Annotated in this window: 56 protein-coding genes; 30 read left to right on the forward strand and 26 right to left on the reverse strand. The window is 65.1% G+C overall.

Going from position 1 to position 83,639, the window contains the following annotated elements; genetic code table 11:
- Positions 1–1,590: c-type cytochrome (locus K1X74_16905; GenBank protein MBX7168017.1), on the forward strand; the 1,590-nt coding region annotated here is incomplete at its 5' end.
- Positions 1,591–1,615: 25 nt separating this feature from the next.
- Here the strand turns inward: K1X74_16905 and K1X74_16910 are convergent.
- Together K1X74_16910 and K1X74_16915 are read right to left on the reverse strand one after the other, a co-directional pair.
- Positions 1,616–2,077 (reverse strand): hypothetical protein, encoded by a 462-nt coding sequence (locus K1X74_16910; GenBank protein MBX7168018.1) that lies wholly within the window; start codon positions 2,075–2,077, stop codon positions 1,616–1,618.
- Between the two features lie 29 nt (positions 2,078–2,106).
- Positions 2,107–3,117 carry a TIGR00266 family protein gene (locus tag K1X74_16915; GenBank protein MBX7168019.1) on the reverse strand — a complete coding sequence of 337 codons (1,011 nt, stop codon included), beginning with the start codon at positions 3,115–3,117 and terminating at the stop codon, positions 2,107–2,109.
- Positions 3,118–3,332: 215 nt separating this feature from the next.
- Here K1X74_16915 and K1X74_16920 point away from each other — a divergent pair, with 215 nt between their 5' ends.
- Positions 3,333–3,710, forward strand: a complete 378-nt coding sequence (locus tag K1X74_16920; GenBank protein MBX7168020.1) for a cupin domain-containing protein — start codon at positions 3,333–3,335, stop codon at positions 3,708–3,710.
- On the forward strand, positions 3,707–4,234 hold the full coding sequence (locus K1X74_16925) for a hypothetical protein (protein ID MBX7168021.1): 528 nt from the start codon (positions 3,707–3,709) through the stop codon (positions 4,232–4,234). Before K1X74_16920 ends, K1X74_16925 begins: the two co-directional genes overlap by 4 nt.
- Positions 4,235–4,280: 46 nt before the next feature.
- Here the strand turns inward: K1X74_16925 and K1X74_16930 are convergent, their stop codons facing one another.
- The 4 genes from K1X74_16930 to K1X74_16945 form a co-directional block, all read right to left on the reverse strand.
- Entirely contained in the window at positions 4,281–5,600 is a 1,320-nt protein-coding gene (locus K1X74_16930) for an ATP-dependent 6-phosphofructokinase (GenBank protein MBX7168022.1), read from the reverse strand.
- 39 nt (positions 5,601–5,639) lie between these two features.
- Complete coding sequence (locus K1X74_16935) at positions 5,640–6,908, reverse strand: amidohydrolase family protein (GenBank protein MBX7168023.1); 1,269 nt, start codon at positions 6,906–6,908, stop codon at positions 5,640–5,642.
- Positions 6,909–6,931: 23 nt separating this feature from the next.
- On the reverse strand, positions 6,932–7,789 hold the full coding sequence (locus K1X74_16940) for an alpha/beta hydrolase (protein MBX7168024.1): 858 nt from the start codon (positions 7,787–7,789) through the stop codon (positions 6,932–6,934).
- Between the two features lie 234 nt (positions 7,790–8,023).
- Positions 8,024–9,508: an MmgE/PrpD family protein gene (locus K1X74_16945; protein ID MBX7168025.1), complete on the reverse strand. Its 1,485-nt coding sequence runs from the start codon at positions 9,506–9,508 to the stop codon at positions 8,024–8,026.
- Positions 9,509–9,674: 166 nt separating this feature from the next.
- Here K1X74_16945 and K1X74_16950 point away from each other — a divergent pair, with 166 nt between their 5' ends.
- Entirely contained in the window at positions 9,675–10,466 is a 792-nt protein-coding gene (locus K1X74_16950; protein MBX7168026.1) for a crotonase/enoyl-CoA hydratase family protein, read from the forward strand.
- Positions 10,467–10,509: 43 nt separating this feature from the next.
- Positions 10,510–11,814, forward strand: coding sequence for a hypothetical protein (locus tag K1X74_16955; protein ID MBX7168027.1), 1,305 nt, complete (start codon positions 10,510–10,512; stop codon positions 11,812–11,814).
- A gap of 32 nt (positions 11,815–11,846) precedes the next feature.
- Here the strand turns inward: K1X74_16955 and K1X74_16960 are convergent, their stop codons facing one another.
- The 3 genes from K1X74_16960 to K1X74_16970 form a co-directional block, all read right to left on the reverse strand.
- Positions 11,847–13,625 carry a DUF1446 domain-containing protein gene (locus K1X74_16960; GenBank protein MBX7168028.1) on the reverse strand — a complete coding sequence of 593 codons (1,779 nt, stop codon included), beginning with the start codon at positions 13,623–13,625 and terminating at the stop codon, positions 11,847–11,849.
- A gap of 68 nt (positions 13,626–13,693) precedes the next feature.
- On the reverse strand, positions 13,694–15,688 hold the full coding sequence (locus K1X74_16965; protein ID MBX7168029.1) for an ATP-grasp domain-containing protein: 1,995 nt from the start codon (positions 15,686–15,688) through the stop codon (positions 13,694–13,696).
- Positions 15,689–15,690: 2 nt separating this feature from the next.
- Positions 15,691–17,322 carry an acyl-CoA carboxylase subunit beta gene (locus K1X74_16970; GenBank protein MBX7168030.1) on the reverse strand — a complete coding sequence of 544 codons (1,632 nt, stop codon included), beginning with the start codon at positions 17,320–17,322 and terminating at the stop codon, positions 15,691–15,693.
- A gap of 276 nt (positions 17,323–17,598) precedes the next feature.
- On the opposite strand from K1X74_16970, the gene K1X74_16975 reads away from it, so the two are divergent.
- Complete coding sequence (locus K1X74_16975; protein ID MBX7168031.1) at positions 17,599–18,555, forward strand: DUF1731 domain-containing protein; 957 nt, start codon at positions 17,599–17,601, stop codon at positions 18,553–18,555.
- Positions 18,556–18,583: 28 nt separating this feature from the next.
- On the opposite strand, the gene K1X74_16980 is transcribed toward K1X74_16975, so the two are convergent.
- Entirely contained in the window at positions 18,584–19,519 is a 936-nt protein-coding gene (locus K1X74_16980; protein MBX7168032.1) for an SMP-30/gluconolactonase/LRE family protein, read from the reverse strand.
- A 78-nt stretch (positions 19,520–19,597) separates the two neighbouring features.
- Here K1X74_16980 and K1X74_16985 point away from each other — a divergent pair, with 78 nt between their 5' ends.
- On the forward strand, positions 19,598–20,818 hold the full coding sequence (locus tag K1X74_16985) for a hypothetical protein (protein MBX7168033.1): 1,221 nt from the start codon (positions 19,598–19,600) through the stop codon (positions 20,816–20,818).
- 45 nt (positions 20,819–20,863) lie between these two features.
- Here K1X74_16985 and K1X74_16990 read toward each other — a convergent pair whose 3' ends face one another.
- Complete coding sequence (locus tag K1X74_16990) at positions 20,864–22,039, reverse strand: hypothetical protein (GenBank protein ID MBX7168034.1); 1,176 nt, start codon at positions 22,037–22,039, stop codon at positions 20,864–20,866.
- A gap of 503 nt (positions 22,040–22,542) precedes the next feature.
- On the opposite strand from K1X74_16990, the gene K1X74_16995 reads away from it, so the two are divergent.
- Positions 22,543–23,844 carry an aminotransferase class I/II-fold pyridoxal phosphate-dependent enzyme gene (locus K1X74_16995; GenBank protein MBX7168035.1) on the forward strand — a complete coding sequence of 434 codons (1,302 nt, stop codon included), beginning with the start codon at positions 22,543–22,545 and terminating at the stop codon, positions 23,842–23,844.
- Between the two features lie 179 nt (positions 23,845–24,023).
- Positions 24,024–25,415, forward strand: coding sequence for a hypothetical protein (locus tag K1X74_17000; GenBank protein ID MBX7168036.1), 1,392 nt, complete (start codon positions 24,024–24,026; stop codon positions 25,413–25,415).
- On the opposite strand, the gene K1X74_17005 is transcribed toward K1X74_17000, so the two are convergent.
- From K1X74_17005 to K1X74_17025, 5 genes are all read right to left on the reverse strand, one after another.
- Positions 25,412–27,736 (reverse strand): heparinase II/III-family protein, encoded by a 2,325-nt coding sequence (locus tag K1X74_17005; GenBank protein MBX7168037.1) that lies wholly within the window; start codon positions 27,734–27,736, stop codon positions 25,412–25,414. The genes K1X74_17000 and K1X74_17005 overlap by 4 nt on opposite strands.
- 153 nt (positions 27,737–27,889) lie before the next feature.
- Positions 27,890–29,761: a redoxin family protein gene (locus tag K1X74_17010; protein ID MBX7168038.1), complete on the reverse strand. Its 1,872-nt coding sequence runs from the start codon at positions 29,759–29,761 to the stop codon at positions 27,890–27,892.
- A gap of 277 nt (positions 29,762–30,038) precedes the next feature.
- A complete protein-coding gene (locus K1X74_17015; protein ID MBX7168039.1) occupies positions 30,039–31,655 on the reverse strand; it encodes a hypothetical protein in 1,617 nt (538 codons plus the stop codon).
- Between the two features lie 7 nt (positions 31,656–31,662).
- Positions 31,663–33,111, reverse strand: coding sequence for a carotenoid oxygenase family protein (locus K1X74_17020; protein MBX7168040.1), 1,449 nt, complete (start codon positions 33,109–33,111; stop codon positions 31,663–31,665).
- 245 nt (positions 33,112–33,356) lie between these two features.
- On the reverse strand, positions 33,357–35,228 hold the full coding sequence (locus K1X74_17025) for a LamG domain-containing protein (GenBank protein ID MBX7168041.1): 1,872 nt from the start codon (positions 35,226–35,228) through the stop codon (positions 33,357–33,359).
- Positions 35,229–35,477: 249 nt separating this feature from the next.
- On the opposite strand from K1X74_17025, the gene K1X74_17030 reads away from it, so the two are divergent.
- The 13 genes from K1X74_17030 to K1X74_17090 all read left to right on the forward strand — a co-directional run bounded on the left by K1X74_17030 (position 35,478) and on the right by K1X74_17090 (position 46,206).
- A complete protein-coding gene (locus tag K1X74_17030; protein MBX7168042.1) occupies positions 35,478–35,879 on the forward strand; it encodes a response regulator in 402 nt (133 codons plus the stop codon).
- A gap of 51 nt (positions 35,880–35,930) precedes the next feature.
- Entirely contained in the window at positions 35,931–37,619 is a 1,689-nt protein-coding gene (locus tag K1X74_17035) for a GspE/PulE family protein (GenBank protein ID MBX7168043.1), read from the forward strand.
- A 3-nt stretch (positions 37,620–37,622) separates the two neighbouring features.
- The gene (locus K1X74_17040) at positions 37,623–38,771 is read left to right on the forward strand and encodes a type II secretion system F family protein (GenBank protein ID MBX7168044.1); all 1,149 of its coding nucleotides are present in this window, start codon (positions 37,623–37,625) and stop codon (positions 38,769–38,771) included.
- 18 nt (positions 38,772–38,789) lie between these two features.
- The gene (locus K1X74_17045; GenBank protein ID MBX7168045.1) at positions 38,790–39,140 is read left to right on the forward strand and encodes a type II secretion system GspH family protein; all 351 of its coding nucleotides are present in this window, start codon (positions 38,790–38,792) and stop codon (positions 39,138–39,140) included.
- Between the two features lie 30 nt (positions 39,141–39,170).
- Positions 39,171–39,491, forward strand: coding sequence for a type II secretion system GspH family protein (locus K1X74_17050; GenBank protein MBX7168046.1), 321 nt, complete (start codon positions 39,171–39,173; stop codon positions 39,489–39,491).
- Between the two features lie 60 nt (positions 39,492–39,551).
- Complete coding sequence (locus tag K1X74_17055) at positions 39,552–39,863, forward strand: type II secretion system GspH family protein (GenBank protein MBX7168047.1); 312 nt, start codon at positions 39,552–39,554, stop codon at positions 39,861–39,863.
- A gap of 24 nt (positions 39,864–39,887) precedes the next feature.
- A complete protein-coding gene (locus tag K1X74_17060; protein MBX7168048.1) occupies positions 39,888–40,385 on the forward strand; it encodes a prepilin-type N-terminal cleavage/methylation domain-containing protein in 498 nt (165 codons plus the stop codon).
- Between the two features lie 154 nt (positions 40,386–40,539).
- Positions 40,540–40,989 carry a hypothetical protein gene (locus K1X74_17065; GenBank protein ID MBX7168049.1) on the forward strand — a complete coding sequence of 150 codons (450 nt, stop codon included), beginning with the start codon at positions 40,540–40,542 and terminating at the stop codon, positions 40,987–40,989.
- A complete protein-coding gene (locus tag K1X74_17070) occupies positions 40,970–41,488 on the forward strand; it encodes a prepilin-type N-terminal cleavage/methylation domain-containing protein (protein ID MBX7168050.1) in 519 nt (172 codons plus the stop codon). Before K1X74_17065 ends, K1X74_17070 begins: the two co-directional genes overlap by 20 nt.
- Positions 41,482–41,862 carry a hypothetical protein gene (locus tag K1X74_17075; GenBank protein ID MBX7168051.1) on the forward strand — a complete coding sequence of 127 codons (381 nt, stop codon included), beginning with the start codon at positions 41,482–41,484 and terminating at the stop codon, positions 41,860–41,862. Before K1X74_17070 ends, K1X74_17075 begins: the two co-directional genes overlap by 7 nt.
- Positions 41,863–41,865: 3 nt before the next feature.
- Complete coding sequence (locus K1X74_17080) at positions 41,866–43,377, forward strand: PilN domain-containing protein (protein MBX7168052.1); 1,512 nt, start codon at positions 41,866–41,868, stop codon at positions 43,375–43,377.
- On the forward strand, positions 43,364–44,011 hold the full coding sequence (locus K1X74_17085; GenBank protein ID MBX7168053.1) for a hypothetical protein: 648 nt from the start codon (positions 43,364–43,366) through the stop codon (positions 44,009–44,011). Before K1X74_17080 ends, K1X74_17085 begins: the two co-directional genes overlap by 14 nt.
- 194 nt (positions 44,012–44,205) lie before the next feature.
- Entirely contained in the window at positions 44,206–46,206 is a 2,001-nt protein-coding gene (locus K1X74_17090; GenBank protein MBX7168054.1) for a hypothetical protein, read from the forward strand.
- Positions 46,207–46,248: 42 nt separating this feature from the next.
- Here the strand turns inward: K1X74_17090 and K1X74_17095 are convergent, their stop codons facing one another.
- The 3 genes from K1X74_17095 to K1X74_17105 form a co-directional block, all read right to left on the reverse strand.
- On the reverse strand, positions 46,249–46,782 hold the full coding sequence (locus tag K1X74_17095; GenBank protein MBX7168055.1) for a hypothetical protein: 534 nt from the start codon (positions 46,780–46,782) through the stop codon (positions 46,249–46,251).
- 120 nt (positions 46,783–46,902) lie between these two features.
- Complete coding sequence (locus tag K1X74_17100; protein MBX7168056.1) at positions 46,903–47,832, reverse strand: CBS domain-containing protein; 930 nt, start codon at positions 47,830–47,832, stop codon at positions 46,903–46,905.
- A 168-nt stretch (positions 47,833–48,000) separates the two neighbouring features.
- Positions 48,001–49,551, reverse strand: coding sequence for an isochorismatase family protein (locus K1X74_17105; GenBank protein ID MBX7168057.1), 1,551 nt, complete (start codon positions 49,549–49,551; stop codon positions 48,001–48,003).
- A 94-nt stretch (positions 49,552–49,645) separates the two neighbouring features.
- Here K1X74_17105 and K1X74_17110 point away from each other — a divergent pair, with 94 nt between their 5' ends.
- The 4 genes from K1X74_17110 (at position 49,646) to K1X74_17125 (ending at position 54,816) form a co-directional block, all read left to right on the forward strand.
- Positions 49,646–51,598, forward strand: a complete 1,953-nt coding sequence (locus tag K1X74_17110) for a glycoside hydrolase family 32 protein (protein MBX7168058.1) — start codon at positions 49,646–49,648, stop codon at positions 51,596–51,598.
- Between the two features lie 425 nt (positions 51,599–52,023).
- The gene (locus K1X74_17115) at positions 52,024–52,824 is read left to right on the forward strand and encodes a PEP-CTERM sorting domain-containing protein (GenBank protein MBX7168059.1); all 801 of its coding nucleotides are present in this window, start codon (positions 52,024–52,026) and stop codon (positions 52,822–52,824) included.
- A 145-nt stretch (positions 52,825–52,969) separates the two neighbouring features.
- Positions 52,970–53,356, forward strand: a complete 387-nt coding sequence (locus K1X74_17120; GenBank protein MBX7168060.1) for a TfoX/Sxy family protein — start codon at positions 52,970–52,972, stop codon at positions 53,354–53,356.
- A 62-nt stretch (positions 53,357–53,418) separates the two neighbouring features.
- Positions 53,419–54,816: a WS/DGAT domain-containing protein gene (locus K1X74_17125; GenBank protein ID MBX7168061.1), complete on the forward strand. Its 1,398-nt coding sequence runs from the start codon at positions 53,419–53,421 to the stop codon at positions 54,814–54,816.
- Here the strand turns inward: K1X74_17125 and K1X74_17130 are convergent.
- On the reverse strand, positions 54,782–57,160 hold the full coding sequence (locus K1X74_17130; protein ID MBX7168062.1) for an MMPL family transporter: 2,379 nt from the start codon (positions 57,158–57,160) through the stop codon (positions 54,782–54,784). The two genes, K1X74_17125 and K1X74_17130, sit on opposite strands and share 35 nt — an antisense overlap.
- Before the next feature lie 495 nt (positions 57,161–57,655).
- Between K1X74_17130 and K1X74_17135 the strand changes: the two genes are divergently transcribed.
- The 3 genes from K1X74_17135 to K1X74_17145 all read left to right on the forward strand — a co-directional run bounded on the left by K1X74_17135 (position 57,656) and on the right by K1X74_17145 (position 71,174).
- The gene (locus K1X74_17135; GenBank protein MBX7168063.1) at positions 57,656–59,113 is read left to right on the forward strand and encodes an SDR family oxidoreductase; all 1,458 of its coding nucleotides are present in this window, start codon (positions 57,656–57,658) and stop codon (positions 59,111–59,113) included.
- A gap of 73 nt (positions 59,114–59,186) precedes the next feature.
- On the forward strand, positions 59,187–70,349 hold the full coding sequence (locus tag K1X74_17140) for an SDR family NAD(P)-dependent oxidoreductase (protein MBX7168064.1): 11,163 nt from the start codon (positions 59,187–59,189) through the stop codon (positions 70,347–70,349).
- 60 nt (positions 70,350–70,409) lie between these two features.
- The gene (locus K1X74_17145; protein MBX7168065.1) at positions 70,410–71,174 is read left to right on the forward strand and encodes an SDR family oxidoreductase; all 765 of its coding nucleotides are present in this window, start codon (positions 70,410–70,412) and stop codon (positions 71,172–71,174) included.
- Between the two features lie 61 nt (positions 71,175–71,235).
- Here K1X74_17145 and K1X74_17150 read toward each other — a convergent pair whose 3' ends face one another.
- The 4 genes from K1X74_17150 to K1X74_17165 all read right to left on the reverse strand — a co-directional run bounded on the left by K1X74_17150 (position 71,236) and on the right by K1X74_17165 (position 76,655).
- On the reverse strand, positions 71,236–72,135 hold the full coding sequence (locus tag K1X74_17150; protein ID MBX7168066.1) for an MBL fold metallo-hydrolase: 900 nt from the start codon (positions 72,133–72,135) through the stop codon (positions 71,236–71,238).
- Positions 72,136–72,170: 35 nt separating this feature from the next.
- A complete protein-coding gene (locus K1X74_17155; GenBank protein ID MBX7168067.1) occupies positions 72,171–73,655 on the reverse strand; it encodes an acyl--CoA ligase in 1,485 nt (494 codons plus the stop codon).
- On the reverse strand, positions 73,637–74,986 hold the full coding sequence (locus K1X74_17160; protein ID MBX7168068.1) for an aspartate aminotransferase family protein: 1,350 nt from the start codon (positions 74,984–74,986) through the stop codon (positions 73,637–73,639). The genes K1X74_17155 and K1X74_17160 overlap by 19 nt, the downstream gene beginning before the upstream one ends.
- Before the next feature lie 400 nt (positions 74,987–75,386).
- Positions 75,387–76,655 (reverse strand): NAD(P)/FAD-dependent oxidoreductase, encoded by a 1,269-nt coding sequence (locus tag K1X74_17165; GenBank protein MBX7168069.1) that lies wholly within the window; start codon positions 76,653–76,655, stop codon positions 75,387–75,389.
- Positions 76,656–76,967: 312 nt separating this feature from the next.
- Here K1X74_17165 and K1X74_17170 point away from each other — a divergent pair, with 312 nt between their 5' ends.
- Entirely contained in the window at positions 76,968–77,663 is a 696-nt protein-coding gene (locus K1X74_17170; GenBank protein ID MBX7168070.1) for a PEP-CTERM sorting domain-containing protein, read from the forward strand.
- A 25-nt stretch (positions 77,664–77,688) separates the two neighbouring features.
- Here the strand turns inward: K1X74_17170 and K1X74_17175 are convergent, their stop codons facing one another.
- Both K1X74_17175 and K1X74_17180 read right to left on the reverse strand, forming a co-directional pair.
- Positions 77,689–78,963, reverse strand: coding sequence for an acetylxylan esterase (locus tag K1X74_17175; GenBank protein ID MBX7168071.1), 1,275 nt, complete (start codon positions 78,961–78,963; stop codon positions 77,689–77,691).
- A gap of 31 nt (positions 78,964–78,994) precedes the next feature.
- Positions 78,995–83,639 (reverse strand): c-type cytochrome (locus tag K1X74_17180; GenBank protein ID MBX7168072.1); only part of this gene is annotated, 4,645 nt, incomplete at its 5' end.

The following is an 83,639-nucleotide window of genomic DNA, read 5'->3' on the forward strand; positions in this document are numbered from 1 at the left end:
CCTGCGCGGCGCCTCGATGCGGTGCGCGTGATGCAGCGGGTGCTCGGAGACGTGTTTTTGACGTCGCAGCGCCGCGAGGTACTGCCCGGCTATACGGCGCTTTTTCCTGGGCAAATCGAGTGGCATTTGCGCGAGCCTGTCGCCGACCGAATTGCCGGCGAGCTGGCGACCACCGAGCCCGAGCTACGGCGCGAGCTGGCGCGGTTGCTGGCCATGCTGCCGGCAGCGAGTTCCTTGGCGCGGAAAAACGTGGCCGACCTGCTGACGCCGGACGGCGACCTGGTCGACGACGTCCATTTTCTGACGGTGCTCGCGTGTATCACGGGCGCCGACAACGACACGACACGCTCCCAGATCGCCGCGGCGCTGGTGGGGCTGCACGCGAAGCTGGCCGCGGTGGGCGGCGTGCCCAGTCGCGAATGGCCCGCCTGGGTCGGCGGGGTTTTTGCGCGACTCGTCGAACTCGACCCGGCGCTTGCGCCGACAGTGGTCGATCGCCCGGAGTTTGGCGCCGCGGAGCATGCGCTGTATGCCGAGCCACTCGACGCAAAACTCCGTCGGGTCGCGGCGGATAAGATCGTTGCTCGGCTGATTCGGGACGATGCGGGCGAAACCCGGATTACGCCCGAGATCGTGCAGCTTGCCCGCAGCCTCGACGACGGCGCGGCGCTGCGCGCCTTGCGGATCTTCTGGGACCGCAACTCGGCCCGTGACGCCGTGGCGATCGCCCTGGCGGCGTATGTCCAGGGCGCCGATCGCCCGCGATTGCTCGAAGCGCTGTCGTCGACCGACGCCGGGGTCGTGCGCCGCGTGGCCGAGGCCCTGGCGGCGATGCCGAATCAGCTGGACGACGCGCAGGCTGCGGCCGACGAAGCGACCGCGCTGGTCGGCGCGCTCGACCGTCGCGTGCGATCGTCCGGCGGAGCGGAGCAAGAGCGTGCCAAGGCCAGCGTCGAACGTGAGGCGTGCGCGGCGCTTGTCGTAGCGCTTGAACGGCTGGCTGGGCAGTCGTTCGGCATCGATGCCGCAGACCAGGATTTGCAGCGGGCCTATGCCCCCTGTTTCGCCTGGTACGAACAGGCCTATCCCGAGGATGCCCAGCGGCAGAAGCAACGCGGCGCCGGCGCCGATTGGGCGGTGCGCCTTGCCAGTGCGCCCTGGGAGACGGCAGACGTTGCTCGTGGGCGGGTCGCGTACGAGCGAAAATCGTGCGCCGGTTGTCACGCGGGCGCCGACCGGCTGGGCCCGGACCTGACCGGCGTGACCGCGCGTCTGACGCGCGAGGATCTGTTCCTGGCAATCGTGGCTCCGAACCGCGCGTTTTCGCCGCAGTACGAGGCGACGCTCGCCGTCACGCGCTCCGGCCAGATTCATCAGGGAATGATCGTCTACGAGTCGCCCGAGGGGACGTTGCTGCGAACCGGGGCCGCCACGACCGTGCGCATCGACGGTAGCGATCTCGTACAACTCGAACCGTCGGGCCGGTCGTTCATGCCCGAGGGTCTGCTCGACCAGGCGAGCGACCAGGAGTTGGCTGATCTTTACGCCTACCTGCAAACTCTGCAGCCGCAGGGTGGCGGCAAGCCGTAATGCCCGGCCGCGCGCCGGTAGCGCCTTAGACGGCTGTCGCGGCAAGCCGGCGGGCGAGCCGGCGCCAGCGCCACTGCCGGTAGCGAAAGAAGACCGACGCTATCAGCCAGGCCAAAGGCGTCATCAGGCCCGCGTCGATCTCGACCTCGTCGGTATAGCGACAGCGCTGCTCGTCGATCGGCGCGAGGTGCAGGGTGTGGTTCCACACGCGCAGCGGGCCGCCGCGCTCGCGTGTTCGCATCGTCAGCGTGCCGGGATCGATCGCGATGATCGACAGCTCATGGCGCCACGCTGGTAGCAAGCCAGCGAGATAAATTCGCAATTCCCAGCGTGCGCCGGGTTCCCAGTTTCCGGTGGGTGGCGGTCCCTCGAGCACGCGAAAGCCGAGCAATCCGCGCGTCACTTCGGTAAACGTTTCGATGCAAAGCAGCGCGTCCCATGCGCGCGGGGCCGACGTATCGAGCAGTGTGGTCAGCCGAAGATTCATGCGGGTTCAGGCGAGGCCGTCGTCCGGCGTCATGAATTGTCGCCGTCGAGCAGCCGCCCGAATCCGCCGAGCACCGAGCCCTCTTCGCGTCCGGATCGGCCGGGCGCCGGGGCATTGGCCAGAATGCGGCCAGCCAACCGGGCAAAGGGGAGCGATTGCAGCCAGATTTCGCCGGGACCGGTCAAGGTGGCCAGGAACAGGCCTTCGCCGCCGAACAAGGTGTTGCGCACGCCGCCGGTGAGCTGGATGTCGTAGGTCACGCTGGGTCGCAAGGCGACGATGCAACCGGTGTCGACGCGCATGGTCTCGCCGGGAGCCAGGGTCCGCCGCATCAACGCGCCGCCGGCATGGACCATGACCAGGCCGTCGCCGGTCAGGCGCTGCATGATGAACCCTTCACCGCCGAACAGGCCGGCGAGAATCTTCTTCTGGAAGGCGATGCCGATCTGCACGCCGCGCGCGGCGCACAAGAAAGAGTCTTTCTGGCAAATCAACTCGCCGCCCATCTGGCTCAGGTCGAGCGGTAGGATCGACCCGGGATAGGGCGCGGCGAATGCCACCTGCTCGCGGCGCGAGCCCTCGTTGTAAAACGTGGTCATGAACAGCGATTCGCCGGTCAGGATGCGCTTGCCGGCCGACATCACTTTGCCCAAGAAGCCTGTCGCTTGCGCCGACGGATCGCCGAAGACCGTTTGCATCCTGATCCCCGGCGACATGTACATCATGCCGCCCGACTCGGCCGTGACCATCTCGCCAGGGTCGAGCGTGATCTCGACGTATTGCATCTCCTGGCCGAACAGCTCGTAGTCGATCTCGTCGGCACGGCGCCCCGAGGGAGGAGGCGGTGGCGCCGCGCCACCGCTCATTCGCTCGACGATGGCCTGCACGTGGCGGGCCTCGATCCAACTGTTCACGCCGGGGCCGTAGACCAGCGTTTGCGGCCCTTGCGCTTGGGGCAATCGCGCGACAAGCTCGTCGAGCGACATCGGGCCTACGGAATTGTTTCCCTGAGCGTAGTACCAGGCAGGATCGGCCGGCATGGGGTTCCTCGGGCAGCTTGCGTGGGGCGACGGGCAGACGCCTGGGAATGCATTCGGCGGGCGCCTGCGAATCTTGCTGCCGCTATCTTGCCGGCCGACCAAACAGCGTGGCAAGCGGATCTGGCAACACGGATCGTCGCGGCCTAGGCAGCCGGCACCGCGCCTCTAGAATAGGGCGTTTTCGGCCCCTGTCATCCGGTCTTGCGAAAAACTCCATGCCCGAACCTCTGGTGCATCCCTGTTCGTTCCAGCCCGAAGCGCGGGCCGAATTTCTCCCGGAAAAGATGGGCAAGGCAACGCTGTTCGAGTCGCCCCGGCTCTTGGTCGGGCTGAATTGCTTCGAGCCGGGCCAGGAACATGCCCTGCATGCCCATGCCGGACAGGACAAGGTGTATCACGTCTTGGCAGGCAACGGCCTGTTCCTGCTCGAGGACCGCGAACTGGATTTGCGGCCGGGGCTGATGCTTGTGGCGCCCGAGGGCGTACCGCACGGCATCCGAAACACGGGTCGTGATCGTCTCGTCGTGCTGGCCATCTTGGCGCCGGCGCCGCGGGCGGCCAACCCCGCGACGCGAGGGACTACGCAGCCATGATGCCCGGCGACTTCTTCATTGGTCCGATCGGTCCGATCGAAATCTTGACGATTCTCCTCACGATGATCGTGTGGATCCTTACCGCGCTGGGAATCGCGGTCCGGCGCCAGGTGGGCGACGTGATCGCCGAGACGCCGCAAACGCGGCTCGGCCAGGCGTTGCATTGGGGTCCACTCGTGCTGCTGGCGATCAGCTTTGCGGTGCAGGCAGGCCAGAAGGATTTCGATCTGGTCGCGCTGTCGCGCGGTCCGCTGGCGTTGGTGTTGCTCGTCAGCCTGATCGTGGCCTACCGGCTGGGCGTTCGATGGGGGCGCTGGACCATCGGCACCCAAGGCATCGCCCATCACAGTCTGCAATTCTGGCCCTGGGACGATCTTGCGGGCTACCGGTTCGAGGGTGCCGCCGGCGAAGCCTTGAAGCTGAGCTTTCCGGGCGGCAGCCTGAGCGTGCCCACACCATCGGCGCTCAGGGCCAACGTCGAAGCCGTGCTGCGTCGCCTCCACGCGCCAGCCCAGTCGCCCTGAGCGGCGCCAACCCAGTCGCTCAGAGCGGCGCCGGCCGGGCGACGCTTCATGTCCACGAATGCGGCTGGCCCGTCGATTCGAGCACGCTGAGCCAGAGATCGCCTTCTGGTTCGACGCGCCTGCGTGCGGCAATCACGGCCTGCATGGGCAGGTGTACGTAGCGCTCGTGCCATTGCCCGACGACCATGGCCGTCTTCCCGGCCATCGCCGCATGGACGGCGTTTTGGGCCAGCCGCCAGCAGTAGACGCCGTCGGTGGCGTTGGCCGGCTGGCTACGGATCATGTAGCTCGGGTCGAGATACTTGAGGTTGACCTCCCGGCCGAGTTGCTTGAAGTGATCGCGAATGGCGTCGGCCAGAAAGGGGCCGACGTCGTGCAGCTTGACGTTGCCCGAAGCGTCATGGCGTGCCGGGCTGTCGCTCCAGATGTTTTGTCCTGCGCCTTCGGCCACGACCACCACGGCATGTCCTCGCCGTTCGAGACGCGTTCCGAGAGAGTGCAGGAATCCGCGCGGACCATCGAGCTGTAGCGGTACCTCGGGGATCAGCGTGAAATTCACATGGCTCGTGGCCAGGGTCGCCAGGCAGGCGATGAATCCTGAGTGCCGTCCCATCAACTTGACCAGGCCGACGCCGTTGGGGGCGCCCGTGGCCTCGTTGTGTGCCCCGACGATCACGTCGACGGCCTGTTCATAAGCGGTGCCAAAGCCAAAGCTCTGGTCGAGGTACATGATGTCGTTGTCGATCGTCTTGGGGACGCCGACCACCGCAATCGGCAGCCCGCGCCGGGCGACTTCAGCGGCGATCGCCAGCGCGCCGCGCAGGGTGCCGTCGCCGCCGATGGTGAACAGGACGTTGACCCCCAGGTCGACGAGGCAGTCGACCATCTCGGCAGGCTCCTGGGGCCCGCGCGACGACGACAACAGCGTTCCGCCGCGAAGATGAATCTCGCTGACGTCGTGTACCGTCAGCCGCAGGGCTTCGCCGCGATGGGCGCGCGTCAGCCCCTGGTAGCCGTAACGAAAACCGAGGCACTCGCGGACGCCGTAGCGATAGTGGGCCACCGTCACCAGCCCCCGGACGACGTTATTCAGACCCGGACACAGGCCACCGCAGGTGACGATGCCGATCCGGGTATGCGCTGGATCGAAATAGATCGCTTCGCGTGGGCCCGCTAGTTCGATGGTCGGGCGTTCGGCGATCGCCTCGGGCGTCGTAGCCGCGGTGACATGATCGTCGAACAAGATCCGCTCGTCGTCGCCGACGAAATAGCAGGCGCGCGCCGTGTCGGTGCCGCCGGCCACGATCGGCGATGGATGCTTGCATCGGCCCAGCGAGGCGATTGAAAAATCAGGCACATGGTTCACGTACGGCCCCCTCTCGGTTGCGGACAGTAGGCGCGCACGCTAGCGGTGGGCAAGCTGGCCTGCCTTGACGATGCCGCCCTGGAGCACGGCCACGAATCGCGTGCGATCTTCGAGCAAGCGGATATCGGCCAGGACGTCGCCATCGACGACGAGGCAGTCACCCAGCTTACCCGATTCGAGCGTACCGAATTCGTCCAGCCGGCCCATGATCGCGGCGCCATTACGCGTCGCGCAGGTAATCACTTCGAGCGGTGAAAAGCCGACCCGCTCGACGAAGAAGGTCAGCTCCTTGGCATACGTCCCGTGCGGGTTCCAGGCAAAGCCATAATCGCCGCCCATGCCCAGGCAGCCGCCGGCACGCAGGATGAGCTGTGCGCTGGCGATGCCTCCTTCAAGTGTTTCCCGGTGGCCGTCGACAACGCGCTGCGACATGCCGAAGTCGGGACCTCGGTCGATGCTGGCCTGTTCGAATTGCAATGCAGGCACGACAGGCGTCTGCCGCGCGAGCAGCATGTCGAGTGCTTCTTGGTCCATGAACGTGCCGTGTTCGAGCGTGTCGAAGCCGGCACGCAGGGCGTTCTTGATGCCCTCCGTGGCACGGCAATGTCCGGTGACCTTGCGGTGGTAATTGTGCGCCTCGCTGACCACGGCAGTCATCTCTTCGAGCGTCATGCACAGCGTATGGTGATCGGCCGAATCGGGCGCCGCCGCGTCGCCAGTCGGATAGGTCTTGATCCATTCGACACCATCCTTGACCAGCTTACGCACGGCCTTGCGGCCCTCGTTCGGACCATTGATCAGGATCACCAGCCCTTCCATGCCCAGCTGCAGATGGTCCGGGTTCCAATCCATCAACCCGCCGGCGCCGCAAATCTCTCGACCGCTGGCGGCCAAACGGGGCCCCGGGCAAAGGTCCTCCTCGATCGCCCTCTTCAACCAGACGTCGATATTGTGCAGGCTGCCGCCGCTGCGCGCGGCCGTGTATCCGCATTCCAGCACCAGGCGTGCGTTGGCCGCGGCCAACAAGGTGACGTATTCGACGGGGTACTTGATATCCAAGTCGGCCAGCTCGGCCACGTTGAAATATGTCGGATGAAAGTGTGCCTCGACCAGCCCGGGGAGCACGGTCCCCTCGGGGGCTTCGATCGTCGCGGCCTCAGGCGGCGTGGGCGGGGCCGCCGCGCGCGGACCGGCATAGACGATTCGCCCGTCGCGAATCACCAGTGCCGCATCGCGAACGGGAGCATTGCCCGTTCCGTCGACCAACTGGAGGGCTCGAACGACGGTTGTTCCCTTGGCGGTTCGCATGGCGTGGCCCGTTGCTCCAGAACCTAGGCTCGGACGGCTTCGATCAAGGCGTGCACGGTGCGCTGGACCGACTCGGTCTCGGTCCAGTGAATCAAATGCCCCGAGCCGGGAAAATCGACGACCGTGCAATCGTGCAAGGAGGTTGCCAATTCGTCCGCCTCGGCGTGCGACAGCATGCCGCCTAGCTCGGGTTTGCCGCGCAAGAGCAGCACGGGGCATTTGACCGCCGCGATGACGGCCGAGCGATCGTAGCCGCGCTGCCAGGTCGCTTCGACGAGCGGCGTGTAAACGGCCGGATCGACCTGGGCCAGGCACCGCGCCATGAAGCGCAACGTCAGCGCGTCGCGCACATCGCCGAGCCGGATCTCGCCTTGTCCATTGGGCGCGGCAAAGCGCAAATCCGCCAGCCGCTGAGCGAGCTGCTGCGCCGGTGGCCGCTTGAGTAGCAGCCGCTGGATCGCGGCGAATTGGGGCACGAAAGGCCAGTTCGCCAGATCGTCTCCCAGGGCCGCCAGTGGTGGGTCTTCGAGCACGAGGGCCGCGACCTGCTCGGGGCGCCTTGCCGCGACCGCCATGGCGACCAGCGCGCCGAGCGAATGACCGTAGACGACCGCCGGGTAGCCGCCCTGGCGGAGCGCGGCCAGCGCATCGTCGACGTAATCGACGACCAGGTACGAAGTGGCCCGCGTCGAATGGCCGTGGCCGCGAAAATCGAGAGCGTGGATCTGCCAACGCGGCAACAGGCCGGCCAGCAGCGGCACAAAGTCCTGCCAACGCCGGCCGATTCCGTGCAATAAGAGCAGCGGCGGTCCGTGCTTCGGTCCGCTGGCCAGATTCAACCGGTCGTGGTGGCCGTCGAAGGCCTGTTCTTGAATGAGCATGGGGTAGCGTGGAGCGTAAAGCAGCGTCGGTTGAGGAGGCCATCGACCGCACGCACCGTATGCAGCGAGCGTGTCAAGGGTAACCCGCGCGGCAGCCTAAGAGCAGCGGCCCGCGCGTGTCAAGCAGCGGCGCGATGATGTTGCGTGTTTTCCTGCCGGCCGCGGGGCAAGGCATCGCGAAGATGACCTGCCGCTGCACGCCGAATTGCATGTACCGGCGGCTTGCCGGGCGCATTACTGGCGGACGTCCAGCAGTTCGATAAGTCGGGCGACCCAAGGCTCGACGCGCGGTGCATCGACCAACGCCAAGGCGTGTTGCCACAGCGCCTCGCGCGCCGCGGCCGAGTAACCGGACGTCAGTCGATCGAACTTCCGGCGATACGCGCCCGCATCGGGTGCATAGGGGGCCAGTAGGATCGCCGGGTCGTAGCGGCCGGCGAGCGTTCGCCCGTCCCTTAGTTCGACCTCGAGCAATCCGTTGTGTTGGGGATCGGTCGTTGCGCGCACGAGTCGGGCCAATTGCTGCACGGCATCGGCGTTCCAATGCTCCGGATGGTAATCGTCGAGATAGGCATCGCCGCGCACCAGGAACAAGGCGACGCCGAGATTCACATTGAGCTGCGCCTCGACGGTGCTGGCCGGCGCGCGGTATGCGTTGATCTTCTTGATGTACAGGCTACTGGCCGGCTGGGTCGTGTGAATCGTGATGGTGCGCACCTGTTCGGCCCCGAACGGCGTGGCGCGTTGGAGCGTTTGCAAGATCTCCAGCCAGGGGATCACGCCCTGTGAGCAGGCGAAGAACTTTGGCTTGACGTGCAGCACGCCTTCCCAGGCCATCAGCGGCGCTCGCAGCTCGTCCGCTCGATCGGTAAAGCCCAGCACCGCCAACAGGCCCGCTTCGCCCTCGAGGGCGTGGTGCGCCCCTTGAAAACCGGCCCGCGCCAACGCGGCGCTTTCGACGGCCAGCCACTGCGACCGGGCAACGTGAATCCGCTTTTCGTCGCTACCATCGCGGTAGTATTGAAACGTGCCGTTGGCACCGCTGGCGGCCAGACCCAGGGCCGAGGCGATTTGTGCGGTCGATTGTCCTTCGAGTCGAGCCACGGCCGCCGCCGCGCCGACGCCGCCGCAGACGCTCGAAGGCATCCACCCCTTGGCATGCAACTCGCCCTCGGGTTGATGATTCAACACAAAGCCCAAGCGATCGCTCACGCCAAACGAGATGGCCAGCGCGGTGAACAACTCGCGCCCGGTCGTCTGAGCCCGTTCGGCCGCGGCCAAGGCGCCAGGCACGGCGATGCAAGAGGCCCGTAGCGAGCTGCGCAGGTTGCTGTCGTCGATCTCGTGGCCGTGGATTGCAAACGCATTGATGGCGGCGGCCTGCCCCGTGGGCACCCGGGTGCCGCCGACGAGCTCTGTGGCTTCAGCCCGGCCCCCGGCAAGAATTGCCCCGGCGTAGCGCTGCACTTCGTCTAATTGTCTGGTGTGCGCCAGCACGCCGACACAATCGGCCACGGTCAGCTTGAGCTTTTCAACCACCGCCGGCGAAAGCTGTTCGAAGCTGGCGCCGTGAATCTCCGCGGCCCAGGCCTCGCAGACGCTGGGTTCGCTGGTGGCGGGATCGGCGGCGCGCAGCGCGGCGCACCAGCACCCGGCGAGGACCAGCCAGGCGAGGAAACCACGGACCGTTCGGCGCGGAAACTCGGTACGGTAAGGCATAACGTGCTCCTCCAGGAGACTCCCGGTCGGTGCTTCGCTCGAACTTGTCGGGCAGCACCGCGAGAGACATTATCCTAACCTCGGCGCGGCCTCGCGCAGCGCGGCGGCCGACGGTATGATGGGTGCCGGAGTTGCCGGGAAATCATTTGTTGGGAGGGTTGCCGTCGTGAGTCGCTTTGAAACGATTGCCGTAGACATCGATCCCCGGGGCGTGGCCCGATTGGCCCTCAACCGGCCCGACGCCCGCAACGCCATGTCGCAGGCGATGATCGGCGAGCTGCGCACGGCGGCGCGCGAGCTGGCGGCCGATTCCCAGGTGCGAGCCATCGTGCTGACGGCCACGGGCGAGGTGTTCTGCGCGGGCGGCGATCTGAAGGGCATGGCCACGCAGGTGCAGCGGACGCGCGACGAGCGGATGGCTGACGCCACCGAGTTGGCCGAGATGCTGGCCGAGATCAACAGCCTGCCGAAGCCGATCATCGGGCGGATCAATGGCTCGGCATTTGGCGGCGGCGTCGGGCTGATTTCGGTGTGCGACCTGGCGATCGGCGTCACGACCGCCAAATTCTGCCTGACCGAAGTCCGGCTCGGACTCATCCCGGCGACGATCTCGCCCTATGTCGTTGCGCGGCTGGGCGTGCCCAATGCTCGGCGCGTGATGCTCAATGCCACGGAGATGGACGGGGCGATGGCCGCGCGGCTGGGCCTGCTGGCCGCGGCGGTCGAGCCGGAGCAGCTCGACGCGGCGGTCGAAGCCGAACTGGCGGCACTGCTGCGTTGCGCGCCCGGCGCCGTGGCCGCTGCCAAGCGGCTGATCGAATTCGTCAGCACGCACGGCACGTCCGAGAACATTCCCTACACGGCCGCGCGCCTGGCCGACTGCTGGGAAAGCGAAGAGCTGGCCGAAGGCATCATGGCCTTCATGGAGAAACGCAAGCCGAAGTGGATCGTGAGTTAGATTATTCACGCAGCAGTTGCGGCCGTGTTCGAGGGCAACGGTCATGGGGCGAATCTGGCAGAGCTGGCGCGCGTGGCTGCGCTTCAGCTTGCGCTCGGTGCTCATTCTGACGACGGTCGTGGCGTTGTCGCTGGCGCATGAACTCAGGGGGCTGCGCAGGCGGCAGGCCGCATACGAAACGCTCTCAGGCTGGGCCAGCGTTTCGAGGACTCCACCGCCGGGCCTTGCGGCGAAGCATGGTGGCCCGCTAGGGACGCGCTCTACCTGGGCAGTACAGCAGGGCGGCACTGTGGGCAAGGTGGGCGGCGCGAACATCGCCGTCCAAACGGAGCGACCGCTCGACTTTTTGCGTTTGCTCCCGCTACGCTTGCGAGTCCGGTTCGCCGCTGCTGCCGCCCCGGGGGCCTTGGATTCTTGCGGCAGGGTGATCTTTCACGTCGGCGCGCCGCAGGATGTGTTGGTGGCCGTTGGCGCCCTGCCCGAGACGCAGTCGATCGAAGCCACGGGCAAAATGGTCGACGACGCGGTCGTTAAACGCTGGTCGCGCTGCCGGATGCTCAAGGTATTGCGCCTGCACGATGTCGGCGTCAGCGATCAAGGGTTACAGGCGGTGGCGAAACTTCCGGAATTGCAGGAATTGTTCATCGAGTCTGCGGCGATCAAGGGCCCCGGTTTGGAGTTCTTGCGCGACCTATCCCGGCTGCGCAAGCTGACCTTGGCAGACGCCGATCTCTCGACATGGCAGCCGACGACGCGTCAATCGTTTCCTGCGATTCACGAGTTGGCCTTGGCCGCATGCCGCGTCGATCGCGCGGCCATCGACAGTTTGACCCGTGGTTACCCGGCCTGCGCCTTGGCGCTACGCGATTGTGATTTGAAGGACGATGCACTGGCGGGCCTGGTCGATTTCCGGGGATCCCTGACGCTGGAGGCATGCAGGTTTTCCGAGAGCGATTGGAAGCTGCCGCCTGCACTGCGGGACTTGAGAATGATCCGCATGGAACTCGCGGATGACACGATGCGCAGGCTGTTCGAGTCCCATGGACTCGTGGGTCTCAGCATATTTCGAGCGAACCTCCCGTTGACGGAGATTCGCCGCCTCAAAGGCTTGCGATCGCTCGAGATTGGCAACCGCGAGCTCGATCAGTCGGACGTGACGGCCCTGGCAGCGCTGGAGACCTTGCAGGAGCTTTCGATCACAGCCTGCCCGCTCGCGCACCTCGAACTCGATGCGTTCAGCCGGATGCCGTCGCTGAAGAAGTTGGTCCTGCGGGGCACGGGGACATCGAAGACGACCGTTGCGCGGATCCAAACCACGCGGCCGGAATTAACCATCGAGGCTCAATAAGCCGGCGACGATGCTTGCCAGCCCGGTGGCGATCACCCTACGGCGTCGCTCAGCAGCGCCTCGGGCAGGTCGACGATTCGCGAGCGGAGGTATTCGCCCAGGCTCTTGGCCTGTGGATCGAAGCGGGTGCTCGACGAGACGCCCTCGCCCAGCAGGCCGACGACGACAAAATTGACGGCCCGCAAGTGGGGGAACTCGTAGCGGTCAACGCGCAGCGGTGCTGCCTCGGGCAGGAGCTGCCGAAAGCGCTCGATCGTCAGGTAGCTGGACAGCCAGCGATAGCCGGCATCGCTGCGAGCCCAGAGGCCGACGTTCGCGTTGCCCCCTTTGTCGCCCGAGCGAGCGCCGATCGCGGTTCCCAGCGGCAGCCGTTGCGTCGGCCCCAATTCGGCTCCGGTCGATTCGTCTTGGGGTGCGGGGCCAGGGCTGTTGGGCGACGTGGCGACGCCAGGCGTCGGGGCGATAGGCACACGCTTGCCGTCGGCCAGCACGACTTCCTGCTTCGGCACGTCGGCCGGCACGAGCGTCGGCCAGTAGACGCCGTAGGGAGTCGCGTCGGTCGGCGGCGTGGTGCAATAGAAACCCGGGTAGCTCGCCAGGGCCATCTCGATGATCGGGCCCGAGAACGCGCGGCCGATCAATCGCTCGTCCATGCCCTTGGCCGAGACGCGCAGCAAGGCGCTGGCCTCGGCGTTGGTGTTGGCGTCGGGCGCATCGAAGCGGATCAGGTCGAAATCGAGCGCGGCGAACCGTTCGCGGCCGCCGAGGGCCGCGGTCAGCGTGCGCTCGACCAGGCGGGCCTTTTCTTCGATGTCGAGGCCCGTCAGCACGAAGGTCATCGTGTTGCGGTAGCCGCCCAAGTAGTTGATGCAGACTTTGACCTGGTTCGTGGCCGGTTCGCCTCGCACGCCCGAGAGCAGCACGCGGTCGGGCCCTTGCTGCTCGAGCTGGATCGTGTCGAAGCGCGCGACGACGTCGGGATTGAAATAGCGCGGGCCGTCGATTTCGTACAGCAGCTGTGCCGTGACCGTGCCCACCGAGACCAAGCCGCCGGTGCCCGGGTGCTTGGTGATCACGCCGCTGCCGTCCGCGTGCATTTCGACCAGCGGGAAGCCAGGATGTTCGAGGCCGGGCACTTCCTGGAAAAAGGCGTAATTGCCGCCGGTGCACTGGGCGCCGCATTCAATCACGTGCCCCACAGCGACGGCGCCGGCCAGGCGGTCCCAGTCGTCGCGTTTCCAGCCGAATCGCCAGGCCGCCGGACCGACGACCAGCGAGGCATCGGTCACGCGCGGGCAAACCACGATCTGTGCGCCGCGGTCGAGCGCGTCGACGATGCCCCAGGCGCCGAGATAGGCGTTGGCCGACAGCGGCGCGGCCTGCAACTGCGCGAGTGGCTGTCCGGTGTCGAGATGTCGCAAGGGGAGCCCGGTCTTTTGCAGCTCGTCGAGCCGGGGCAGCAGATCGTCGCCTTCGATGTGAGCGATGTTGACCTTGATGCCGAGCTTATCGGCCAGCTTGCGCAGCTCGGCGGCCAGCCCCGCGGGATTCAAGCCACCGGCGTCGGTGACGACCTTAACGCCGCGTTCGACGGCCAGGCCGAGGCACTCTTCCATCTGCTTGAGAAACGTCGTGGCGTAGCCGCGCGAGGAATCCTTGAGCCGCGACTTCCAGAGGATGAGCATCGTCAGCTCGGCCAGATAGTCGCCGGTCAAGAAATCGATTGGACCGCCGGTGAGCATTTCCTTGGCCGCGGCCAGGCGGTCGCCGTAGAACCCGGAACAATTGGCAATGCGACAAACGTCGGCCATGGCAAAATCACCTCAGACAAAATTCGCCCTGTGAACGAATCGGCGCTCCCCGGCGGCAGGGGCGACGCTCAGGTTTCGGCCTGTTCGTCGATCACCACGAGCACGGCGCCGGCGTCGACCTGCGCCTTGGCGGTAACGCGGACCTCGACCACCCGGCCGGCGGCGGGCGCCGTGATGGGGTGGAGCATTTTCATCGACTCGATCACCAGCAATGTTTCACCACTGGCGACGAGCTGGTCCACGGCCACTTTCACCTCGGCCACCAGTCCCGGCAGGGGCGCCACGAGCGACCCGGCGATGACCTCTTCGCCCGGCTCGGGGTAGCGCGGCAGCTCGACCAGCTCGGTCGCGCCCAGCGGGCTATCGACGTACGATACCATGCCGACGCGGTGGACGGCGTAGGTGCGCTGGATGCCGTCGATTTCGAGGGTGACCTGCGTGGCCGTGCAGTGGCCCAGCCGAGGCGCCGGTAGCTCTTCGCCCGCGACCATCAGGCGCAACCGCCCGCGCCGGAACTCGTAGCCCACGACAATTTCGCCGGACTCGCCGCGATAGCGAGTTTCTTGCAGTTGCGAGGGGTTGTTGCGCCAGCCCGAGGGGATGCTGCCGAGGGTCGGCGCTGCGGCTCGGCGCTCGGCTTGTGCGGCCAGCGCGGCGGCCGCGGCGTGCAGGTGTTCGGTCCGGGCATCGGACAACGGGCGGCCCAATTCGGCCGGCGGATGACGCAGCAGGAAGTGGGTGTCGGTCTGCCCGGCGAGGAACTCGTTGTGCTGCAGCGTGCGCACGAGCAATTCGCGGTTGGTGCGCAGGCCGTGGAGTTGCGCGCGGGCTAGCACCGACGCGAGGCGGCGGGCGGCATCGGCGCGCGTGGGCGCGTGGACGATCACCTTGGCCAGCATCGAATCGTAAAACGGGCTGACCTCGGCACCGTCGGCCACGCCGGTTTCGACCCGCACGTCGGCAGCCGGCTCGATCTGGAATCGCTGCAGCCGTCCGGTGACCGGAAGGAAGATATTGCGCGGATCTTCGGCACAGAGCCGCACCTCGATCGCGTGGCCCTGGATCTGGGCGCCGGTGGCCTCGGGTGGGAGCGGTTCGCCGCGGGCGGCAAGAATCTGCAACCGCACCAGATCGAGCCCCGTGATCATTTCCGTCACGGGATGCTCGACCTGCAGCCGGGTGTTGACTTCGAGGAAGTAGAACTTGCCCTGGGGGGTGAGCAGGAACTCGACAGTGCCGGCGCCGACGTACTTGATTGCCCGGCCGGCCTGCACGGCGGCTTCGCCCATCGTGCGGCGCAGCGCCTCGTCGACCGCTGGCGAAGGCGATTCTTCGATGATCTTTTGATGGCGCCGCTGAATCGAGCACTCGCGTTCGAACAGCGAGATCACGTTGCCGTGCTGATCGCCGAAAATTTGAATTTCGACGTGACGCGACGATTCGACGTAGGGCTCGAGAAACACCGCGTCGTCGCCAAAGGCGTTCTTGGCCTCGAGCCGGGCGGCCTCGAGCGCCGCGGGGAAGTCTTCGGCGCGCGAGACGATCCGCATGCCGCGCCCACCGCCGCCGGCCGAGGCCTTGACGAGCAGGGGATAGCCGAGCTTTTCCGCCTCGGCGAGCAATTGCTGCGCCGAGCGCGCCCCGGCGTCGACGCTCCCCAGAATCGGTACGCCGGCGGCCTGCATCCGCCGCTTGGCCTCGATCTTCGAACCCATCGCCGCGATAGCCTCGGGCGAGGGACCGATGAAGATCAACCCCGCTTCGATCACGGCCCGGGCGAACTCGGCATTTTCGGCCAGGAAGCCGTAGCCGGGATGAATGGCGTCGGCCTCGCTCCGGCGAGCGGCATCAATCAGGGCGTCGACCCGCAGGTACGATTCGGCCGGCGTCGAACCGCCCAGCGCGACGGCCTCGTCGGCCTCGGCCACGAACAGCGATCGGCGGTCGGGTTCGGAGAATACGGCCACGGTCGAGATGCCCATCGCGCGGCACGTGCGCTGAATCCGGCGGGCAATCTCGCCGCGGTTTGCGATCAGCACTTTGTCGATGTGGGCACGGCTCATGGCTACAGGCGAAAGACCCCGAAATTGCGCGTGCCCCGGACTTCGGCCGAATGGCAAGCCGACAAGGCCATGCCGAGCACCGTGCGGCTGTCGCGGGGATCGATGATGCCGTCGTCGTACAGCTTGGCGCTGTTGAACAAGGCCAGCGATTCGCTTTCGATCATCGCTTCGACAAAGGCCCGCTGCTGGGCGTCGGCCTCTTCGTCGAAGGGCTTGTTGGACGCCGCGGCGGCTGCCCGCGATACAAGCGACATGACGCCGGCCAACTGTTGGGGTCCCATCACGGCCGTCTTGCTGTTCGGCCAGACGAACAGGAACCGCGGATTGTACGCCCGGCCGCACATGCCATAGTTTCCGGCGCCGTACGAAGCGCCGATCTGGAGCGTGATGTGCGGAACTTCGCTGTTCGAAACAGCGTTGATCATCATGGCCCCGTGCTTGATGATCCCGCCTTGCTCGTAGCGCTTGCCGACCATGAAGCCAGTGACGTTCTGGATAAAGATCAGCGGCGTGTCATAACGGTTGGCCAATTGAATGAACTGCGCCGCCTTCTGCGACTCCTCGGAAAACAGAATGCCTTGCTGATTGGCGAGAATTCCGATCGGGAAACCGTGCAGCCGGGCCCAGCCGGTCAGCAGGCTCGTGCCGTACAGCGGCTTGAACTCGTCGAACTTCGAGCCATCGACGATGCGGGCGATGATTTCCCGCATGTCGACCGGTTGTTTCAGATCGGCCGGTGCCAGCCCGAGCAATTCTTCGGGGTCGTAAAGCGGTTCTTCAACGGGCGACTGGGGCGCGGCGCCCAATTTGCGCCAATTGAGATTGGCGACCGCCTTACGTCCTAATCGCAGACAGTCGAGCTCATCTTGCGCAAGGTCCTCGGCCAGGCCCGAGATGCGGGCATGTAGATCTGCGCCCCCAAGCTCCTCGTCGTCCGACTCTTCGCCCGTGGCCATCTTGACCAGCGGCGGGCCGCCGAGAAACACCTTGGCCTGACCTTTGACGAAGATGCCGTGATCGCACATCGCCGGGTTATACGCACCGCCGGCCGTCGAGTTGCCGAAGACCATCGCGATGGTCGGCACGCCCGAGGCGGAAAGCTGGGTGAGCGCGCGAAAGACGGCGCCCCCGGGTACAAAAATCTCCGACTGCGTCGGCAGATCGGCGCCGCCCGACTCGACCATGAAAATCAGCGGCAGCCGGTTGCGCTGGCAGATCTCCAGGCCGCGGAGCGATTTCTTGAGCGTGTAGGGATTGACCGAGCCGCCTTTGACCGTGGGATCGTTGGCCGAAAGCATGCACTCGACGCCGCAGACGGTGCCGATGCCGCCGACGCCCGAGGCGCCGACATGAAAGTTCGATCCGGCCGCCGCAAACGGCGACAGCTCGAGAAACGGCGAATCGCGGTCGAGCATCAGCTCGATCCGCTCGCGGGCCAGAAGCTTGCCACGGGCCTTGTGACGCGAAGAGTATTTCTCGCCGCCCCCGGCGCGGCCCATCGCGAGCAGCTTTTCCAGTTCGGCCAATTTGGCCTGCAGGCCGTCGCAGTTGGCCTGGTAGGGGGCCGAACCGGTGTCGAGCTTCGACTTGAGAACCTGCAAGGCCAACGCCGCAACCCTCGACGCAGCAGACAACGAGACGCCACTTCCCCCGGACGGCTCCGAACGGCTCCAGCCCGCGCCGTCGGAAGCCTCAGAAACTAGCCGGCGCCCGCCGGGCCGTCAACAATGGGTCGTGGGATTCGGCAAATCCACAGGAATGCTCATGCGGGTACACGTCGTCCTAGCCGTAGCGACCGCCGCCCACACAGGGTGTGAAAACCTGACCTGGCTCGACCGGGTAACGACGGGTTGAATTGACCACTACAGTACAGCGGTACATCCGGGCGACTTGGCCTGTCAGGGCACAGCATGTCGATTTCAGCGGAGAGGCAACGCGTTGTCATCGCCGGGGGAAGCGGGTTTCTCGGATTGTCGCTGGCGGCATATCTCGCGAGTCGGGATTGGCACGTTGTCATACTCTCTCGCCATGCGCCCCGGGGCGACGGGCCGTGGACGCACGTGGCCTGGGATGCACGGCAGCCAGGGGATTGGCAACGCACGCTGGACGGTGCCAGCGCCTTAGTCAATCTGGTAGGTCGGAGCGTTGACTGTATCAAGACGCCCGATCACCAAGACGAAATCCTTCGTTCTCGTACAGAATCCACGCGCGCGTTAGGGCTCGCGATGCGGTCGCTGGCTGTGCCACCCGCGGTGTGGGTTCAAATGAGCACCGCGCATATCTACGGCGACCCACCTTTGGTCCATTGCACAGAAGATTCACCGTTCGGCTATGGCTTCGCCCCGATCATCGGGCGCGCCTGGGAAGACGAGTTCGAGCGCAGCGTGTTGCCCGCGCAGCGCAAAGTAATTCTGCGCCCGAGCTTTGTGATTGGCAGAAACCGGGGCGCAGGAGGTGGAGCGCTGGCTCGTCTGCTGATGCTCGTCAGATTCGGCCTTGGGGGAACGGTCGGTCAGGGAACGCAAGGCATGAGCTGGATTCATGAAACCGATCTGAATCGGCTGTTTGAGCGCGCCCTGACCGATGCGAACATGGGTGGTGCGTACATCGCAACCGCGCCACATCCTGTCTCGCAGCGCGAATTCATGCGGACTTTGCGGCGTGTTGTCGGCATGCCGATCGGTCTGCCCGCGCCCGCTTGGCTGGTCCGCTTGGGGGCCACCTACGTGTTGCGCACCGATCCAGAATTGGCCCTGTACGGGCGCTACCTCATCTCCAAACGCCTGCAAGACGAAGGCTTCCGGTTTCAATTCAGCCGCTTGGAGGATGCTTTGCGAGATTTGTTACCGGGGAAGAGCGGGCGTTAGACGTCGCGGGAAGTGCACCCTTGCGATCCTATTTGCCCGTGCCGCAGCGGTGACCTTGGATCTGCATCGGGTAGGCCAGCAGGGCCGTCGTCGTGGTGATGTACAGCATCTTCAGGTCGGCGCCGGCGAACGTGCAGTTGGTGGGTACTTTGCCATCAACCGGAAGTTGACCCAGGAACTTGCCGTCGGACCCGAACACCTGGATCGATCTGGTCCCTGGTGCGGCAACGTACAGATTGCCAGCCGAATCAATCGTTACGCCATCGCCGCCGGCTCGTTTCTTGGTCTCGGCGTTGGGCTCAATCTGGCAATGCACGCGCGATTCGCCCAGCTTGCCGGGCGCCGCCACGGCGAATGCGAGCACCTCGGGCGACGAGTATTGGGCCACGAGCAGCGTCTGTTCGTCGGGCGTGAGGATCAGGCCGTTGGGAAACAGCAGGTTTTTCGCCACGCGAATCGCCTCGGTGGCGCCGGCCGGCAGGTAATACACGGCCGATGCGTCTTGCGAGCCGCTGAGCACCTTGGGGTCGGTGAAATAGATGCCGCCCGCGCGGTCGACCACCAGGTCGTTGGGACCGTTGAAAGGCTTCCCGTTGTAGGTGTTCACCAACGGGGTGACTTCCTTGGTGTTCAGGTCCAGTGCCGAGATCCCGCCCGCCGTCATGTAGACCCTGCCATCGGGCCCAAACATCAAGCCGGCGACGCGCGCGGCCAGAACCGACTCGGCCTGGCCGCCTGGGTTCGCCTTGTAGACTTGCCGGTTGAAGACGTCGGTGAAGTACAATGCGCCCGTGGCGTCGGCGGCGGGCCCTTCGAGAAATTTGAATCCCTCGTGAACGACGGACATCGGGCCAACGGGTCCGACGCCGGGAATGGCTTTCACATCCTCGGCGCCCGGCGCGGGCGCCAGCGGCGCGACGATCAGGACCAAGGACAGGCTGATGAGGATGCGAATGCGGCGCATGGCGGCTCTCGAATGCTGTTGGGTGGTCGATGGTGGCCCCAAGGTTAACGCGGTCTTTGCCGAACTGCCAGTTGGCCGATGAACACTCCGGCAAACTCCCCGGCACCGGATCTGCCACCCGGGCGAAAACGTTGGCGACAGTTCAGCCTGCGAACGCTCTTGGGCGTCACGACGTTGGTGGCCGTCGTATTGGGTCGTGAGCTCAATTTGCTGCGGCAGCGCGACCAGGCGCTGCGTGCACTCGACGCGGCCGGCATTCACCTGAAGTTGAGCGGCCCTGTGACTGGTCTTCGGGCCAGGCTTGGGCGGATCGCAGGGCTCTATGGAGGACCCATCTCGCCCCAGTTGATGGCTTTCGGGCAGCTTTCTGACGAGACGTGTCGCAGCCTGGGCCGCATCGACCAGGGCCATTTCAAGATCGTCATGGTCACAGATTCGGAGTTGACCGACGCGCAATTGACCATGATCGCTCCGGCATGCGCGCCACAAACGGCCTGGCTGAACCAATGCCGGTTGACCGATCGGTCGGCCGACGTGCTCGCCAGTTGGAAATTGCTTGCCGATCTGCGTCTCGACAGATCGCACGATGTCAGCGATGCGACGGTCGCCCGGCTCGAGTCGCTCCGCGAGCTGGCCTACCTTAGTCTCGTGGGGACTAAGGTGAACGGCCGGGGCTTCAGGTTCTGGCCCGTCGATCGCAAGCTGAGCCATCTGGTGCTCGATGATTCGCCCGTCGATGACGGCGGCGCGGCTGCAATCACCCAACTGCAAACCGTGCGGACCTTGTGGCTGGCACGCACCCAGATGACGGACCAGGGGGTCAACGCCTTGAGTCGCCTGCGCGTGCTCGAATCGCTCACGCTCGACGGCGACAAGATCACCGGGGCAGGGTTCGCTGGGTTTGCCGCCAACGCTCCCTTGAACGAACTATCGTTGAATCGCACGCAGGTTGACGACGAGGGCCTGGCCGCCATCGCGCGGCTGCGCAATCTGAAACATCTGCGTTTGGACCAGACGAAGATTACCGATGCAGGCCTCGCGCAGCTTCGCGCGCTGGACCAACTGACGGTGCTTTCGCTGGCCGGCTGCCGATTGACGGACGACGCGCTCTCGGCGCTCGCCGAGTTTCCAAACCTGCACTACCTCGACCTGAGCGGGACGAAGATCACCGACGCCGGGATCGAGCGGCTGGCAGCCATCGCCACGCTCGAGCGCCTGATCGTCAAACGCACCGGCGTGACGCAGGCGGGTCTCGACCGGCTCAAGCAGCGACTGCCGATGATGGAAGTCGACGATTAGCGCATCGCGTCTGCGCCGGCAGGCGCGGGCGAGTGCCGCCGGAAGCTACGCCCAGGACGCCTCAAAGATGCGGTAGCGCTTGTATTTCTGCGCGCCGGTGCGCTCGATCAGCCGGTTGATCAGGTCGTTGTCCTCGAGCGTCCAGCCTAGCTCCGCGCCGGTGTACTTGAGTTGGTTCTTGCCGTAGTCGAGCGTGTCGAGAATCATCATCTCGGGCACGCCGCGGCGGCGAAAACCCTCGAGCACGCCCAGCACGCAGAGGCGGCCGGCCTTGATCTTCCGTTGATTCCACAGGAACCGCACGAGGTTGATCGGCAGTCCCCAATTGGTCAGCCGGCCGTTGAGCGGGCGGATCGCCTCGTTGATGTCGGGCAACGTGATCGTAATACCGACCGGTCGGCCTTCGACTTCGGCGATCTTGACCATCTCGGGCACGGCGATGAGCTTGAGCGATTTGCCGAGATGCTCGAATTCCACGTCGGTCATCTTCACGAAGCCCCAGGCGGTCGACCAGGCCTCGTTATAAAGCTGCTTGCAGCGGGCCATCTCGTTGTCGAAATCATTCATCCGAATGTTGCGTACGGTCACGCCAAAGCGGGCAGTGATCTTCTGCGCCTTTTCACGCCAGGCCGCAACCATGTCGTGCGGATCTTCGAACCACCAGGCGAACGTGTCCTTGGCCTTCGACAATCCACACGCCTCGAGCAACGCTGCATAGTACGGACGATGGTGGTTCATCATTACCCGGGGCGGCGTCGAGAAGCCTTCGATGAGCAAGCCACACGGATAGTTGGTCGAGTAGTCGATGGGCCCCATGACTGCAGTGCGGCCGCGCGCTCGGAGCCAGTTGGTCGCCTGCTCGATGAGCGCACGCGCGACGTGCACGTCGTCGATGCACTCGAACATCCCAAAGCACCCCAAATTGGTGCCGTGCTGTTCGTTGTAGCGCGGGTCATCGCTCACCAGGATCCGGCCGACGGGCACGCCCGCACGGCGGGCGAGAAAGATCTCGGCTTCGCCGTGCGCGTAAAACGGATGGTGTTTGCGCGAGATGAATTGAGAGACTTCGTATTTGAGCGGGGGTACCCATTGCGGGTCGTCGCGGTAGATCGCCCAAGGCAAATCGATGAAGGCGGCCCGATCGCGCCGCGTGCGGACCGGGAAGAGCTCGACCGGTGGCATCCCGCCGCCGTTCGACCGTGGGTCCCTTGCAGAACTCATGCTTGCCGCTCCGCCTGGGGTTGTTGACGGACCACCCGAGAGCGGGTCGAAGACGCGGATGGTCTCACGAGCGTCTTCGCACGGAATGGTCTGCAGCATCGGCATTCTATCCTTGAACTCGATTTGGAGTTGGGTGCAATTCCAACCGATGCGGTTTTCAGTAACGTCTTTTCTGTAGAGACCTTCGGTCATTGTTCTGGGGCGAATCATGGCGGGGCCCTGGGGGTCTGGTGGGGCAAATTTGCAATCCGCGCAAGCGGAAACGCGGAATTGCTCTCCACCACCTAGCGCCCATCGCCGTGCAGTCGTTACATCGACATTCATTGTGGCGCTTGCTTGCACTCGATCGACCGATTGCTGGCTGCGGCAAACGAAAAGACCGGTTCTGGCCCGGCTTGTAACAAACGGATCGGCCTTACGCCCTGCTGTCAGAGGCGAAACGAATCCCACCCGCCTCGCATCCCAAAAAACGACGCAAATCTCTGACTGGAAGGCACTTGACCATGATTACGATGAACCGCGAACTGACCGCGACTCCGGGCCTGGAGCTGAACGACGAGACTTCGCTGGTCGACATCCTCCGCGCTCGCGACAGCGGCATGGACGTTCGGACCGCCGCGGCGTTCTTCAGTGCCGCTTTGGAAGAATATGAGTCTCGTGGCCATAACCTCTATCGCCGCATGCTGTTAGAGCCTTCGGACGCAGAAGCCCAGGTGCATTATCCGCGAGAGGAAGGCACTCGGCAGATGATCGTCCTGGCCTCGAACAACTACCTGGGCCTGGCCACGCATCCAAAGGTGATCGCTGCGGCACAGGCCGCCGCGGCCCAGTACGGTGTCGGCGCGGGCAGCTCGCCGCTCTTGGTCGGAACCTTCCCCGTGACCCGCGAGCTGGAGCGCAAGTTGGCCGAGTTCAAGGGCACCGAGGACGCCTGTGTCTTCTCGAGCGGCTTTGGCGCGAACGTGGGCGTGATCTCGGCCTGCGTCGGCAAGAACGACGTCGTGATCCTCGATCGCCTGGCCCATGCGAGCATGGTGGACGGTGCCAAGCTGTCCGGGGCGCAGATCAAGGTCTTCAAGCACAACGATGCCGAGCACCTCGACCGGGTGTTGTCGCGCTGCCCGGGCACCGGGACCAAGCTGGTCGCGGTCGAAGGCATCTACAGCATGGACGGCGACATTGCCCCGCTCGACAAGCTCGTGGCGGTTTGCCGCCGGCATGGCGCGATGCTGCTGGTCGATGAGGCCCACTCGACGGGTGTGCTCGGCCCCGACGGTCGCGGCGCGGCGGCCCACTTCGGGCTGGAAGGCCAAATCGATCTGCACATCGGCACGCTCAGCAAGGCGATTGGCGCCTGTGGCGGCTTCGTGGCCGGCCGGGCCGATCTGATTGCTTACCTCCGCTACTTCGCCCGCTCGGCGATGTTCTCGACGGCCCCCAGCCCCATGGTGTTGGCCGCAGCGAGTGCCGCGCTCGACGTGATCCGCGAGGAGCCGGAACGCTGCGAAAAACTGTGGGACAACTGCACCTTCATGTGGAACGAACTGAAGCGGATGGGTTTCAAGCTCAACGACGCACCCAGCCCGATCATTCCGGTGATCGTGGGGACCATGCATGGGCTGCGGCAAATGACCTTGGAACTACATCGCAACAATATCTGCGTCAACTCGGTACCGTTTCCCGCGGTACCGCACGGCAGCGAGCGGCTGCGAATCAGCCTCACGGCGAACCATACCCGTGAGCAACTGGTCGAGGCGCTGCGATGCATCGAACAAGCCGGCCGCAACGCGGGCGTGATTGCCTGAGTGGGCCGAGCATGTGGGATTGAGTGCGTACCTTCATGGGAGGGTGGGATGAGTCAGCGAGCCTCATCGGCTCCGGGACGACGGTTCCGGATGCCGATGGGGCTCAATGACTGCGCCTGGCGCAGATTTCGTGTCCGCCGGTTTCACCTGCGGCCGGCGCCCGCCTAGACTGGGCGGTCATGCGAGTTGCACTCTGGCTCTGTGTGCCGTTCCTGTTGCTGGTCGAGACCTCGCGCGCCGCGGAGACGCCGCCCGACTTTTGGCTGGCGACCTTTTCCGTCGACGTGACGATTCCTCTGGGCCATCCGTGCATGGGTGGCGGGATTTCGCCAGCGGTCCGCATTGACGATCCGTTGCTGGCCCGGGGTGTGGTGCTCGGCGGGCGCGGTCTCGAGCCGCTGGTGATCTGCGGAGTCGATTGGTGCGAGATACGCAACGAGGCGTACGAACATTGGCGCGCGGCGCTCGCTGATGCCGCAGGCACGACCCCCCTGCGCGTCCTGGTGTCATGCCTGCACCAGCACGATGCCCCGGTCGTCGATCTCGTGGCGGAGCAATTGCTCAAGGAACACGGATTGCAAGGGAGCGTTTGCGATATCGAGTTTCACGAACAGACGGTCAAGCGGGTGGCAACGGAACTCAAGGTCGCGCTCGAGCGTCGGCGCCGAGTGACCCATTACGGCACCGGGCAGGCGGAAGTCAGCGAGGTCGCGTCGAACCGGCGCTACCACGACTCGCAAGGCAACCTGCGGTTCGATCGGACCAGCGCCTCGCGCGATCCCGAGGCGCATGCGGGCGAGCCGGGCACCGTCGATCCCTGGCTCAAGACGGTTTCGTTCTGGGATGGTGACTTGTGTCTCGCCGCGATCAGTCATTTTGCCACGCACCCGATGAGCTATTACGGCAAAGGCGGCGTGTCGAGCGACTTTGTCGGCCTTGCCCGCCGGCGGCGCCAGGAGGACATCCCCGAGACGTTTCGCATCTATCTCAGCGGATGCAGCGGCAACGTAACGGCCGGCAAATACAACGACGGATCGCCTGAGAATCGCCCGCGGCTCGCCGAGCGAATCTACCGGGCCATGGTTGCGGCAGATGAAGCCACGCGCCGGCAGCCGCTTGAGCGCATCGCGTTCCGCGCGGCAAAGTTGCGGCTGGCGCCGCGCGCATCGGCGGGCTTCAGCCCAGCCGAGCTCGAAGCGCGCCTGCGACCGGAAGCGCGGTCCTTCGATCAATGCCTGGCGGCCATGGGGCTCAGTTGGCGCCGCCGCTGCGAGGCCGGCTTGAACATCGATGTCCCTGTTATCGATCTGGGCCAGGCGGCGCTGCTGCTATTGCCGGGCGAGTCGTATGTCGAATATCAGCTGTACGCGCAGCAGGCTTGCCCCGATAAGTTTGTGGTCGCCATCGGGTACGGCGAATCGGCAACGGGCTATATCCCGACCGAGCGTGCCTGGGAGGAGCACGATACGAACTTGCACGATTGGTGCTGGGTGGCTCCGGGGGCCGAATCCCTCATGCGCCGCGCGATCGACGAGGCGTTGCAATCGCCCGCGGGACCGCCGGGCCGTTAGCCGCGCCGGCGGGCCTGCTTCCGCCGTACGAACAAGCCCGCGCCGGCGACACCGATCGCGGCCAGGACACACGAGCTCGGTTCGGGCACCACGCCAAACTGAATGACCAGTTCTCCGCCGTGGGGCAGAAACACGCCGCCGAAATCGAGGCCGTTGTGCACCGGCAGAAAGACGCCGTCGAGCGTGGCCCAGGCAATCGTACCGCGATCGAAGATGCGCAGCTCGGTGCCCGGCACGAGGCCATCGTCCGAAACGGTCCCGAGGATCTGGTCGATCAGCATGCGCAGCGAAAGCGTGGCCGGGTTCGATAACTCGAGCACCGTATCGCCCAGATAGCCGAGTTGCGTGCCTTCGGCCATCATCAGCCCGGTCAGCTCCAGGCCCTGTTGGCGGATGTAGGCGTAACGGGCATCGCTCGAGAGGGCACCGGCCGTGCGGCTTTGCAGGCTGTGCTGCGAGAGGATGTAGTCGGTCCAGCCGGCGGTGTCATGCGCCACGCGCATCGCCAGCCATTGCGAATCATTCGACAACTTGGTGATGTACAGATGTGCCGGGCCGATCGGTCCCGTCTCGATTACGCTCAGAAACAGCCCGTCGGTAGCGCCGGTCATGGTGCCGCGCATGCGATAGGTCTGCTGGAAATTGTCGAACGTGTCGTGCATCCAGAGGTTGCCGGCCGAAAACGTCATCGACTGCGAGGCGATCAGGTTCTCAATGACCTGGGCCCCCTGATACTCCCAGCGCACCTGCTTGTAGTCGGGCGTGTTGGTAAGGACCGTGCGAACTCCGCGGCCAACCAGGTTGAAGGCATAGGTGTGTGCCGCGTTGCCGTCCATACGGTCGGCCACGACGTAATAGTCTTCGTGAGGCGCCGCGACGCTGCGCGTCACCGCGACTCCGCCATAGTTCATTTGCAGCGTGGAGAAATCGCTGACGCCGTGGAACGTGCCAAACTCGGTGCTGTCGAGCCGGTTGGTGCGCACGAAGTCCTCCGGACGCATTCTCCGCCCGAAGTCGGTGCCGCCCAGCGTTCCGTCGACCAGCACGACGTTGTGCCAGGTCGGGTCGCGAGGACCAAAATTCGGCGGCGAATTGGTCAGGTCGTCGCGGTCGTAGCCGGGCGCCACGAGAATGTACTTACCCTGCGAGGCGACGAGAATCTCGCCCGTATCGTTGTGGCTGTGGAACGCGGGCACGTAGGCGTCGATGGGTGGATCGTCGCTGTAAAGATGAAACGCGGGGCTATCGACGCCGGGCGACAGCAGCAAATAGTCGCTCGTGGCGCCCCAGTCCTCGCGAAACACCGAAACCGCACTTTGCCCTGGTGCGAAATAGGTCGGCGAACGCGTCGGCGCTTGCGGAGCAACGGCGCTGAAATCGGTCAAGGCAAAGTCGGTCGTGTTCGTCCAGTCGTTGTTCTCGATCGCCGTCTGGTCGAACGAATAGGGGCTGGGGCCGACCTCGGACGTGTTCCAGAGAATATTGGCCGCGGTCGTCGGATCGCTGTCCTGCGAAAAAAAGTGCAACGCGATCGGCTCGTTCAAACCGTTCGACACGTTCGGCACCGTGCCATCGGGCAGCCGCAGCCCCAGCGACATGTCGACGTACGGGCGCAGGTTCTCGTATAGATCGACGCCTGAGCCCTGCTCGTAGGCCCGCAGAAAGTAACCCCAGTGCCGGAGCGTGTAGTTGAGGTAGTGTCCCTGGCTGTCGGTGAACCAGCCGTCATCCGTGGTGCTGTAGTCGAAGTGGCCCTGCAAGTCGGCCAGGCCCGTGTCGAGTTGGTCCTGGTCGCGCAGTAGCACCCCGGCCAGGGCGCGAGTCGCCCCGATCTTGGCGCGGGCGTTGCTATAGGTCTGATTGCCATAGTCGAGGCTTTGCGAGAGCGACAGGAGCCGGGCCTCGATCGTGTCCCGCGTGGCTTGCGGTAACTGGACGTTCGACGCGCCGCGGATGAAGTCGTAGGCGGCCAGGTAGCTGGTGAGAACCTCGGGGCGGGTGATGAACGTGCCACCGGGAACGTCGGCCAGCGACAAGGCACCGACGGCCTTGTTCAAGTCGGCCACATTGCCGGTCATGGCAAAGCGCAAGCCTGCGGCCTGCGCGATACTGGCGTCGTTCGTGGCGACGCCGAAATCGACCGGCACGGCGCCGCTGGTGTTCTGGCTGGCGCGGCTGTTGGCGCTGTTACGCCAACTGAGCTGTTGCGAGTTGACCGGCGTAACCCACTGCGCCTGAAGATTGGCCAGGTCGTCGCCTAGGATCAGCGAAGTGGTGGGCATGTTCGGCGGCAACACGCCGGTCGTCGAGCCGATCGACATTTGCGCCGCCGCGGGAGCAGGATCGATCAGCAGTGCGAGGCCGGCGCACGCCACAAACCATGCGAACCGCTTTCCTACAGCGCGCGCGGCGGACCTTCGATTGCCCAACATAAGCAGCCCGATGCGACCCCGAGATACCCAACTCCCAGGCTCTTAGTTAGCCCGGCTCGGCGGCAATTGCAAGGAAACGGCTGCGGTAGGTTCGGAGGGCGAGGCTGACAGGTCCGATCCTGACAGATTGCGCACGAAAAACAGCCACGCGACGAACATTTCGTCGGTCGATTGCGGTCCCCAGCGGACGGTGGTGTTGGGGTCAGGGTTGTTGGCCAGCGATGAGGAGTTGTCCCAGTGAGCGGTGCATCGGATCGCCGCCCGTTGCGGAATGAACGGCGGGTCCTTGAACCAATAGATGGTTTGCCAGAAGTAGTCGATCCGCGGAACGTTGAGCAGGATCTCGCGATGCGGCAAGACTTCGCCGTCCCGGGGCGGATATTCGAGCTCGAACTTGAACGACTTGCCGCGCATGTGCAGGTGCGGCATCAGGGCCAACATGCGACTGTCGTAGGGTGCCGCGGCCGCGAGGTGCATTTCGTAATGCTCGGCCTGGGCCGGTACGGCGATCTGCCTTGTGTGTAGCACGGCGATCTGCAGTTCGTGTTCCGGCGGCGTGTCGCGAAACTTGAGCGCGACCTTCGGTTGATCGTAGGCCGGCTTGCCGTAGGGCGTGTAGTGCATCTCGAAGCAGATGCGCGAACCGCGGTTGACGCGCATCGCGGTCTCGGGCGGCAGCACCAGAGCGCTGGTCCCCGGCACGTAAGAACCGATCGATCGGCAGCCGTCGTAGGTTTCTTGTGGTCCCGGCGCTCCCGGATCGACCGCATAGACCATCAGATGATGGACCACTTGCGGGACGCCCGGCTTGACGTCGCCCGCCACGAGCCAGCGCTGGCGGGTGAAGATCGCGTCGGACACTTCCTGGGGAGCCCAGATGTATTGATAGGGGACGACCCCGTCCGCGGGCACGTCGAAGCCTTTTTCGGCTTCGACGACGAAGTCCGGATCTTCGAAGGCCCATTCCGACGACCAGTGCTTCGGCTGGAATTGGCTCAGGTCGCCCGAAGGCATGCCTGCGTCGAACCAGGCCGCCAACAGCGTGATCTGTTCCTCGGTCAACCGCCGATCGTTTTGCCAGACGCCGTAGCGGGCATCGGCGTGCCAAGGCGGCATCCGGCGCTGAACGGCCACCTCCTTGATCATGGCGCCCACGTCGCGCGCGTCGTCATAGTTCGACAAGCTGAAAGGGCCCATGCTCCCTGCGCGGTGGCATACCTCGCAATGCTCCTGGAGGATGGGCGCCACGTGGTCGGCGAAGGTCACGGGGAAATCGATTGCGCGCGGTTCATCGCGGTCGATCAGGCAGCCGTCGGCCTCGGTCTTCGGCACGGTGACCTTTTTGCCGTGAAGTACTTCGCCGATGGCTTCGGCCAGGTCGTTGCGATCGGCCTTGATCTTGAGGCCGTTGACCCGCACCCGGTCGCTGAGCCAGCCGCGGTAGACCAGGACTCCTTTGGCGTCGAGGACGCAGAACTCGGGCGTGCGTTTGGCCCCGAGCGCGTCGGCGAGCCCCTGACCGTAGTCCTTGAGCACGGCGAACGGAACGTCGTAATCCGCAGCGTGGGCGGCGATGTCGTTGATCGTCTCGCCCTGGTTCGGATAGACGGCCAGAAACTGGGCTCCCTGCGGTCTTGTCGCGGCTTCGAGCTGCTTGAGTTCCGGCATCAGCTTCTTGACCAGCGGGCAGCCGGTGCTGAGAAAACACACGACCACCGCCTTGTTGCCGGCAAAATCGCCGATCGTCCGCTCGTTGCCGTAGATGTCGCGCAGGTTGGTATCGGCCGTAACCGGCTGGCCCAGGGGCGCGACCAGGCCCTCGTAAGGATCGGACGTGCGCGAAAACCACCACGTGGCGGCTCCGACGGCGAGGAGGCCCAATAAGCCAGCGGCCAGCGATAGTTTGCGCACCATGTGTCGACTCGCGACCAGGGGCCCAGATGCGGTGACACCCCCAGTATATGCCATCCACCCACCGGTCCAACGAAAGGCGAGCGGCGTGGCAACTTGACGCGGGCCGAGCGGCAGGCCTGGTCCCCGCGGTAGCCGTCTGGGAGGGGTGCGCCCGATAGTACGAACCGCACCAATTGCACGACATTGTCGACGTGCAACTTGGCCATCCATCTGCCGCGATAACTCATTGAAGAGTCAAGGCGACGCGCGGCATTCCTCTGCAAATCGCCACAGGCCGCTAGTGGGCCGTCACGGTCATCCAGCCTGCCATGCCGTACGCACGGTCCTCGTAACGGAATTGCGGCAGGTAGTTCTGCCAGTCTTGAGCACCCGGCGAATCCTGCGCTCGCTGGGGAACGATCGCGATGGCCTTGAATCGCCGCGGGCAGTAGCGATCGAAGTGCTCTTGCGTAATCGGATGCCCCGAGATGCGACGGTCCATCAGCCCGTAGGAGAAGTGATAAAGCTTGCCCTCGGCCAAGAGCGCCGCGAGCGGGTGCCAGGGAAAGTAATAGGTTTGGGGGCGAGCCAGCAAGGTGCGATAGGCGTTTTCTTGCGGATTGTCGAAGACCGACGGGGCCTGCCACACGCCACGCGCCGCGTAAACGGCATTCCATGCCCCGAGCACGAGGCAGAGCCCCGTGGCAAACCTGAGCAAGCGCTTTTCTAGGTCGGGCTCCAAGGCGCGATGGCCGGCGTCGCCAGCGATCGTGCTCACCAAGGCGAAATAGGCGAAGAACACGAGCGTCGGGGCGTAATGGTGATCGTCGCCGCCGATCTTCAGCCGACCCAACAGGCACATTGGCACCAGGATCAGGCCCAACAACAAGAACAAGGCTGCAGGATCGTCGAGCCACCAGGTGGCGACCCGCGCCCCAAGCTTGCGCGGCGAAGAGGGGCTGGCCGTTGAGGATCGGGTCACGAATCGTTGGACGACGATCCCCGCGATCAAGGGTAACGACATCCACCAAAAGAACCGCCACGGGTACCAATAGTCGCGATACAGCGCGTGGACGTCGATCCACTGACTCTCGCGCATGATCGTGATGACGTTGAAGAACATCCGATCGAAACCGAAGGCGAGCGAAAACACGGCCAGCAGTACGCAGCAAAAACCGCAGGTCAAAGCGGCCAGCAGCCAGGCTTCGCGCCGCGGCAACACGGCGAATCCCCACAGCGGCAGGACCGCTGGCACAACCACCAGCGTCTGCTTGGTCCAGACGGCCATGGCCGCCAGCAGTGCCGTGGCCACTAGCCATCTCCGCCGGCCGGTCTGCCGTGCGATGGTGAAAGCCACGGTCGCGGCAACGCCAAACCCGATGGCGGCCCCGTCGGGGGCAATGTTGAAGGACACGCTGCGCAGCGCAACTTGCCAGATCGTGTAGTACGCCAGGCACAAGCACGCGACGGCAAACAGCAATCGTCGCTCGGGCGTCCACGGGGCGGGCACCAGCCGGGCCAGCAATACGAGCGGCGCAAAGAAGACCAGGCCGCTGCAGACCGAGGCAATCAGTATCTCTACGGTTGGATTTCCGCTGAGCGCCGCCGGCAGGAAAACCAGGATGGCAAGCGGCGGATAGTGGGGGCAGAGCACCGGCCCGTCGTCGGGCAGATTGTACGGCTGGTAGCCGTAAAACATGCTGATCGTCGGGGCCAGCCGCGCGCCGTTGAAATCCCACCAGGGCGTCGAATGGACGAACACACCCATCGATGCCAGGGCAATAACGGCGAGCAGCGGCACGCCGGCCCAGGCCGCGCGGTCGAGCGTGGCAAGGCGCTGGCCACGGCTCCAGAGGCGTTCGCCTGCGATCAACGCGACAATCACGAGCAGCAAGACGACAAACAGCGCGAGCATGGGGCTCCTACGCGGGTAACCGCTGCCCGCGGATTTCGGCCTCGCTCACCCAGCAAGCGTGGTAGCCGATCGGAACCCGCTGAGGAATCGCAACTCGGGCGACCGGTTCGCCCTCGAATCGCGCGGCATCGATGATCCAAAGTTCCGCCTGATCGTTCTGCTCGTCGTAGACGAAGGTAAACAAGTAGCCGTCGTCCTCCGCCTGGCCGCTCGCGCGCGGGGCAAACACCGCTTCGCCGCCAAAGCGGCCGGGACCATAGCTCAAGGTCTGGCTGGTGCCAGTGGCCAGGTCGTACTTGATCAGGCCGTCGAACTGGAGCGTATCGGCCCGGGCGATGCGCGGGTTGTAGCTGTATCGCGCCGGGCGGCCGAGTTGTTGGTTGTTCATCCGCGGGAATTCCGTCGGCACGTCGTCGAGTCGTTCGACGTGTGAGGTCCCCGTCGCCAGATTGAATCGCCAACGCGTCAGGTAAGGTGCGAGCTCGATGACATCCAGCCGCGGGGTGGCGCCCGCACTACGCTTGGGAGGCAGCGGATTGTCGATGGCACAGCCGATCAACACGATTTCGTCGCCTTCCTCGAACGCGTTGATCGTGTGGTACATGTAGCAGGCCGGGGCTTCGAACCAGCGCAGGCTCGTCTCGTCGCCAAGCCGCGGCAGAATGCCAAAGCGGCTGGGCATGTGCGGATCGAACACGACCCGTGCCTTGCCTTGGGCAAGCAACCGCGGGTCCCAGAACATGGGGAAATCGAACAGGATCGAGTAATGCTCGGTGATCGCCATGTCGTGCTGCAAGCGGGCGCCCGGCAGGCTGATCGGCACCTGATGGACGATCTGGCCCGTGGCGGCGACGACGCCGTAATACATGAACGGCGGCCGCGGCGAGTAGTCGAAGAACATCATTTCGCCGGTGCGCGGATCGACCTTGGGATGGGCCGTGATTCCGCGGCGAAGCTGGCCGTCGAAATTGTAGCGGGCGACGGTTTCCAGGTCGGGCAGGCGCGCCTGGTGTGCATCGCCGCCGAGCCACCACAGGGCCAGTAGCCGCCCGGCATGGAACACGACGTCCGTATTGGCCGTGTTTTTGAACGGCCCGTCAGGCGTACGGCCGGTGGGCGGTTCCATAATGCCGGTGTAGAGCGACTGGCCCGCCTCGGACTCGGCGACCCAGCCGCGCGTCCGCACATAGCGGTTACGATAGGTGGCCCGGCCGTCGACCAGGTGGACGCCGTGCAGCATGCCGTCGCCGTCGAACCAGTGATAACGCCCAGGGGGGGCAAACTGTGGATTGCTGCCGTTGCGGACGAACATCCCCGAGACGTCGCGCGGAATCTCCCCCACGACCGTCAGCTCGGTCGCGGTGATCTCTCGGCGGACGGGCGCGAACATGCCGGAGAGATAAGGGTGCGACTCGCCAAACGTTGCGAGCACCGTCGACTTGGACAGTTCTTCCATGGCCGGATTTCGAGAGACGGTTGGATGCCAGACGAGATTCGAGCAATAAATCTCCGGCGAACTGGGCACAGTTTAGCATCGCGCGGGCCTCGAGTCGCCGTGCAGGGCAGGGCGCCCGTGCAACCTTGCGGAAGGGCACTGATATCCCCGGCGATTCCGTGGATCGGGCAGGAGCATCGCCCGCTCGATGCCCGCTGCCTACCCTGGCGCTGCGATCCCTGTGCCAGCCGATGGCTCGGCACACGTCACCGGACTTCGACCCATTTCAGGATCTGCAAGCCTGGCAGCGATCCGTGTCCCATGAGCTGGTTGATTTCCAGCTGGCTCAAGGCGTGATTGTAGAACCGCACGTCGTCGAACAGGCCTTCCGACAGGTCGCCACTCGAGTGGCCACCGAGGTACACCTCGCGCGTATCGGTCGAAATCGGCGCGGCGCGGGCGACGGGTGTATTGTCGAGCACGGCGTCGACATAGAGCCGGACATAGGACCCGTCCCAGGTGCCAACAACAAACGTCCACCGGCCGGCGGTCAGCGAGGTATTGCCGGCCGTGTTCGAACCGTCTTTGCCGTCCAAGGCCAGCGCAAGGTGGCCGTCTTCGACAGCGAGTTGCCAATTGTTGGGGCCATCATCGCCCTTGCGAAGGATGGTGTCGACGTCGTCGCCCGTGCCCCAGGTACTGACCTTGATCCAGGCCGAGATGGAGAACGCCTGAGTGACCTGGAAGCAGGCCTGGCTGGAAATGCTGACGTAGTTCGACTTGCCGTTGAAGGCTAGGGCCCTGTCGATGCGTCCGGTGGTCCCATTGGCGCCGAAATCGAAATCGAAGAGCGTGCCGTGGGCAAGATTCACGGTCGAGTCGGTGGCCGTGGTTCCCGAGGCATCGTCGAGTTTCCACCAGCCTACCAGCCCACCTGCCCAGGCCATGGCGCGGCTGACCATCACGAGGCCGTCGGCGTTGAGCTGCGCGAAGTCGAAGGTGCCGCCGCCAAACGGCAACAAGATGCGCCGTCCGGCGGCTCGGGTGTCGTCGTTCAATTTGCCGCCGGCCTCGACGGCGATGATCGAGCTCTGCCCAGCGACCGTCGCCAAGACGATCGCATCGGGGGCCAGCGTGCCGGAAAACCAGCTCAAATCCTGCGATGCGGACAAGATCGTCAGACCGCCGACCGCGAACGGCGCAACCACGTAATGCTCATTGGTCGTCACCGTGACCGCGGTGTTGCCGCTGCTGACGGAACTCGTCGACGCGATGCCAAAATCGTCGGCCAGCGCCGGAATCTCGTTGATGATGCCCAGGGGCTTCTGTATGAGCTTGGTGCGGATCTGCGAGGCCTTTACCTCTTCCGAGATGTAGGCCACGTCATTGGCAGCCGCGTAGGTATCGTAGGACGATTGGTTCGCACTCGCCTTGAGGAGCGTGACCGTATAGCCGATGTCGGTAAAAAAGGCTTGCCGCAGATCTTCCTGCTTCGACGGGTTGGAGCTGTTGGTGACCACGAACAGCAGGCGATTTGCCACCGGCCTCGTGACCACCACGTAGGTGACGCTCAACAGCGCCGCTTGCGAGCTCGAGCCGTCGTAGGCCACGGCCGGCCGAGACGCCCCCGATGTGGCATTCAGCAGAATCGCCAGGCTATTGCCGCTCGCCCAGCCCGGGCGGTTGACGATTTCTTGCACGAGCGCCCGCACGTCGGGCGCCTGATAACTTGTGCCGGCGGTCCAGTTGGTGATTTTCCAGCTCGCTGTCGCGCTGGTCTTCGTGCGCCCGCTGATGTTGTTGGCCGTGGCGGCGAAGGCCGTGGCATTGTCCTCGTCCTCGCCATAGATGACGGTCGCGGGGTTGGCGCCGCTCGTCGAGTTGGCAGCGACGACGGTGAGCGTCGCCGAAATGATGTATGCCCCCTGCGGGATCGCGAGATTCTGGAATCGCACGCCGCACCAGGTGCCCGAGCTGAGGCTGATCGAGCCATTGGTCAACACGACGTTGCCCGAGCCGTCCTGGCCCGCGTCGTCGGCCGAGGCCTTGACGCGCGTGCTGACGGTGGTCGAATCGGCCTGCGCGGCGCAGGCCACGGCGAGCATCGCCAACGTGAGTAACAGCACTCGAGCGTACATGTTCGAAGCTCCGGGATCGGCCGCCTTGCAGGCTCGAAAAACTCTATCTCAAAGCGGGTTGGCCGCGCCGCGAGGCGCGCGAATGCGGGGGCCACACAATCGCTGCCACCTGCGCAGGCGGCTCGATCCTGGCAACCGCGCCGCGTGGCGTGGGCCTTCCTCCACGAACGGCCGGGGCGCAGACGGCAAGCTAGGTTTGGTCTGACACATGCTGCCCGCTTTGCCCGCCCCGCTTGCCCTCGCCCCGCCATGCGTAGCCATGCGCCTCACATCCTGTTGGCCGAAGAAGACGGCTTCCTGGCCGAGTTGATGGCGTTTCGCCTCGAACTGCTCGGCTACCAGGTGCAGAGCGTCGCCTCGGGCAGCGAGCTGTTGGTCCAAGCACGCGAGCAGCTGCCGCGGGGCATCCTGATGGACAGCCATCAGCCCGACGCCGATGGGCTCGACCTGGTCAACCGCCTGACGAGCGATCCGCAGACGAAGGACATCCCGATCCTGGTGTTCTCGATCGACTGCGATCTGGAACTGGTGCAAAAGGCGCATGCCGCGGGCGCCCGCGATTTTCTCGTGGTGCCCTTCGACCCGACGACACTCGAACGCAAGGTCGAGCGTCTGCTGAGCCTGCAGCCCTTGAGCGCGACGAGCAGATAGCTGCACCGCTACTTAGCCCCTCCCCCAGTACGACAAGACCGAAAACCACTCATGGCCGGACGGCTCGGCGACATCCTGGTAGATCGTGGCCAGATCACGCAGGAGCAACTGGAAAGCGCGTTGCGCAGCCAGGGCTCCGAACGCGGGATGCTGGGCACGATCTTGCTGCGCCGCGGCTTGATCACGATCCCGCAGCTGGGCTCGGCCTTGGCCGAGCAGTTCGAGGTGCCGTTCCAGGAAATCGTGCCGCAAGCGGTCAACCCGCAGGTCGTGAGGCTGCTGCCTGAGGACTTTGCCCGGCAGCACCATGTGGCGCCGATCGACATTCAACACGGCTGCCTGGCGCTGGCGATGACGGCGCCGGACGACATTGCCGCGATTTCAGAAGCGGAGCTGATCACCGGCTACCAGGTGCATCCGCTCGTGGCGCTCGACGCCGACGTGCAGGCGGTGCTCGACCGGGGGTTCGACGATCGCGTCACGGCCCGACAAACGATCATCGACATGAAAATCCACGAGCTCGACGAGCGGCAGGCCGACCTGACCGCCGAAGTCGAGGTCGCGGTCGTCGAAGACAACGATGCCCCGGTGATCCGGCTCGTCAAGGCGATCCTGATGGGGGCCATCAATGCCGGGGCCAGCGACATTCACCTCGAGCCGCACCGTCCGGAAATGCGGATTCGCTACCGCGTCGACGGCGAACTGCAGCAGGTGATGACGATTCCGAACCATATCGAGGAGGCCGTCGTCGCGCGCATCAAGGTCATGTCCGACATGGACACGACCGAAAATCGCCGCCCTCAAGACGGTCGCCTGAGCGTCGAGGAAGCCGGCACGAAGGTCAACTTTCGGGTGAGCACCATCCCGACGGTCGGCGGCGAAAAAGTCGTGCTGCGCTTGCTCGACGAAGGCAGCAAGGTCTTCGATCTCGACAAGATGGGCTTTTCGCCCGCCGATCGCGCCCGGCTGCAAAAACTGATCGACAAGCCGCACGGCATGATCGTCGTCACGGGCCCCACGGGCTCGGGCAAGAGTACGACGATGTATGCCGTGCTGACGCACCTGAACCAGGTGCGCCGGAATATCGTCACCGTCGAAGACCCCGTCGAATATCGGCTACCGGGGGTGAACCAGATTCAGGCCGACAACGAATTCGGCCTGGGGTTCGCCAACGCCCTGAAATACATCATGCGCCAGGACCCAGACGTGATCCTGGTCGGCGAAATTCGCGATCACGACACGGCGCAGACCTCGGTGCAGGCGGCGCTAACGGGCCACTTGCTGATCAGCACGCTGCACACCAACGATGCCGTCGGCGCCGTAGCGCGGCTCAACGACTTGGGGATCGACTCGTTCAAGATCGGCGGCGCGCTGCTGGGGTCGCTCGCGCAGCGGCTGCTGCGACGGATCTGCCCAGAGTGCAAAGAGCCCGCCGCGCCGAACGAAGCGCTGTTGCGCGTCCTGAGCAAAGGACGGGCCGTCTCGCCCGACGCGGTGTTCTATCACGGTCGCGGCTGCAAGAAATGCCTGAATACCGGCTACATGGGCCGGTTGCCGATCTTCGAGATCATGGAAGTCACGCCGGTCCTGGCCGACGCCATCGAGCGTGGATTGCCGGTGACCAAGCTCCGCGAACTGGCTGTCGAAGGAGGCATGGTCGAACTGGCCGCGGCCGGACTGGAGCAGGCCCTCGCCGGCCGGACGACGCTCGAAGAAGTCTATTACAAGACGTCGGGGTGACACATGGGCACGTTGGAACTCTCACCCCGGCGCAGCGGCCCTTTGGAGTTCTTCCGCCGGCTGCACCAGATCAAGATCGGCGGTTCGCATCGCGATCCGGCGACGCGGAAGACGCCGCAAAAAGACTTGATCCGCATCGTCAGCAACCTGGCGACGCTGGTGACCAATGGCCTGTCGTTGCCCAAGGCCTTGGCGACGATCGCCGCCGAGCCGTCGTTGGAGGCCTATGCCGACCTGCTCGACGACATTCGCCGCAAGATCGAGGCCGGCCAGGCGTTCAGCTCGGCGCTGGCCACGTATCGCAACACATTCTCCGACCTGATGGTCTATCAGATTCGCGTCGCCGAGCGGTCCGGGACGGTGGGCGAGACGCTGACCCGGATCACCGAGCAGCTCGAGAACCATAGCCGCATTCGCAGCCTGGTCATCAAGCGGCTCAGCTATCCGGCGGTGGTCGTCATCGCCGGCGCGCTGGTGGTGTTCTTCATGATCTCGTTCATCGTGCCGGTGTTTCAGGACACGTACGCCAAGGCCGGCGTGCCGCTCCCTTGGGTCACACGCGCGCTGATGGCGATCGCCGACGCGATTTGGGGCTATGGCTGGATCGCGCCGCTAGCCTTGGGTCTGTTCTGGCTGGGCTGGAAACGGATGCGGCGCAGCCGCGTCATGGCCGCGCGATTCGATCGCCTCGTGCTGCAGCTGCCGGTGTTGGGCAACTGGTTTCGCGATCTGGCCGTACTGCAGTTTGTACAGGTGCTGGGCACGATGCTCGAATCGGGGTTCAAGGTCGTCGACGCGCTGGCTGCCTCGAGCGGCAGCGTGAGCAATGCGGCGGTCCGCGCGGCCGTCGAGCAATTGCACGCCGCCGTGGTCCGCGGAGAGCGTTTGAGCCGTGAGCTGGAACGTCACGGCAAGCTGTTTCCGCCGGTCATCAGCCAGTTGGTGATCGTCGGCGAGCAGACCGGCAAGCTCTCGACCACGGCCCGGCACGTGGTCGATCACCTGCGGCGACAGATCGAGCGTAATACAGACGTCATGGTCGGCGCGATCGAACCGGTGCTGACCGTGGGCCTGGCGTTCGCCATCGGCTTCGTGCTGATGGCGATCTACCTGCCCATGTTCGACATGATCAGCGTGATCGAAACCAAGTAATCGACGACGAGCGGCGCCATGATGCATCGCAGGTCAACCAACGTCGGCCGCCTGAAATCGGCGGGATTTTCGCTGCTCGAACTGCTGGCGGTTGTAGCGATTCTCGGGGCACTATCGGCAATCGCCGTCGTACGTTTTTCTTCGGCTGACGCAACCGGCAAGAAGAACGCATGCTACGTAAACAGTAGGGATGTCGAAGCCCAGGTGCAGTTGTGGTATCGCAACCACCTCGCCTGGCCGGCGACGAACCTGAAGGACATTGGCGACGACACGGCATACTTTCCCAAGGGCTTGCCACGATGTCCGGTCGACGGGTCGAGGTACACGATTGATGCAACGACACATCGTGTCGTGGGGCATACGCATTAAGTTCCCTGGAATCCCATGTGAGTGTTTGTCATGAAAGCCCAGCCTAAGCGTTCCGGTTTTTCGCTCTTAGAGTTGTTGGCCGTGGTCGTGATCCTGGGGATCATCGCCGCGGTGGTCGTGCCGCGCGTGACCGTGTCGAGCAGCACCGCGAAGTCCAAGGTCAACGTGCACACGGCCGCCACGCTCAATTCGGCGATTGAGCGCTACTACATCGACAATGGCTCGTGGCCGGCGAACCTGGCGGCGCTGGTGCCGACCTACTTGCCCGGCGGCGTGCCGACCAACCCGGTCGATGGCTCTGCCTACGGGATCGATGCCACGTCGCACCGCGTGACGGGCACCGGTCTGTAAGCGAGGGCTTCGGGGCGCACAATGTCCGGCGGACAAATCGTCCGCTGAAGGGGCATGAAGATGCGCAAAGAACGAAGCGGGTTCTCGCTGCTCGAAATGCTGGCCGTCGTCGTGCTGCTGGGCATCATCGCTACGCTGGTCGTGCCCCGGGTCGCCAATTCGAGTTTGACGGCGCGGTCCAACACGACGCAACACATACTCTCCAGCTTGAACTCGGCGATCGAGCAATACCAACTGGATCACGGGTCGTATCCCAGCAGTCTGAAAGAGCTGGTTCCCGATTACTTGCCCGACGGCGTGCCGGCTTGCCCGGAGGTGGGGGGCCAGTTCACGATCAACGAAAAAACGAATCGGGCCGAAGTCATCCACTAAGTCATGGCCAGGGGGAGGCCCGCCGTGGTTGCTCAACAGCGGAAAACGCTCGGGGGCGACCGGCGGGCCTTTGGCTGCGCCCCCGCGGGGTTCAGCCTGCTCGAATTGATGGCGGTCCTGACACTGATCGGCTTGCTGGCCACGGTCTCGCTCTCGACTTTGCCCCAGCGGATGGGCAATCTCTCGACCAAGGTCGATGCCCGTCGCATCGTGCTCGACCTGGTGCACTGTCGCCGGGCGGCGATCGCCACGGGCGACAATCATGTGTTGGTCCTCAACTACTCGGGGAAGGCCGTCAACGGCTACACCCCTTCGCGGCGCACGGCCAAGGGGCTGGTGCCGGTCGAACAGCCGCGCACGTTTCCCGGCGACGTGAAGGCCGAATTTTCCGGCGGCGAGCCCGAATTCACCTTCGAGGGCAGCGCGTTGGCCAGCTACGAGATCGTGCTTACGGCCACCAGCCGGGTAACCGTCGTCACGGTGGTGCAGGCCACGGGCAGCGCCCAGGTTTCCGAGAAGTAGCGTGGCTGACGATTGCCCGGCTTGTGCGGGGAATGCTCCCGTTCTGCCGGCCGCAAGCTAGGTTTGCTGGAGACATCGGCACGGTCCGTGCTGCGCGCATCTGCGTCGTCAGCGTGGCTGTTGTCGCGTCGCCCACCCCGCAGAGCCCTCCGTCATGTTCCCCGCCCGGCCGCCGCGTTCGCGCGGTTACACGCTGATCGAAACGGTCATGGCCGCCGGCTTGATCGCCCTGGCGATCGTGCCGGCGATGCGCATGATGAGCGATGGCATTGAGGCGGGCTGGCGGCTCGACAATTCGAACTTGTGCGCCACCTACTGCGTCAGCAAGCTCGAAGAGCACCTGGCGCTGGGGGCCGCCTACTTCACCGAAGACAAAGCGTCGGGCAGCTTTGCCGCTGACGGATATTCCACGCTGCGATTTGCCGTGACGCGATCGCAGCAGCCAGCCGACGGCGGCATTGCCGACCGGCTGATGACGGTGACCGCGACCGTGTGGGCCGACACCGACGGCGACGGTGTTAAGGATGCCGACGAGACGGGCGTTACCATGGCCTCGAAGATTGCCAAGATGGCGGTGTATCAAAGTGTGGCAGGCACGAACTAAATCGCGACGCGGCGGGTTCACGCTGCTGGAACTTGTTGTCACGGCCGCACTCGCCGCGACGCTGGGCGCGAGCGTGTTTGTACTGTTGCGCACGAGCCAGTCGGCCTGGGAGGCTCATCATTCGGATCTCGAGCGCCTGGAGGGGGCCCATGCGGCGATTCGCCACCTCGTGCGCAACATCCGGCAGGCCACGGCGGTGAAGAACATCAGCAAGGCGGACGACGCCGACGGCTCTCTGTCGCTGTTGATGCCGTCGGGCGAGATCTATGTCTGGCAGCACACCGGCACCCAGATTCTCTTCGGCTTGAACGATGCATCGTCGCTGCTGGCCGAGAACATCCAGGCCTTGTATTTCACCTGCTATACGGCCGATGGAGTGACCCTAACCACGGACGTCGGCGCCGTGCAGTGCGTCGACTGCGTGGCCACGGTGCAACTGGCCAACACGGCGGGCACGCTGCGGACCGTGCGTTGCCGGGCCTGGAGGCGCTCATGGTGACGTTTCGCCATCGAGACGGCGCAGGTCGGCGCGGCGCGGCGCTGCTGCTTAGCCTGTTCGTCATCGCGGTCACCAGCGTGATGGTGCTCGGCATGCTCGACACCCAGACTTCCGAGGCCGCGGCGGTGCGCAACGCGATCGATTACGACCGGGCCTTGTACCTGGCGGGGGCGGCGGTGCACTCGGCCTTGGCCGAGTTGGAGATCGACCCGAGTTGGAGCAAGGGCATTTCGTCGACAGAGTTTCCTGCCGGCTCGGGCAACCACTATTCCGCGACGGTCGACCAGGTCGACGGGCTCATCGTTGTGACCGGCAGCGGCTCGTCCGGTGCCGTGACGCGGAATTTGCAAGTGACTATTCAGACAGGTAGCTGAGCCGTGAAACGCAAATCGAACAAGAGTCTGGCGCGCTCGGTCGCCATCGAGGTGTGCCACTCGACGCTGCACGCGGTCGTCTGCGACCAACGCGACGATCAGCGCCGCGAGGCCCGCACGCATGCGGTCAATTGGCGACAAGCAGCGCGAAACCTGCACGACCCGGCCGCGGCCGGCGAGCTGGCCGCCGCGCTCAAACGGCTGGCCGCCGAATGGAAACTCGGACATGCCGCGTTACAGATCGTGCTCAGCCCGGACCATTGTGTAACGCGGGTATCGATTGGCAAGGCCGAGGAAGTGCGGCAAGAACTGCGCGAGCTGGAGGAACGTTGCCACTCTTACCTACTGTTGGGCGGCGGTCCCAAGAGCCTGGGCGGCTGTGTGCGCCAAGTCGATGCCAAGGTCCAGCACGCCTTGCTCGCCGTCGCCAATCAACGGGCACTCAGCAACTTGGTCGACGCGGCAGCCGAAGCGGGCTTGAAAATCGATATTGTCGAGCCGGGGCTCGTGGCCGTGTGCCGGTTGATCGGCAAGCTCGGTTTGGACGCTACCGGACCGGGCCTGGTCGTGCAGCTTTCAGAGCGCGGTGCCGAGGTCGGCTTGTCCTATCAAGGACAATTGCTGATCGAATACCGGCCCGTCGCCCGGACTTCGCATGAACAACTGCCGGACATCGTCGCCGGGCACTTGGGGCGGTTGCAAAGATACTGCGATCGCTACGTGCGGTTTGCCGCGGGCCCCATCGGCCGGATCATCCTCTGCGGCAATCGCCAAGCCATTGAAGCGGTGCGGGCAGGGTTCGCCGACCGGATGAAGTTGCCCGTCGACGTGCTCGATGCGCCGCAAGGCAACACCACCTGGGAGTTCACTGGCCCGCGGCCGGGGCCGGAGTTCTGTGCGGCGCTCGGTGCGTGTTTGCGCGTGGTCGAACCGGACCAGACGGCCGAGGCGCCGAATCTGCTGGCACGGCTGCGAGCGCAGACGCGCGAACCGATCATGCCGCTGGTGACCAAGACCTTTTGGCCGGTAGCCGCGGCTCTGGTCATCGGAGCGGCCAGCTGGGGCGGGACCTGGTGGCAGCAGCACGAATGCTCGCTGCTGGAAGCTGCCGTCGAGAAATTCGAGCCACAGCGCCGGCAAGCCAGCCTGCTCCGCCGCAAGAGCGTGTGCGACCTGGAGAAGACCGAACTACTGGCCGCCCTGTCCAAAGCCATCCAGCGCCCCGCCTGGGACCAGATTTCGGCGACGATCGCTCGTTGCCTGCCGGAAGACGTGTGGCTCGACGCCGTGCTGGCCGACGGCGAGGGACACCTCCGCTTGCAAGGGGCCAGCCACACCAACGACGGTGTTTACGAGTTCGTCCGCTGGCTGCAGCAGTACCCGTCGCTGGCGCAGGTTGCTGTCAACGGTACGCGGACCATTCAAGAGACGCACGGTCCGGTCACACAGTTCGAGATCAGTTGCGACCTTGCCGGTTACGGCGGCGTTGCAGGAGACGGTCATGGAAAGCCTTGAAACGCTGGTGAAGACCATCGCCGAACACCCACGGCGCCGCACAATCGTCACATTACTCACCTTGGTTACCCTGGTCATGGTGATGTGGCCGGCCGCCGATGAGTATCTTGCCCTGTGCGATTTCCGCGCGCACTTGATGCAATCGTTGGACGAGGCACGAGCGGAAGCCGAAGCCTTGCCCCAACTCGAAAAACTGGCGCAGCAGCGGGCCACCGAACTGGCGGCCTTCGAACAGCGCACGGTGGACGAAGGGGAGACGTTTCGCTTTCGCGAGGAATTGGTCGAGCTGGTCAGGCAGTCGGGCTGCCAGATGCGGAGAATCGACGTCGATCAGCCCCAGCGACGACGCTGGCAGAGCGGCGAAGATCCTCTGGCCGCCGCAGCCCCGGCGCCGAACAAGCAGGACCCCGGGCCCTCGCCCTACGAGTTGTCGACGCGGCGTTTGACGCTGGCCGTGTCGGGGCCGTTGTCCAGCGTGCACGCGTTGTTCGACAACCTGCGGGCGCTCGACAAGGTGCTCTGCCTGGGCAACTTGCACGAGCAGCCCGAGGGGCCAGAGCGGAAAGAGATTGCTGTCGACATCGAGCTGATCGTGCTGAGCCTGGAAAAGCCGGCGGTCGCAGCCGGGGCGTAGCGGCCCGGACGCTTCGCAAAGCTGGAGCACGAGCTTCGCAGCCAACAGGAAGCTGGCTGGCGGTCGCACGGCGTCAAGGAGGATGAATGATCAAGGGGGCACGCCCCGCATCGACCGCCCGTCGGCCACGCGCGCGATTTCTCGCGCGGTTGGCGCTGTGGTCGCTTTGCGCGGTCGTGCTGGCAGATCCCCTGATGGCGCAATTACCCCCGCTGGCCGGCCCGAATTCGGGCGAAGAGCTGCGTGCCAAGCTGCTCAAACGCGGCGACTTGATGTTGAGCGACACGCCGTTCCGGCAAGCGCTGTTCAGCATCAGCGAGCAGTGGGGCGTGAACATCGTCGTCGCGGCCGACGTGGAAGGCACCGTGAGCGGCAGCTTCCGCCAGGCGCCGTTGCACGAGATCCTCGATTCGATCCTGCTGGCAAACGGTTACGGTTATCGACCCGTCGGTGCCAGCTTCGTGGTGATGAAGCTCGAGTCGTTGGGCGAATCGAATCCTCTGTTCGAGACGGCGACGATCCCGCTCAAGGTCGTCAAGCCCGAGGACATTCTCACCAGCGCGCAGGCGCTCGCCTCGCCGCAAGGCAAGGTGCAGGCCGTCGCGTCGGCCAAGTGCCTGATCGTGGTCGATTTTCCGGAGCAGGTGCGGCGGATCAGTGAGCTGGCCCAGAAGCTCGACGACGCGGCGGCACTGACCGAACTGGGCGGAGCCGATGGTCCGCTCGACGTGTTGCACTACACCCCGCAATACGTCAAGGCGCCGCCGCTGGAACCGTCGATCAAGTCGATGCTCTCGGCCACGGGCAAAGTCGCGGTGATCGAGACCGAGAACCGGCTCGTGGTGATCGACACCCCGGCCAACCTGGTTCTGGTGCGTAAGGCGCTGGAGCAGCTCGATACCCCGCGCGCCCAGGTCCGGATTACGGCCTTGATCTACGACGTTGCGCTGGAAGATCTCGAGCGCTGCGGTATCAACTGGAACCATGCCTTCAAGGGACGCCACAACGCCGCCGGCGAGGCGCAACTGGCCTGGAGCATCGACTCGCTGACCCAAGTACCCGTCGCCTCGGGAAATCCGGCGGGTGCTATGACGCTGATGAGCCTGAGTCGTGCCTTCGACATCACGGCCGCGGTCGATTTCCTGGCGACGTCGGCCAATTCGCAGTTGCTAGCCGATCCGATGATTTTCGTGTCCGACTACGAAGAAGCGCATATCGAGATCGTCACGGAAATCCCCTACCAGCAGCTCACTCAAACGCAGCAGGGCGGCAACATCGGTTCGACGGCCTTTCGCGAAGCCGGTGTGATGCTTGATGTCACTCCGCAGATCGCCGCCGACGGCACCGTGCTGCTCAAGGTCAAGCCCGAGTTTTCGCGGTTGACGGGCTTTACCGAAGGGCAGACGCCGCAGCCGATCATCGACCGCCGCACGGCCGAGACCGTGGTCCGCGTGCTCAACGGCCAAACCTTCGTCATTGGCGGGCTACGTCAGCGCTCCGACATCAACAAGTTCAGCGGACTGCCGTATTTGAAGGACATCAAGTTCCTGGGCATCGGCAAGCTGTTTCAATCGCGCAACATTTCGACAAAAGAGGGCGAGCTGATCGTCTTCTTGACGCCCGAAATCGTGGGACCGTGCCAGATGCCGCGGCAGCGCGAGATGGCCGCGGGACAGCATGGCCAGGCAGTGCTGGATATGAATCCGCCGGCCGGGCAGACGCCCTTCCCCAGTCCGCTGAACGATCCCAACTGTCCGCCGGTGGAGCGGTTCTACGAAGAAGTGCCGCCACCGGAAGCAGTGCCCGCGGGGCCTGTCGGCGAGCCGACTCCGGCGTTCGGCCCGGAGACGCAGATTCGCCGCCAAGAGGGTGCCGCCGCCGTGGCTGCCAGCCGCCGTCCGCAGGCAACTCAACCCTTGGCGAATCCGCCGGGCGTGATCGATTTGCGCCCGCGGAGCGAGCGTCCCTCGGCGCGGCCCCAGCCGCCGCGGCCGAATTTGGAGTCGCCGCCGCCGGGCATGGCATCGCGGCAGTCTCCGCTCGCGGCAGGCAATGCGCCGGCAGTGCCAACCACTCCTGCCAGCCCGCCGCCGCCTGCTGCCGGTGGTCTGTTCGCGCCTCCGCGGGGCCAGCAGGGCACCGCTGCGCCTGGCGTGATGCAAGCACAACGGCCAAATGGCGTGCAACGCCGTTAGCCGTGAGATGCCTCCTGACGGGATCACGTCGTTCGCAGGCGGCTATTGCACTTGCTGCTGGAACAATGCTTCGGTCCAGCGGACGCGGCCACGCTGAAAAATGACTTTCGGCGGGGCCACTTCGATGATCTCGATGCCGCTGTGCTGTTCGCCTTGGGCGACGGTCGTCAGCAGGCCATCGATCGTGACGAGCGCCTTGAGGCCTTCCACGTCGACAAATCCCTTGAGCTCGACCGCCGAGTCGCGCGCGGCGCTGTCGGTGCGGGCGACCTTCGCGATTTCCGGCCGCTTGAAGTAGTCGTCGCGCTCGGGGTAGGGCGGTTGAAACTCGGGTTCGCTGACCGGCGCCGCGGCCTCCGGGTCGGGCGTCGTTGGGCGTTCGGCTTCCGTCGCCAGCTCGGCGAGCTGGTCTTGAGCCGGCTCGCGGCGGGCTTCCGCCGCATCGGCCTTGGGAGGCTCGGGCGCAGGTGCAGACGCAGCCGGGGCGGCCGATTCTTGTGCCTGGGGCGCACAACCGCCGAGGATCGCAAGTAGCGCTGCGATCCAGGCCAGCCGTAAAGGGCGCGTGGTGTACATGGCAAAACTCGATCCCTGGCCGGCGGAAAGCCGCCAATTCGTCTGCACAAACGTAGCTCACCCTGGCACAACCGCCCGGGGCCGGAGCTGCCGATTGTGCGGCGCGTAACGGCGAAAGGCCTACGCCCCCGAACCGACCAATTCGCCATCAACCGCCTGTGTTGTGGGCGGCGGATCGGATTCGTCCAACGACGGTTGGTCCGTCAGCTGGCGCGCAATACGGCTCAAGGTCTGCAGCGTGCATTGCAGGGCCATGATCAGGTCGGTGGTCGTCAACACGCCGACGAGCATGCCGCCTTCGATGACAGGCAGGCTGGAGATGTGCTTGTTCAGCAGCAGCGTGATGGCCGGCGCGATGGGGGTATCGGGGGTGACGTGTATGGGGTTAGGCGTCATCAACTGTTCGGCATCCTTCGCCTTGGGACGGGCGAGATCGCGATCGCTGATCACTCCCAACAGCCGCCCGTCGCGATCGCGGACCATCAGGTGCCGCAGGCGATTCTGCTGCATGGTTCGGCGGACCTCTTCGGCCGGCGTGACGGGCGGGACCGTCATCACGCGGCGCGACATCAGATGACCGACGAGCAGCCGGCCGTCCATCAACACCTGCCAATCGCCGGCCAGGATGCGCAGCACCTCTTGCCGCTTGTCGAACAGCAAGGATTGCTTTTCGTCGACAAACGGGTGCTCGGCGCCATCGGCGGTCTTGGCCGCCGGACGGCGGCGGCAATAGAGCCGGTACCAGATCAGCCCACCCAGGAACAGGCCGCAGGCCATCACGCCCAATTGCCCCTGGGCGATGCGGCGCTCGGCTTGTTCAAGCGAGGCCAAGGCAGGGACCGTCGCATCAAGCGTTGGCGCCGCGGCCTTGGCCGACGATGCGGTCGCGGATCCCGAGGCCGATGCGACCTGCCGCATGGTCCGATGGACCGAAAGATTCACACACTGGCCGGCAGCAAACACGCTAGCGGCGATCAGGGTCAAGAACAGCGCATATTCGACCGTCGCGCCGCCGCGACGCGAGCAATACCGAGAATGCGAGCGATGCATGAAATGCTTCTCCCACGCGAAGGCGGTCGGGGTCACGCTGCCCGAAATGCCGCGAATCAAACGTAGTTCGCGGAACGGCGGCGCGGCGGTCCGGACTGCCTGGCGGCCGCGCGCCGCCGGCGCAATCCGACCAAACGCACCAGAGCGAAAGGACGGCCGCCGCGACGATCACTCGACCTGGGGCGAGCGCTCGATGGCCCAGTACAGGGCGCGGCGCAGCAGGTCGCGAAAAGCTGGCAGTTGGAAGTCGTCGGGATTCCCCAACGAGGTGTAGAAGACGCGACCGCCGCGGTAGGTATTGGTCCAGGTCAACGGTTCGCGGACCTGCTGCGAATCGATCCTTCCCCACATCAGCAACCGTGTTCGCGGTCCCAGGTCGCGATTGCGGTACAAGTGCGACGTGACCGGGAATTCTTCCCGAGGCATTCCCGCCAGCAACTCGCTCTGGATGGCCTCGGGCACCAGTTGCACGATCGTCGGCGGACCGGCGGGCGGCTTGTTGCCATAATGTCGCTCGTAGTTGGCGCCCAAGACCTCGTCGTCGAACTGCGGCCATGCCGCGTGTCCTTCGGGCGCTTCGCGGTCAAAGGCATGGCTGGCCGTGCGAATCGCCACGAGCGGCTTGCCGGCCTCGAGATACGCGCGCACCGCCGCGAGTTGTTCGACCGTCGGCGTGCGCCGACGAACGCTGAGCACCAGCACGTCGGCCGCCGCGAGCCCCTCCAGCCCGGGAAAATTTTGCGGCGCTTCATCGACAGCCTGCACGAACGTGCATCGCCAGCCCCGCGGGATCAATTCCTGGCGGGCATACTCGGGCAAGGTGTGCTTCGTGTCGTACTCGTCCTCGCCGATCATGAACAGCGCCGCGGGGGGCGTCGGTTCACCGACCAGGTCGTCGGCATCGATCGACGGGCAAACAAACTTTTCGATGTGCTCGATGACCAATTGCGTGCCGCGATGATGCGCCACGTGGGGCGCCTTACGCGGGTTGTACATCGTGTCGGTCAGGTCGCGCGCGAGCACGACATTCAGGCCCGCCCGGGCCATCTGTCGCAAGCCGAACGACCGTCCCAGCACGCACATGTTCGTGTGTACGCCCATCACCACGACGTTCTTGATCCCCTGCTGCTGGAACAGATTGAGGATCTCGGGCCCTGAATCGCTGATCGCGTCCGGTTCGCCGATCTCGAGCGCGGCGATCTCGCTGCGCCAGGGCGAACCTTGTTTGCACTGTGGTTGGCAGTCGCAGCCGCCATCCGAATCGTCGATGGGCAGCCGCGGTTCAGCGTCGAGGTCGGTTCCCCAGACGCTGATCGACCGGCGGGGGAATTGCACCACGGGAGCAGCTTGTGCCCGCTTGCGCTGCGGAGTGCCGGCGTAGGCCTCGAGACAGTCGCTGGGCGCATGCACGATCAAGACGCCGGCCTCGCGGCAGGCGGCCAGCACTTCGTTCATGACCGGGGCCATCTCGGCGACGCGGCGGGTGGCGCTTGCGCACCAGTGCTGATTCCACATGTCGCAAATGACGATCGCCGTTTCGCGCGGCTGCCACGCGACGTCTCGTTCGCGAATCCGGTACTCGGTCGATCCGGCCGTCTCGGGCACGCGATCGCGGATCGCGAATTGCAGTTCAGCGCCGTTCGCCAACGGTCGGTGGCCAATGGCCGCGAGGCAAATCAAGGTAACGATCCAAGAACAGCGAATCGCGACGACGGCCATGGCTTCGCTCCCAGCTTGCGGGCACCTCGGAGTGGGGTCAGGATTATAGCCGCGTTCCTTGATCACCCGCACGTTTCTTCGGAACACGGCTGTCATGCGGCAGAAGACTTGGCCCCTGTCGTGCTTGGCGATGCTGCTCGGTTGTTGGCTGTTGACCCGCGCGCACGGAGCGGACCGCCCGGACATCGTGATCGCCGATTTCGAGGGCCGCGATTACGGCGACTGGCAGGCCACCGGGGATGCCTTCGGCACGGGGCCCGCGCACGGCACGCTGCCCGGCCAGCAAACGGTGTCTGGCTACTTGGGCAATGGGTTAGTGAATACATTCCTGGGGGGTGACCCGGCTCAAGGGACGCTGCGTTCTCGACCGTTCGCGCTGGATCGCAAGTACTTGAACCTATTGATCGGCGGTGGCCGTCACCCCGACGAGACCTGCGTGAAACTGTTCGTCGACGATCAGGTCGTGCGCACCGCGACCGGCAATGCCACGACCGGCGCAGACGACGAGCATCTTTCCTGGCACACATGGGACGTGCAGCCCTGGATCGGCAAGCAAGCGCGGATCGAGATCGTCGATCGGCACAGCGGCGGTTGGGGCCACATCAACGTCGATCAGCTCGTGCAATCTGATCAGCCCGAGATCGATCCGCAGATCGAGCCCGGACTGGCTCAGGCCGACAGCAGCGTACGCGGCGCGGCAGCCCGGGCCGCGGCCGATCCGGCGCGCCCCGCCTATCACTTCTTGCCGCCGGCGCTATGGACGAACGATCCGAACGGACCCTTGTATCACGCGGGACAAGTGCACCTGTTCTACCAGCACAATCCCTACGGCGATCGCTGGGAGCACATGCACTGGGGTCACGCGCGCAGTCGCGACCTGGTGCACTGGGAGCATCTGCCGATCGCCCTCGCCCCGTCGCAAGATCGCGGCGAAGAACATTGCTTTTCCGGCTGCGCAGCGCGCAATGCACAGGGCGAGCCGATGTTGTTCTATACCAGCATTGGCCGGCGCGATCCGGAGCAATGGGTGGCCTTGCCCGACGACGATCAATTGCTGCGCTGGCACAAAGCTCCTGGCAATCCGATCCTCTCGTTGCGGCTGCACGGTGACCAGCAGATCGACGATTGGCGCGATCCGTTCGTCTTCGCCTCCGCAGGGCGGACCTTCTTGGTCTGTGGTGGACATCCGCGCGGCGGTCGGGGATCGGTCATGCTCTACGAGGCGCTCGACGGCAGCCTGCTGCAATGGAAGTATCGCGGGGTGGCGTTTACGGGAGAGGAAGGCAACTGGGAATGCCCCAATCTCTTCCCTTTGGGCCAGCGCTACGTGCTGATCTATTCACCCCACGGACCGGTGCGCTACTACGTCGGCGATTTCGATCCGGATGCCGGACGCTTATCGCCCCAACAGCGGGGTGTGCTCGACGTGTCGGACGATTTCTATGCGCCCAACGGCCTGGCGCTGCCCGACGGTCGTTGGATCATGTGGGGCTGGGTGCGAAACTTTCCTGGCGGGCGCGGCTGGAACGGCTGCATGACGCTGCCGCGCGAGTTGCAGATCGGCACCGATGGCAATCTGCTGCAGCGTCCGGCGACAGAAGTTGCGAAGCTGCGCTCCGAACAGCGTGTCCAGCAGCGAGGCCTGGCGCTGCCGGCCGGGGCGACGCCGGTCGAAGGCCTGGCGGGCGAATGCCTGGAAATCGCCGCGACGCTTCGCCTGGGCAGCGCCAGACAGATGGCCCTCGAAGTGCACGCCGGCGACCAGCAGGGGGCCAGCGTGTCGATCGCCTGGAACGGCAAGCATCTATCGATCGGCGAGCGCTCGTGTGCTCTACAACTGGGTGCGAACGAACCGCTGCGGTTGCGCGTGTTCGTCGATCGCAGCGTGGTCGAGGTTTATGCCAATGACCGCGTGGCCATGACCAAGGTGGTCGAGATCGGGCAGCAGCCTCGATACGTCTGGAATGTCGTCGGCCAGGGTGCACATCTCGACGCCTGCGACGCCTGGAGACTTGAGTCGGCTTGGACCGCGTCCGAGCTGCGTTAGGGCGTCACTGCCCGTTGACCGAGTTCAACCGCAAGGAAGCCGGGACCAAATCGCGCGGGGACCCGGGCCCGTGGCTGGTCGAGACAATCGTGCGGTCGTGCAAGGTCTCGACGCCATGGCTGCGAGGCGGCGGACGAAAGACGCTTTTCTTCGAAAAAATCGGCCAGAACACGCATGGAATTGCGTCCAAGGAGGGAGAGAGGCTTGCGAGCCGAGTTTTGCACGCCGGAAGGCAATTGGTAATTGTGTGTTACCTTATTGTTGGGTGGTGCCTTCGGTAAATATCGCAAATACCACCTTTTTTATTTTGACAGCCTTACGACTATTTGCGTATGCTCATCCCTAACTTGGGTGCTTGGGGTGGCCGCGCCTTCTCGGGCAGGTCAGCTAGGAAGTTCACTTCATCTGGTTTGGGAGGGACGCTAATGAAGCTAACGAAGATCGTTTCTACCTTTGCGCTTACGGCGCTGCTGGCGCTGTGCGCTCAGCCCGCATTAGCGACGCCGACTCCGGTGACGCTAACGCTGACACCGGCGTCAGTCCTCACCTTGACTGTAGCTGCTCTCGGCTCGGTCACTGGTACGACGACGACGACGCTTACTGGCACGCAAGGCATCACGCTTGATGATGGCGTGCCCACGGCCACCTCCATGACGCTCGATGGTGGCAACATTAATCTTTCCGATGCCAGCTTGTTTCTGAACCTTGGTTTCCTCCTCGGTGGTGTGAACGCCGGCATCAAGAACGGCCATCTCACCGGACTGGTCAGCACCGGCTCGGTGCCGCTCAACTACACCGCTGGCACCTGGAACTACACGTTCGATCCAGGCGATCCGTCGGGGGGCAACCTGACGTCGGCCGGGATTGATAACGGCATCCTGACCTACAACGGCACCGGCATCATCGGCAGCCTGTTGGGTTCGGGGACGCTCGATTTTTCGACCAGCCCGGCAAACTTCGATCTGCCGCCGCTGGGACAAGTCGCCACGCTGACCCAGACCCTGCTGGGGAGCAGCGGCGTATCGACGACCTACAAGATCACCATGTCGGCACCGATTAATGTTGCCCAATCGGTGTTGACTGCCCCGGTACAGGTCGACGCGACGCTGGTTGGCGGGATCGTCGCCACGGGCACGTATGTCGTGGCGCCGGAACCTTCGACGATCGTGTTGTTGGGAATCGCATTGGCAGGTCTCGTGGCCATGCGCCGCAAGATTCGCCGGTAACTCAAACTCCCAGGCAGGGTGATATTGACCCGCCAGGCAGCTTGAGACAGTCTGCTGTGTAAAGAAACCTGGGTCGGCACTCTTCGAAGGGTGTCCGGCCCAGTTTCTTTTGGTTTGGCAGCAACCCCAGATGAGATCCCGCGCCGTGGCCTACGATGCACAACTTGCAGCGCGCGTCGACCGAGTCTTGACCGCGGACGACGGTTTCGAGTCGCGTCGCATGTTCGGCGGGATCGGCTATTTGCTCCGCGGCAATATGTGCGTGGGCGTTTATCAAGACACATTGATCGTGCGCGTGGGGCCCGACGCATACGAGGCCGCGCTGGCCGAGCCCGAAGTCCGCAAGTTCGACATCACCGGGAAGCCGCTCCGAGGCTGGGTGATGTTGACTCGCCGTGGCGTCGCGTCCGAGGCCGCCTTGCGCCGTTGGATTGGCAGGGCCCTGAGCTTCGTCGAGCATTTGCCCCCCAAGGGTTTGGCGCAGAAAAGCCCGCGCCCGCAAGTGCGCCGCGGGCGCAAGAAGAAAAATTGATGGCGCGTGGACCGTGCGACGTTTGCACTCGCGCGGATGGCGCCAGCCTATGATGGATGCCGATGACTGACGCATCCATCGAGCGTGATACCCCCGCAGTCCGCTCGCCGTCCGGCGGCGAAGTCACGGGGCCCTTGGCGCTCGCCGTGTTTGAGCGGTACTACCTGGCCGACGATCGCCCTGGCCACCCGACGGTGTTTCCGGTCGAGGCCCGATTTCGTGGGCCGCTCGATCGCGCGGCCCTGCAGGAGGCCCTGGCTGCGACCGTCGCGCGGCATCCGATGCTGCGTATGCGGCTGGCCGGCCCAGAGTCGCAACCGTATTGGATGCCCGGCGAAGCCCCGAAGATTCAGTGGGGCGACCTGGCATCCGCGGAGCCCGGGGCCATGCGGCCCTTCGAATTGCGTCTCGAGGCGCCTCTGCGCGTGATGGTCGATGTCGACGTCGCAGCCTGGCGACTGCGTCTGTTGTTGCATCATGCGGCCTGCGACGGCGTGGGGGCCGTCCAATTCCTCGCAGACCTGTTGATCGCTTACGACCATCGAGTTCGTGGCGCTGCCGGTGAACCTGCGTGGAACCCGCTCGACCCGCAACGGCTGCTCGTGCGCGATGAATTCGGTCTGCGCGATTACCGGACCACGCTCACAGACGCGTATTACACGGCAGTGCTCTGGACGCGCCTGCTGTTCCGCCGCGCGGCGGTGATGCGATCGCCAGCACCGGCCGAAATCCGGGCCGGGGTGGGCCCATTCGATCCCTTCGCCTTTGGCACCTGCACGTTGAGCGCCGGCGAGACCGACCAACTCTCGCAGGTGGCGCGAAGTCTGGGCGTCACGGTGAATGACTTGCTGCTGCGCGACTTGTTTCTCGAACTGGCCGCCTGGAATGCTGGAGGTACTCGGCGGCCGTTACGGATCACTGTGCCCACGAATCTCCGGCTCGAGGCGGATGCCATGATGCCTGCGGCCAACGTCCTGGCCTATGCCTTCCTCGAGCGGCGCGACCGCCAGTTGCACGATGCCAAGGCACTGCTGCGCTCGGTGCACGACGAAATGGTCGCCATCAAGCAATGGCGGCTGGGATTGTTCTTCATCGGCGGGCTGCGCATCGCCTGTGCTCTGCCGGCGCTCATGCGCTGGGCGCTGCGTCGAAACCTGGCGTTTGCGACGGCCGTGTTCAGCAACCTGGGAACCGTGCTTGCTCTGGCCCCGCTCGAACGCCGTTCAGGGCACCTGGTGTGCGGCGATAGCCTGCTCGAATCGCTGGTTGGCGTGCCGCCCATCCGCCCGAATACGCGGCTGTCGCTGAGCGCCCTAAGCTATGCGGGCAGGCTGGCCGTAATGCTGCTGGCGGACCCGCAGTATTTTTCGCAGGCGGAGCGCGACGCCTTCTTGCAGGCGTACCTCGCGCGCGTGCGAGAGACGATTAGCTCGAGCGCGCCGGAACCTGCGCGACGGTGACGACCGGCTGCACAAACATTTCGGGCTCGACTGGGGCCGGCTGCAGATCCTGCTGCCGGCGGCGCAGGCGGCGTTCCCAGTATGCCCCCAGCGGTCCACCTAGCAGCGCCGGCAGGAAAACCAGGTTGCCCGCTAGCCCAATGGTCAGCAAGGCCATCATCACCAGGCCGAAGCGGCACGTCGGGGCAAACGGACTGAACAGAAAAGCCAGGACCCCCAAACCCAGGACGGCCCAGCTTTGGTACATCGCGCGGCCGCAGTGCTGGTAGCCGCTGGCGATGGCCGCACGGCGCGAGCGGCCGCCTTGAATCTCGCGGCGGAAACACAACAGGAAATGCATCACGTCGTCGACCGTGACTCCGAGCGCGACGGCCGGCGGCATGACGGTCCCCAAATCGACGACCGTGCCGGTCCAGCCAAAGACGCCGAACAGCACCACCGCCGGCAGCACGCTCGGCAACAACAAGAGCAGACCGGCCGCGCCGCTGCGCACGGCCAGGACCATCGCCACGACGATGAACAGCACGTCGGTGCCGTAGCCGAAGACCATGCCGCGCAGCAGCGAATTCTGTGCTTGATACACAATCGGCAGCACGCCCGTGTAGCTCACTTGGATGCCGTGAATTCGCTGCTTGTCGAGGGCACGCTCAACCGGTGCAACCGCCCGATCGACCTGGGCCTTGAAAGCCTGGTAGTCGACGTCGGCCAGGGCCGCCACGCGCGCCGTGATTCTCCACAGCTCTTGCGGCCCATCGTCGCGAAAGAAACCTGTCTGGCGAAATTCGGGGCGATGGCGCTCAAGGCGCACCTTTTCGAGCGTGGCCCGGGCTCGGCTGCCGCCGAAGATATTGCGCGACATCGTGCCCAGCGCATGGGCCGAGCCGGGACGCTGCGGCTCGATCAAGCTGGGCGCAAAAGTCACCGCCGACAGCGCCGTGCCGACATTAGGTACGGCCTCGATATCGCGTTGCAGACGTTCGACCACGTAGAAACGCTGCCGGAAATCGAGGGGGCAATCGGCATCGAACCGCACCAGCACCTCGATCGGCGAGAGCGGACCCAAATGTTTTTCGAGCCAGCCGTAATCGCGGAGGATGCGGGCATCGGACGAAAACAGCCGCATGATTTGTACTGAGGTTTCCACGCGTGGCAGTCCCCAGGCGGCCAGCACCACGACCAGCAAGGTTGCCAGCGTGCACAGCCCGGGGCGGTCGAGGACCAGCGTCATCGCGCGCTGCCAGATCCCTCCGCGAGCGCGCACTTCGAACACGGCAAGCTCCGCAGGAGTCGGCAGCACCGGCCAGAGCCGCAGCGCCGCTGGAAGCAAGAGCAGCAAACAGACCAGGCCGAAGCACACCCCCAGCGCCGAGTAAATGCCAAAGGCCTGGATCGGCGCCAGCTCGCTGACCGCCAACGACAAGAGGCCCACGGCCGTCGTGAAGGTTGCCAGTCCGAGGGGCAATGCCGCCAGGCGCACGGCTTCGGCCGGCGCACGCTCGGGTCCGACTTCAACCACGAGTTCGCGATAGTAATTTGCCAGGTGGATCGCGCCGGATGCGGCCGCCACATAGACCAGCGGCGGCATCGTCAGGACGATGGCGTTCATGACGCCGCCCGTGAAATAGAAGGCACTCAGGCTCAGGGCCACGGTGTAGAGCGCGGTGGTGAGCACCAGCGCAATCAACAGCGGACGCCGCAGACACCACCAACACACCAGCAGGCCAAACACGCTGGTGAGCCCCAACACCAGGAGCATGCTTTGCTCACCGGCCACGTCGAGGGCCACGTTGTCGACCGGCGGGCCCCCGAGCTTGAGTTCCGTGGGAGCCAGTCCACACTCGCGCTGGGCGACTTGCTCGAGTTCGGTCAGCGCGGCTCGCATCTGGTGCACGCCGGCCTCGGTCATCGAAAAGACGACGCAGGTCGTGCGTCCGTCGGGGCCGATGAGCGAGCCGGTCAGGCGCCGTAGGGCTTCCTCGCGCTGGAGATTGATCGGCGGCTGACAAAGCTTCTCGAGCACGCTGGGGCCCGTGATGACTTTGCTGAAATACGGAGAGCGGCTGGGCCCGGGCTCGAGCCGTGGCGGACCCACGAGCTGTTCTGCCAGTCGCCCGACGCGAGGATCGTCGAGCGTGCACCCCTCCCAGCTCACCAGCACGAAGGCCTCGGGGTCGAAATGGGCCAGGAATCGTAGAAAGTCACGGGTCTCTTGATAGGCACCGGGGAGCCACTGCGTGACGTCGTTTTGCATCCGCGAAAGCGACAGCAGTGCTCCCGTGGCGGCCACCGGCGCGAAGAGCGCAAAGGCCACGACCGTCCACCAGGCTCGGCGTCGTTGGCTCATGATTGCTGCACTGCTGCCTCGAATCGCGTCACACGGCGATTCCCTACCCGGCGGGGGGAAGTCTCGCTCCGGTCCCAACGGGCGGGTGCGGAATCTCGACAACTGACGCGCAAGTGCTTTGTCTTTCGAGGGTTATTGAGGCGTGCCTGCGTGCACGGCGATTGACGAGCGACCACGGCGGTTGCGACCGCGTGCGCCCTGTATACCGCTCTCCAGTATATACGCAACGCGGCACGCAGTTCGCTGCTTTATTCGTGTACCGTTCCTGTCCAGAATAGACCTCTACGCTTCCGCGCGCTTGAGGTTCCAGAAGTCCTCATGAATCGAGCCTGCCGCCGCGAGCCCTGGTACCGCGCCGGTGCCCCGGGGGCTTGGCCAGATCGACATGCAGCACGCGCTTGCGTGTGCCGAACGCATAGCGGAGTGAGGGACCGTCGGCCCGATGGGGGCGGTGGGCCGAATCGGCGTGATGCCATCGTAAGAGGATCGTTGTTGATGTCGTATTTGTTGCTTACCGGGTCCACGGGACTGCTCGGCCGGTATGTTCTGCGCCACTTGAGCGACGCCGACCGGCGCGTGGCGGTGGTGGTTCGGCCGGGCAAACTGGCCACGGCCCGGCAGCGCGTCGAGCTGCTCATGCAAGACTGGGAAGCGCGGCTGGGCCGCCCGCTGCCGCGGCCCGTCGTGCTGGCCGGCGACCTGCGACGGGCGGACCTGGGCCTGGCGCCCGCCGACGAGCGTTGGATTGCCGAGAACTGCGGCGCGCTGCTGCATAGCGCGGCCAGCATGGTGTTCAAAGAACAGGACGACGGCGAGCCGCGTCGAACGAACGTCGACGGTACGCGGCACGTGCTCGAACTATGTCGCCGCACGGGTATCGGCGAGTTTCATCACGTCTCGACCGCCTATCTGTGCGGATTGCGCACCGGTCGCGTGCTGGAGACCGAGCTCGATTTGGGGCAAGACCTGGGCAACGTCTACGAGCAAAGCAAGCTGGACGGCGAGAAGCTGGTCCGCGGGGCGAAATGGCTGCGGCAAACCACGTTCTACCGGCCGGCCAGCATTGTCGGCGATGCGCGCGACGGCTTCACAACGTCCTATCATGGCTTCTACCTGCCCTTGCAGTTGGCCTACACGATGGCGGGTCGCATCCCGCCGGAGGAAATGGGCGAGCGGTTCTTTGCTCAGCTCGGCTTGCGTGGCGACGAAGGCAAGAATTTTGTACCGGTCGATTGGGTCGCCGCGGGCCTGGTTTCGATCTATTTGCGGCCTGAATGTCACGGCCAGACGTATCACCTCGCCTCGCCGGCGCCGGTGACTGTGCGCGAGATGCAACGGGTGATTCAGGACTCGATTCGCAAGTATTCCAAACGCCGCACCGCCACCCGGGCCACGGAACAGGATCTGGCCACCTGCGAGCGGATGTTTCATCACCACATGCAGATCTATCGCTCGCATTGGCGCGACGATCCGGTGTTCGACTGTACGTTCGCCAACCAGGTGTTGCCGCACTTGCCGTGCCCCCGCATGGATTACGAGCGCATGCTGCGGATCGCGGGATATGCCATCGAACAGAACTTCGCCGCGCCGAAGCACCGGCAGCTTTCGCTGGCCTTCGACGCCGAGCAATGGCTTTCCCAGACCGCGCCATGCGGCGGCGCCGGCGAGATGCTGGTCAATCTGCGCGTCAGCGGTCCTGGCGGCGGCGAGTGGACGCTGGCACTGGCCGACGAAGGCGCCGTCGGCTGGACGGCCGGATTGTGCGAGGCGGCGCCAGCCACGGCGTATTGCCATGCTCAGACCTTGGCGCGGCTGGCCCGCGCCGAGACGAGTTGGTCCGCGGCGCTAGCCAGCGGCCAATTGCTGACTGAATGTGAGCGACCGGAGGGCGGTCAGGCCCTCGCGGCGCTCGAAAGTTGGTTCGACACGCAGGTCGGCGCCGAGGCCACGTGATCTTCTTGCTTGGAAGGTCTGGCCTTGAGCACGACGTGGCATTGAGAGTGCGGTTTCATCGACTGAGAGCAACATGAAGAGTCCTGCAAGTATTCCGCTGGCCATCATCGGCATGGGCTGCCGATTGCCGGGCGCCGATAATCTCGACGAGTTTTGGAAATTGGTGGTCGAGGGACGATCGGCCATCGTCGAGCTGCCCCCGGATCGCTTGAACCAGGAGCTGTATTACGATCCGAAGGTCGGCACGCTCGGCAAAAGCTATTCCAAGCTGGGCGGGATCATCAATAACCGCGATTTCGACCGCCGCCGGTGTCCGATTTCGCCGCAGCTCGAGGCCAGCGTTGACCAGGCCCATCTGCTGATGTGCGACGTCGCGGCGGCAGCGCTGCGCGACGCGGGCCTGGACCCGTTCAACGTGCCACAGCGGAACACGGGCGTCTATATCGGCCACGCCCAAGGCAGCACCTTAGGCGGCGATTACACCTACGCGACGTATGCGCAAGAAGCGGCCGAGATGTTGCGCGAGGTGGCCGAGCTGGGCAATATGCCCCGCGCCGAACTCGACAAGCTCATCGCCGAGATGACCGCGAGGATTCGCGCGCCCCTGCCGGTCCGGGCGGCCGACTCGCCGGACGTCGCCTGTAGCCTGGTGGCGGGGACCATTTCCAAGGCCTTTGGCCTTACGGGGCCGTTCCTGGCGCTGAACTCGGCCTGCGCCTCGTCGTTGCAAGCGATGCTCGTCGGGGCACGCGCCTTGCAGTTCGGACACGTCGACATGGCGATGGTCGGCGGCGCCTCGGACTGCAAAGGCGATTCGCTCGTGTTGTTCGCCCATGCGCGCGCGATGAGCTCCAAGGGCTCGCGCCCCTTTGACGCTGATGCCGATGGCCTGATCGTGGGCGAAGGATACGTCGCCCTGGTCATGAAAACGCTCGAACGCGCGCTGGCCGATGGCGATCCGATTCGCGCAGTGGTCCGCGGGTTGGGAGTTTCCAGCGACGGCAAAGGCAAGAGCTTGTGGGCGCCGCGCAAGGAAGGGCAGGTTCTGGCCATGCAGCGGGCCTATCGCGAGGGCCTGGATCTTGGCGACCTGGACTACGTCGAAGCACATGCCACGGCGACGCAACTGGGCGATGCCACGGAGCTGAACACGCTCGCCGAAGTGCTCAACGACAAGCTTCCGCCCGGTAAGAAGGTGCCCATTACGAGCGTCAAGGCCAACGTCGGCCATACGCTCGAAACAGCGGGCATTGCTGGCGTCATCAAGACGGTGCTCGCGCTGACCAAGAACACGATTCCGCCGGCGGCCAACGTCGCCGCGCTCAATCCGAAGATTGACTGGGACCGGGTGCCCGTTTACGTGCCGCTCAAGCCCGAGGTCTGGCAGCCGCATGCCGACGGCCGTCCGCGCCGGGCAGGCGTCAATGCGTTCGGGATCGGCGGGCTGAACATGCACGTGGTGATCGAGGAGTTCAACGATGCCTCGCGGCGGCTCATCGCGCCGCAGCGTGCGGCCGCGAACGGCTCGACGCACGAAGCCGAAGCCAAGGCGGTCGCGGTGATCGGCATGGGCTGCGTGTTGCCGGGCGCGCAGGATGTACCGAATTTTTGGCAGCTCCTGGAAAGCGGCCGCGACCCAAAGTGCGACGTGCCGGCCGAGCGTTGGCGGGCCGATCTGGCGTATTCGCCCGGCGAGGCGCGAGCTTTCCACAGCCCGACCAAGCGCGGTGGCTTCGTTACCGACTTCGAATACGACTGGCAGACGCACAAGATTCCGCCGAAGCAGGTGGCGCAAGCGGATCCTTTGCAGTTCATGCTGCTCGAGGCCTCGGACCAGGCGCTCAAGCAGGCGGGCTACGACAAACGGCCCTTCGACCGAACTCGCGTGGGCGTGGTTGTGGGCACCGAATTCGGCGGCGATTTTGCCTTCCAGCTGCAGATGGGGCTGCGTCTGCCGGAAATGAAGGTGCTCCTCGAAGAGCTGCTTGCCCGGCGGCAATTCCCGGCCGCCGGCATCGCCCAGGTGCAGGAACAATTCGGCAAGGTGCTGCTCAAACATTGGCCGGCGCTGATTGACGAGACCGGCAGCTTCAGCACCAGCAGTCTCGCTTCGCGAACGGCGAAGACCTGGAATCTGATGGGCGGAGCCGTGGCCATCGACAGCGGTCACGGCTCGTCGCTCGCGGCGCTGTCGATCAGTGTCGACGCCTTGCTGGCGGGCGATGTCGACATGATGCTTTGCGCCGCCGGCCAGCGGCGTCTGGGGCTGCCCGAGTACGAGGCCCTGGCCATCAATGGCTTTTTGGCCGTCGACGGCGACCCGGCATGCCCCCTGGATGCCGGAGTGCGCGGCTATGTGCCCGGCGAAGGGGTTGGCGTGTTCCTGCTCAAACGTCTGTCGGAGGCGCGCCGCGATGGAGATCGCGTCTTGGCGATCGTGCGCGGTGTTGGCGGTGCTCACGATCCTCAGGCACATCAGGCGATGCTCGCCGCGGCCCAGCGAGCCGCACAGGCCGCATCGCTCGAACAGGCTCCGATCGATCTGGTCGAGATCGACGGGAGCATCGCCGCCGAAGATGCCCGGCGACAATTGACGGAGCTGGCGAGTTGGAACGCGCCGCGCGGCGGCCAGCCGGCCATCCTGAGCACAGTCGTCGCCCAGATCGGACACACCGAAGCCGCGGCCGGGATGGCCTCGCTGATCAAGGCCAGTCTGGAAATGGAGCATGGCCGTGTGCCGGGCACGTTCGGCCTGCAACAGCCGCTGGCGATCGAAGGCGGATCGCGGCCGTTCGTCGTCGCCAGTGAGCCGACGCCGCTGCCGTCGATGGATGCGCCGTGCCTGGCTGCGGTCGCTTCGCGTTCGCGCGGGCTGACCTACGTCGCTCTGCTTGAGCACGGCTGCGAGCAGAACCCCGCGAACAACGCTTCACGAGCGGTGCGCCAGCCGCAGGCCGCCACGACACCCGTTACCCCCGTACCCCGCTTGAACGATCTTCCATCGATGACTGCAGCGACAGGCGACTCTTGGCAGGTTTTTAGATTAGGAGCATCCACCGAAGCCGATCTGCTCGCGCGCGTGCGCACGCTTGCCGGCGGCGCTGACGATCCCTTCGGCAGCTCGTCCGCGGCTTTTGCGCCGCAGGATCGGTTCCGCGCCGCGATCGTGGCGCGCGACCGCGAAGCGTTGCGCGAACGGTTGCGCTCCGCTGCGCAACAAGGCGCGAACCCCGCGGCGCACGCCGTGTTGCGACAGCAGGGCATCTTTCTTGGACAGCGAGCCGAACCACGCCCACGCGTGGTGTTTTGCTTTCCCGGTCAAGGATCGCAATACCCTGACATGGTGCGGGCCCTCGTTGAACAAAGCACGGCGGCCGCGCAAGCGCTGGCCGAGGCCGAGGCCGCGATCGCGCGCTATGGCTACCAACCGTTCGCACTGTTCGCTTGGGGCGAAGGTGCTGGTCTGGGAAGCAGCGCGTGGCTGACGCAGCTCTCGATGCTCGTGGCGAATCATGTGACCAGCGCCGGGCTGCGTGCTCTGGGGGTCGAACCGGATGCTGTGCTGGGACACAGTTTTGGCGTCTACTCGGCGCTGTGTGCTGCCGGCTCCATCGACTTCGAAACGGCCATGCAGCTTACCCGTGCGCGCTGCGATGGCATCGCGACCAGCCGAGTTGTTGGGGGGTTGTTGGCCGCCGGCGCGGCGAAGGAGCAGGTTCTCGAAATCGCAGCGGTCGAAAAGGTCACCGTCTACCTCGCCAATCACAACGCGCCGCAGCAGACGGTCGTCGGCGGCGCACCTGGTGAATTGGAGCGATTGCAAACGATTCTCAAGGCCCGCGGCATAGCCGCCAAAATCCTCGCGGTGCCCGCGCCCTTTCACACGCCGTTGATGAAGGCGACCACCGGTCCACTCGAGCGCGCGCTCGAGACGGCCGAGATTCGTCCGGCTCGCGCGGCCTTGTGGAGCATCCTAGATGGCCGGCCCGTGACCGAGGTGACCGACGTTCGCCGCAGCCTGGTCGAGCATCTCACGTCGCCGGTGTTGTACGTCGACCTGATTCGCAATGTGACGGCCGACAAGCCTTGCGTGTTGGTCGAGGTCGGGCCGCAGCAGGTGTTGACCAATCTGAATCGCCGGATTGTCGAGGACCCAGCGGTGACGACGATTGCGTCGGATCAGCCCAAACGCCCCGGCATGGAATCGTTGATCCAGGTGCAGGCGTGCCTGGAAGTGCTCGGCGTCTTCGACGCCGAGACTCGGGCGCCAGCGGCTACGGTCACCGCGCGCGGCACAGTGCGCCACGAGCTGCTGACGTTCGATGCGACTAAGCGCCGCCGCGATCGGATGCGCCAGGCCGCCCAGACCGGCAAGCGTCCAAGCGCTGTGGCCGCTCCACGAGATTCTGCACCGACAACTGTGGCCGCTCGGCCAGCGTCCGCTCAGCCCGAGCGGCCGCAGCCGGCCGCGCCACCGGTCGCTCAGGCACCGCGTGCCGTCGCCGCGCCCACAGAGTCGAAGCTCGCCGCGGTGAAACCGGTATCTGCCCCGGCACCAGCTCGCCCGGGCGTCGATCTGGAACGCTTCCTGATCAACTTTGTCGTGGATCAAACCGGCTATCCGCCGGAGGTGGTCGAGCTCGACGCCGACCTGGAGGCCGACCTGGGTATCGACAGCATCAAGAAGGCTCAGTTGTTCGGCGAGCTGCAGGAGTATTTCGACGTCGTTCCAACCGAAGAACTGACGCTTGACATGTTCCCGACGCTACGGCACGTGCTTGATTTCCTCAAGACCGTGCCCATCAAAGGCAACTTGCCTGCGACCGGTGACACCGCCGTTGCCTCGACGCCCGATCTTGCCGAGTTGCCGAATCCTGCGCCGGCGTCGGTGGTTGCCGCGCAGACTTCGGCGGTTTCGGCTCCTGGCGTAAATCTCGAACGGTTCTTGATCAATTTCGTGGTCGAGCAGACGGGCTATCCGCCGGAAGTAGTCGAGCTCGACGCCGACTTGGAAGCCGACCTGGGCATCGACAGCATCAAGAAGGCCCAGTTGTTCGGCGAGCTGCAAGAGTATTTCGACGTCGTGCCGACCGAAGAACTGACGCTCGATATGTTCCCGACCTTGCGCCACGTGCTCGACTTCCTCAAGAACGTGCCCATCAAGGGCAATCTGCCGGGCACCGGCGAGACCGCGCCGGAGGCGACGGCCACGATGGTGGAATTGCCTGCCGACGGCGTGATCGAAGCCGCGGCGCCATCGCCGACAGTGGGGCCCTCCTCGGCAGCCGATCTGGAACGGTTCCTGATCAACTTCGTGGTCGAGCAGACGGGCTATCCGCCGGAAGTGGTCGAGCTCGACGCCGACTTGGAAGCCGACCTGGGCATCGACAGCATCAAGAAAGCCCAGTTGTTCGGTGAGCTGCAGGAGTATTTCGACGTCGTTCCGACCGAAGAACTGACGCTCGATATGTTCCCGACCTTGCGCCACGTGCTCGACTTCTTGAGGAGCGTGCCGACCAAGGGGAACTGGTCGCCTGGACAAGACATGCCGCTCGAGACGTATGTCGCCGCCGAGAAGGATGACAGAGGCCAGATCGCGATGCCGGTCGGCGAGGCAATGGCCGTCGCCGTGCCTCCGGTTGGCGACGTCGCGGAGCTTGAACAGTTCCTCATCAACTTCGTGGTCGAGCAAACGGGTTATCCGCCTGAAGTGGTCGAGCTCGACGCCGACTTGGAAGCCGACCTGGGCATCGACAGCATCAAGAAAGCCCAGTTGTTCGGTGAGCTGCAGGAGTATTTCGACGTCGTTCCGACCGAAGAACTGACGCTCGACATGTTCCCGACCTTGCGACACGTGCTCGACTTCCTGAAGACGGTGCCGCGCAAAGGTGGTGCCGCAACGCCGTCCTATGCCGTCGACCTTACGCCTCGTGCCGTCGCGGCGGCTCAGAATGGTCATATCGCCACGAACGGTCAGCCCGTCGAGGACGCCCCTGCCGGCGCAAATGCTGCCGCGCCGGTCGCAGGACATGCCGCGGAAGATCGATCGGCGAATGTTCTAGTCGAACTAGTGGGCACTCCCTACGAAATGGGGCGTCAACATGGCGAGCGGTTGCGTGCCGACATCAGGCGGGCGTTGCGGAGGTATGCCGACCTGGCCGGGCTGGCAGATGCCGCCGAGTTGCCGGGCACTGCATCGGCACAGGATTTTGGCGACGAAGCGCTCGACGAACTGCAAGGCATCGCGGACGGAGCCGGAGTGCCGCTGGCAAGTGTGCTGATCCATCAACGCTGGGCGACAGCCGATCTGGGCGGAGAAAGCGTGCAGTTCCTCGCTGCCGATGCGTTGGGCCACTCACACTTGGGCGCCTGGTCGTTGCCGCTGGCGGGCAGTCTGGCCGAGGTGCTCCGCCCAGCGGTGTTTGTCCGCCGCCCGACATTCGGCGAGCCGCACCTGGTCGTCGCGATTCCGGGCACCATCGGCGGGCTGATGGGACTCAACACGCACGGTGTGTCGGTCGCAGCCGCTCCGACTAATTCGAAGTCGACCGGCTGGTGGCGCACGATCGGCGACACGCTGGCCAACGCGCCGGACGCGCACGCGGCGGTCGAACAACTGGCGCAGGCCGATAGGTCTGGCAGCTATACGATTGGCCACGGCGGTTCGCAAACCCTGGCTCACGTTGTTAACAACGGCCGCCAGGCAACCGTGGTGCGCGACCCACGCACGCTGTCGATCGAGAACCCGGCCGCAGGTAAGGTCTCCTCGTTCACGCTGCGGCGCGTGTTGGAAGAGGTCGGCAATGCGGCCGGGCAGAACAACGGCACCCGTGCCATGCAGCTGCGCGCGGCCGTCGGCACCCATTCCGTAAGCACCGGCGGTAGCGTGGCCGTGCTCGAGGCCGAGCAGGCCATCGACGCGTTCTGCGTCTTGATCGACGTCGGCACGGGCGACCTCTGGCTCAAGGGGCCCGGGCACAGCTTCGACGCCCCGGTCGATTTCGAGCACTTTGCGCTCCGCGACCTGCTGCCGCCGCCGGCCCCGGCAACGACGCCGCGGACGCCACGTGTGCCTGCCGCATCGAGTTCGACCAAGCGTGCGGAGCCGCCGTCGCGACCGCGCAACTCAGCCCCCTTGGTCGATGACGCGGCCGACGACGGGAGCGAGAACGCGACGCTGCGCTTTGCCATGAGAGTCTTGCCGCAGCCATTTGCCGCCGATGCGCCGCAACGTCCGCAATGGCACGGCGCCGTCTTCATCGTTGGAGACAACCCGACTGCCGACCGTCTCCAGGCCGAAATCGCCGCGTCGGGTACGACGGTCCATCGCATCCGCCGCCTCGAAGACCGGGCCGCAGCCGAATTGGCGATCGACCGTGCGTGCGAGGCGGGGCCGGTCCCCCATTTGTTCTTGACCAGCGAACGCGACCTGCCAGCCGTGCCGCTCGACTCGCTGGCCGGCTTCGAGCAGCGCCTGCAGACCCGCGTGCTGGGCCCGTATTACCTCGCCCAGCGGTGGCTGATGCATGCGCTGCAGCGCAAGTGTCTGGACCGGGCCACACTCGTGGCCACGACCGCGCTGGGCGGCGATTACGGCTTTTCCGGATCGGTCGAGGAGCCCGAGGGCGGTGCGCTGGCGGGCCTGGTCAAGGCGATCTGCATCGAGTTCCACGTGCTGCGGAACTTGAAGGACCTGCTGGTCAAAGTGATCGACGCTCCGCACGAGGAGCCGGCCGAACAGCTTGCCGACAATATGCTCCGCGAACTCGCCTGGCGCAAGATCGATTTCGAGGTTGCCTTCAACCGTGGCCAGAGATATCTGCAAAATGCCCATCCGGTGCCAATTTCAGCGTCGAGCAACACCTTCGCGCCGCGGGGCACCTGGGTCGTCACCGGCGGGGCGCGCGGGATCACCGCCGAGTGTGCCCGCGAACTCGCCCAGCGCTACGGGCTGCGTCTGCACCTGATCGGCCGAAGCGCCCGACGTAGCGTGCCCGCCGAATGGCTCGAGCGCGACGAAGCCGGGCTCAAGGAAGTGAAGGCCCAAGTGATGGTCGAGGCGCAGCGCGCAGGCGGTAAGCCGGCCGAAGCCTGGAACGAGGTGAACAAAGCTATCGAGATCGAGCAACAGTTGGCGCAGTTTGAGAGGGCCGGCGTCGCCTATACCTATCACGCCTGCGACGTCGCCGACGCGAAGGCCTTAAAGAAAGTCTTGGACGACATTCGAAGTCAGGACGGCCCGATTCACGGCATCCTGCACGGCGCCGGCATCGAACAATCGACGCGTTTCGAGCGCAAGTCGCCACCAGTGGTCGAAGCGACCTTGGCCGCCAAGGTGACAGGGGCTTTCAACCTGATGCATCTCTGCCGCGACGATCCGGTCGAGTTCTTCGTCAGCTTCGGCTCCATCAGCGGCCGCCTGGGCGGCAATGGGCAGACCGACTATAGCGCAGCGAGCGACATGCTGGCCAAGTTGTCGAGCTGGTACCGTTCGATCCAACCCCACTGCCGCACGCTTTGCTTTCATTGGCACCCCTGGGACGAAGTCGGCATGGCCTATCGGCCCGAGACACGGGCCATGTTCCAGATGTCCGACGCTCCGGAACGGATGCCCAAGCGGGCAGCGCTCGATCATTTCGTGCGAGAGCTCACCGCCGAGGTAGCCGACGCCGAGGTGCTGATCACCAATCGCGACTATTTCGAACGCTATTACGGCAAAGGCACCGCGACTCCGCTAGCGACCGCCGACGCGCCAGTGGCGCAGCAACCGCGCGTTGCCCAGCGCCGCACGCTGACGCTACGCGACGCCCCCGAGCGCACGCGCCGCAAGAAGGTCGATCTGGCGGGCACGGCGTGCATCCTCGGCGACAATGCCGACGCCGATCGCTTGGAGCAGCTGTTGCGGCGCTGCGGGACACACGTCCAGCGGCTGTCGACCAAGGGCACTCTCGAAGCGCTACTGGCCAAGGTCGATCAGCTCTGGTCTGCAGAACCGGCCCGGCACCTGTTCCTGATGACGTCGCGCGACCGCGAGGCGATGCGGCTGGGCAACGCCGAAGAGTGCCGGCGTCGCCGGTTGCGCGGCATCGAGATGCCCTACCTCGTCGCCCAGCGCTGGGTCCGGGCACTGCGGCAGCTCTCGGGCGACGATGACTCTTGGCTGGTCGCCGTGACGAATCTCGGCGGAGATTTCGGCCTGTCACCTGGCAAGCTGGCGCCGGAGAGTGGCGCCCTGGCGGGGTTGGTCAAGTCGGTCCACGTCGAGGGCGTACGCAAGAGCCCCGCTCCGTTGCGTCTGAAGGTTATCGATCTGCCGGCCGCCGCGGGCGACGAAGAGTTCGCGCGGGCCCTGATCACCGAGCTCAACTCCACTTCGCGCGATGTCGAGGTTGCCTATCGCGACGGCCAGCGACGAGTGGTCGACGTGGTCATGGCCGAAGAAGTGGAGCCGGCGCCGGTCGAATTGCCGCGCGGCGGCACGTGGGTCGTAACTGGCGGGGCCCGGGGCATCACGGCCGCGGCCGCCCGACACCTCGGTCAGAAGTACGGACTGAAGCTGCACCTGATCGGCGCCAGCCCCGCGCCGCGCGACGACGCTCCCTGGCGCAAGGCTACCGACGAACAAATCAAGCAGATCAAGCAGCAGATCGTGGGCGAAGCCGTGGCCGCGGGGCGATCGCCGGAAGACGATTGGATGCGTGTGCGCCGCGACCGCGAGATCCATGCCTCGCTGGTCGAGTTTGAGCGCGCCGGTGTCAAGGCGGTGTATCACACCTGCGACGTCGGCAACTGGGACGCCCTGGCTCGCACGCTCGACGACGTGCGCCGTGAGGACGGACCGATCGCAGGCATCATCCACGGGGCCGGGTGGGCAAAGAGTGCACGGCTCGAAATGAAGAATCCCGGCCATCTGGCCCGGGTGATCGGCCCAAAGTTCGACGGCACGCTCGCGCTGGCGTCGCTCACGCGGCAGGACCCATTGAAATACTTCATCAGCTTCGGCTCGATCAGCGGTCGTTGGGGCGGCAACGGCCTGAGCGACTATGCCGCGGCCAACGATGCGCAAGCCAAGCTCGCCGCGTGGTTCCGGCACGAGCGTCCCGACTGCCACACGGCATGCATCGCCTGGCAGACCTGGGACGAGATCGGCATGGCCACGCTCAGCGACGGTACCGGAATCACGCGCAACCAGTTCAAGATGCAGTTCATTCCGGTTCGTGAAGGCGTCTGGCACCTCGAGCGCGAGCTGCTCGCGGCGTGCCCGGCGCCCGAGGTCGTCATCACCGACGGCTTCTTTGCCGACACGTTCTACGGCGAGAGGAAGCAGGACGCGGCGGATGCCACGGCCTCGTTCGATGATCGTGCGCCGGCAGCCGCCTTGCCGCTGATCGCATCGCCCGCCCCGGCGCCGGAGGCGCCCCAGCGATTTGCCATCGAATTCGATCCGGCGCAAGACCCGTTTTTGATTGATCATCGCCTGCGCGATGCGCCGTTTCTGCCCGGGGTCGTAGGCATTGAATCGCTGATCGAGGGCGTGCGCGCGGCGGAGCCGGCGCGGTTCGTGCAGGCGGTGCGCGATGTGGAGATCGTACAAGGCATCAAGTTCCAGCCAGATCGGCCGATGACGGCGCACGTGGCGGTCGAGGGCGAAGGCAACCTGCGCCGCGCCGCGCTGACCGTCGAGGTGCGCAATCGTGCCGGGAAGCTGGTTGACCCCGCGCGCCCCTGCTGCTCGGGAACGGTCGAACTCGGGAGCGAGGCGCCCGCGCCACGACGCGACACGGCCGGCGCGCCGGCACTGGGCTGGCTGCCGTTTCAATACCCGGATGTGGCCCTGATGTACCATGGGCCTCGATTTCGCTGTCTGCGGCAGTGCAACTATCAATACGACGGCGGCTGGGGGCAGATCGTCGCGCCCGAGATGGCAGAACTGGGCGGGCCGCGGGGTGGCCATGGCTGGACGATCTCGCTGGGCGTGCTCGACGCGTGCGTCGTCGCCTGCGGCAGCTTTGTCTTCGTTCAATTCGCCGGACGGCTCGAAGTGCCGCACGGCTTTGCACGGCTGCAATTCGGCCGTGCGCCCGTGCCTGGCGAGACGTGCACGCTGCGTTACTACTATCGCGGTAGCGACGAGCGGCACAGCCGGTTCGACTTCACGCTGTGGGGCGCCGATGGCGCGGTCGTCTTCGACGTCGATCAATACCAGACGGTGCTGGTCGCCGAACGCGCCGTGTAGCGATCGGTCGCCCAACGCAAATCTCGAAATTTCCAACCTGGCAAATCGGAAACAGCAACGATGATCGACTTGACGGGAAAAGTAGCCCTGGTGACCGGCGGCTCGCGCGGCATCGGTCGGGCATGTGCCTTGCGCCTGGCCGAGGCCGGGGCCGATGTAATCGTCAACTATGTCACGTCGGAAACGGCTGCGCGCGACACGGCCGCCGAGATTCTCGGCTATGGCCGACGCGCGGCGATCGTCAAGGCCGACGTCAGCGAGCAAGACGACGTGGCCGAGTTGATGGAGTTCATCGACGCAAACTTCGGCCAGCTCGACATCCTACTCAGCAATGCCGCGACGGGTGGCTTTCGCCCGCTGCTGGCCGCCACGTCGCGCAACTTTGAAGCTGCGATGAAGACTAACGTCATGGCCCTGATGCACCTCGTGCAGCAGGGCGTGCGCTTGATGGAGCGAGCGTCGGGCCGGGCCAAGGTAATCGCGCTGTCGAGTCACGGCTCGCACATGGCGTTGCCGATGTACGGCCTGATCGGAGGATCGAAGGCGGCCCTGGAAAGCCTGATCCGACACTTCGCATTGGAGTTGGGCGGGCGCGGCATCAATTTCAACGTCGTCAAGGCCGGGCTGGTCGAGACCGACTCGACTCGCAAGATTCCGTATGCCGACGTGTTGTTCTCCGGACGATCGCACCGCAGTATGACCGGCGACCGGTACCTGACCGCCGAGGACGTGGCCAACTGCGTGTTGTTTCTGGCGAGCCCGCTGAGCGACATGGTGCAAGGCGAAACGCTCACGGTCGACGGCGGCGTGGCGGTCCACGCTTAGAAACGGGTGTCATACCACGCGGCAGAGTCGTTGGAGACGATCGTATGCGGCGCGACCCAGCTCAAGGCGCTGTCCACGATTCGGCGATCGCGAATTCACCGCGCGGATCGCGGGTGATGCGACTGGCCGCGTAACGCGGATCATGGCTCCAGACGACGATCCAGCGACCATCTGCGGCCCGGCCTAGCCAGCGCGGCTTTTCGCGCCGCGTTTCCAGCGGATAGACGTCGTAGGCCAGTGACCACAGCCGCCGCAGATGTGACGCCGACGGGCAAAGGTCGGCCAGGTACATGACCTGAACGTCGCGCGATTCGATCGTGACCGCCAGGTGGCCGCGCGTGTGACCTCCCGTGAGATGCAGGTGGATGCCGGGCGCAATGTTGTGACCGTCGTCGACCAGGTCGAGCTGCGCAGCTTGCGTCAGGGGATCGATGTGCTCGAGCGGATAAGATCCGGCCAGCTCGTCCGCGCCGCTGTGGGCATCTTGCCATTCCAGCCGGCCGACGACGTGGCGGGCCCTGGGAAAGGCAGGCATCAGCCTGCGCTGGCCATCTCGGCGCGTGGTTCCGCCGGCGTGGTCCCAATGCAGGTGGCTGAGTACGACCGTGTCGATTTCGTCGGGCGCCACTCCGACGCGTGCCAACTCGATCGCGAGCCGGTCTTCGGCTTCGAGGTTATAGAACTTGCGATCGAGCGGCGCGTGCTTGGTACCGTAACCCGTGTCGATCAGAATCGTGCGCCGGCCGTTGCGGGCCAGCAGGCAGTTGCACGTGCACGGGATCCGGTTCTGCTCGTCGGGCATGACGAGCATTTCCCAGAGCCGGCGCGGGACCACGCCGAACATGATGCCGCCGTCGATGACGAAACGCCCGCCGGAGATGAAGTCCAGTCGCCAATCGCCCACCGTGATGTGCAATTCGCGGTGGAGCGGTTGCGGCAGCGTTGCGCGGGCAGTGGCCATGGCCTATCGTGGTCCGGTTACAGGCGCGGCGTGCGTCAGGGAAGTTGCGCCGCGATGATCTTGCCGCTGGGCGTCCGGGGCAGCCGGTCGGTGAGCACGACGGTCCGCGGACGTTTGTAATACACCAGCTCGGCATCGCAGTAGGCACGCACGCGAGCTTCGTCGACTTGCGGATCGGTTACCAATGCTGCTTTGACGAACTGGCGTCCGTTGCGGTCCTGTCCCGCGTAGACCTTCACGTCCATTACGCCGGGCAGCGCCGCCAGCACTTCTTCCACTTCGACGGGGATCACCTTCAGGCCGCCGACGTTGATGACCTCCGACTCGCGTCCATGCAGATGCAGGCCGCCGCGCTCGTCACGCATGCCGATGTCGCCGGTGACGAACCAACCGTCGGCGATCGCGGCCATATCGATCCCGTCGTAGGCCAGGTAGCCGGCCATCATGGAGGAGCTGCGAATGGCGACGCGGCCGATGTCTTCGCGCGAGTTACTCATCGCGCCCGCCGCGCGAATCTCGGCATCGACGCCCCGCATCGAGGGTCCGACGTAACCGTCGCCCGCCAGGCCGAAATCGGCAGTGCCGACGCTGATGCCGCCGGTCTCGGTCGTACCATAAAGGGGCCGGACGTGCACTCCGGCGCACTCGAAGAATCGCCGCGCCGTTCGCTCGGGCAAAGGCGCACCTGCCGAGAGCACGCACCGCGCCGTTCCTCGCAGGCTGTTGCCAGCCCCGAAGGTCAGCACGTCGAGCATGGCGGGGACCGCCGGCAGGATCGTGATGCCCTGCTCGAGCAGGGCTCGCCGTGCGATGGCCGCGTCGAACGATCGCATGGTGACGACTTTCGCATGGCTGATGAGCGGGACCATCACGCCCATGCCATAGGCGTAGGCATGGCTCATCGGCGTCGTGGCCAGGATCACGTCGTGCGGACCGATGCCGATCGTCTCGACATAATGGGCTGCCTCGGCGATGGCACAGGCGCCCGGCCGCACGGCGACCTTCGGCACGCCCGTCGTACCTGAGGTCGGATGCAGCGGCACGGCCGGCAGCGCGGGAAATCGCAGCTCGAATGCCGGATCTTGCGGTGACACCCGCGCGAGTCGCGTGTGCCACGTTCCGTCTGCAGCAAGCTGCCGGGCGGGTAGCTGTGCGTCGTCGAGTTCGGTGTCGCTCGCCTCGTCGGTCAGCACCCACGGCGCTCCAAAGCGCAGGGCCGTCCGGCGCAGTTCGACGGCCGGTGTTTTGACGTGGACCAACAGCGGAGCAGCGCCGATTTCGAGCGCCGCTCCCAGCACAGCAAAAAACGCCGGTCCGTTCGCCACGGCCACCACGATCCGCTCGCCGGGCTGCACACCGCATTGCGTGAGCTCGCGTGCCAGGTGTTCGCGACCGCGGCCCAGCGCGGCCGGCCCTACCACGCGACCTGCGTCGAGATCGATGATCGATCCGCGGAAGGCGGCGCAGGCGGCGAGGATCGGCCCCGGCGACAACACGCTGGCTAACGTGGCCACAGACATCGGCAAGCGTCCTCGACGCGCTCGAAGACCTCGTCCAGGTCGTCGGCCGTGTGGGCCGTGGAAAGATACATCGGCTCGAACAGGTTCGGGTGGAAATACACCCCCGCGCGCTGCAAGGCGTGCTGAAACTCAATGTACTTCTCGAAGTCCGCGTGCTGGCGCACCTCGCGATACGTCGTCAAAGGTTCGCGCCGTCCCGTGGTCAAGAACAGCGACAACATCGGGCCCACGTGCTGCATCACGTGGGGTACGTTGTGGCGCGTCATGATCTCGCCCAGGCCCGCGGCCAGGCGATCGGCCTGGGCATGCAAGTGACCGTAGATCTGTTCGCCGTGTTCGGTGATTTCGTCGAGCATGGCTTCGGCGGCCGCCATGACGGCCGCGTTGCCTGAATAGACGCCACCGTGAAACATCCGCGCCGCAGCGATGTGCGACATGATTTCGGCCGACGCCCCGAACGCCGCCACTGGAAACCCGCCGCCAAGCGCCTTGGAAACGATCGTGATATCGGGCGTCACGCCGTAGAGTTGTTGTGCGCCCCCCGCGGCCACGCGCAGCCCCGTGATCACCTCGTCGAAGATCAACAAGGCGCCGTCTTCGTGCGCCAGGCGTTTCGCCTCGGCCAGAAAACCAGGCTGCGCCTCGAGCACGCCGCTGTTGCCCGCGATCGGCTCCATGATGACGGCCGCGACCTGTCCGCGGTGCTGCGCCAAGCAACGTTCCAGCAGTTCGGCGTCGTTCCACTCGACCGTGATCAAATCGTGCGGCGCGCCGTTCATGCCGATGGTGCCGGGTAAGGCAGGGCCCATGCGATCGGCGGGGAGTTGATCGAGAGGCGCATGGTAGCGATGAAAGACCGCATCACTCCAGCCGTGGTAATGGCCTTCGAAGGCGATGATCTTGCTCCGGCCCGTATGGGCCCGCGCCAAGCGCGTCGCCGAGGCCACGGCCTCGGTGCCCGTGCTGGAAAACCGCACCAGCTCCATCATCGGAAACAGCGCTTTGAGCTTTTCTGCGGTGCGGATGCTGATTTCCGTCGGAAAACCGAGTTGACTGCCGCTCTTGTGGATTTGAAAACTGACGGCGTCGAGGATTTTTTCCGGCCGGTGCCCGAACAAGAGGGGCCCGTAGGCCATGTTCAGGTCGATGTATTCGCGCCCTTCGATGTCCCATACCCGCGCGCCTTCGCCCCGGTCGGCAATCAGGGGGAGGTGATACGAAAGAACCCGCATCGTGCTGTTGTCGCCGCCGGCAATCGTGGCCTTGGCTCGGGCAAGGACCTCGCTATTGCGGTCGCGGGTTTGCTGCGTTTTCTTGGGGATCGTAGCCATAGGCGGGGCTTCTGACTCGGAGGGAACTACTCGGAGGAACCGACGGCACATCGCCTGTCCGGACATGCAAAGTCGTTCCAGACCACCCATTTTAATCAGAGACAATGGTGGTTGGGAGATGTTGGGCTGTTTGGGGTTCAAGGCAAAAAGGGTGTGCTTGTCGCGCATCTTTGCGAGGCAAGTTTGCGGAGTAGTGCGATGCCGGCAGCGTCGGCCGACCGCTTGGCAAGCGCCCCCCCCCGACCCGATGACTAAGCAATTAGGAATCTTGGGCATACCGGGAAAAATCCCTCTTCCCCGTGGGTGGTGGGGTCACCGGAGCAAGCCGGGCCTGGGGACGAGGTCCGATTCGTGAGTTGCCACTCCATGCGACGACCCCGATCGGGCCACCCTCCCGAACTTAAGCATGGCTGCCGGCCAGCCACCCTGTACTCCAGGCCGCTTGGAAGTTGTAGCCGCCGATGGGGCCATCCAGGTCGAGGACTTCGCCGGCAAAATAGAGCCCTGGCTGCAACTTGCTCTGCATCGTCTTGGAATCGACCTCATCGAGCGACACGCCGCCTGCCGTGACTTCGGCCTTCTTGAAGCCCAGCGTGCCCTCGAGCGGCACAACCAGCCGTTTGAGCGTGGCAGCCAATCGACCGCGTTCTGGCTTGGCAAGCTCGGCCCCTCGGCGTTCGGGGGGGATTTGAGCGATCCGCAGGACTTCGTCCGCAAGCCGGTGCGGAATCCACGTCGCCAGGATCACCCCCACCGTTCGCTTGCCGGCCGCAGCGGCCTGGAGGCGAAGTTCTTCGGACAAGACATCTTCTCGGCGGTCTGGAAGCAAGTCGATTTCAGCAACCAGTCTCGTCGGATGGGGATGCCTGGAAACGACCCGGCTGACATCGAGCGCCGCAGGGCCCGTCAGGCCGAAGTGCGCGAACAGCAGCGAGCTGCGCCGTTCGGCCAAAGTGCGATCGCCTTCGCGTATCCGCAGCCACACGTCGGGCAGGGTAATGCCGCGCAGCGACGCGACCCAGGGCTGCCGAGTGGTCAGCGGAACCAGCGCCGGGCAAGTGGGGACGATCGTGTGCCCAAATCCCCGGGCGAGGGGATATCCATCGCCGGTCGTCCCCGACCCCGGATAGGAACGTCCTCCCGTGGTAACCACGACACTTGTCGCGATCAGCGTACGGCGGCTCGTGGTGAGCAGGAAGCCATGCGCGTCGGCGGCAAGCGATTGACACGGCTCCTCGAGCGCAAGCACGGCGCCGCTGCGCCGCAGCCGGTCGAGCAAGGCCCCCAGCACGTCGGCGGCACGATCGCTATCTGGAAAGACCTTGCCGGTCGTTTCGACCTTGGTTTTCACGCCTTCGGCTTCGAACAGAGCGATCGTCGACTGCACGCTGAGCGCCGCGAGCGCGGAATGCAGGAATTTTCCCGACGCGCCGTAGGCCCGCACGATTCCGCGATTGTCCGTGGCTTGCGTGATGTTGCAGCGCGTGCCGCCCGACATCAGGATCTTGATGCCAGGCCGCTTGTTTTTCTCGAGCAAGATCGTGCGCCGGCCGCGCTCGGCCGCGCGGAGTGCAGCGACCAGTCCGGCTGCGCCGGCGCCAAGGACGGCCACATCCCACTCATCGCTCGCCGAATCGGTGCGCGCATTTTCGAGAGATGGGTTGTTCATTGACCGGTCGGTGCGAAGTGAGTTGTGCTAGCAGTTGTGCGCACGAGCGCGCGATTGTGCCGGTGGTAACGGTTGTAGTGCTGGCATCGCATTTTTGTTGACACGTTTGTTGACCCTAGCCACAATCGAACGAGTGGATGGAATTGTGACTCGCTGGCCCATCGGCCGGTGATCCTTCTGGGAAAGCTCGTGAAGGCAACAAGGCACTCGCCTCGTTCTTGTTCTCTCTAAGCCTTCACCCCTCAACATCTCTGCCGCCGGGCCTTCGCGTTGCGCCCGTGCTGGCAGCCATGCTGCCCACAAGGAATCACCGTGAGATACTCCACCGTACTGTCTGGCATTCTCGTTTGCAGCCTGCTTGCCCTTCCGGCGTCGAACGCCGGGGCCACCGTCGTCAGAAACCTGGCGACGGGCATCGACGACGTCACTTCGTTGAAGATCGCGAACCTTGCGCCCGACGGGCAGTGGATTTTTGGCCCCGGTTCGCAGGCGAGCTTCGTCGGCGTCACGCCGGTGGCGGCGGACGACACGATCAATCCGGTGCTTTGGCTGTCGGATGCGGCGTCGGCGGATTCTCGGTGGATCATCCCGTTCGATAAAACGCATAACGACAATGCGGTGCTTGCCGGGACGTACAACTTCGACACCTTGGTCGATTTGACCGGCTTTGACCCGACCACGGCATCGATGCGGCAGTTGCGCTACGCCGCAGACAATCGCCTGGAACGCATTCTGGTCAATGGCGTCGAGGTCTGGGCCAATCTTGGCGCTGCCACCGAAGAATTCGCGAGCTGGAACAGCCTTCCCGATTTCCTGGGGTTGGGCTTCTTCCAGCCAGGCGTCAACGCGCTCCGCTTCGAGGTCACGAACTTTGCCGTGGACTGCACGCCCTGCGGCCTGCGCCTCGAGGGCAACATCCAAGCAGTGCCTGAGCCGTCGAGCCTGGTCCTGGCAGGCCTCGGCGTGGCCGGCGTCCTCTCGATGCGTTGGCAGCGGCGGCGCAGGTGAATAGGGCGGTAATCAGTGGGGCGAATCAGGGGGATCGCCGATCGAAATGACGGTCGGCGAAATCGAGGTACCGCAGCCAATCGTAGTCGGCCAGCGCGTGTTGACCGCTGCGAATGTGGTAGCCCATCTCGCCGCCGATCGGTTGATTGACCGGCGGCAGCTCGTTGGCCCCCAGACCGGTCTTTCCGAGCAGGCGATAGACCGGCTCGGCAGCCTGTACGGCCAGAAACTCGCCGCGCGGATCAGCCCAGGGGTCCTCCTCGGCGCTGGCCACGTAGACCGGCCGCGGTGCAGAGAGCGCGATCAATTCGTGCTGGTCCACCGGACAAGCGGCTTCGTTGCCGTCGTAACGGCGATAGTTGTCGCAAAACCAGTGCGGGAACACGCGGTTGATGCGGGCCACGGTCTCGCCGAAATCGCGCCGGCTGAGTGCCGCTCCGCCGCAGCCCGAGTTGTTCGAGATCACGATGGCAAAGCGCTCGTCTTGCGCGCCCGCCCAAAGCGCTGTCTTGCCCATCCGCGAGTGGCCGACGACGATCGTATGCCGCGCGTCGATTGCCGGATCGGTTTCGAAGTAGTCTTGTGCCCGGCTCAATCCCCAGGCCCAGGCGGCGATCGCCTTGCCCATGTCGGCCGGACGCTTTGCGCGGTCGTGCTCGAACCAGCCGAGCACCCCTTTGTCGTAGTGCTCTTTGTCGTCGGCGGCGAAATCGGCCGCCGTCAGCGTTGCGACGCCGTAGCCGCGCGCGAGAATCGTCTCGATGATCTTGGAGCCGGGCAGGTTTCGGAAACCGGCCATCGCGAGCCCGGCCTCTCGGTCTTTGTCCGGCTGCTCCTTCGAGGAGACCACCTTGGCGGCCGCCGGATACGCGGCATCGCGATCAAACAGATGCATGCCAACAAACACCGGCACCGGCACCGTCTGCCCGCGAGGCAAGTAGCACTCGATCGTCAATTGCGGCTGATCGGTGGCCGGATCGAACCGCGCCACGATGCGTTTGCGAAGGGCCAGGCCTCCGAGGGCTTGCTCGTCGGTCTGGATGACCTCAAATCGCTCGCCAGGCGGACGGCCGGGCAGGCGCCCATAGACGTGCTCCTCGAACAATCGCAAGAGCTCCGGGCGGCGGTGCATGCGCCAGGACTGCGCATCGGTGACACGGGTGCCGTCCTCGCACAACAGCGGGTCGGGCAGCGTGTACGGCGCCACGCGGCTTTCGTCGTAGTTGATGGGCTCGTCCGCGGACGCGAACGACACGCAGATCAGCGCCACGAACAAACCGGCCAGCAGGTAATGCAACATCGGGGGTGCGGCCTCCACGCGAATTCAGCGATTAGGGAGCAAACGGATCATGGGCGACTTGTCCGGCTCGGTAGGCGTCGGCCAGCGGCTGCATCTCGCGGCGCAGCCGTTCATCCGGAGCGAGCCACGTGATTCTTTGCGGGTACACGAGCATGGCAATCGTGGATAAGTCGAACTGCTCGAGCAAGCCAAACGCGAACAACTCGACCTGATCGTCGACCGGCGAATTCTGTTCGATCAACTGTTTGAGTGAAGCCAGGGCGCCGTGCAGGCGCAGGCCGTCGAATACCCGTGTTTCGACTGCCGCGGCTACGAGCGCAGCGGCACATGTGCGAGGACCGTCGGCCGCAATGGTCAATTTTCGCCCCGTAGCCTCCGCATACCAGCGCCCCACGGCGACGAGTTGCGCGGCCTGGATGCCGAGCGGACGCTCGCCGACTCCCATGGCAAGCAAGGCGAACAGGTAGCCAGGATCGGAACCGACGATCTGCGACTCGCCACAGAACAAGGGATCGATCGCCAGGACGCGCCGGCCCTGGCTCAGGAATTCACCGATCGTCTCTGCCTGCGCTGCGCGGCCGGCATCAGCGATGACGAGCACGGCGGATGCGTTGCCAGCGTGCTTGGGCACAAACTCGACGGCGGGCAGCGTCCACGCATCGGCGAGCCGCAGACGGCGCATGACGACTCGACACTCGGCCGCGTCGTTGACCAGCTCGATGGTTGCCTGCGCATCGTAGCTAGGGATGCGCAATAAGCGGACCAACTGTTCGCACTGCGCGGTTTGCCAGCCGGGGTCCGGAGGCACCGCCGATTGCTGGCAGGGCAAGTCGCGGGCAAGTTGTACCGCGAGTTGATTGAAATCGACGTTGTCTTCCGGCAAGGAAACTTTCAACGCTTCGCTCGGCCGGATCTCGGCCGACACGTCGATCTCGCCAGGCGCGGCCGCGGCACCTGACAGCCCGAACGAACGGGCGAGGAAGCCGTACAGCGCCTCGCGGTTCTCGCGCTCATAATTGTGCGTGCCGGGAACCACGTTGACGTGCGTCCGTAGATGGTCCTCGGCGCCAAGCAGGGCGAAGACGCCATGCGCGGCATCGCGCACCGGTGCCAGCACCTGGGCTGGGCGAAAACAGCAATCGTCGTCCGCGTTGTAGGTCAGCAGCGTCCATCGCCCCGAGCGCAGGGCCGCCAGGTGCGTGAAATCGGCAAGGGCAGCCAGATCCGAAGGCACATGTTCCGAGTCGCCCAGATCGTTCGACCACAGGGCCGTGCGCTGGCTGCAGAATCCGGCCACAGGCGCGGCGGCGGCGACACGTTCGTCCAGCCCCATGAGGAAGGCCGTTTGCAGCCCGCCTCCGGAGAGCCCTGTGACGGCGATCTGCGCGGCGTTGACCTGGGGATGGTGCTCGAGCAAATCGAGTGCGCGGGTCATGGCCAGAAAGAACGGGGCAAACCCCGATGAGCCGCACAAGTCGACTTGATTGAGCCGGCTGTGCGTGAATCCTGGCTGGCGCAATTGCCCCATCCCGAACCACTCGACATTCAAGGCGATCATGCCGCGCAGCGCCAGGTTGACGCAGCGCGCCTGTTTGAAATCACAGTTCATGCCCTCGGACTCGTGTCCGTTCAGATTGAGCACGGCGGGCACAGGCGCGGAGATGTGCGCCGGCGCATACAGCAGGGCAGGGATCCACATGCCGGGCAACACTTCGAACCTCAGGCGCGTGACCGAGTACGGCAGCTTGCCCGGTTGTGTGTCCAGGAGCTCGACCTTCGCGGCCGCATCGCGCCATTCGGCCGCGCGGCCGCGAAAGACAATCTCGCGCAAGACGCGTTGGCGCAGGTCCGCGGCATATGTTCGCCATGCGTCGGCCGAGTCGAAGGGCGGCAATTGAGCCACGCGCGGCTCGAGAAAGGCCCGTGCCTCGGCCAGGGGCTCGCCCGGTGCAAGCAATTCGGTGCCCAGGGCGGTCGCGACGAGTTGCCGCGCCTCGACGGTGATGCCCGCGCCGGTGTTTGCGCCCTCGTCCGGCGCCGCGGGAGGCGTCAAACCAGGCTCGGTGCCGATGTCGTACAGCTCGGCCTGCAAGAATGCGAGCAAGTCGGCCATCGATTGCTTGTCGACTGTCCGTTCGAAGCCCTCAGGCATCAGCGATTTGCCCGTGCTCGAAAGCTGCTCGACGTCGGCCTTGAGGATCGACTCTTGTTGGCCTTGATCGCGCCGTAGCGTGAGGCTCGTCGGCGTGTCGGCGTCGACGATGCCGGCGTACGTGCGACCGTCGGTGGTGATGACTACTTGTTGGACAAATTGCGGCTGCACGTCGCGATTCGGGTCGAGGATCGCAACCAGCAGTGCTTCGGGCGTGCGATTGCGGGTGAGCGCCAGGTTCGGACCCACCTGATGCCCGCGATTTCCCAGCCGATGGCAGGCCTGGCATTCGCGCTGGTAGATCGTCTCGCCGCGCATCGCGTCGCCAGCCAACTCGAGCGACGACCGATAATCGGCGATCACGGATTCGCGGCCAGCGAATTGTGCGGCCAGCAGTCGTCGGGCCCGGTCGGCCAAGGCGGCGTCGGCATGATGCTCCAAGGCAGTCCGCGCTGCTGCGCCGAGGACGATCGAAGGCAACTCGCCGCGCTCCAGCGCATCGAACAGCGCCTCGATCCCGGGTCGTGTCGACAGCAGGGTCGCGACGATGGCCGCCTGGTTGTTGGGCGGCACGTTGGGCCAGGCAGAGATCAGTGCCGCCGCGACCTCAGGATCGGCATCGCCCAGCAGGGTCTCGATGGCCGCTAGTCGCAGCTCGTCAGGTGCGGTGTTCGACACCAAGGCAACCAGCAAGGGTCGCGCAGCCGCGCGGTCGTCGCCTGCAAGCAGTTGCATGGCGTTGCGCCGCTCGCCCAACGAGCGAACTTCACTGGCTACCGTGTCGCGCGCTGCGGCCAGCTGGCGCGCGAGAAACTCCTGTGCCTCGCTCGACGCGTCGCCTGCTGCCGCCGACAGCGACCGGCCATGACGCTTGAGTCCCCGACCCAGTGCGATCAACGCGGCATCGCTCGCCTCGCGGCGCTCGGCGGCAAGCGCGGCGAGCGTAGTCAAGGTGTGATGAACCGCGCCCGCGTCGTTGCGGCTGCCGACAAAGAAAGCTGCTTGGTCGACATAGGCCGCCCATCCCTGAGGCGGCCAATCGCCAAGGGTCAGATACGCCGCCAGGAAATCGCCCGCCGTATCAGCCAGCGAACTCAGCACCGCGGCTCGCAACCACGCGTCGTCGCCCGACGATCTCGCGATTCGGGCCAAGGCTTCGACGGCTTGCCGGTCGTTCACCATGCCCAGGGAACAGGCGACCTGCATTCGCACCCGGACATCTGTGTCGTCGGCCAAGGCGATCGCGCGCGACAGCAGATCGGTCGAATGTGTCAAGCGCGGCTCCGCCAATGCGACCGCCGCTTCCCGCAACTGAGGCACTTCGTCGTCGAGCGCCCGGCACAGATCGTCGTCGTTCAGCGCTTCCAGACCGGCGAGTGCATGCAGTGCATGCCACCGCGCCAGGGGCGCCGCACTCGATCGCAGCAGCTCCCGCAAGGGTGGCACGGCGGCCTGGTCCCCGCGCTCGTAGATCAACCGGCTGGCCGTGTCACGGGTCCAACCGTTCGTGGACTGCAGCAGCGCCGCGAGCTCGACCGTCGACTTTGGGCCGAGCGGCGGCTGCTGCCGCGGTGAAGCATCCGCCGGGGCGAGGCGATAGATTCGTCCCCGGTCGCGCCCGCTCGTCAGATCGAGTTGGGCCACGACGTCGAGCGGAATGTGAATGGCCTCGATCACTTCGCGGCACATGTCGAGCACCAGCAGCGTGCCATCCGGCGCGTGAACCAGGTTGACCGGCCGGAACCAGGTGTCGGTCGAGCGCACGAACTCGGTCTGTTCGTCGGCCCGCTGCGAGGCGAACGTGACTCCGCGCGGTGCGATCGTGCGCCTGTGAATCAAGTTGGTCTGCGAACAGCCGACGAAGAAATTTCCGCGATACTCGGCCGGATACGCGTCGCCGCGATAGATCGTCAACCCCGCCGCGGCGTCGATGACCTCGTGACTGGCTCCGGCCGATTCGGCGCGGCGTTCGCCCTTGGCGAGCCGCCGGGCGGTGCGAATGGCCCGCCAGGGTTCGATGGGGCTCGTCCGAAACACCGGGGTCACGCCCGGGGCGAGGTCTTCGAGCACCGCCCCAACGGCCAGGTACGGGTTGCGCTTCAAATAAGCCCGTTCGAGCACCACGTGATACAGCGGCTTCGACTCGGTGCAGACGAACCGCCGTCCCCAATCGTCGAAGGCGCAGCCGAATTGGCCGCGCCCGCTGATCGCCTCGAACTTGCGCGTGCGGGGATCGAAGCGAAAATCCTGTCCGTCGAGCATCACTTCGGGTTCGTCGGACCCTGCCGTCGCGATCCGTCCACCATTGGTGGAAGCGGAGCCATAGATTCGATTGTCCGGTCCCCAGACCAGGTTGTTGACGGTACCTTGCTCGTTTTGCACGCCAAAGCCCGTGAACACGCGTTCGCGACGCTCGGCGACGCCGTCGCCGTCTTCGTCGCGCAAATACCAGATGTCGGGCGCTGCCGCGATGAACACGCCGCCCTGCCAACACACGACGCCCGTGGGCCAGAGCAGCTTGTCG

The organism is Pirellulales bacterium (assembly GCA_019694435.1).
GTDB lineage: Bacteria > Planctomycetota > Planctomycetia > Pirellulales > JAEUIK01 > JAIBBZ01.

Bases quoted from the DNA above. Each gene is read 5' to 3' on its own strand.
- K1X74_17145 (MBX7168065.1), top strand. From the start codon at position 70,410: ATGATCGACTTGACGGGAAAAGTAGCCCTGGTGACCGGCGGCTCGCGC.
- K1X74_16990 (MBX7168034.1), bottom strand. From the start codon at position 22,039: ATGAGTTCTGCAAGGGACCCACGGTCGAACGGCGGCGGGATGCCACCG.
- K1X74_16920 (MBX7168020.1), top strand. From the start codon at position 3,333: ATGCCCGAACCTCTGGTGCATCCCTGTTCGTTCCAGCCCGAAGCGCGG.
- K1X74_17115 (MBX7168059.1), top strand. From the start codon at position 52,024: ATGAAGCTAACGAAGATCGTTTCTACCTTTGCGCTTACGGCGCTGCTG.
- K1X74_16925 (MBX7168021.1), top strand. From the start codon at position 3,707: ATGATGCCCGGCGACTTCTTCATTGGTCCGATCGGTCCGATCGAAATC.
- K1X74_17160 (MBX7168068.1), bottom strand. From the start codon at position 74,986: ATGGCTACGATCCCCAAGAAAACGCAGCAAACCCGCGACCGCAATAGC.
- K1X74_17055 (MBX7168047.1), top strand. From the start codon at position 39,552: ATGCGCAAAGAACGAAGCGGGTTCTCGCTGCTCGAAATGCTGGCCGTC.
- K1X74_16995 (MBX7168035.1), top strand. From the start codon at position 22,543: ATGATTACGATGAACCGCGAACTGACCGCGACTCCGGGCCTGGAGCTG.
- K1X74_17025 (MBX7168041.1), bottom strand. From the start codon at position 35,228: ATGTACGCTCGAGTGCTGTTACTCACGTTGGCGATGCTCGCCGTGGCC.
- K1X74_16910 (MBX7168018.1), bottom strand. From the start codon at position 2,077: ATGAATCTTCGGCTGACCACACTGCTCGATACGTCGGCCCCGCGCGCA.
- K1X74_16940 (MBX7168024.1), bottom strand. From the start codon at position 7,789: ATGCTCATTCAAGAACAGGCCTTCGACGGCCACCACGACCGGTTGAAT.
- K1X74_16945 (MBX7168025.1), bottom strand. From the start codon at position 9,508: ATGCCTTACCGTACCGAGTTTCCGCGCCGAACGGTCCGTGGTTTCCTC.
- K1X74_17095 (MBX7168055.1), bottom strand. From the start codon at position 46,782: ATGTACACCACGCGCCCTTTACGGCTGGCCTGGATCGCAGCGCTACTT.
- K1X74_17035 (MBX7168043.1), top strand. From the start codon at position 35,931: ATGGCCGGACGGCTCGGCGACATCCTGGTAGATCGTGGCCAGATCACG.
- K1X74_17125 (MBX7168061.1), top strand. From the start codon at position 53,419: ATGACTGACGCATCCATCGAGCGTGATACCCCCGCAGTCCGCTCGCCG.
- K1X74_17110 (MBX7168058.1), top strand. From the start codon at position 49,646: ATGCGGCAGAAGACTTGGCCCCTGTCGTGCTTGGCGATGCTGCTCGGT.
- K1X74_17010 (MBX7168038.1), bottom strand. From the start codon at position 29,761: ATGGTGCGCAAACTATCGCTGGCCGCTGGCTTATTGGGCCTCCTCGCC.
- K1X74_17005 (MBX7168037.1), bottom strand. From the start codon at position 27,736: ATGTCGATCGGCTCGACGACCGGCGTGTTGCCGCCGAACATGCCCACC.
- K1X74_17045 (MBX7168045.1), top strand. From the start codon at position 38,790: ATGATGCATCGCAGGTCAACCAACGTCGGCCGCCTGAAATCGGCGGGA.
- K1X74_16985 (MBX7168033.1), top strand. From the start codon at position 19,598: ATGAACACTCCGGCAAACTCCCCGGCACCGGATCTGCCACCCGGGCGA.
- K1X74_17000 (MBX7168036.1), top strand. From the start codon at position 24,024: ATGCGAGTTGCACTCTGGCTCTGTGTGCCGTTCCTGTTGCTGGTCGAG.
- K1X74_17050 (MBX7168046.1), top strand. From the start codon at position 39,171: ATGAAAGCCCAGCCTAAGCGTTCCGGTTTTTCGCTCTTAGAGTTGTTG.
- K1X74_17165 (MBX7168069.1), bottom strand. From the start codon at position 76,655: ATGAACAACCCATCTCTCGAAAATGCGCGCACCGATTCGGCGAGCGAT.
- K1X74_17130 (MBX7168062.1), bottom strand. From the start codon at position 57,160: ATGAGCCAACGACGCCGAGCCTGGTGGACGGTCGTGGCCTTTGCGCTC.
- K1X74_17100 (MBX7168056.1), bottom strand. From the start codon at position 47,832: ATGCATCGCTCGCATTCTCGGTATTGCTCGCGTCGCGGCGGCGCGACG.
- K1X74_16960 (MBX7168028.1), bottom strand. From the start codon at position 13,625: ATGGCCGACGTTTGTCGCATTGCCAATTGTTCCGGGTTCTACGGCGAC.
- K1X74_17090 (MBX7168054.1), top strand. From the start codon at position 44,206: ATGGCGCAATTACCCCCGCTGGCCGGCCCGAATTCGGGCGAAGAGCTG.
- K1X74_17015 (MBX7168039.1), bottom strand. From the start codon at position 31,655: ATGCTCGCGCTGTTTGTCGTCTTGCTGCTCGTGATTGTCGCGTTGATC.
- K1X74_17020 (MBX7168040.1), bottom strand. From the start codon at position 33,111: ATGGAAGAACTGTCCAAGTCGACGGTGCTCGCAACGTTTGGCGAGTCG.
- K1X74_17140 (MBX7168064.1), top strand. From the start codon at position 59,187: ATGAAGAGTCCTGCAAGTATTCCGCTGGCCATCATCGGCATGGGCTGC.
- K1X74_16915 (MBX7168019.1), bottom strand. From the start codon at position 3,117: ATGCCGGCCGATCCTGCCTGGTACTACGCTCAGGGAAACAATTCCGTA.
- K1X74_16980 (MBX7168032.1), bottom strand. From the start codon at position 19,519: ATGCGCCGCATTCGCATCCTCATCAGCCTGTCCTTGGTCCTGATCGTC.
- K1X74_16965 (MBX7168029.1), bottom strand. From the start codon at position 15,688: ATGAGCCGTGCCCACATCGACAAAGTGCTGATCGCAAACCGCGGCGAG.
- K1X74_17150 (MBX7168066.1), bottom strand. From the start codon at position 72,135: ATGGCCACTGCCCGCGCAACGCTGCCGCAACCGCTCCACCGCGAATTG.
- K1X74_17040 (MBX7168044.1), top strand. From the start codon at position 37,623: ATGGGCACGTTGGAACTCTCACCCCGGCGCAGCGGCCCTTTGGAGTTC.
- K1X74_17030 (MBX7168042.1), top strand. From the start codon at position 35,478: ATGCGTAGCCATGCGCCTCACATCCTGTTGGCCGAAGAAGACGGCTTC.
- K1X74_16955 (MBX7168027.1), top strand. From the start codon at position 10,510: ATGGGGCGAATCTGGCAGAGCTGGCGCGCGTGGCTGCGCTTCAGCTTG.
- K1X74_17085 (MBX7168053.1), top strand. From the start codon at position 43,364: ATGGAAAGCCTTGAAACGCTGGTGAAGACCATCGCCGAACACCCACGG.
- K1X74_16975 (MBX7168031.1), top strand. From the start codon at position 17,599: ATGTCGATTTCAGCGGAGAGGCAACGCGTTGTCATCGCCGGGGGAAGC.
- K1X74_17105 (MBX7168057.1), bottom strand. From the start codon at position 49,551: ATGGCCGTCGTCGCGATTCGCTGTTCTTGGATCGTTACCTTGATTTGC.
- K1X74_17175 (MBX7168071.1), bottom strand. From the start codon at position 78,963: ATGTTGCATTACCTGCTGGCCGGTTTGTTCGTGGCGCTGATCTGCGTG.
- K1X74_17075 (MBX7168051.1), top strand. From the start codon at position 41,482: ATGGTGACGTTTCGCCATCGAGACGGCGCAGGTCGGCGCGGCGCGGCG.
- K1X74_16935 (MBX7168023.1), bottom strand. From the start codon at position 6,908: ATGCGAACCGCCAAGGGAACAACCGTCGTTCGAGCCCTCCAGTTGGTC.
- K1X74_17065 (MBX7168049.1), top strand. From the start codon at position 40,540: ATGTTCCCCGCCCGGCCGCCGCGTTCGCGCGGTTACACGCTGATCGAA.
- K1X74_17135 (MBX7168063.1), top strand. From the start codon at position 57,656: ATGTCGTATTTGTTGCTTACCGGGTCCACGGGACTGCTCGGCCGGTAT.
- K1X74_17155 (MBX7168067.1), bottom strand. From the start codon at position 73,655: ATGTCTGTGGCCACGTTAGCCAGCGTGTTGTCGCCGGGGCCGATCCTC.